The sequence below is a fragment of the Pseudomonas sp. TH21 genome (assembly GCF_016651025.1).
In the GTDB taxonomy this organism is placed as follows: Bacteria; Pseudomonadota; Gammaproteobacteria; order Pseudomonadales; family Pseudomonadaceae; genus Aquipseudomonas; species Aquipseudomonas aylmerensis.
Window position 1 is genome coordinate 6,018,359 of sequence record NZ_JAEKEQ010000001.1, and the last position, 115,343, is coordinate 6,133,701.

The following is a 115,343-nucleotide window of genomic DNA, read 5'->3' on the forward strand; positions in this document are numbered from 1 at the left end:
CGCTCGCGCATGCCCACCAGGCCAAACGACACGGGACGCCCCTTGGACTGGACGAAACCGACGCCGTCATCACTGATGGTCAGCCGCAGGTGGGGACCTTCCACCACCAGCGTCAGCTCGACAGTATGCGCCTGGGCATGGCGCATCACATTGGTCAGCGCTTCCTGCAGGATCCGGAACAGGCCGATGGCCTTGGCATCACTCAGGGTCGGCAGGTTCTCCGGGACTTGCACCAGGCAGGGGATTTGCGTGCGCGCTTCAAAGCGCCGCGCCTGCCACTCGATGGCCGAGGCGATCCCGGCATCCAGGATCGGCGGGCGCAGCGCCGTCGCCACGTCCCGCACCAGTTGGAACAGCTGGGCGATCAGGCGCTTCATGCTGTTCAGGCGCTCATGCAGGCCTGGGTCCAACTGTGCATAGGCCAATTCACACATGGAGGTTTCCAGCTTGAGCACGGTGAGCATTTGCCCCAGCTCGTCGTGGACTTCGCGGGCGATGCGCGCTTTTTCTTCCTCGCGCACCGTTTCCAGGTGGGCCGACAACTCGCGCAACTGCGCTTCACTTTGCAACAGGGCGGCCAGGGTACGGCGCAGTTCGGTGACATCGTTGAGGTAGACCACCAGGTATTCAGCTTCGGCAAACCGCAGAAAACTCAGGGACACGTTCGCCGGCAGGATGCTGCCGTCGGCGCGCCGGCAATCGGTGGCGAAGTTCTGTGGCCCGTCTTCACTGGCCCGCGCGCGCTTCCACAGGTTGAGCCAACGATCCATGTCCAGGGAAGGATCGAGGTCGGCCAGCGGCCGCTCGATCAGGGCGCCGGCGTTATAACCGAGCATGTTTTCGGCCGCGCGGTTGGCGTAGCGCACGTGGCTGTCCCAGTTGACCCACAGGATGCCAACGGTGCTTTGGTCGATGGAGAACTGCGTCAAGCGCAAGGCTTCAGCACCGGCGGCGCGGGCCGCGCTTTCTTCGCGGGCGGCCAGCAGGCCCTGCTCGAGCACGCGTTGCTGACGGCGCTGCCAGAACACAATGGCCAGGCTGGCGAGCAGGAGCAGCCCCAGCAACAGACTGAGGTTTTGCCACAGGCCCGGGGATTCCGTCATGCGTGGGTATTTGGGCTGCAGCCAGCGGTTGTGCAGTTGGTCCAGGTCACGGGCGGGGATGGCGCGCAAAGCGCTTTGCATGATGCCGGCCAGCTCCGGCCAATCCCGGCGCGTGGCCACTCGCAGCAACTGCGGCAGGCCGATGTCGCCCACCACCGCCAGCCCGGCGAACTCGGCCTCGCCGGACAAGCGGCTCAACTGTGCTTCATCCACCACGGCATACCGGGCCTGTTGGCTGACGAGCAACTGCAGGGCCTGGCGCTCCATGGGCACACCTTGCAGATTGAGGCCGGGATACGTACCGCGCAGGTAATCGGCCACGGCACTGGGCATGCGCACCGCGACACGCGATTGCTCGTCGAGCTTTTCCAGTTCGACCGCCCCGCCACCGTCACGGACACCCACGATGTGTTGCGGCACGCGCATATAGGGATCGGTGAACAGCCACAGGCGCAAACCGGCCGGGGTCTGTTGCAGGCCGGGGGCGATGTCCACTTCGCCTTCGCTCAGGGCCGCCTCCAACTGCTCCTGGCTGGGGAAGTTGCGCCAGGTCAGTTCGATATTCAGCGCCTTGGCCAGCCATTGCATCAGCTCGACATTAGCCCCGGACAACCGCTGCAGGCGGCGGTCGTATTGTGCGTACGGCGCCTGCAGCACCAGGCCCACCCGCAACTCCGGGTGCCGGGCCAGCCATTCGCGTTGGGCCGCATTCAACTGCGCTTGTGGGGCCGCGGGCGCAGGGGCGGCGTTTGCCATCAAGGCAAAGCATAAACAGCCGATAACCAGCAGACAGCGAAAACCCATGATCCACGTCTCACATCACTGACAAATACTGACCAACCCATTAGGCTGCTGGAATCACTTCTGGCCGGGAATTAACGATGCCCTTTCTCCACCGTTCGGCACTGCCAGCATTGTGCCTGTCGCTTCTCTTTACCAGTGCCTTTTCCGTACAGGCGGCCGATGCACCCGCGCCCACGGCGGAAAAACCGGCCGAACGCCTGCCCTTGCCCGAGCGCAGCCAGGAAGAAGCCAGTGCCCTTGAGCGAAAAATCCCGCAACAGGAACAGCAACAGTTGCAGGCCGGCAGCGACTCATTCCTCGCCCTGTGGAAACCGGCCAACAGCGCCGAGCCCGAAGGCGTGGTGATTATCGTACCGGGCGCCGGCGAAAATGCTGACTGGCCGCAAGCAATCGGCCCGTTGCGGCGCAAGTTTCCGGACGCCGGGTGGGGCAGTCTCAGCCTGTCGTTGCCGGACACCAGCATGGACACGCTGCCGCCGCGCGTCATGGAAGCGTCCAAGGCCACTGTCGACACCAGCAGCAAAGACGCGAGCACCGCCGACAAACCCATCGAACAGGCCGCCAGTGCCGAAGCCGAAGGCACTGACCCGGCCGTGGTACCCGGCGCCGACGAGCAAGACAAGACCGACGCCTCACGCATCTTCGCGCGCATCGATGCCGCCGTGGCCTTCGCCCAGACCCAGGGCGCACGCAGTGTGGCGCTGGTCGGTCATGGCACCGGGGCCTGGTGGGCCGCGCGTTACTTGAGCGAGAAGCAGCCGTCCCAGGTACAGAAATTTGTCATGGTCGCGGCGCAGACGCCCACCGGTCGCCAACCGGACGTCGAGCAGTTGGCTCCCGGCCTGAAACTGCCGACCGCCGATGTCTTCTATCAAGACACCGCCCAGGCACGCAAAAACGCCCTGGCCCGTGCGCAGGCGGCCAAGCGCTTGAAGAATGAAGGGTATAAGCAAGTGACATTGAAGACCCTGCCCGGCAACAGCGCGGCCGAGCAGGAGCAGTTGTATCGGCGGATTCGCGGCTGGCTGAGCCCGCAGGCAAGCAGCGACTAACCCCGACTTTCAGGAAAACCGCAGACCTCCTGTGGGAGCAGGCTTGCTCGCTCCCACAATAGGGTTGTCACACTCACATCGCATGACTTAACGGAAATCCCGGCGCTCGCGAATCAACGCATAGGCGCTGTGCAATTCGCGGGTGCGCTCGGTGGCCTCACGCACTTGCGCGGGAGTTGCGCCACTGCCGGCAATCTTGTCCGGGTGGTGGCGGCTGAGCAGGCGGCGGTAGGCGCGCTTGATCACCGACGGCTCGCTGGTGGAGGTCACGCCAAGCAAACGCAGCGCGTCCTGATAACTGCCACCGCGATTGACCAATGGCTTGCGCTCCGGCGTGTAGTCCGCGGCCAGTGCCTGCAGTTGCTGCGGCGTCCAGCCCAGCCACTTGCCCCACAGGTCGATCAGGTCACGCTCGGCGTCATCCGCCCGGCCGTCCGCCCAGACCATCCGCCAGCACGCACGCAACACACCTTCGGCTGCATGCGGCTGAGCCTTGAGCACACGCAGGTAGGTGCGCACACGGTCAGACCCGGATTTGCCGCGATTAAACGCCGCGATCGCCCGGCGCTGGGCCGAGTCGGTCATGTCCAGCGAACGCATCTCCTGGCGCGCCTGCTGGATATGCCCGTCCACCACGCGACCATTGCTCTTGGCCAGGCGCCCCAGCAGCACGAACAATAATTCATCATTGCGCAACGCCGGGCGCCCGCCCAGGCGCTCGCGCAACTGTGCCCAGCTTTGCAGTTGCAGGCGGCGGTCCAGCGCCTGACCCAACAGCGCACCCAACAAGGCCCCCGGAATGCTGGCAATGGCAAAGCCAGCCCCGGCGCCGATCAGCGTCCCTGGCCACAACATGCTACTGCCCCGCTGTCAGCAGGGTTTCGACTTGCGCCAGGCGCTCCAGCGTGCCGACATCAATCCAGCGTCCCGCCATGTGTTCCCCCGTCACCAAACCTTTGGCCATCGCCGCGCGTAGCAGCGGCGCCAGCTTGAAGGCACCGGCACTGCAACCCGCGAACAATTTCGGGTCGAGCACTGAAATGCCACTGAAGGTCAGGTTATCGGCACCGGGCGCCGCATCATGAAGCACGCCTTGATCAAGGTAGAAATCACCGCCGGAGGGGTGATGCGCCGGGTTGTCGACCATCACCAGATGCGCCAGGCCCTGCAGCGGTTGGCGCAGCCGGGTGAAATCGTAGTCGGTCCAGATATCACCATTGACCACCAGGAAGGGTTCATCCCCCAGCAGCGGCAAGGCCTGGAAAATCCCGCCGCCGGTTTCCAGCGGCTCGCCTTCCGGGGAGTAGCGGATGCGCAAGCCAAATTGCGCGCCGTCGCCCAGGTAGCTTTCGATTTGCTGGCCCAGCCAGGCGTGGTTGATCACGATATCGGTGAAGCCGGCCTTGGCCAGCGCCTCCAGGTGATATTCGATCAGGCGCTTGCCACCGGCCTGCACCAGCGGCTTGGGCGTGTGCAAGGTGAGCGGGCGCATGCGCTCGCCTTTGCCCGCCGCCAGGATCATCGCCTTCATACGCTGGCCTCGGCGGGCTGGCGCAGGCTGGTCAGCAACTCAGCCAGCTCGCTCAACTCGGCACGCTCGGCCAGCACTGCCTCTATATAAGCAAAGAAGCGCGGCACGTCGGCCAGGTAACGGGGCTTGCCGTCGCGATGGCAAATGCGCGCGAAGATGCCGATAACCTTGAGGTGACGCTGGACGCCCATCAGGTCGCTGGCGCGCAGGAACTCGTCGAAATCCGCCTGCACCGCAATGCCGGCCTGCCCCGCGCGCTGCCAATAGCCGCGTTGCCATTCCCGTACGCGGGCCTGGGGCCAACTGAGGAATGCATCCTTGAACAGGCAGGTGATGTCGTAGGTGACCGGGCCGTAGACCGCGTCCTGGAAATCCAGCACGCCGGGGTTCGGCTCGCTGATCATCAGGTTGCGTGGCATATAGTCGCGGTGCACCAGCACTTTGGGCTGCGCCAGGGCGCTGTCGATCAGCCGATCACTGACACGCTGCCAGAGCGCTTGCTGCTGTGTATCGAACTCGATACCCAGGTGCCTGCGCACGTACCACTCCGGAAACAATTCCAGCTCGCGGCGCAGCAAGGCGACGTCGTAGCTGGGCAACGGCGCATCCATCGGCAACTGCTGAAAGGCCAGCAATGCATCGATGGCATCGGCGAACAATCGGTCGGCGTTTTGCTCGTCGATGACGTCCAGGTAGGTTTTTCTGCCCAGGTCATTGAGTAAAAGAAAGCCTCGCGACAAATCTTCTGCATAAATTTTTGGAACATTTATGCCGGACTTCGCGAGCAAATGAGCGATATCGACGAAAGGTTTGCAGTTTTCCTGGGGGGGTGGAGCGTCCATCACGACGAACGTGCGACCACCCCCTTCCCACCGGAAATACCGCCTGAAACTCGCGTCGCTGCTGGCCGCGGTCAATGTGGCCGGGGGTACGGCACCCCAGCCTTGAGCGTTGAAAAGGATCGGCAACTGCTCATCCAGCCAGACTTCCAGCTGTTGTAAACGTAGATCTTGCTCGGGCATTACAAGGGTCTCCGACGGCGCTAGCCGTCAAGCGGGTCATGCTTTATTATCACGCATCTTTTTCAGACCATCGAGAGGCGTGCGGCCCACACCGCGGGCAGATGGCACGCAGGAAGCCCGGACTAATAAGATGGCATTGAAATCCCCCGCGTTTCGTAGAAAATTTCCGTTGCTGGTAACCGGCAGTCTGCTGGCCATGCAACCCTTCGCCACCTCATTCGTGGTCGCCGCGGAACAGTATGACTGCTCAGTCTCTGCTTCGGGTGCCTGGGATTGCGCGCCGAAAACCGCCGCTGCCCCTCTACCACCGCGCCCGGTGCATGACGGCGCTGCCGTCAGCTCGGCCAACAGTACGGCTCAGGCCGATACCGGTGGCAAAGCCGATGCCGAGCCAAAGACCGCACTGGTTACCGAATCCAAGGGCCGTGGCCTGCGTTCGCGCAGCGCCGACTACAGCCACCTGGACTGGGTACCGCGCGACAAGCTGACCGCAGCCCAGTTGGCCGAAACCGGTCCTTACTGCGGCGGTGCGTACATCGAGCCGATTCGTCCTGGCATGAACGACAAGACGAACAAGAGCGATGCGCCCACCTTCATCGGTGCCAAGGCCTCTCGCTACGAGCAGGAACAACAGGTCGCGACCCTGGCCGGTGACGTCGTCATGCGCCAGGGCAGCATGCAGCTGGAGTCCGAGGAAGCCAGCCTGTACCAGGCTGAAAACCGCGGCGAGCTGAACGGCAATGTGCGCATGCGCGACAACGGTGCCCTGATCGTCGGCGACCACGCCGAGGTCCAGCTGGACACCGGCGCGGCGCAGATCGACAACGCCGAGTACGTGCTGCACAAGTCGCGCATCCGCGGCAATGCGCTGTACGCCAAGCGTGCCGAGAACGCGATCATCCGTCTCAAGGACGGTACGTACACCACGTGCGAGCCAGACAGCAACGCCTGGCAGCTCAAGGGCAACAACATCACGTTGAACCCGGCCACCGGCTTCGGTACGGCTACCAACGCGACGTTGCGGGTCAAGAACATCCCGATCCTCTACACCCCGTATATCTATTTCCCGATCGACGACCGTCGTCAATCCGGCTTCCTGCCACCTAGCTTCAGCAGCGGCGGCGAAACCGGCTTTACCTTGGTAACGCCGTACTACTTCAACCTGGCGCCCAACTATGACGCCACGTTGTACCCGCAATACATGACCAAGCGCGGCCTGATGATGGAAGGCGAGTTCCGCTACCTCACCAAGTCCAGCGAAGGCCAGGTCGGCGGCGCGTACCTGAACGACGACAACGACGAACGCAAGCGCCAGACCGATTACGAAAAAACCCGCTACATGCTCAACTGGCAACACAAGGGCGGGCTGGATTCGCGTGTACTGACCCAGGTCGACTACACCACGATCAGCGATCCTTACTACTTCCAGGACCTCAAGTCCTACCAGGAAGGTGTCGAGAGCCAGGACTACGTCAACCAGCAGGGTTCCGTCACTTATCGCGGCGACACCTTCCAGGCACGTCTGAACCTGCAGGCCTACCAGTTGGCCACGATTTCCCAGGTCACCCCGTATGACCGCCTGCCGCAGATCACCTTCAACGGTACCCTGCCGTACCATCCAGGTGGCTTGAACTTCAGCTACGAGACCGAAGCCGTACGCTTCGACCGCGACCTGGAAAACGGTAGCTTCACCAACGAAAACGGCGAGATTGAACCGCGCCTGGACACCTATGTTCGTGGCCTGACCCGTGCAAACGGTACTCGCCTGAACGTAGCGCCAGCCGTCGAATACCCGATGAACTGGACCTACGGCTTCGTGACGCCGAAGCTCAAGTACGTCTACACCAAGTACGACCTGGACCTGGACAACATCGGCAAGAACCAGATTGTTACTGATCAGGCCAATGCCACCGCTGCCAACCCGTACGCGGGCGGCACCTTCAAGAGCTCCCAGGACCGTGCGCTTCCGGTGGCCAGCATCGACAGCGGCCTGTACTTCGATCGCAACACCAACTGGTTCGGCAAAGACTATCGCCAGACCCTTGAGCCGCGTGCGTTCTACCTGTACGTACCGAACAAGGACCAGAGCGATATCCCGGTGTTTGACACCAGCGAGTACTCGTTCAGCTACGCGTCTCTGTTCCGCGACAACCGCTTCAGCGGCTCCGACCGTATCGGCGACGAGAACAAGCTGTCCCTGGGCTTGACCAGCCGCTGGATCGAAGACAACGGCTTCGAGCGTCAGCGCGTATCCGTGGGCCAGGCGCTGTACTTCAAGGATCGTGAAGTGCAACTGCCGGGCATCCTGGCTTCCGACCGTGCCGATGCACAGTCCGATGTCTCGCCAATCGCCCTGGACTACGAGTTCCGCTTCAACCGCGACTGGCGCGCCACTGCCGACTACAACTGGGACACCGAGAATCACAGTCCTCGTTCCGGCAGCGCGATGCTCCACTACCAGCCGGAAGACAACCCGAACAAGATCATCAACGTCGGCTATCGCTATCGTAACGACCAGGTCGTCTACAACCAGCTGACCGGCAAATGGCAGTTCGGTGGTGACTATGGCCAGCCAGGCGATCCGAACTTCGTGAAGGATTACTACAAAATCCAGCAACACGACTTCTCGATGATGTGGCCGATCATTCCACAGTGGAACCTGATCACCCGCTGGCAGTATGACTACGCTCGCAACCGTACCCTGGAAGCCTTCGGTGGTTTCGAGTACGACAACTGCTGCTGGAAACTGCGCTTGATCAACCGTTACTGGGTTTCCAACGACGAATACAGCCAGATCGCCCCGCTTAACGAAAAGGGTGACCACGGGCTCTTCCTGCAAATCGTCCTCAAAGGACTCGGCGGCCTGACCGGCGCCAAGGTAGAGAGCTTCCTCGACAAAGGCATTGAAGGTTATCGTGAACGTGAAGACCAAGCTTTCTGATTGTCTGCGCCCGCTAGTGCTGGGCGCGCTGTTCCTGGGTACCGCATCGGCTCACGCTGCGGTTCAAGAACTGGATAAAGTAGTGGCCATCGTCGATAACGACGTGATCATGCAGAGCCAACTGGACCAGCGCGTCAAGGAAGTCCAGCAAACCATCGCCAAGCGTGGCGGTGGCGTGCCGCCTACCAGCGTCCTGGACCAGCAGGTGCTTGAGCGCCTGATCGTCGAGAACCTGCAACTGCAGATCGGCGACCGTTCCGGCATCCGTATTTCGGATGAAGAACTGAACCAGGCCGTGGGCACCATTGCCCAGCGCAACAACATGAGCATTGACCAGTTCCGCGCGGCCCTGGCCCACGATGGTTTGTCCTATGAGGACGCCCGTGACCAGATCCGTCGTGAAATGATCATCAGCCGTGTGCGCCAGCGTCGTGTGGCCGAACGCGTTCAGGTGTCCGAGCAGGAAGTGAAGAACTTCCTGGCGTCGGACCTGGGCAAGATGCAGCTGTCCGAAGAGCTGCACCTGGCCAACATCCTGATCGCCACGCCTGACAGCGCCACATCCGAGCAGCTGAATGCCGCTGCGGCCAAGACCCAGGCTATCTATGATCGCCTGAAGGCCGGTGCCGACTTCGCCCAAATGGCGATCGCCCAGTCGGGCAGCGACAACGCCCTCGAAGGCGGTGACATGGGCTGGCGTAAAGCTGCTCAATTGCCACCTCCGTTCGACCGCGAGCTGAGCGCGATGGAAGTCGGTGGCATCACCCAGCCTGCACGCACGCCGGGTGGCTTCATCATCCTCAAGCTCCTGGAAAAACGTGGCGGCGAGACCTCGCTGAAAGACGAAGTGCATGTTCGTCATATCCTGGTCAAACCAAGCGAAATCCGCAGCGAAGCGCAAACCAAGGAACTGGCCCAGAAGATCTATGACCGCATCGAAAGCGGTGAAGACTTCGCCACCCTGGCCAAGAGCTTCTCGGAAGACCCGGGTTCTGCCCTCAACGGCGGCGACTTGAACTGGATCGACCCGAAGGCCCTGGTGCCGGAGTTCCAGCAGGTGATGGCCGAGACGCCACAAGGCGTGCTGTCCAAGCCGTTCAAGACCCAATATGGCTGGCACGTACTGGAAGTCCTTGGCCGTCGCGCCACCGACAACACCAGTCAAGCCCGCGAGCAACAAGCACTGAACGTACTGCGTAACCGCAAATACGACGAAGAGCTGCAAACCTGGCTGCGTCAGATCCGTGACGAAGCTTATGTAGAGAACAAGCTGCCAGGCGCCGAGCAAACAGGCACCGACCAGGCAGCCCAGTGAAACCCCAGCGTTTCGCGGTGACACCCGGCGAGCCGGCCGGCATTGGTCCAGACCTGTGCCTGCTGCTCGCCTCGCAACCCCAGCCACACCCCCTGATTGCCATTACCAGCCGTGACCTGCTCCTTGAGCGGGCCGCGCAGCTGGGTGTGGCGGTCAATCTGCTGGACGTGGCGCCGGGCAACTGGCCTGACCTACCTGCTCCTGCCGGCAGCCTGTACGTGTGGGACACCCCGCTTGCAGCCAAGGTCGTGGCCGGGCAGCTGAACAAGGCCAATGCGGCCTTTGTCCTGCAAACCCTGACACGTGCTGGCCAGGGCTGCATCGACGGCGACTTCGCCGGCATGATCACCGCGCCGGTACACAAGGGCGTGATCAACGAATCCGGTATCGCCTTTTCCGGCCACACCGAATTCCTTGCCGAGCTGACGCACACCGAACAAGTCGTGATGATGTTGGCCACGCGCGGCCTGCGGGTCGCCCTGGTGACCACGCACCTGCCACTGCGCGAGATCGCCGACGCCATCACCGTTGAACGTGTCGAACGCGTAACGCGCATCCTGCACGCCGACCTGCAACATAAATTCGGCATTGCCCAACCGCGCATCCTGGTCTGTGGGCTCAATCCCCACGCCGGTGAAGGCGGCCATTTGGGCCATGAAGAAATCGACATCATCGAACCAACCCTGGAGCGTCTGCGCCAAGAAGGCATGGACCTGCGCGGCCCGTTGCCTGCAGACACTCTGTTTACCCCCAAATATCTGGAGCACTGCGATGCAGTGCTGGCGATGTACCATGACCAGGGGCTGCCCGTGCTGAAATACAAAGGCTTCGGCGCCGCAGTCAACGTGACACTGGGCCTGCCGATCATCCGCACCTCCGTCGACCATGGCACCGCCCTGGACCTGGCAGGCAGCGGCAAGATCGATACCGGCAGCCTGCACGTGGCCCTGGAAACCGCCTATCAGATGGCCGAGACCCGTATATGACTGAGCATTACCAACACCGGGCGCGCAAGCGCTTCGGGCAAAACTTCCTGCACGACGCTGGCGTGATCGACCGCATCCTGCGCTCCATCCATGCCAAGCCCGAAGACCGCCTGCTGGAAATCGGCCCGGGCCAGGGCGCACTGACCCAAGGCCTGTTGGCCAGCGGCGGCCAACTGGACGTGGTGGAACTGGACAAGGACCTGATCCCGATCCTCAACCAGCAGTTCGCTGGCAAGCCCAACTTCAATCTGCACCAGGGCGACGCACTGAAGTTCGACTTCAACACCCTCAATGCCGCGCCCAACAGCCTGCGCGTAGTCGGCAACCTGCCGTACAACATCTCCACACCGCTGATTTTCCACCTGCTGAACAACGCCGGGATCATCCGCGACATGCACTTCATGCTGCAAAAAGAAGTGGTCGAACGCCTGGCTGCAGGGCCTGGTGGTGGTGATTGGGGCCGCCTGTCGATCATGGTCCAGTACCACTGCCGCGTGGAACATCTGTTCAACGTCGGCCCAGGTGCGTTCAATCCACCGCCCAAGGTTGACTCAGCCATCGTGCGCCTGGTGCCGCACGCCGTGCTGCCGCACCCGGCCAAGGATCACAAGCTGCTCGAGCGCGTGGTGCGCGAAGCGTTCAACCAGCGCCGCAAGACCCTGCGCAACACGCTCAAGGCGCTGCTGAGCAACGCCGAAATCGAAGCCGCCGGCGTCGACGGCAGCCTGCGCCCCGAGCAACTGGATCTGGCGGCGTTCGTGCGCCTGGCGGACCAGCTTGCCATTCAGCCCGCCCCCGCCGTCGAATAACCCCGTAGCAGCCGGCTTGCCGGCGATGGCGCCCTCAAACTCGCTATCGCCAACAAGCCGGCTCTGACAAGGGCGTGCCCACCCGGCCAGACGGCATGTCTGGCCTAGTGCCCACCTATTGGCCTAGACTGATCCGCATCTGCTGTCCTCCGCTTTTGCTTTTAAGGCCTCTTGCATGTCCGATCCTCGCTACCAGATCGACGTCAGCGTCGTCACCCGCTTCCTGGCGGACCAATCGCAACCTGAACAGAACCGCTTCGCCTTTGCCTACACCATCACGGTGAAAAACAACGGGCTGGTGCCGGCCAAGCTGCTGTCACGCCACTGGGTGATCACCGACGGTGACGGCCAGGTCGAGGAAGTGCGCGGCGCCGGGGTGGTCGGCCAGCAACCGTTGATCGACATTGGCGCCAGCCACACCTACAGCAGCGGCACGGTGATGACCTCCAAGGTCGGCACCATGCAAGGTTCCTATCAGATGAAAGCCACCGACGGCCAACTGTTCGACGCCGTCATTGCGCCCTTTCGCCTCGCCGTGCCGGGAGCCCTGCACTGATGGCGACGTACGCGGTCGGTGACCTGCAAGGCTGCCTGGAGCCCCTCAAGTGCCTGCTCGAGCGCGTCGCCTTCGACCCGTCGCATGATCGCCTGTGGCTGGTGGGTGACCTGGTCAATCGCGGCCCGCAATCGCTGGAGACCCTGCGCTACCTCTATAGCCTGCGCGACTCGCTGGTGTGCGTACTCGGCAACCACGATCTGCACTTGCTGGCGGCCGGCAATAACATCGAACGCCTGAAAAAGGGCGACACCCTGCGCGAGATCCTCGAAGCCCCGGATCGGGCCGAATTGCTCGACTGGCTGCGTCGGCAAAAACTCATGCATTACGACGAAGGCCGCAACATGGCCATGGTGCATGCTGGCATCCCGCCGCAGTGGACGTTGAAGAAAGCCCTCAAGTGCGCCGCCGAAGTCGAGACCGCGCTGGCTGATGACACCCTCTACACCACCTACCTCGACGGCATGTACGGCAATGAGCCAGTGAAGTGGGACAACGACCTTACCGGCGTGACCCGCCTGCGGGTCATCACCAACTACTTCACCCGCATGCGCTTCTGCACCGCCGAGGGCAAGCTGGACCTCAAGAGCAAGGAAGGCGCCGACACCGCCCTGCCCGGCTACAAGCCCTGGTTCGCCCATAAAGAGCGCAAGACCCGCGACACGCAGATTGTCTTCGGTCACTGGGCGGCCCTTGAGGGTAAATGCGACGAGCCCGGCGTGTTCGCCCTCGACACCGGCTGTGTGTGGGGCGGCACCATGACCCTGATGAACATCGACACCGGCGAGCGCCACGGCTGCCAGTGTCAATCCACCCTTCCCGTTACACTGCCGGCTGCCGCCAAGCGCTAGACGCCGCCGCAATGCCCAAGGAGCCCGCCATGAGCGAATTCAAACGTATCCCTCCCGAACAAGCCCAGGCCCTGCGCGAGCAAGGTGCCGTGGTGGTCGACATCCGTGACCAGCCGACTTATGTGGCAGGTCACATCACCGGTGCCCAGCACCTGGACAACGTCAACATCGCCGATTTCATCCGCGCCGCCGACCTCGACGCGCCGCTGATCGTGGCCTGCTACCACGGCAACTCCAGCCAGAGCGCGGCCGCTTATCTGGTCAGCCAGGGCTTCTCCGACGTCTACAGCCTGGACGGTGGCTTTGAGCTGTGGCGTACGACGTATCCTGCAGAAATTGCTTCAGGGGATTCGCAATAATTTTTTTCACACCCCGCTACCCCGCGTGACGCTTGGGCTCGCGCCGCTTCTGACGAACGGCGCAGCCAAACTAATTGCGCATCGCGCCTTGACCTCTCCGATTCCGAACTATCCTTAAGCGCAGGCCATCCGAATCAGGGGAGAGCCGGTACACCGGCGTGCGGGTCATCGGTAGCGTTTCAGGGTGTTCTGGGGGGAAAACGGCCATTGGCGTTCGTCAATGACTGCCAGCATCGACTGATTGATCCGGCGTCGGCTCCACGTATCGAGCGAGGTGACGACGTCATGAGTATTTTCAGCCACTTCCAACAACGCTTCGCATCCACACAGCAGGAAGAACTCACGCTTCAAGAGTATCTCGAGCTGTGCAAACAGGATCGCAGCACCTACGCGTCTGCCGCCGAGCGCCTGCTATTGGCGATTGGCGAGCCGGAGCTGGTGGAAACCGCCAACAATTCGCGCCTGTCGCGAATATTCTCCAACAAGGTGATCCGCCGCTATCCGGCCTTTGAAGACTTCCACGGCATGGAAGAATGCATAGACCAGATCGTCTCCTACTTCCGCCACGCCGCCCAAGGCCTGGAGGAGAAGAAACAGATCCTCTATCTGCTCGGCCCCGTCGGCGGCGGTAAATCGTCCCTGGCCGAAAAACTCAAACAACTGATCGAGAAGGTGCCCTTCTACGCCATCAAGGGCTCACCGGTCTTCGAGTCGCCCCTGGGCCTGTTCAACGCCACGGAAGATGGCGCGATCCTCGAAGAAGACTTCGGCATCCCACGCCGCTACCTCAACACCATCATGTCGCCCTGGGCCACCAAGCGCCTGGCCGAGTTCGGCGGCGACATCAGCCAGTTCCGCGTCGTGAAACTCTACCCATCGATCCTCAACCAGATCGGCGTGGCCAAGACCGAACCTGGCGACGAGAACAACCAGGACATCTCGGCGCTGGTCGGCAAGGTCGATATCCGCAAACTGGAAGAATTCCCACAGAACGACGCCGACGCCTATAGCTACTCGGGCGCACTGTGCCGGGCCAACCAGGGCCTGATGGAGTTCGTGGAGATGTTCAAGGCGCCGATCAAGGTGCTGCACCCATTGCTCACCGCCACCCAGGAAGGCAACTACAACAGTACCGAAGGCCTCGGCGCGATTCCGTTCACCGGGATCCTGCTGGCCCACTCCAACGAATCGGAATGGCACACCTTCCGCAACAACAAGAACAACGAGGCCTTCATCGACCGGATCTACATCGTCAAGGTGCCGTACTGCCTGCGCGTCAGCGATGAGATCAAGATCTACGACAAGCTGCTGTTCAACAGCTCCCTGGCCAAGGCGCATTGCGCACCCGACACCCTGAAGATGCTCGCCCAGTTCACCGTGCTGTCGCGCCTCAAGGAGCCGGAGAACTCGAATATCTATTCGAAGATGCGCGTATACGACGGCGAAAACCTCAAGGACACCGATCCCAAGGCCAAGTCGATCCAGGAATATCGCGACACGGCAGGTGTGGATGAGGGCATGAACGGCCTGTCGACACGTTTCGCGTTCAAGATCCTGTCCAAGGTCTTCAACTTCGACCCCCATGAGATTGCCGCCAACCCGGTGCACTTGCTGTATGTGCTGGAGCAGCAGATCGAACAGGAACAATTCCAGGCCGAAACCCGCGAGCGCTACCTGCGCTTCCTCAAGGAATACCTGGCACCTCGCTACATCGAGTTCATTGGCAAGGAAATCCAGACGGCTTACCTGGAGTCCTACAGCGAATACGGCCAGAACATTTTCGACCGCTACGTGCTGTACGCCGACTTCTGGATTCAGGACCAGGAATACCGCGACCCGGAAACCGGCGAAATCCTCAACCGCGTGGCCCTCAACGAGGAACTGGAAAAAATCGAAAAACCCGCCGGTATCAGCAATCCGAAGGATTTCCGCAACGAGATCGTCAACTTCGTGTTGCGCGCTCGCGCCAACAACAACGGCAAGAACCCCACCTGGCTCAGCTACGAGAAGCTGCGGGTGGTCATCGAGAAGAAAATGTTCTCCAACACCGAGGATCTGCTGCCGGTCATCAGCTTCAATGCCAAGGCCAGCAAGGAGGATCAGCAAAAACACAACGACTTCGTCACACGAATGGTCGAGCGTGGCTACACCGACAAACAGGTACGGCTGCTCTCCGAGTGGTACCTGCGAGTTCGTAAATCGCAGTAAGGCAGCGGCAGGCGTGCGCTGCCAGGTCTTTGGCCTGGCAGCTGACCGCTTGTCTCTAAGCTTCCAGCTCGCGGCTTGAAGCTTGTAACGTGAAGCTGCCCGGAGGGCTCCCCATGAGCTATGTGATCGACCGACGCCTCAATGGCAAGAACAAGAGCACGGTAAACCGCCAGCGTTTCCTGCGGCGTTACCGTGACCACATCAAAAAGGCCGTTGAAGAGGCCGTCAGCCGCCGCTCCATCACCGACATGGAGCATGGCGAACAGATCAGCATTCCCGGAAGGGACATCGACGAACCGGTGCTTCACCATGGCCGGGGCGGCAAACAGACCGTCGTGCATCCCGGCAACAAGGAATTCACCACCGGCGAACATATCCAGCGCCCCCAAGGCGGTGGCGGCGGCAAGGGTCCTGGCAAGGCCGGCAATTCCGGCGAAGGCATGGATGAGTTCGTGTTCCAGATCACCCAGGAAGAATTCCTCGAGTTCATGTTCGAGGACCTGGAGTTGCCCAACCTGGTCAAGCGCAACCTGACCGGCACCGATACCTACAAGACCGTACGCGCCGGGATCAGCAACGAGGGCAACCCGTCCCGGATCAACATCATTCGCACCCTGCGCTCGGCCCACGCCCGGCGTATCGCCCTGTCCGGCAGCAGCCGCGCCAAACTGAAGGAAGCCAAGGAAGAACTGGCACGCTTGAAACGCGAAGAACCGGACAACTTCGGCGATATTCAGGAAATGGAGGCGGAAATCGAAAAGCTCAGCGCGCGTATCCACCGCGTGCCGTTTCTCGACACCTTCGACCTCAAGTACAACCTGCTGGTCAAGCAGCCCAACCCCAGCTCCAAGGCCGTGATGTTCTGCCTGATGGACGTGTCCGGCTCCATGACCCAGGCAACCAAGGACATCGCCAAGCGGTTCTTCATCCTGCTGTACCTGTTCCTGAAGCGGAACTACGACAAGATCGACGTGGTGTTTATCCGTCATCACACCAGCGCCCGGGAAGTCGACGAGGAGGAGTTCTTCTACTCACGGGAAACCGGCGGCACCATCGTCTCCAGCGCCCTGAAGCTGATGCAGGAGATCATGGCCGAACGCTACCCGGCCAACGAGTGGAACATCTACGCCGCCCAGGCTTCCGACGGCGACAACTGGAACGACGATTCACCGATCTGCCGCGACATCCTGATCAACCAGATCATGCCGTTCGTGCAGTACTACACGTACGTCGAGATCACCCCCCGTGAGCACCAGGCCCTGTGGTTCGAATACGAGCGCATCGGCGAAGCCTTTGCCGATACATTCGCGCAACAGCAACTGGTCTCGGCCGGCGATATCTACCCGGTCTTCCGTGAACTCTTCCAGCGCAGGTTAGTGACATGACCGCCAAAAAAGAGCATAAGCGCCAACCCATTTCCACGGGGTCTGAATGGACCTTCGAACTGATCCAGGCCTATGACCGGGAAATCAGCCGCATCGCGGCGGGTTATGCCCTGGACACCTATCCCAACCAGATCGAAGTGATCACCGCCGAACAGATGATGGATGCCTACGCCTCTGTCGGCATGCCTCTGGGTTACCACCATTGGTCCTACGGCAAACACTTCCTCAGCACCGAGAAGTCCTACACCCGCGGGCAGATGGGCCTTGCCTACGAGATCGTGATCAACTCCGACCCGTGCATCGCCTACCTGATGGAAGAAAACACCATCTGCATGCAGGCGTTGGTGGTGGCTCACGCCTGCTACGGCCACAACAGTTTTTTTAAGGGCAACTACCTGTTCCGCACCTGGACCGATGCCAGCTCGATCATCGATTACCTGGTATTCGCCAAGCAGTACATCATGCAGTGTGAGGAACGCCACGGCATCGACGCGGTGGAAGACCTGCTCGACTCCTGCCACGCCCTGATGAACTACGGCGTTGACCGCTACAAACGCCCTTATCCGATTTCCGCCGAGGAAGAACGCCTGCGCCAGAAGGAGCGCGAGGAGCATCTGCAGAAGCAGATCAATGACCTGTGGCGCACCATTCCTAAAAAAGCCGGCAAAAACAACGACAAGGACAATGCACGCTTCCCCGCCGAACCTCAGGAAAACATCCTGTACTTCCTGGAAAAACACGCGCCGCTGCTGGAGCCATGGCAACGGGAAATCGTGCGCATCGTGCGCAAGATCGCCCAGTATTTTTATCCACAGCGCCAGACCCAGGTGATGAACGAAGGCTGGGCGACGTTCTGGCACTACACCTTGATGAACGACCTGTACGACGAAGGCCTGGTCACTGACGGCTTCATGATGGAGTTCCTCACGTCCCACACCAGCGTGGTGTTCCAGCCGGGCTTTGACAGCCCGTACTACAGCGGCATCAACCCGTATGCCCTGGGGTTTGCCATGTACCGCGACATCCGGCGCATGTGCGAACACCCCACCGAGGAGGATCGCCGCTGGTTCCCGGAGATCGCTGGCAGCGACTGGCTCTCGACCATCAAGTTCGCCATGAGCAGCTTCAAGGACGAGAGTTTCATCCTGCAGTACCTGTCGCCTCAGGTTATTCGCGATCTCAAGCTGTTCAGTATTCTGGATGACGACCTCAAGGATGACCTGGTGGTACCAGCCATCCATGACGAACCCGGGTATCGCGTGATCCGCGAAACCCTGGCGGCGCAGTACAACCTGGGCAACCGTGAACCCAACGTGCAGATCTACAGCATCGACGTACGTGGCGACCGCTCGCTGACCCTGCGTCATCAGCAGCACGACCGCAAACCGCTGGGTGAATCCACCGAGGAAGTGCTCAAGCACCTGCATCGGCTGTGGGGGTTCGACATCCACCTGGAGACCCTGCAGGGCGATCAGGTGATGAAGACCCACCACGTGCCGCCGCGCAGCGATCACAACGACAACGACTACGGCCGCCTGGACCTGGCCGTCGTTCATCTCTGAAACAGCAAAGCCTCCATTGGTCAGGCACAGGCGGTATCCTGTGCCGCTAATGGAGGCTTTTTCATGAAAATCTACAAAGTCGGCGGCGCCGTACGGGACCGCCTGCTGGGCATCGAGGTCACCGATATCGACCGCGTCGTCGTCGGTGCAACGACCGAAGAGATGCTCGCCAAGGGCTACAAGCCGGTGGGTGCTGACTTCCCGGTATTCCTGGACCCGAAAAACGGCGATGAATACGCCCTGGCCCGCACTGAACGCAAGAGCGGCAGGGGGTATGGTGGTTTTGTATTCCACGCCAGCCCCGAGGTCACGCTGGAAGAAGACCTGATCCGCCGCGACCTGACCATCAACTCCATGGCCGAAGACGACGACGGCAGCCTGACCGACCCTTACCACGGCCAACGCGACCTTGAAGCGCGCATCTTGCGCCACGTTTCCCCCGCGTTCGCCGAAGATCCCCTGCGTGTACTGCGTGTTGCCCGCTTTGCCGCGCGCTACGCACGCCTGGGCTTCACCGTCGCACCCGAGACCCTGGAACTGATGCGTCAGCTCAGCGAATCCGGTGAACTGGAGGCCCTCACGCCAGAGCGCAGCTGGAAAGAAATCTCCCGCGCACTGATGGAAGATCAGCCACAGGTCTTTATCCAGGTCCTGCGCGACTGCAACGCGCTGAAAACATTGATGCCGGAAGTGGACGCACTGTTCGGCGTGCCACAACCCGAAGCCCATCATCCCGAGATCGACACCGGCGTACACACCTTGAGCGTGCTGCAGCAGGCCGCCTTGCACCAACAGCCGCTGACCGTGCGCTGGGCCTGCCTGCTGCATGACCTGGGCAAGGGATTAACGCCTGTGGATAAGTTGCCACAGCATATTGCCCACGAACACCGTGGCTTGAAGCTGATCAAGGCGGTCAACGAGCGCTTCAAGGTGCCCAGGGACTGCCAGGAATTGGCACTGCTGGTCGGCCAGTATCACACCCATGGCCATCGCGCCCTGGAGCTCAAAGCCTCGACACTCCTGGATTTGCTGCAGAGTTTCGATGTCTACCGGCGGCCGCAGCGCTTTGAAGAGTTTGTGGTGAGTTGTGAGATGGACGCGCGAGGCCGTAAAGGCCTGGAGCAAAGGAGTTATCCACAGGCGGATTATTTGCGCGGCGCGGCCAAGGTCGCGCGCGAAGTGGCAGTCGCGCCCTTGCTGGAGAAGGGTTTCAAAGGCCCGGAGTTGGGCGAGGCACTCAAGCGCGAACGGCTCAAGGCATTAAAAATCTACAAGGAACACCACGCCCTGTAGCAGTCGGCTTGCCGGCGATCGCGTATCCGCGGTCGCTATCGCCGGCAAGCCGGACTTCTACAGGAGTGTGTTCGGCGTCAGTTGCAGGCCTTGCCACTCAAATGCGACCGGGGCCAGCACCTGGTCAATCTGTGCATCGCGCCACAACTCAGCCAGGGTCTTGCCGACCTCAGGGTGCACACGCTCCGGCGCCATCAACGACAGCGGCCACAGCACAAACGCATTCTTCAGGATCTCCGCACGCGGCAGGATCAAACCATCGAAATTGCCCACCAGTTCGCCATACAGCAGCACGTCGATGTCCAGCGGCAGGCCCTTGCGGTCTGGCGCATAGCGACCGTTATCGGCCTCGATGAACTTGAGCCGACGGTCCAGCTCCATCAACGGCAGGTCGGTATAGCCCGACACCACCAGGTTGAAGAAGGGCCCGCTCTTGATGCCCACCGGCTGGCTTTCGAACACCGCCGAGCAGCGCATATCCGTCAAAAAGCTCGCCAGGGCGTCCAGGCCTGCGTGCAAACGCGGCTCGCGCTCGATATTGCTACCGAGACCAAGGTAAACCTGAGTTAGCGACATCCGCGCTCGATCTCCACGCCCACGCCCTTGGCAGCCGGCACGGCTCCCGGCTTGGTCAACTTGAGGTGCAGCCAGGGAATCTGGAACTCACTCATCAGCACTTCGGCCAGGCGCTCGGCGAAGGTTTCCACCAGTTGGTACTGGGACTGCTCGGCAAAGGCCTGGATACGCGCGGACACGCTGGCGTAATCCAGGGCCAGGGTCAGGTCGTCACCCGCAGCCGCCGGGCGATTGTCCCAGGCAAAACTCAGGTCCAGGCGCAGACATTGGCGAATGCCACGCTCCCAGTCGTAGGCCCCGATCACGGTGTCGACTTCCAGGCCTTCGATAAACACTCTGTCCAAGCACTCTTCTCCGCAGCACGACAAGGGCGCGATGCCCCGTTAGAATCAGGGCGTCCTCGCCCGGAATAGTTAGCATGTTTTGGTCACTGGCGATTCTCGCCTACCTGCTCGGCTCGCTGTCCTTTGCCATTTTGCTCAGCCGCCTGACGGGAAATCCCGACCCGCGAATGAGTGGCTCAGGCAATGCCGGCGCCACCAATATGTTGCGCCTGGCGGGCAAGAAACTTGCCGTCCTGACGTTGCTCGGCGACGTCTGCAAGGGCCTCTTGCCCGTACTGATCGCCAATGCTGCCGGCCTGCCCCTGCAGCAGCAAGCCTGGGTGGGCGTGTGCGCCGTCCTGGGCCATCTGTTTCCGCTGTACTTCCGCTTTCGCGGCGGCAAAGGGGTCGCGACGGCAGCCGGCATGCTGCTGGGGATCTACCCGCCGGCGGCGTTGCTGGCCGTGCTGGCCTGGCTGCTGACGTTCTACCTGACCCGCACCAGCTCACTGGCCGCATTGATCGCCACCCCGCTCACCCTGCCGTTGCTGGCGTGGCAGGAACCGGCAGCGCTGCTGCCGATGAGCGTGTTGACGCTGCTGATCGTCTGGCGCCACCGGGGCAATTTACGCGACCTGTTTGCCGGGCGCGAACGGCATTTTTAAATACCCCCCGATGCGCCCGGCCCACGCGGCACCTCACAGCGGTGACAACTGCTCCATCGGCCAACGTGCCTGCACGCTGATCGCCAGGCTTTCATGTTGCCCGGCCTGCAGGCGCTGGCAACCGGCATAGGCGATCATCGCGCCGTTGTCGGTGCAGAACTCCGGCCGCGCGTAGAACACATCGCCCTTCATGTCGCCGAGCATTTTCTCCAGCGAAGCGCGCAAGGCCTTGTTGGCGCTGACGCCGCCTGCGATCACCAGGCGCTTCATGCCAGCCTGTTTCAGGGCACGCTTGCACTTGATGGTCAAAGTCTCCACCACGGCCTGCTGGAACGCCAGCGCGATGTCGCAACGGGCTTGCTCACTGTCGTCCCCGGCGCTGACGCTCTGCTGCCAGGTGTTCAGCGCCGAGGTTTTCAAGCCGCTGAAGCTGAACATCAGGCCCGGCCGATCGCACATCGGGCGCGGGAAGGTGTAGCGGCCCGGCACGCCCTTTTCGGCGAGCCGGGCGATTTCCGGACCACCGGGATAATTGAGCCCCATCATCTTCGCGGTCTTGTCGAATGCTTCACCGGCAGCGTCATCCAGCGACTCGCCCAACAACGTGTATTGGCCGATCCCGTCGACCTGGACCAGCTGCGTATGACCGCCGGAAACCAACAAAGCGACGAACGGGAACTGCGGCGGTGTTTTTTCCAGCATCGGCGCCAATAAATGGCCTTCCATGTGGTGCACACCCAGGGCAGGAACCCCCCAGGCGAAGGCCAGCGCCTGGGCGCAAGAGGCCCCAACCAGCAGGGCTCCGACCAATCCGGGGCCAGCGGTGTAGGCAATGGCGTCGATCTCGGTCGGCACGCAACCGGCTTCATCCAGCACCTGGCGAATCAACGGCAGCATGCGCTTGACGTGATCACGGCTGGCGAGCTCGGGCACCACGCCGCCATAAGCGCGGTGCAGGTCGATCTGACTGAACAGCGCATCGGCCAGGAGCCCGCGTTCACTGTCGTAAAGTGCGACACCGGTTTCGTCGCAGGAGGTTTCAAGTCCCAGTACTAGCATGGGTTTGCGCCTTGTAGAGGCTGAATTCGAAGGCGGGCATAATAGTCGCCACTCCCCCTCCCGACTAGCGGTTTTCGATCAGAGGCTTTGCATTCCGGGCAATGAGGGGTTAACATCCGCAACCCTTAAAAACCGACGACCTCAGCCGCGAATTTTTTGCGACGAGAACGTTGATCCCGGTAATGAAAGAAGGTAGCTCTGGATGCCAGCCGTCAAAGTAAAAGAGAACGAACCCTTCGACGTAGCTCTGCGTCGTTTCAAGCGCTCCTGCGAAAAAGCCGGTGTTCTGGCTGAAGTTCGTAGCCGCGAATTTTACGAGAAGCCAACTTCTGAGCGTAAGCGTAAAGCAGCAGCCGCTGTTAAGCGTCACGCCAAGAAAGTTCAGCGCGAGCAGCGCCGCGCCGTTCGTCTGTACTAATACACAGACGTTCGTAGCAAGCTTCTGCCAAGCCCGGCCCTCAGCCGGGCTGTTGGCATTTGCGGATATCGCTTGATGCTTCACCGTCGACGCCGCACACGCGACCGAGACACTGCTTCACACGTCAGGACTGGCTCTTCTGCCAGCGGTGCACGTCTCTTCTGACGAGCCTAACAAGGCTACTGACGAGCACACTTATTCCATAAACAGGCGATCAACTGGATCGACTGTGCCCATCAAGGCGTTTCCGAGGCCCACCGTTGGCCAATACCGGGCGTCAGGGCAACATTTCCACACCGAAGACTGATTAGAAACTAACGTCAGTGAATATTCGGCAGATACACTTCCGTACACCCCATGCAGACGCTAGATGCTCGAGCACTCGATACGCGCGCTTGAACACTTCACGGGCCCTCATTTACACGCAGTGATGACGAGAACGCCATGGCCGGGCTGATTCCCCAGAGCTTTATTGACGACCTTCTGAACCGCACCGACATCGTCGATGTTGTCAGCTCGCGCGTGCAAATGAAGAAGGCCGGCAAGAACTACACCGCCTGCTGCCCGTTCCACAAAGAAAAGACCCCCTCGTTCAGCGTCAGCCCTGACAAGCAGTTCTACTACTGCTTCGGCTGCGGCGCCGGCGGCAACGCCCTCGGCTTCATCATGGACCACGACAACCTGGACTTCCCCCAGGCCGTCGAGGAACTGGCCAAAGCCGCCGGCATGGAAATCCCCCGCGAGGAAAGTGGCCGTGCGCACAAACCGCGCCAGCCTACCGATTCGCCGCTGTACCCGCTGCTGACGGCCGCTGCCGAGTTCTACCGTCAGGCGCTTAAAAGCCATCCGCAGCGCAAGGCCGCCGTCGACTACCTCAAGGGTCGCGGACTCACCGGTGAAATCGCCCGTGACTTCGGCCTCGGTTTCGCCCCGCCGGGCTGGGACAACCTCTACAAGCACCTGAGCAGCGACACCCTGCAGCAAAAAGCCATGATCGATGCCGGCCTGCTGGTGGAAAACGCTGAGACCGGCAAGCGCTATGACCGTTTCCGCGACCGCGTGATGTTTCCGATCCGCGACAGTCGGGGCCGCATCATCGCCTTCGGCGGCCGCGTGCTGGGTGACGACAAGCCCAAATACCTGAACTCCCCGGAAACCCCGGTGTTTCACAAGGGTCAGGAGCTGTACGGGCTGTTCGAGGCGCGCAAGAACAACCGCAACCTCGATGAAATCATTGTGGTTGAAGGCTACATGGACGTGATCGCGCTGGCTCAGCAAGGCCTGCGCAATGCGGTGGCCACCCTTGGCACCGCGACCAGCGAAGAACACATGAAGCGCCTGTTTCGCGTGGTGCCCAGCGTATTGTTCTGCTTCGACGGCGACCAGGCCGGCCGCAACGCCGCCTGGCGCGCCCTCGAAGCCACGCTGTCGAGCCTGCAGGACGGGCGCCGCGCTCGCTTTCTGTTTTTGCCCGAAGGCGAAGACCCGGACACCCTGGTCCGTTCCGAAGGCACCGACGCGTTCCGCGCGCGCATCAACCAACATGCACAGCCGCTGGCCGACTACTTCTTCCAGCAACTGACCGAAGAAGCCGATCCACGCTCGCTTGAAGGCAAAGCCCACATGGCCACCCTCGCTGCGCCGCTGATCGACAAAGTCCCAGGCGCGAACCTGAAATCGCTGATGCGCATGCGCCTGCTCGAAATCACCGGACTGAGCGGTGAAGCCGTCAGCCAGCTGGTGCACAACGCCCCGCAGGACGCGCCGCCTGCCTACGACCCAGGCATGGATTACGACGCCATGCCGGACTATTCGGATTTCCATCAACCGCAGGAGGCCTACGCGCCACAGCAGGAATGGACGCCGAAAAAACCCGGCGCCGGCGGCAAGAAATGGGACAAGAAGCCCTGGAGCAAGAACGGCAAGCGCGGTGATCGCGACGAAGCCTACGCCCCGCGCACGCCGGTTGCCGTAGAGGCACCGACGTTGATTGCCCTGCGCACGCTTATCCACCACCCGCAACTGGCGGGCAAGGTTGAAAGTGCCGAACATTTTGCCAACGAGAGCAACACTTACGCTCAGGTGCTGATCGCCCTGATCGAAGCCGTGCAGAAAAATCCTAAGCTAAACTCTATTCAGCTGATGGCTCGTTGGCATGGAACCGAACAAGGCCGCTTGTTGAAAGCCCTCGCGGAAAAGGAGTGGCTAATTGACGGCGACAACCTTGAACAACAGTTTTTAGACACCATTACTAGGTTATCCGCGGGTCAGCACACGCAGACCCTCGATGAACTGATCAAGAGAGCAAGGCAGCCGGGATTGTCGGCTGAAGAGCAAATTCAGATAGCAAAACAGATGCGCGACCTCTTAAAACAGAATGTTTCCGCATCAAACCCGACCTCAGCTGGCGTGTGAGGTCATAGCTCGGGTATAATCCTCGGCTTGTTTTTTGCCCGCCAAGACCTTCAGTGGATAGGGTGTTATGTCCGGAAAAGCGCAACAGCAGTCTCGTATCAAAGAGTTGATCACCCTTGGTCGTGAGCAGAAGTATCTGACTTACGCAGAGGTCAACGATCACCTGCCTGAGGATATTTCAGATCCAGAGCAGGTGGAAGACATCATCCGCATGATTAACGACATGGGGATCCCCGTACACGAGAGTGCTCCGGATGCGGACGCCCTTATGTTGGCCGACGCCGATACCGACGAGGCAGCCGCTGAAGAAGCCGCTGCCGCGCTGGCCGCGGTGGAGACCGACATCGGTCGCACGACTGACCCTGTGCGCATGTATATGCGTGAAATGGGTACCGTCGAGTTGCTGACACGTGAAGGCGAAATCGAAATCGCCAAGCGTATCGAAGAGGGTATCCGTGAAGTGATGGGCGCAATCGCGCACTTCCCAGGCACGGTTGACCACATTCTCTCCGAGTACACTCGCGTCACCACCGAAGGTGGCCGCCTGTCCGACGTCCTCAGCGGTTATATCGATCCGGACGACGGCATTGCGCCGCCTGCCGCCGAAGTACCACCGCCTGTCGATGCCAAGGCCGCGAAAGCCGACGACGATTCCGAAGACGACGACGCTGAAGCCAGCGGCGATGACGAAGATGAAGTCGAAAGCGGTCCGGATCCGATCATTGCTGCCCAGCGTTTCGGTGCGGTTTCCGATCAAATGGAAATCACCCGCAAGGCCCTGAAAAAGCACGGTCGCGCCAACAAGCAGGCAATTGCCGAGCTGCTGGCCCTGGCTGAGCTGTTCATGCCGATCAAGCTGGTACCGAAGCAATTCGAAGGCCTGGTTGAGCGTGTTCGCAGCGCCCTTGAGCGTCTGCGTGCACAAGAACGCGCAATCATGCAGCTGTGTGTGCGTGATGCACGCATGCCGCGTGCCGACTTCCTGCGCCAGTTCCCGGGCAACGAAGTTGACGAAAGCTGGACCGACGCACTGGCCAAGGGCAAGGCGAAATACGCCGAAGCCATTGGTCGCCTGCAGCCCGACATCATCCGTTGCCAGCAGAAGCTGACCGCGCTTGAGACCGAAACCGGTCTGACGATTGCCGAGATCAAGGACATCAACCGTCGCATGTCGATCGGTGAGGCCAAGGCCCGCCGCGCGAAGAAAGAGATGGTTGAAGCGAACTTGCGTCTGGTGATCTCCATCGCCAAGAAGTACACCAACCGTGGCCTGCAATTCCTCGATCTGATCCAGGAAGGCAACATCGGCTTGATGAAGGCTGTGGACAAGTTCGAATACCGTCGCGGCTACAAGTTCTCGACCTATGCCACCTGGTGGATCCGTCAGGCGATCACTCGCTCGATCGCCGACCAGGCCCGCACCATCCGTATTCCGGTGCACATGATCGAGACGATCAACAAGCTCAACCGTATTTCCCGGCAGATGTTGCAGGAAATGGGTCGCGAACCGACCCCGGAAGAGCTGGGCGAACGCATGGAAATGCCTGAGGACAAGATCCGCAAGGTATTGAAGATCGCTAAAGAGCCGATCTCCATGGAAACCCCGATCGGTGATGACGAAGACTCCCATCTGGGTGACTTCATCGAAGACTCGACCATGCAGTCGCCAATCGATGTCGCCACCGTTGAGAGCCTTAAAGAAGCGACTCGCGACGTACTGTCCGGCCTCACTGCCCGTGAAGCCAAGGTACTGCGCATGCGTTTCGGCATCGACATGAATACCGACCACACCCTTGAGGAAGTCGGTAAGCAGTTTGACGTGACCCGTGAGCGGATCCGTCAGATCGAAGCCAAGGCGCTGCGCAAGTTGCGCCACCCGACGCGAAGCGAGCATCTGCGCTCCTTCCTCGACGAGTGATACCAGAACCCCCGGCCCAGGCCGGGGGTTTTGTTTTGTATCGATTTAACTCGACAGATTAACTGCCCCCGCACCACCCCTCCCCCGCAATGCCCGTCTACACTCGAAACATTCCCCGTGCCATAACGAGACCGTTATGCCCAGATTGCCGACTGTGTTACTGCTGTCGCTGCTGACCTGGACCGCAACGGCTGGCGCGTTGACTCTTACTGATGATGAGCGTGGCTGGCTGGCGGACCATCAGGAGCTGCGCCTGGGGGTGGACGCGTCGTGGCCACCTTTTGAATACCGCGACGAAAACGGCCGCTACCAAGGCCTGGCGGCGGATTACGTGCGCCTGATCCAGGACCGCCTCGGTGTGAGGGTCAAGCTGATCGAGCCAGTGAACTGGAGCGCGGTGCTGGAGCAGGCCCGCAACAACCAGCTCGACCTGCTGCCAGGCATCATGTCCACGCCGGAGCGCCAGGGCTACATGGCGTTCACGCGCCCGTACCTGGACTTCCCTATCGTCATCCTGGCCCATGAAGGCGGCGCGACTCCCCGCACCCTGAAGGACCTCTACGGCCTGAAGATTGCCGTGGTCGAGAACTACGCTCCCCATGAGCTGCTGCGCACTCACCATCCCGACCTCAACCTGGTGGCCATGCCAAACGTCAGCTCGACGTTGCAGGCCCTGGCGACCGATGAGGTGGATGCGGTGGTCGGCGACCTGGCCTCCAGCGTCTGGAGCCTGCGCCAGCTCAAACTGGATGGTTTGTACGTCAGCGGCGAGACTCCCTATCGCTACCAACTGGCGATGGGCGTGCCACGAGACAACAAAATGCTGGTGGGCATCCTGGACAAGGTCCTGGCCGACCTCAGCCCGCAGGAAACCGACGCGATCCAGCAACACTGGGTCGGCAGCTTCACCGATCACCGCACATTCTGGACCGATCTGCTGATGTACGGCCTGCCTGCGGTGCTGTTGCTGAGCACCGTCCTGGCCATCGTGATTCGGATCAATCGCCGGCTCAGCTCGGAAATTTCCCGCCGTGTCGCCCTCGAACAGGAACTGCGCAGCAGCGAATATCACTATCGCGGGCTGGTGGAGAGCCTGTCCGCCATTGCCTGGGAAGCCAGCGTCACCGACTTCACCTATAGCTACGTCTCACCGCATGCCGAGGAATTACTCGGCTATCCACGCGCGCATTGGCTGATTCCGGGCTTCTGGCGCAACATCATCCACCCGGCCGACCTGACGCGGACCGAAGCCTATTGCTACCGCGAAACCCGCGCCAGCCGCGATCACAGTGTCGATTACCGGGTGATCACTGCCGACGGTCGCTGCCTGTGGGTGCGCGACATTGTCAGCCTGATCGAACACGGCCACGAACCGGTACTGCGCGGCTTGATGATCGACATCAGCGAAGCCAAGCGCACCGAGGAGGCGCTGCAACTGTCCGAGCAGAAGTTTGCCTCCGTGTTCCAGCAGTGCCCGGACATTCTGGTGATCGCGCGGCTGTCCGATGGCTGCCTGCTGGAGGTCAACAAAGCGTTCGAGGACCAGGTTGGCCTGACGGCCGAGGAAGTGCTCGGCAAAACTGCGACGTCCCTGAATATCTGGGGCATCCCGGGCATCGGCCCCGACCTGCTGAAACGGGTGCAAACCACCAGTATCCGCAACCTCGAAATGCCGTTCCGGCGCAGTAACGGCCAGGCGTTCACCGGGCTGATTTCGGCCGAGCCGTTCCAGCTCGACACCACCGAAGCCTTGGTGGTGGTGGTGCGCGACATCACCCAACTCAAGGAAACCCAGCAACAACTGCAAACCTCCGAGGAGAAGTTCGCCAAGGCCTTTCACGCCTCCCCTGACGGCTTGCTGCTGAGCCGGCAACGCGATGGCCTGCTGATTGAAGTCAACGATGGTTTCAGCCGCATCACCGGCTTCAACAGTGCCACCTCCCTTGACCAGTCCACCCTGGACCTGGGCATCTGGGTCGACCTCAACGAGCGCAAGCACATGCTGGAGTTGATGCACCGCGATGGTTTTGTGCGTGACTTCATCTGCCATATCCGCCGCAGCGACGGGCAGATCCGGCTATGTGAAGTGTCCAGCCGCCCGCTGCCGATTGCCGGTGAAGATTGCATGCTGACCATCGCCCGCGACATTACCGAACGCCAGCTGATGCAGGAAAAACTGCAACAGGCCGCGACGGTGTTTGAAAGCACCGCCGAAGGCGTCTTGATCACCGACATTCGGCAGAACATCAGCGCCGTCAACCGCGCCTTCAGCGAAATCACCGGATACAGCGAGGCTGAAGCCCTTGGCAATACACCGCGCCTGCTCGCCTCCGGCCTGCATGACAGCGCGTTTTACGCCGCGATGTGGCACCAATTGACTGCCCAGGGGCACTGGCAGGGCGAGATTTCCAACCGGCGCAAGAACGGCGAGCTGTACCCCAGCTGGCTGACCATCAGCGCCGTGCGCAACCGCGACCAGATGATCACGCACTTCGTCGCCGTCTTTGCCGATATCTCCAGCCTCAAACTGGCCCAGGCCCGTCTCGACTACCAGGCGCACCACGATCCACTGACCGGTCTGCCCAACCGCACCCTGTTCGAGAGCCGCCTGCAGGCCGCCCTCAATGGCCATCAGGAAACCGGCAAACAGGGTGCCGTGCTGTTTCTCGACCTGGACCGCTTCAAACATATCAACGACAGCCTCGGCCATCCGATCGGCGACTTGCTGCTCAAAGACATCGCGGTGCGCCTCAAGGAGCAACTGCGCGACATCGACACCGTTGCGCGCCTGGGCGGTGATGAATTCATCATCCTGCTCCCCGGCCTGCAACATGCCAGCGACGCCCAGTACCTGGCGAACAAGCTGCTGGCCTGCTTCACGCCGCCCTTCCAGGCCGGCGAACACGAGTTTTTCATCAGCGCCAGCATTGGCACCAGCCTCTATCCCCAGGATGGCACCGACGTCGCCACCTTGGTCAAAAACGCCGACGCGGCAATGTACCGCTCCAAGGCCAAGGGCCGTAACCGCGTCGAAAGCTACACCCGCGACCTTACCGCCCAGGCCAACGAGCGCGTGGCGCTGGAACATGAACTGCGCCGCGCCATCGAGCGCGACGAGCTGAGCCTGTATTACCAACCCAAACTCAGCCTGGAAACCCACGAACTGATCGGCGCCGAAGCACTGATTCGCTGGCGTCACCCCACCTTTGGCGACGTACCGCCCGAACACTTCATTGCCCTGGCCGAAGAGAACGGCATGATCCTGCAGATTGGCGACTGGGTGCTGGAGCAGGCCTGCCGGCAAATGCATGCCTGGCAATCCGCCTTCGATGATTTCGGCCCGCTGTCGGTCAACCTCGCTGGCGCGCAACTGCGTCACCCCGGCCTGTTGGGGCGCATCGAACAGCTGCTGCATGACTACCGCCTCGACCCCGGCTGCCTGCAACTGGAGATCACCGAAAACTTCATCATGAGCCAGGCCGAAGAAGCGCTGGAAGTCCTGCATCAGCTCAAACGCCTGGGCGTACAGCTGGCAATCGATGACTTCGGCACCGGCTACTCGTCCCTCAGCTACCTCAAGCGCCTGCCGCTGGACTTCCTGAAAATCGACCAATCCTTCGTCCGCGGCCTGCCCGACGACCCGCACGACGCCGCGATCGTGCGCGCCATCATTGCCTTGGGCCACAGCATGCAATTCACCATCATCGCCGAAGGTGTGGAGAACCCTGCTCAACAGGCATTCCTCGCCGCCGAGGGCTGTGAACAGATGCAAGGCTACATCGTCAGCCTGCCCCTGCCACCGGAGCTTTTTGCAGCGACGTTTCTTCGTATGGACCTTGAGGACTTTTCGGATAGCACAGTGGAGAAACCATCGTTATAATCCGCGACCTGTTTAGGGCCTATAGCTCAGTTGGTCAGAGCAGAGGACTCATAATCCTTTGGTCCACGGTTCAAGTCCGTGTGGGCCCACCAAACAAGAAAGCCGCGCATTGCGCGGCTTTCGTCGTTTCTGGCGCCTGCAAATTCGGGGCGCTGCTGCGCTCGACCTCGGCAATGAAAGATTTGTTAATTGTCCGCGCCAGCTGCGACGCAGACCATGGCCGGCGATCAATAACGACTTCAGTACGAGGAAACCGGCTCCATGCCTCAAGCCCCACGTTCGCCGCACGCGCTCATCCGCCCCCTGTTCAACCTGGGCAGCGCCCTCGCCATCACCCTTGCGACCTTCAGCTGCGCCCATGCAGCAACGCCCGCCCCGGCCACGATCAAGGCGTTCAAACTGTGTACGGGCGCGGACAATGCGTCGCACGTCCTGGTCGGCAGCATCGACCAGAACATGCGCAATGACGTCACCGCCATTCACTTCAAGCAAAGCCCGGCGCATGCCGCTTACGGTTGGCATAACGACCCGGAGCCGCAGTACGTGATGACACTGTCCGGCACCCTGGCGTTCGCTACGCGGGGTGGCGAGACGTTCACGTTGCATCCCGGCGAAGTGCTGGTCGCCGAAGACAACACCGGCTCAGGCCATCGCTGGAACCTCATCGACAACCAGCCTTGGCGGCGTGGCTACGTGGTGTTGAAGCCCGGCGCAGTCGATTCGTTTGTGCCCGTCGACCCCGCCGCGGCGAAGGTGTGCAAGGCGCCCGCCGCGAGCTGAGCGCAGCCTGGAACCGAACGTGCGGTTCCAGGACGCAAGCCTGTAACATGCCACTCCATTGCCGTCCGCTCTGGAGCTTTGCCCTTGCCCGTCCTCGATGAAATCGATCGTCAACTGATCGCCGCCCTGCAGATCAACGCGCGTGAAAGCGTGGCCATGCTTGCTCGGCAGCTGGGCATCGCGCGTACCACGGTGACGTCGCGCCTGGCACGGCTGGAGAAAACCCAGGTGATCACCGGTTACGGCGTACGCCTGGGGCAGCGTGTCGTGGATGGCGGTTTGCAGGCTTATGTCGGGATCACCGTACAGGCGCGCTCGGGCAAGGAGGTGCTGCGCAAGTTGAGTGCCATGGCCCAGGTGCAGCAGCTGTGTGCAGTGAGTGGTGAGTTCGATTACGTCGCCTGGCTGCGCACCGATTCGCCGGAGCAACTGGACCAACTGCTGGACCAGATCGGCAGTGTCGACGGTGTGGAAAAAACCACCACCTCGATCATCCTCAGTAACAAATTGGACCGCGGCCAACCAATTTGACCAGAAACCTCGTCATATTGACTGAAACCAATTCATTCCGACGACACATTGCGTCTTATTAACGAGCGCAACGCTCCCTAAACTGGCTGCCATCTTTTCCTATACTCAGCGGGTCACGTCCTGCCGAGTCGTCAGCAAGGGTCAGCCATGAGCATTCCGTCCAGCACCATCAGCAAGACCAATCGTCACCCCGCAGACGGCAAGAAACCCATCACCATCTTCGGCCCGGACTTTCCGTTTGCCTTCGATGACTGGATCGAACACCCGGCCGGGCTGGGCAGCATTCCCGCCGCCAACCATGGCGCCGAAGTGGCGATCGTCGGGGCCGGGATCGCCGGCCTGGTCGCTGCCTACGAGCTGATGAAACTGGGCCTCAAACCGGTGGTGTACGAAGCCTCGAAGATGGGCGGCCGCCTGCGCTCCCAGGCCTTCGAAGGCGCCGAAGGCATCATCGCCGAGCTGGGCGGCATGCGCTTCCCGGTGTCGTCCACCGCGTTTTATCACTATGTCGACAAGCTGGGCCTGGAGACCAAACCCTTCCCCAACCCGCTGACGCCGGCGTCCGGCAGCACGGTGATCGACCTCGAAGGCCAGACCCATTACGCCCAAAAGCTCTCAGACTTGCCGGTGCTGTTCCAGGAAGTCGCCGATGCGTGGGCGGATGCCCTGGAAGCCGGCTCACAGTTCGGGGATATCCAGCAGGCGATCCGCGACCGTGACGTGCCACGCCTCAAAGCGCTGTGGAACAAGCTGGTGCCACTGTGGGACGACCGCACTTTCTACGACTTTGTCGCCACCTCCAAGGCATTCGCCAAGCTCTCGTTCCTGCACCGCGAAGTGTTCGGCCAGGTCGGTTTCGGCACCGGCGGCTGGGACTCTGACTTCCCCAACTCAATGCTGGAAATCTTCCGCGTGGTCATGACCAACTGCGACGACCACCAGCACCTGGTGGTCGGCGGCGTGGCCCAGGTGCCGATGGGCATCTGGCGTCACGTACCGGAGCGCTGCGCCCACTGGCCGGCCGGCACCAGCCTCAGCTCGTTGCACCGCGGCGCGCCGCGCGCCGGGGTCAAGCGCATCGCCCACGCTGCCGATGGCCGCTTTGCCGTCACCGACAACTACGGCGACACGCGCGAATACGCCGCCGTGCTTACCACCTGCCAAAGCTGGCTGCTGACCACCCAGATCGAGTGCGATGAAACCCTGTTCTCGCAAAAGATGTGGATGGCCCTCGACCGCACGCGCTACATGCAGTCGTCGAAAACCTTCGTGATGGTCGACCGCCCGTTCTGGAAAGACAAAGACCCGGAAACCGGCCGCGACCTCATGAGCATGACCCTCACCGATCGCCTGACCCGTGGCACCTATCTGTTCGACAACGGCGACGACAAACCCGGCGTGATCTGCCTGTCGTACTCATGGATGAGCGACGCGTTGAAAATGCTGCCGCAGCCTATCGATAAACGCGTGAAGCTGGCCCTCGACGCGCTGAAAAAGATCTACCCGAACGTCGACATCAAGGCACGCATCATCGGCGATCCGATCACCGTGTCCTGGGAAGCCGACCCGCACTTTCTCGGGGCCTTCAAGGGCGCGCTGCCGGGTCACTATCGCTACAACCAGCGGATGTATGCGCACTTCATGCAGAAGGACATGCCCGCTGAACAACGTGGGATTTTTATCGCCGGCGATGACGTGTCCTGGACCCCAGCCTGGGTCGAGGGCGCGGTACAGACCTCGCTGAACGCGGTGTGGGGCATCATGACCCACTTTGGCGGCAGCACTCACCCCGAGAATCCCGGGCCGGGTGATGTATTCGACGAGATCGGCCCGATCGCCCTGGCGGACTAAGGAGTTGAGGATGCGTGTCGCCCTGTACCAATGCCCGCCGTTGCCACTGGATGTGGCCGGTAACCTCAAGCGTCTGCACCAACTGGCGCATGAAGCTTCGGCTGCCGATGTGCTGGTGCTGCCAGAGATGTTTCTCAGCGGCTACAACATCGGCGCCGAGGCGGTTGGCGCCCTGGCCGAAGCGCAGGATGGGCCATCGGCTCAAGCAATTGCCGAAATGGCGCAAAGCGCTGGCCTGGCGATTCTGTACGGCTACCCGGAACGCGCCGAAGACGGACAGATCTACAACGCCGTGCAATTGATCGACGCCCACGGCCAGCGCTTGTGCAACTACCGCAAGACCCACCTGTTTGGCGACCTGGACCACTCGATGTTCAGTGCCGGCGGCGATGATTGGCCGCTGGTCGAGCTCAATGGCTGGAAGCTCGGCGTCCTGATCTGCTACGACCTGGAGTTCCCGGAAAACACCCGCCGGCTGGCTCTCGCCGGAGCCGAGCTGATCCTGGTACCCACGGCCAATATGGTGCCGTTCGACTTTGTTGCCGACGTGACGGTGCGGGCACGCGCCTTCGAGAACCAGTGCTACGTGGCCTACGCCAATTACTGTGGGCATGAAGACGAGATTCAGTACTGTGGGCAAAGCAGCATCGCCGCGCCGGACGGCCAGCGAATCGCCCAGGCAGGCCTGGATGAAGCCTTGATTGTCGGCACGCTGGATCACCAATCGATCCGCGACGCGCGCGCCGCCAATCACTACCTGCAAGACCGCCGCCCCGAACTGTACGGCGCACTGCACAAGCCCTGATCCTGCGGGTTTGCTAGCATAGGCACCTCTCTTGTTTCGGAAGTGCCCATGCCTGCGCCGGCCCACCCTCATCGCCAACACCTGACCCTGGCCAACGGCCTGCGGGTTTCCCTGCACCATGCGCCGCGCTTGAAGCGCAGTGCGGCGGTCTTGCGGGTGGCTGCCGGCAGCCATGATGTGCCGCTGGCATGGCCGGGGCTGGCGCATTTTCTGGAGCACCTGTTGTTTCTCGGTACTGAGCGTTTTCCCACGGGCGAAGGCTTGATGGCCTACGTGCAACGCCAGGGTGGCCAAATCAATGCCAGCACGCGCGAGCGCACCACGGAGTTCTTCTTCGAGTTGCCGGTGGCGAGCTTGGCGCAGGGTTTGGAGCGGCTGGCAGACATGCTGACTCACCCGCGCCTGACGGTCGAAGACCAGTTGCGTGAGCGCGAAGTCCTGCACGCCGAGTATGTGGCCTGGTCCCAGGATGCCCAGGCGCAACAGCAGGTTGCGTTGCTGGCAGGCCTGGCGGCGGATCATCCGTTGCGGGGTTTTCATGCAGGTAACCGCGACAGTCTGCCGGTGGAGCGTGAGGCTTTTCAGCAAGCGTTGCGGGCATTCCACCAAGGGTTCTATCGCAGCGGGCAGATGACGTTGAGCCTTGCCGGCCCCCAGTCGCTGGCAGACTTGCAAGCCTTGGCGCAGCAGTTCAGCGCAGCCCTGACCTCCGGGCCTTTGCAGCCCCAAGTCGAGCCGCCGCCACTGGCGCAAGGCCAGGCAGCGAGTTATCAACATGTCGCCGATAACCACCTGCACCAGGTCATTACCTGCAGGGCTCCCCGCGAAGCACTGGATTTTCTCTGCACCTGGCTAAACGCCTCGGCACCGGGCGGCCTGTTGGCGGAACTGAAGGCAAGAAAACTCGCCAGCGCAGTGCAGGCGTCGGTGCTTTACCACTTTGCCGGGCAAGCAGTGCTGGATATCGACTTCACGCTCGCGAACCAAAGCGCTTCGGCGACACACGTCGAGGCATTGCTTTACGACTGGCTGAGCTTTTTCGCACACAGCGACTGGGCTTCACTGCGAGAAGAATTCGCCCTGCTGGCAACGCGCCAACAGCAGGTGCAAGGCGCACTGGCCCTGGCCCGGCACGACAGTGAAGGCCTGACGGATGAGGATGTCGCGGCCCTCAAGATCCTGCTGGAGACCCTGCACCTACCGTCCTGCGAACAGGCCTGGCAACTGCCGCCCAACAATCCGTTCCTGCGCCCTCCCGTCAAGGACGAGCGCGCCGGCCTGATTCGTGGCCAAACCAGCGCCCACCGGGGCTTGCGCACCTTTGCCCAAGACCGTTCGCGGGGGCGGCGAGAGCTGTCGGCACTGACATTCAACCAAGGGTTGGCGAATGACAGCGATGAGGGCGCGCTCTACCTGCACTGGCGGTTTGAGGCTGCCGTACCCGCCGGGCTGGATAGCACCTTGCAGGCGCTGCGCGAGAATGCTCGTCAGGCAGGTGTGGAAATGTCTTTCGAAACTGTCGGCAATGACTGGCTGGTGAAGCTGATCGGGCTGCTAGAGCCGATGCCAGCGATACTCGAGGCGCTGGCGCTCGACTTGAATCAACCGCAAGAGGCACCCAGCGCCCCGACACTGATGCTGGCGATCCGGGCATTGCTCAAGGCGCTCCCTGCCTGTTGCACCGCCGGCGTCAGCGTCTCCAGCGAGCAACCCATGTCCTGGGCCACCGCACGCTGGCAAGGGCTGGGCGTTGGTTTATCGCCCGCCTCTGAAGTGGCGATCAAGGCCGCGGCCGCGCGCTTGCCCGGGCACGCTGCGCGACTGGAATCCACGTGCACCAGCATCAGCGGCCAACATCTCTGGCATCAACTGAACACCGACTCCGCAGAGGCGGCGTTGCTGCTGTTTTGCCCTGCGCCGACCCAGTCCCTGACGGACGAAGCCGCGTGGCGATTGCTCGGGCACCTGCTCCAGGGCCCCTTCTACCAACGTCTGCGCGTCGAGCTGCAGTTAGGCTACGCAGTGTTCAGCAGCATCCGACAAATCAACGGGCAAATCGGACTGCTATTTGGCGTGCAATCCCCCAGCGTTTCACTTGAAGGGATCCTTGAGCACCTGCAGGTTTTCCTGGCGCAGTTGCCTGCGCTGATCGACAGCCGCCCGCTGGATAACCAGGCCCTGGCGCAACAATTCACGGTCCAGGCGCTGCCCATCGCCCACGCCGCCGAACTGCTCTGGCAGGCGTATTTGGCCGGCCATCCGTCGGATTACCTCACGCGCCTCCAACAAGCGATCCAGGCCTGCACACGCGAAGACCTGCTGCACGCCGCCCGACAGCTCGAGGGTGCTGCAGGCGGCTGGCGCTGCATCGCCAACGGCCCGCGAATCAACGATGCCTGGCAAGTGCCAGGCTGATCATTGCCGCCTTTGCAAAAGGCTTTTGTTACCGAGACAGCGCTAACTTGAAAAGAATTGCGTAACATTCATACGCACACCTCTGAACATCTCCGACTGGAGGTGGACTATATGTATTACTTGGTAGTGAATGTCCCATCCCTTCGTAGGAGTAAGAATATGACCTGGTCCAAACCTGCTTACACTGATCTGCGCATCGGTTTCGAAGTCACCATGTACTTCGCCAGCCGTTAATCCGCTGGGTAATACAACGCCTCGGTTCGCCCGGGGCGTTTTTGTTTTGAGCTTTGCTTGATGGAGCGGCCATGTTTGTCCAGATTCTAGGTTCCGCCGCCGGCGGTGGCTTCCCGCAGTGGAACTGCAACTGCGTGAACTGCGCGGGTTTTCGTGACGGCAGCCTGCGGGCGCAGGCGCGCACCCAGTCGTCCATCGCGATTTCCGACAACGGCGTGAACTGGGTGTTGTGCAATGCCTCGCCGGATATCCGCGCGCAACTCCAGGGCTTTGCGCCGATGCAACCCGGCCGCGCCCTGCGCGACACCGGCATCAGCGCAATCATCCTGATGGACAGCCAGATCGACCACACCACCGGCCTGCTGAGCCTGCGCGAAGGTTGCCCACATCAGGTGTGGTGCACCGACATGGTCCATGAAGACCTGAGCACCGGCTTCCCGTTGTTCACCATGCTCACCCACTGGAACGGTGGCCTGGCCTGGAACCGTATCGAACTGGACGCCAGCTTCACCATCCCGGCCTGCCCCAACCTGCGCTTCACCCCGCTGCCGTTGCGCAGCGCCGCGCCGCCTTATTCGCCGCACCGCTTCGATCCGCACCCAGGCGACAACATCGGCCTGATCGTCGAAGACCTGCGCACCGGCGGCAAACTGTTCTACGCCCCGGGCCTGGGCAAGGTCGACGCCCCATTGCTGGAAATCATGGCTGGCAGCGATTGCCTGCTGGTGGACGGCACGATGTGGGACGACGACGAAATGCAGCGCCGTGGCGTCGGCACCCGCACCGGTCGCGAGATGGGGCACCTGGCACAAAACGGCCCCGGCGGCATGCTTGAGGTGCTGGAACAGCTGCCGAAGCAGCGCAAGGTGCTGATCCATATCAACAACACCAACCCGATCCTCGATGAAGACTCCCCCGAGCGCGCCGAGCTGGGGCGACGCAATGTCGAAGTGGCTTACGACGGCATGAGCATTGAATTGTAGGAGTGATCGAAATGACTGACACACCGCTGACCACAGCCGAATTCGAAGCCGCGTTGCGCGCCAAGGGCGCCTTCTATCACATCCATCACCCCTACCATGTGGCGATGTATGAAGGCCGCGCCACCCGCGAGCAGATCCAGGGTTGGGTCGCCAACCGCTTCTACTATCAGGTGAACATTCCGTTGAAAGACGCCGCGATCCTGGCCAACTGCCCGGACCGCGAGATCCGCCGCGAGTGGATCCAGCGCTTGCTCGACCACGACGGCGCGCCCGGCGAAGACGGCGGCATCGAAGCCTGGCTGCGCCTGGGCCAGGCCGTCGGCCTTGACCCGGACCAGCTGCGCTCCCAGGAATTGGTGCTGCCCGGCGTACGGTTTGCGGTGGATGCCTACGTCAACTTTGCGCGCCGCGCCAGTTGGCAGGAAGCCGCCAGCAGCTCGCTGACCGAACTGTTCGCGCCGCAGATCCACCAATCGCGCCTCGACAGCTGGCCGCAGCATTACCCGTGGATCGACCCCGCCGGCTATGAGTACTTCCGCACCCGCCTCGGGCAGGCTCGGCGTGATGTCGAGCATGGCCTGGCGATCACGCTGCAGCACTACACCACCCGCGAAGGCCAGGAACGCATGCTGGAAATTCTCCAGTTCAAACTCGACATTCTGTGGAGCATGCTGGATGCCATGAGCATGGCCTATGAATTGAAACGCCCGCCGTATCACAGCGTGACCGAGCAGCGGGTCTGGCATAAAGGGATCACCCTATGAGCTTCGATCGCAGCAGAAAACCGACCTGGCGCCAGGGCTATCGCTACCAGTATGAACCGGCGCAGAAAGGCCATGTGTTGCTCTACCCCGAGGGCATGATCAAGCTCAACGACAGCGCCGCGCTGATCGGTGGCCTGATCGACGGCGATCGCGATGTCGCCGCGATCATTACCGAACTTGAGCGGCAATTCCCCGGCGTACCGGAGCTGGGTGAAGACATCGAGCAGTTCATGGAGGTCGCCCGTGCTGAGCACTGGATCACCCTTGCCTGACAAGCCGCCCGTCGGCTTGCCGTTGTGGCTGCTGGCCGAGCTGACTTACCGCTGCCCGTTGCAGTGCCCGTATTGCTCCAACCCGCTGGATTTCGCCGAGCAGGGCAAGGAGCTGAGTACCGAACAGTGGTTCAAGGTATTTCGCGAGGCGCGTGAGATGGGGGCCGCGCAGCTGGGCTTTTCCGGCGGCGAGCCGTTGGTGCGCCAGGACCTCGCCGAGTTGATTGCGGAAGCACGCAGGCTGGGCTTCTACACCAACCTGATTACCTCCGGCATTGGCCTCACCGAGCAGAAGATCAGCGACTTCAAGAAGGCCGGCCTGGACCATATCCAGATCAGCTTCCAGGCCAGCGACGAACAGGTGAACAACCTGCTGGCCGGCTCGAAAAAAGCCTTCGCGCAAAAACTCGAAATGGCCCGCGCGGTCAAGGCGCACGGCTACCCGATGGTGCTGAACTTCGTCACCCATCGGCACAACATCGACAAGATCGACCGCATCATCGAGCTGTGCATTGCGCTGGAGGCGGACTTCGTCGAGCTCGCCACCTGCCAGTTCTACGGCTGGGCGCAACTCAATCGTGTGGGCTTGTTGCCGACCCGCGAGCAACTGGTGCGTGCCGAACGCATCACCAACGAATACCGCGCCAAACTGGAAGCCGAAGGCCACCCGTGCAAGCTGATATTCGTGACGCCGGATTACTACGAGGAACGCCCGAAAGCCTGCATGAACGGCTGGGGCAGCATCTTCCTGACTGTGACACCGGACGGCACTGCCCTGCCCTGTCACGGTGCCCGACAGATGCCGGTGCAATTTCCGAATGTGCGTGACCACAGCATGCAGCACATCTGGTACGACTCGTTCGGTTTCAACCGCTTTCGCGGCTACGACTGGATGCCCGAGCCGTGCCGCTCATGCGACGAAAAAGAGAAGGACTTCGGTGGCTGCCGCTGCCAGGCCTTCATGCTCACGGGGGATGCGAGCAACGCCGATCCGGTGTGCAGCAAGTCCGAGCAGCACGGCATCATCCTGCAAGCGCGGGAAGAAGCCGAACATGCCACCCAGACCATCGAGCAACTGGCCTTTCGCAATGAGCGCAACTCAAGGCTCATCGCAAAAGGCTGACGGCCTCAGCGCTTGGCGATGATGTACACCGCGTGCACGATGCCGGGAATGTAGCCGCACAGGGTCAGCAGGATGTTCAGCCAGAACGCGCCGGCGAAACCTACTTGCAGGAACACACCCAGTGGCGGCAACAGAATGGCGATGATGATACGAATGAAATCCATGGGATCAGCTCCAGAAAATCGGCTCGTGTGAGCCGTCTAGCTAATCGACCTTGGGCGTTCGTGAGGGTTCAGTGGGATCTGGCACTGGGCCATCCTTCAGGTCAGGATCTGCAACCCGTGTTTTCGCACGATGCTCAGCAGCTTTAGCGCCATGCCGCTGGGTTGTTTCTCGCCAGACTCCCATTTTTTCACCGTTGAGGCGCTGGTGTTCAGGTAGCGGGCGAAAACTGGTTGGCTCACATGACTGCTTTCACGAAGCTGCTTGATGAGTGCCCGGTCGGCATTCCTTGCCGACGTCCGCTAAAAAGCCATTGTTTTCACTGACGCTCAATCAACCTTTTCAATCCAAAAATTTCACCGACAAAAAAACGCCCCCAGCCAAAAGAATCAGGCTGGAGGCGCCGCGTATGCCGCGAGACGGTTCGAGAATCAGGATTTAAACGGCGATGCCCTTGCGGCATTGCAGTTGGGCTGTGCGCACGCGGGAGAAGGCACGGGCCAGGCGCAGGAGCATTTCGTCGATGTTGCTCTTGCTCACCGTCAGGGCCGGGGTGAAACGCAGGCAGTTGGGTTGTGGCGCGTTTAGGATCAGGCCTTCATGCAGTGCGGCTTTTACCACTGCATCCGCAGAATCATCCGACAAGGTCAGTCCCCAGATCAGGCCGTGGCCACGCAGTTGGCCATGGTCGTAACGATAGGCCAGGCGGGCAAGGCCTTCGCCCAGGTAGCAACCCGACTCACGCACCTGTTCAAGAAAACCGTGCCCCAGCACCGTATCGAGTACCGCCAGCCCGGCCGAGGCCATCAGCGCGTTGCCATGATGGGTGCCTTCCAACTCGCCCGCCGCAAAGCAACAGGCTTTGCCACGCGCCAATAGTGCCGCCAACGGGACGCCGCCGCCCAGGCCTTTGCCGAGGGTAAGAATGTCGGCGCGCACGCCGTACTGCTGTTCGGCGAGCAAGGCGCCGCAACGACCGAGGCCGGTCTGGACTTCATCGAGGATCAGCAGGATCCCCAGTTCCCGGCACAGGCGCTCGACGCCTTTGAGGTAGTGCTCGGTCGCAGGGATCACGCCGGCTTCGCTCTGGATCGGTTCCAGCATGATCGCGACGGTTTGCGCATCGACGGCGGCATGCAGCGCCGGCAGATCGTTAAAGGGCACATGGCTGAAGCCCGGCAGTTGCGGTTCAAAGCGGTTTTCACCGGCGTTCGAAGAGGCAGCCATCGCGGCAAAACTGCGGCCATGGCAACCGCTGCTGGCGCTGATGATGCGGTAGGCGCCACCCCGGCGCAGTTGGCCCCATTTGCGCGCCAGCTTGATCGCCGCTTCGCAGGCCTCCGCGCCGCTGTTGAGCAGGTACGCCTGGTCGCTGCCGGTGCGGTGGCACAGGCGGTCGACAAGGTTGAGCTGGGCACGGTTATGCAGGCCGATACCGGGATTGATCAGCGCCTGGGTCTGGTCGGCCAAGGCTTTGATCAGCACCTGCGGGCTGTGGCCGAGGCTGTTGGCGGCATTGCCCTGGCTGAAATCCAGGTAGGCACGGTCGTCGCTGTCCCACAGCCATGAGCCCTGGCCGCGTACGAAGACCTGGGCAGGCCGCGCGACGGTGGGCATCAGGCAGTCACTCGACAGGTCGTGGTGGGAGGCGTCCTCGATCAGGTCGTCGAGGCTCGGCACAGGGCGGCGCAGATTGAATAGGTTCACACTTCACCCCCGATGGCAAGCACACCATGGTGGGTCACCCCTGCACTCACGGCCTTGAGGTTTTTTGCGTTGCCTATGTAAATACCATCAACATAAACACTGTTCATTGCCCGATCCGGCCCTGTAAGCCCTGCGAATAGGCGCTAGACTAGGCGTCTCGGGGGCCAACGGCCATTTCGATTTTCCAGCTTTTTCGATAAGAAAGACTTATGGATTTCAAGCAACTGCGTTATTTCGTCGCGGTGTATGAAGAAGGCCACGTAGGCCGCGCGGCTGAACGCCTGTCGATCTCACAACCGGCGTTGTCGCAACAGATTCGCCAGTTGGAGCAGAACCTCGATGTGAGCCTGTTCGAGCGCAGCAGCAAGCGCTTGCTGCCGACCCTCGCCGCCCACACCCTGTACAACCACGCCCTGCCGCTGATCGATGGCATGCAGCAGGCCGTCGAAGCCTTGCGCAACTTCAAGGGCCAGGCCATGCGCACCTTGGCCATCGGCGTGCTGCAAACCGTGCACACCAGCCTGGTCCCGCAAATGCTTGAACGCGTGCGCAAGGCCCAGCCGCACCTTGTGGTGCAGATCTACGAATTGACCGGGCTGGAGATCGAGCGCCGCCTGCTCAACGGCTCGCTGGACATCGGCATCAGCTACCTGCCGCCGCGCCAGCCAGGCCTGCACGGCGTGCTGCTGTATGAAGATGAGTTGAAGGTCGTCATCCCTGAAGACCACCCCTTGCGGGAGTTCAAGAAAGTCTCGCTGAAACAGGCGGCCGAGTTGCCGATGTTGCTGCTGGGCGAAGAATTCCAGGTGCGGCAGATCTGGCAAGGCCAGTTGTCCAACCTCGGGCGCCGGCCGCAGGTACAGGCCGAACTGAATACCATGGTGGGAATTCTCGACAGCCTGCCACATACCAAGCTGGCCACCGTGCTACCGGGGCGCTCGCAGGACGAGCACAACAGCAAGGCATTGCTGTGGAAACCCTTGAGTGAACCCAGGGTGCCATTGAAGGTAGGTTTGGTGTGCCGCGATGTGCAGCGCCAGCAGGCGACGGTGGCATTGCTGCGCACGCTGCTGGAAGACGTGATGAACGCCCCACCGGTACAGCCGTGAAGTGGGCGGTCCGGACTTTTTCGCGGGCAAAAGAAAACCCCGCCGAAGCGGGGCTTTGCAGACTGTTTCCCTGACATCCATTTCACTCCGCCGTCCTGGCAGAATCCTACGTGTCCGTGTTGTTGCTTTGCGCTTCCTGCGCGACGTCCATGTGAAGTAGATTATCCGTGGATCCAATTTGGCGATAGAGGACGAATAGCAGTACGTCATGTAAGAGAATGCTTACACGGCCTCCACGCCGTTAGAACAGGGCTTCATCCAGCAGGAACAGCGATTCGCTGCCGGCTTTGACCGACGCACTCAGTGAATGAATACGTGGCAGCAGGCGGGCAAAGTAGAAGCGCGCAGTCCCCAGTTTGCTGGCGTAGAAATCTTCCTCAGCTTCCTTGCCCAACGCCGCCTTGGCCATGCGCGCCCACATATAGGCATACGCCAGGTAGCCAAAGGCGTGCAGGTACTCCACCGATGCCGCGCCGATTTCATTCGGGTTGGCCTTGGCGCGATCCAGCACCCAGGCGGTCAATTCATCCAGGTTATCCAGCGCTGCGCTGAGCGGACGGGTGAACTCACCCAACTCGGCGCCCGCCGTGGTGATGAACTGGCGGATTTCATCAGCGAACAACCGGTAGAACGCGCCGCCGCTGCCGACGATCTTGCGCCCCATCAAGTCCAGCGCCTGGATGCCGTTGGTGCCTTCGTAGATCTGCGTGATGCGCACATCACGCACCAGCTGCTCCTGGCCCCACTCACGGATGTAACCGTGGCCACCGAACACCTGCTGGCCGAGCACGGTGGTTTCCAGGCCGAGGTCGCTGAGGAACGCCTTGGCCACCGGCGTCAGCAACGCCACCAGGTTATCGGCATGCTCGCGCGCCGCCGCGTCTTCGCTGAACTTGGCGATGTCCAGTTGTGTCGCCACGTAGGTGGAAAACGCCCGGCCGCCTTCGTTGGCGGCTTTCATGGTCAGCAGCATGCGACGCACGTCCGGATGGACGATGATCGGGTCGGCCACTTTGTCCTTGGCCTGGGCGCCAGTTGGCGCACGGCTTTGCAAACGGTCGCGCGCGTATTCAATCGCGTTCTGGTAGGAGCGCTCGCCCGACGCCAGGCCCTGGATACCCACACCCAGGCGCTCGTAGTTCATCATCGTGAACATCGCCGCCAGCCCACGGTTAGGCTCGCCCACCAGGTAACCCACGGCTGCGTCGAAGTTCATCACACAGGTGGCGGACGCCTGGATGCCCATCTTGTGTTCGATGGAGCCACAGGTCACCGGGTTGCGCGCGCCCAGGCTGCCGTCGGCATTGACCATGAATTTCGGCACCAGGAACAGCGAGATGCCCTTGGGACCAGCCGGCGCGTCCGGCAGTTTGGCCAGCACCAGGTGGATGATGTTTTCAGTGAGGTCGTGTTCGCCACCGGTGATGAAGATCTTGGTCCCGCTGATCGTGTAGGAACCGTCCGCCTGAGGCTCGGCCTTGGTGCGGATGATGCCCAGGTCGGTCCCGGCGTGTGCTTCGGTCAGGCACATGGAACCGGCCCACTCGCCGGAGTACATCTTCGGCAGGTAGGTTGCCTTGAGTTCTTCGCTGGCATGGGTGTTGATCGACACACAGGCGCCGGACGTCAGCATCGGGTACAGGCCGAATGCCAGGCTCGAGGAGTTGATCATCTCTTCGACCTGCGCCGACACCGCCTTGGGCATGCCCATGCCGCCGAAGATCGGATCACCGCCTACGCCCACCCAACCGCCTTCGGCGTAGGTTTTGTAGGCCTGTGGATAACCATCCGGCGTGGTGACTACGCTGTCCGCCCAACGGCAACCCTGCTCATCGCCACCGCGACTGAGCGGGGCGATGGATTTGGCGGTGACTTTGCCGGCTTCTTCGAGGATTGCCTCTACGGTTTCGGCGTCAACGGTGTCTGCCAATGCCGGCAATTGGGCCCAAGTCTTGGCGACCTCAAAAACTTCGTTGAGGACGAAGCGCATATCACGCAGCGGCGCTTTGTAATCAGCCATGGCAAACCTCGTGAGAACGTTAAAAGTAATTCGGTAGGATCGGTTTTACAGGCTCCGAGTGTAACTGAACAACTTTTGAGACACATAGGGTCCATTCGTGACCATTCAGTATTTATGAGTCACACGTGAGTCTAATACGGCAGCGGGCTTGCTCGCGAAGGCGCTGTGTCAGTCACCTCAGGTGCTTCTGACACATGACCTTCGCGAAGCAAGCCCGCTGCGCAGTTAGCGCTTGGAGAATCCGTGCCTACAGTGCAAACAACTGGGCCGGCAAGCTCATCAGGCACTCGCTGCCCGCCTCCACAGCGGCGCGGTGAGTCGCTGTACGCGGCAGCAAACGCTTGAAGTAGAAGTCGCAGGTAGCCAGTTTGGCTTGGGCGAACTCGGCGTCGTCGTGTGCCTGAGCCGCTATTGCCATACGCAACCACAAGTAGGCCAAGATGATGTAGCCGCTGTACATCAGGTAATCCACGGCCGCTGCGCCGACTTCATCGGGGTTCTTCATCGCGGCGGTGCCGACCTTCACCGTCAACTCGCCCCACTCCTGGTTCAACTGATTGAGTTGCGCCACATAAGCCTTGAGCTGCGGATGCTCGGCATTCGCCGCGCAGAACTTATGCACAATTTTGGTAAAGCCGCGTAACAACTTGCCCTGGCTGCCGAGCACTTTGCGTCCCAGCAGGTCGAGGGCCTGGATGCCGTTGGTGCCTTCATAGATCGGTGCAATCCGTGCATCGCGGGCCAGTTGCTCCATGCCCCATTCGCGGATGTAGCCGTGGCCACCGAAAATCTGCATGCCGTGGTTGGTCACCTCCAGCCCAGTGTCGGTCATGAAGGCCTTGCAGATGGGGGTGAGGAACGCCAGCAGGTCTTCGGCCTCCTGGCGTTGGCCGGCGTCGCTGCCCAGGTGCGCGGTGTCGAGCAATTGCGCGGTGAAATAGGTCAGCGCGCGGTTGCCTTCGTTGAAGGCTTTCATGGTCAGCAACATGCGGCGTACATCGGCATGCACGATGATCGGGTCGGCGGGTTTTTCCGGGGCCTTGGCGCCGGTCAGCGAGCGCATTTGCAGACGGTCGTTGGCGTACTTGACCGCGCCCTGGAAGCTCGCCTCGCCATTGCACAAGCCCTGCATGCCGGTGCCCAGGCGCGCATGGTTCATCATGGTGAACATGCAGTTGAGGCCTTTGTTCGCCTCGCCGATCAAGAAGCCTTTGGCACCGTCGAAGTTGAGCACGCAGGTGGCCGAACCCTTGATACCCATCTTGTGCTCGATGGAGCCGCAGTGCACCGCGTTGCGTTCGCCCGAATCGGCATGGAACTTGGGCACGATGAACAACGAGATGCCCTTGGTACCCGCCGGCGCATCCGGCAGCTTGGCCAGCACCAGGTGGATGATATTGGCGCTCATGTCGTGCTCGCCGGCCGAGATGAAGATTTTGCTCCCGGTGAGCGCATAACTGCCATCTGCCTGGGGCACGGCGCGGGTCTTGATCAGGCCCAGGTCGGTGCCGCAATGGGCTTCGGTCAGGCACATGGTGCCGGTCCATTCACCGGCGGTGAGTTTGTCCAGGAAGGTGGCTTTCTGTTCGTCGGTGCCGTGGGCGTGGATCGCCGACATCGCGCCGTGGGTCAGGCCCGGGTACATCCCCCAGGAGGTGTTGCTGGAGCCGATCATCTCGCTGAGCACCAGGCCGAGCGATTGCGGCAGGCCCTGGCCACCGTAGGCCGGATCCGCCGCCACGCCGTGCCAGCCGCCCTCCACATACTGGGCGAAGGCCTGCTTGAAGCCCTTGGGCGTGGTGACCACGCCATTGTCGAAATGGCAGCCTTCTTCATCACCGCTGCGGTTGAGCGGTGCGAGCACGTTCTCGCAGAATCTGGCGCCTTCTTCGAGGATGGCACTGACCATGTCCGGGCTGGCATCCGTCGCGCCCAAGGCCGCGTAGTGGCCGTGGAAATCAAACACGTTGTCGATCAGAAAGCGCATGTCGCGCAGAGGAGCTTTGTACTCAGGCATGGCAATGTCTCCGGCAGCAGATGGTTTTAACCTACTGCCGGCCGGTGCCCCGGACAATCATTGTAGAACCGATGAATACAGCGCCATCACTCAACCGGCAGCACTCTCCGTGCGCACGGCGCCACGTCGGGTTTGCCCGGCCGCCACCACACAGTTACGCCCCGCGCCCTTGGCGGCGTAAAGCGCCTGGTCGGCGGTCTTGAGCACCTCTTCGGGGGTGCGCTGCTCGACCTGGCGCTCGGCCACGCCGATGCTGATAGTCACCGACACACTCGATGCGCCGCTGCCGGCACGGCGCTGACGGCCCTGATGATCGTCCTGGGGACGGTCCGAGTTGCGCAGCTTGATGTCGTAGTCGGCGATGATCTCGCGAATCTCTTCCAGGTGCGGCATGCACTCATCCAGGGTCTTGCCGGCGAACACCACGGCGAATTCCTCACCGCCATAGCGATAGGCACGCCCACCGCCGTTGACCTTGGACAGTTTGCTCGCCACCAGGCGCAGCACCTGGTCGCCAACGTCATGGCCGTGGGTGTCGTTGAAGCGCTTGAAGTGGTCGACATCGCTCATCGCCAGCACGTAGTTGCGCCCCAAGCGCTGCATGCGCTCATTCAGCGCTCGGCGCCCCGGCAAGCCGGTCAGCTCGTCGCGGAAGGCCATTTGATACGCCTCGTGGGCCACGCCGGCGGCGATCATCAGCATCACCTGGCTGCACATGATGTTCAGGGTAAACGGCAGGATGAAGGTTTGCGGCAGCATCCAGAACAACCCCAGCAACCCCACCAGTTGCGCCGCGTGCAGCGGGCGCGGCTGGTACCAGTACTGGGCGGCGAGGGTCAGGAAGCCGATCAGGAACATCGGGTACGACAGCTGGATCAGGCTCATCCAGGTGCCATGCAGCGCCGGCCAGCGAATCTCTGCCAGCCAGTTCAGCACCGCCTGGGGATAACTTTGCTCCAGCGCCAATGCCACGCTGCCGACCGCCAGCAGCACCGCGCCACGGGCGACGAAGTCACGGAACAGGTGGGTCTTCTCCTGCCAGAGCGCGTAGATGCTGAAAAGCAGTGGCAACAACAGGCAACACAAGTGAAACACCACGGCGGCGTCTTCGCGCACGCGCCCATTGTCACGGTAGAAGTCAGTCTGGGTGTCGAGCAGGAAATAGGCGATGTACACCGTGATCATCAAGAACAGTTCACGTTGGCGGCGATACACCGCGCAGTACGAACCGCCGAGCAACAGCACCAGGGTCGGCAGCACGTTGAACAGCGAGGTGAAGAAGACGTTGAGATCCTTGACGTACGCAGCCGAGAGCCCGGCCAGCAAGAGCAGCAACGAAGGGAGAAAATGACTGAAACGTACAGCGGACACGCGTGACAAGGGTAAAGCTCCGACCCGCAAAGAAGTAATGGCACTGTGCCTTCACGCAGACAGTTAAGCACAACCTGTGTGACATGTATCACATTGCCATCACTTTAACGGCAGCCTGCGGCAATCCCTGAGCGCATTACTGCGGTTTTTTCTCACGCATAAAAAAACCGCCGCGCCTCAAAGGGCGCGGCGGTTTGTTCAGACAACCCGGTAAGGCTTAGTAAGCCAGGCCGAAGTCCTCTTCTTTCATGTCCATCAGGTTGTTGGCGCCCGACAGCATGGTGGCCACGTGGGTACGAGTCCGTGGCAGGATGCGCTGGAAGTAGAAGCGCGCAGTTTGCAGCTTGGCGGTGTAGAACGCCTCTTCGGTGGTGCCGGCAGCCAGTTTCTCGGCGGCCAGGCGTGCCATGTCGGCCCAGAAGTAGGCCAGGCAGGCGTAACCCGAGTACATCAGGTAATCCACCGACGCCGCACCGACTTCTTCACGGTCTTTCATCGCGGCCATGCCGACCTTCATGGTCAACTCGCCCCACTCTTTATTCAGCGCGGCCAGCGGCGCAACGAATTCCTTGACGGCCTCGTTGCCTTCGTTGGCCTGGCAGAACTTGTGCACGATCTTGGTGAAGCCCTTGAGCGCTTCGCCCTGGGTCATCAGCACTTTACGACCGAGCAGGTCCAGTGCCTGGATGCCGGTGGTGCCTTCGTACAACATCGAGATGCGGCTGTCGCGAACGTTCTGCTCCATGCCCCACTCGGCGATGAAGCCGTGGCCGCCGTAGATCTGCACGCCGTGGTTGGCCGATTCAAAACCGACTTCGGTCATGAACGCCTTGGCGATCGGAGTCATGAAGGCCAACAAGCCATCAGCCTGTTTCTTGGCGTCTTCGTCGGTGCCGTACTTGACGATGTCCACTTGCTTGGCGGTGAAGTACACCATCGCACGGTTACCTTCGGCGAAGGCTTTCATGGTCAGCAGCATGCGGCGCACGTCAGGGTGCACGATGATCGGGTCAGCGGCTTTGTCCGGGGCTTTCGGGCCGGTCAGCGAACGCATTTGCAGGCGGTCGCGAGCGTACTTCAGGCCGCCCTGGAAGCCGATCTCGGCGTGGGACAGGCCTTGCAGCGCGGTACCCAGGCGAGCGGTGTTCATGAAGGTGAACATGCAGTTCAGGCCTTTGTTCGCCGGGCCGATCAGGAAACCGGTGGCCGCGTCGAAGTTCATCACGCAGGTGGCGTTGCCGTGGATGCCCATCTTGTGTTCCAGGGAGCCACAGGTCACTGCGTTGCGCGCACCGATCGAGCCGTCTGCGTTAGGCAGGAACTTGGGCACGATGAACAGCGAGATACCTTTGGTACCCGCCGGTGCATCCGGCAGGCGGGCCAGCACGATGTGGACGATGTTGTCGGCCATGTCGTGTTCACCGGCCGAGATGAAGATCTTGGTGCCGGACACTTTGTAGGAACCGTCGGCCTGAGGCTCAGCCTTGGTGCGCAGCATGCCCAGGTCGGTGCCGCAGTGTGGCTCGGTCAGGCACATGGTGCCGGTCCATTCGCCCGACACCAGCTTGGTCAGGTAAGCGGTTTGCTGCTCGGGGGTGCCGTGCTCGGAAATAGTGTTCATCGCACCGTGGGACAGGCCCGGGTACATACCCCACGACCAGTTGGCCGCGCCAACCATTTCGCTGACCGCCAGGCCCAGGGATTCCGGCAGGCCTTGGCCGCCGTGCTCGACGTCGTGGGCCAGGCTTGGCCAGCCGCCTTCGACGAACTGTTTGTAGGCTTCTTTGAAACCGGTAGGGGTCTTAACGCCTGACTCGCTCCAGGTACACCCTTCGATGTCGCCCACGCGGTTCAACGGTGCCAGCACTTGCTCACAGAACTTGGCGCCTTCTTCGAGGATGGCGTCAACCATGTCCGGGGTAGCGTCCTGGCAAGCCGGCAGGCTCTGATAGTGCGCTTCATAACCGAGCAGTTCGTCACGAACGAAGCGAATATCACGCAAGGGGGCCTTGTAGTCAGGCATAGCGATAAACCTCTGCTGATGAATCTGGAATGAACAACCGCATGGATTTGTTGTGGCGGTCAAACAGGTGTTTGAAACATACGTTTACGACCTGGGGTTGTCAAGCATCGTCCCGACGCCGTTTGTCATGACGCGCATCAATGCCAGGCACGGCAAGGCCTGCGGCGGGATGCCACAAGGCGCTCAGGAGAGAAACAGAACCGCAGGAGCTGGCTTGCCTGCTTTACAGGCGCCGCGGTGTATCAAGGGGACCGAGTAGAGGTATCGCAGGCAAGCCAGCTCCCACAGAAGAACCGGCCTACCTGGAAAGAGGGGATCAGGCGTAGGTGTCGATCAGCGTGCCGAGCATTTCATCCGAAGCCTTGGCGACTTTGGCGCCCAGCTCCACTTGAAACTTGCCTTCGGCCATTTCGACCATATTGCTGGCCGAGTTGGAAGGCTGGGCCCGGTCGTTGGCGCGAAGACGATCGATCTGCGCATCCGACGGTTGGGTAGTCGCGGCGCTGGCAATTTTGCCGGCGGCCTGGTCGACACGGTTCTGCCCGGTCTGAATGCTGCTCAGGCCCGAGTAAAACGCGCTGCTTCCAGAGATTTCCATGGCGTAAGCCTGCCTTTAGAGAATCGTGAACGCTGATTGAAGCAGAGAACCGGGCAAAACGCCCGTCAAAAACACTAATGGCATAATGCCTTGTCGATAGCCAAAATCAGTCAAGCAGGTCCAACTGCAGGTGCTGCGCCACGGCTTCGGCGCTGGCGTGCTTGAGTTTCGGCACGCGGCCCAGGCACGGTGCGGGCAAGCGTTCGGCCAGGGTGGCAAGGTTTTCTTCCAGACGAGAGGTCTTGGGATCGATGATGTTCGCCACCCAACCCGCCAGCGGCAAACCGTCCCGCGCGATGGCTTCGGCGGTGAGCAAGGCATGGCTGATACAGCCCAGGCGCACGCCGACGACCAGAATCACCGGCAGCTTGAGCGCCATCGCCAGGTCCGACAGGTTGTCCTGGTCGGCCAACGGTACGCGCCAGCCGCCTGCGCCTTCGATCAAGGTGAAATCCGCTTGCCGCGCCAGGATCTGCTGCATGGGCTTCAACAGCGATTGCACGGTCAACGCCACACCCGCCTCGCGCGCGGCCAGGTGCGGGGCGATGGCAGGCTCGAACGCCACCGGGTTGACCTCGGCATAACTCAGCGGCAATGAACATTCGGCCAGCAGCGCCAGCGCGTCCGCGTTGCGCAAGCCTTTGGGCGTGACCTGGCAACCGGAGGCCACCGGCTTTCCGGCGGCGGTGCTTTTGCCGAGCTGGCGTGCGGCGTGCAACAGGCCGGCGGCGACGGTGGTCTTGCCGACATCGGTGTCGGTGCCGGTGATGAAGTAGGCGGCGCTCATAGAGGTTTCTCCAGTACGGCATACACCACTTGGTAAGTCGCCGGCAGGCCCTGGGCCTGGCGGAACTGCTCGTAAGCGTTCACCAGTGCAACAATCCGCGCGCGCCCCGTCAACCCTCCCGGGCGACCCGGGTTGAGGTTATGCGCGCCCAATGCCTTCAATTCGTGGGTGAGGCTGCGCACATCCGGGTAATGCAGCACATGCGGGCGACGCTCCAGGCTCACCACGCGCAAGCCGCTGGCGGCGCACAACTGCTGATACGCCTCGAACGTGCGGAAGCGATTGACGTGAACCAGCCCGTCGACGGCGCGCCAGCTGTCGCGCAGCTCACCCAGGGTGCCCACGCACAAGCTCGCAAACGCCAACACACCGCCGGGCCGCAGCACGCGCCAGGCTTCGCTGAGTACAGCGTCGAAATTCGCACACCATTGCACCGCCAGGCTGGAGAAGATCAGCCCACAACTCTCGTCTTTCAACGGCAGGCGCTCGGCATCACCGGCGATGAAATGCTCGGCCCCGCCCAGTGGACGCGCGTGGTTGAGCATGCCTTCGGCGATATCCAGGGCCACGCCCTGGCTGGCTGGCAATAACCCCGCCAGCGCGCGGCTGAAATAGCCGGTGCCACAACCCATGTCCAGCCAACGATCTGGCGCGATAGCCGTCGGCAGGCGTGCCAGCAGCGCATGCCCTACCGCGCGCTGCAACTCGGCGACGCTGTCATAACTGGCCGCCGCGCGGGAAAAGGAAGCCGCCACCTGGCGCTTGTCCGGCAACGCGCCTGGCAAGGAAGGCTGGGATAGATCAGTCATCGACGCACTCATGCAAAAAAGCCTGGATGGCCCCCGCCACACCGTGGGGGTCTTCCAGAAGAAAAGCGTGACCAGCCTGTTCAATCAGGCCGATTTCAACATCGGGCAGCAGGGCCAGCAAGTGGCTGGCGGCCTCGGCGGGGACCAGTTCGTCCAACCCGGCAAACAGGTGCATCTGCGGGCCGTGATAGGCCAGCAAGGCTTCGCGGGTGTCCAGTTGGGCGAGCAGCTCCAGGCCGCTCATCAATGCGCTGGACGGCGTAGTCGGTGCCCCGCTGACCAACAGGCGCGCCAGCCCACGCGGGTCTTCGGCCCCCTTGGCGCACAGCAGGCCGAAGCGTTTGAGGGTCACCTGTGAGTCGGCATGGCAACCGGCGAGAAACGCATCGAAGGTCTCGGCGGGCATCGCGCTGGGCCAGCCGTCATGGGCGACAAAACACGGGTTGCTCGCCAACGTCAGCAGGCCGCAGCAGCGCTCGCCGCGGCGCGCCGCCAGCTCAGAGGCAAGCATGCCGCCCAGGGACCAGCCGCCCAGCCAGGCGTTGTCCGGCAGCGTGGCGTCGAGTTCGTCGAGCCACTCATCCACGTCGCTGGAAGCCAGCAGCGGCAAGGGCTCGATCTGCACCCGCAGGTGCGCATCAATCCCCTGCAAGGCGGCGGCCAGGGGTTCCAGCGGTGATACGCCAAGGCCCCAGCCGGGCAGCAATATCAGTCGATCACGCATGGTCGGACTCCAAGCGAAAACACGCTTCCAACGCGTTTAACAATAGCTGCACCTGCGCTGCGCTGTGGGCTGCCGTCAAGGTCACGCGTAAACGTGCACTGCCGGCCGGCACTGTGGGCGGACGGATCGCGGTAACCATCAGCCCGCGCTCGCGCAGCCGCTGGGACAGGCGCACAGCCTTGGCGCTGTCGCCAATCAGGATGGGCTGGATCGGCGTAAAGCTGTCCATCAAGTCCAGGCCGAGCTGCTCGGCGCCCTGGCGGAACTGGCGAATCAGGCCATTGAGGTGCTCGCGGCGCCAATGCTCGGTGCGCAGCAACTCCAGGCTTTTCAGCGTGGCGCAGGCGAGCGCCGGCGGCTGGCTGGTGGTGTAGATGTAGGGCCGGGCGAATTGGATCAGGCTTTCGATCAGCTCTTCACTGCCGGCGACAAACGCGCCCGCGGTGCCGAACGCTTTGCCGAGGGTGCCGACCAACACCGGCACGTCCTCCTGGCTCAAGCAGAAATGCTCGACAATCCCACCCCCATTGGCGCCCAGCGGGCCGAAGCCGTGCGCGTCATCCACCATCAGCCAGGCGCCCTTGGCCCGGGCTTCACGGGCCAGTGCCGGCAAGTCGGCCAGGTCGCCGTCCATGCTGAACACGCCATCGGTGACCACCAGGGTATTGCCGGTGGCTTTCTCCAGGCGCTTGGCCAGGCTGGCGGGGTCGTTGTGCAGGTAGCGATTGAAACGCGCCCCGGACAATAGCCCGGCATCCAGCAAGGAGGCGTGGTTGAGGCGATCTTCCAACACCGTATCGCCCTGCCCGACCAGCGCCGTGACGGCGCCAAGGTTGGCCATGTAGCCGGTGGTGAAGAGCAAGGCGCGTGGGCGCCCGGTGAGGTCGGCCAACGCTTCTTCCAGTTCATGGTGCGGCGTGGCGTGCCCGACCACCAGGTGCGAAGCGCCGCCGCCCACGCCCCAGCGGGACGCACCGGCGCGCCAGGCTTCGATCACTTGCGGGTGGTTGGCCAGGCCGAGGTAATCGTTGTTACAGAAGGCCAGCAACGGCTGGCCATCCACCACCACTTCCGGGCCTTGGGGGCTGCCGAGCAAGGGGCGTTGGCGATAAAGGTGTTCGGCACGGCGGGCAGCGAGGCGCGCGGCGAGATCGAAAGACATGCAGGCCTCGGCAGATCAAGGAACTTGAGACTGAATGCGATCAACTGTGGGAGCGGACTTGCTTGCGAAGACGGTGGGTCAGTCAGCACATCTGGCACTGAGACACCGCCTTCGCGACAAGCCCGCTCCCACCTTTGGAATGCATTCCAGATAGAGGACGGCGTCAAACCACGGCGTTATAGAACTGCTCGCTGCTCTTCTGCTCCACCAACGCCTGCTCGATCGCTGCCTGGTGCACTTCATCGGCGTGCTCTTCGCGCGCTTCCGGCAGGATGCCCAGGCGTGAGAACAGCTGCATATCCTTGTCGGCCTGTGGGTTGGCGGTGGTCAGCAGTTTGTCGCCGTAGAAAATCGAGTTGGCGCCGGCGAAGAATGCCAGTGCCTGCATCTGCTCGTTCATCGCCTCGCGACCGGCCGACAGCCGCACATGAGATTGCGGCATCAGGATGCGCGCCACGGCGAGCATGCGAATGAAGTCGAACGGGTCGATATCTTCGGCGTTTTCCAGCGGCGTGCCGGCGACTTTCACCAGCATGTTGATCGGCACCGACTCTGGATGCTCCGGCAGGTTGGCCAGCTGGATCAGCAGGTTGGCGCGGTCGTCCAGCGACTCACCCATGCCGAGGATGCCGCCGGAGCAGATCTTCATCCCCGAGTCACGTACGTAGGCCAGGGTTTGCAGGCGCTCGCTGTAGGTGCGGGTGGTGATGATCGAGCCGTAGAACTCCGGCGAGGTGTCGAGGTTGTGGTTGTAGTAGTCGAGGCCGGCCTGGGCCAGGGCTTCGGTCTGGTCCTGGTCGAGACGGCCGAGGGTCATGCAGGTTTCCAGGCCCATGGCCTTCACCCCTTTGACCATCTGCAGCACGTAGGGCATGTCTTTGGCCGACGGGTGCTTCCAGGCCGCGCCCATGCAGAAACGCGTTGAGCCGATGGCTTTGGCGCGGGCGGCCTCTTCGAGGACCTTCTGCACCTCCATCAGCTTTTCTTTTTCCAGGCCGGTGTTGTAGTGGCCCGACTGCGGACAATATTTGCAATCTTCCGGGCAGGCGCCGGTCTTGATCGACAGCAAGGTCGACACTTGCACGCGGTTGGCGTCGAAATGCGCGCGGTGCACGGTCTGCGCCTGGAACAACAGGTCATTGAACGGCTGCACGAACAACGCTTTGACTTCGGCTAAGGACCAATCGTGACGCAACGTGGCGGTGGTGCTGGCGCTCATGGGCGATTCCTTGATTATGCTTGGGCAAGCGCTGCGGGAAGGGCAATACCCACAAGCGCGACACGGATGCTCGGCATATTTAAGGAAGATTCATGCACTGTCAACCCGACTACAAACACAAGGTTTACATCTGGTTAAAAAACACACAGGCATGTTTACTCTGTGATGAAAGCACCCAAACAGCCGAGTGCGTGTGCACTGCCTGCGAATCGCAATTGCCCTGGCTGACGGAACACTGCGAGGTGTGCGCCCTGCCGTTGCCCATGGACGGGTTGATCTGCGGCCAATGCCAGCGCCAGCCGCCGGCCTTTAAACAAGTGGTCGCGCCCTTCACCTTCAGTTTTCCCGTCGACACCATGATCACCCGTTTCAAGCATCAGGCCCGCTGGCCACTCGGGCACCTGCTGGGCCGCTTGCTGGGTCAGCACCTGCGCCATCGCCTGGACAACGCTGAACTCAGCCGCCCCGATTGCCTGCTGCCGGTGCCCATGGCGCGCAAACGCCTGCGCGAACGCGGTTACAACCAGGCGCTGATGCTGGCGCGCTGGCTCAGCGAGGAGCTGGACATCGGCGTTGATGAACACCTGCTGCTGCGCCCCCAGGAAACCGTCGCGCAACAGGCGCTGGACGCCAAGACCCGCCGACGCAACCTGCTCGGCGCTTTCGCCCTGGCGCCCGGCGCGCTGGTGCAGGGCCGGCACTTTGCGCTGGTGGACGATGTACTCACCACCGGCGCCACCGCCCACAGCCTGGCGCGCCTGCTTCTGAGCGCCGGGGCGCGGCAGGTGGATGTGTATTGCCTGGCACGCACGCCCAAACCGGGCGGCTGACTTGACTCCCGCGCGCCAGCGCTGCAACGTCCGCTCATCTCAACGAAGCGTGTGCCCATGTCCCTGCCGACTTCCCTCAGCCAACACATTATCCGTCGCCCCCAGCGCATCGCCTTGCTGGGGCATATCGCCGAGCAAGGCTCCATCACCCGTGCCGCCAAGAGTGCCGGCCTGAGTTACAAGGCGGCCTGGGACGCCATCGACGAGCTCAACAACCTGGCGCAAAGACCGCTGGTGGAGCGCAGCGTCGGTGGCAAGGGCGGTGGCGGCGCCAAGCTGACGGCCGAAGGCGAGCGCGTATTGCGCCTCTACCAGCGCCTGCAAATGTTGCAGGCCGAGGTGCTGGGTTCGGATGAAGCCGCCAGCGACTTCAGCCTGCTCGGCCGCTTGATGCTGCGCACCAGCGCGCGTAACCAGTTGCACGGGCAAGTGATCGCCATCGAGCAGCATGGCCGCAACGACCTGATCTGCCTGCAACTGGCCGGCGGACTGACCCTGCAAGCGCAAATCACCCACGACAGCACGCAACGACTGGAGCTGGAAATGGGCGTCGAAGTGGTCGCGCTGATCAAGGCGGGCTGGCTGGAACTGCTCGCCCCGGAACAAGCTGCAACACCTGGACACAATTGCATGAGCGGCAGCGTCGAGGCCATTCTCGCGGCCGAGGACGGCCCCAGCGAAGTGCGCATCGCCTTGCCCACTGGCCAGGTTTTATGCGCCCTGGCCCAGCCGGACACACTCAAGGCCCTGGGTGCCGTGGAAGGAAAGACGCTCCAGGTGCAATTTGCGCCGAGCAATGTGCTGCTCGGCACACCGGTGTAGCAACGCCCCGCCTTCAAACTGCAACAATTTCGTCACGCCCGCTCCTTAAGGTGTCTGCAAAAACCGCAGGGAGCCTGAGATGAGCCTATTAGAAGAAAACCAAGCAACCGACCTTGAACAGATGGTCGGCCTTACCCGCCGCCGCTTTATCGGCGCCGGCGCCCTGTGCGGTGCCGCGATGTTCCTCGGCGGCAACCTGCTGAGCCGCAGCGCATTGGCCGTCAACGCCGCCACAGCCAGCCCGTTGCTGGGCTTTACCAGCATCGCCGCCGCCACCAGCGACGCCATCACCCTGCCGCCCGGCTACAGCGCTTCGGTGCTGATCAGCTGGGGCCAGCCGCTGCACAAGAACGCGCCGGCGTTCGACCCGTCCGGCAACGGCACCGCCAAGGCCCAGGAGCAGCAGTTCGGTGACAACAACGACGGCATGAGCCTGTTCGCCTTCCCCGGCGACGATAACCGCGCGCTGATGGCGATCAACAACGAATACACCAACTATCGCTACCTCTTCGCCCACGGCGGTGCGCCGCAGTCGGCTGAAGACGTGCACAAGGCCCAGGCCAGCGAAGGCGTGTCGGTGATCGAAGTGCAGCGCAAAGGTGACAGCTGGCAGTTCGTCCAGGACTCGCGCTACAACCGCCGCATCCACGGCAACTCGCCGATCCGCGTAGGGGGGCCCGCTGCCGGCCACGCCTGGCTGAAAACCGCTGCCGACAAGTCCGGCAAGCAGGTGCTGGGCACCTTTCAGAACTGCGCCAACGGCAAGACGCCGTGGGGCACTTACCTGACGTGCGAGGAGAACTTCACCGACTGTTTCGGCAGCAGCAACCCCCAGCAAAGCTTCGACGCCGGGCAGAAACGCTACGGCGTGGTGGCCGCCAGCAAAGATATCAACTGGCACCTGCATGACCCGCGCTTCGACATCGCCAAAAACCCCAACGAGCTCAACCGCCACGGCTGGGTGGTGGAGATCGACCCGTTCGACCCGCACTCCACGCCGGTCAAGCGTACCGCCCTGGGCCGCTTCAAACACGAGAACGCCGCCCTCGCCGAAACCCGCGACGGCCGCGCCGTGGTGTACATGGGCGATGATGAACGCGGTGAGTTCATCTACAAATTCGTCAGCCGCGACAAGATCAACCACAAGAATCCGAAGGCCAACAAAGACCTGCTCGACCACGGCACCTTGTACGTGGCGATCTTCGATGCAGGCGACGGCGATGCCGACCACCCCAAGGGCAAGGGCCAATGGGTCGAGCTGACCCACGGCAAAAACGGCATCGATGCCAGCAGCGGTTTTGCCAGCCAGGCTGAAGTGCTGATCCACGCCCGCCTGGCCGCCAGCGTGGTGAAAGCCACGCGCATGGACCGCCCGGAATGGATCGTGGTCAGCCCCACCGACGGCCAGGTCTATTGCACCCTGACCAACAACGCCAAGCGTGGCGAAGACGGCCAGCCGGTGGGCGGCCCCAACCCGCGTGAAAAGAACGTCTACGGCCAGATCCTGCGCTGGAAGGCGGATGCCGATAACCACGGTGCCAACACGTTCAGCTGGGACCTGTTTGTGGTCGCCGGCAACCCCGGTGTGCATGCCGGCACGCCGAAGGGCGGTTCGTCGAATATCAACCCGCAGAACATGTTCAACAGCCCCGACGGGCTGGGGTTCGACAAAGCCGGACGCCTGTGGATCCTCACCGACGGCGACTACAGCAACGCGGGTGACTTCGCCGGCATGGGCAATAACCAGATGCTGTGCGCCGACCCGAGCACTGGTGAGATTCGCCGCTTCATGGTCGGACCGGTGGCCTGTGAGGTGACGGGGATCAGCTTTTCGCCGGATCAGAAGACCCTGTTTGTGGGGATTCAGCACCCGGGCGAAACGGGCGGTTCGACGTGGCCGGAGCATCTGCCCAACGGCAAGCCGCGCTCGTCGGTGATGGCGATTCGGCGGGATGATGGTGGCGTCGTGGGCGCCTGATAGGCCGTCTTCGCGGGCAAGCCCGCTCCCACAGGTGAAAGCATTCCAATCTGGGACGTGGGCGGATTGGACGCCGGTGCATGCTGGAACTGGGTCAACTGTGGGAGCGGGCTTGCCCGCGAAGGCGTCCGCACAGCCACCACCTATCTCTGCCCGTGTGCGTTACCATACCCGGCCGGACGCGGCGCTCTGCTGCGCGCAGGAGTTCGCATGGCCCATCCGTTTGAAACACTCACCCCCGACCTGGTGCTCGACGCCGTCGAAAGCATCGGTTTCCTCAGCGATGCGCGCGTTCTCGCGCTCAACAGCTACGAAAACCGTGTCTACCAGGTGGGCATCGAAGACGCCGAACCGCTGATCGCCAAGTTCTACCGCCCCCAGCGCTGGACCAACGAAGCGATCCTCGAAGAACACCGCTTCACCTTTGAACTGGCCGAGTGCGAAGTCCCGGTGGTTGCGCCGCTGATCCACAATGGCGAAAGCCTGTTCGAACACGCAGGTTTCCGCTTCACCCTGTTCCCTCGCCGTGGCGGCCGTGCGCCGGAGCCGGGCAATCTCGATCAACTCTATCGCCTCGGGCAATTGCTCGGCCGCTTGCATGCGGTGGGGGCCACGCGCCCGTTCGAACACCGCGAAGCCTTGGGCGTGAAGAACTTTGGCCACGACTCCCTCACCACCCTGCTGGAAGGCAACTTCATCCCCAAGAGCCTGTTGCCAGCCTATGAATCGGTGGCCCGCGACCTGCTCAAGCGGGTGGAAGAGGTGTACAAGGCTACCCCGCACAAGAACATCCGCATGCACGGCGATTGCCACCCCGGCAACATGATGTGCCGCGACGAGATGTTCCATATCGTCGACCTCGATGACTGCCGCATGGGCCCGGCCGTGCAGGACCTGTGGATGATGCTCGCCGGCGACCGCCAGGAATGCCTGGGGCAGCTGTCAGAACTGATGGACGGTTACCAGGAATTCCACGACTTCGACCCGCGTGAACTCGCGCTGATCGAACCGCTGCGCGCCTTGCGCCTGATGCACTACAGCGCCTGGCTGGCACGGCGCTGGGATGACCCGGCGTTTCCCCACAGCTTCCCGTGGTTCGGCAGTGAGCGGTACTGGGGCGATCAGGTGCTGGCGTTGCGCGAACAGCTCTCGGCGCTCAACGAAGAACCGCTGAAACTGTTCTGACCGAAATGCCCCTGTGGGAGCTGGCTTGCCTGCGATGGCGTCACCTCGGCGAGCCTGATACACCGAGTTGCCTGCATCGCAAGCAAGCCAGCTCCACAGAAAAGCCAGTCCCACTGTCTGATAAAAATCCTTACAATCGCGCTTTGTTAGCTGCCTAAGCAAGGATTCTGCATGCACGCCGCCAACCCTCGCAAAGGGTACATTTTGGGCCTGAGCGCCTATGTCATCTGGGGTCTGTTCCCGCTCTACTTCAAAGCCATCGCCAGCGTACCCGCCGCCGAAATCATCGTGCACCGGGTGCTGTGGTCGGCGCTGTTCGGTGGCGTGCTGCTGATGGTGTGGAAACACCCCGGCTGGTTCCGCGAACTGCGGGACAACCCCAAGCGCCTGGCGATCCTGGCCCTCAGCGGTTCGTTGATTGCGGGTAACTGGTTGACCTATGTGTGGTCGGTGAACAGCGGGCGCATGCTCGAAGCGAGCCTGGGTTACTACATCAACCCGTTGGTGAATGTGCTGCTGGGCATGCTGATCCTCGGCGAACGCCTGCGCCGCCTGCAGTGGGTCGCCGTAGGCCTGGCAGCGGTGGGTGTAGCCCAGCAGGTGTGGCAGGTGGGCAGCTTGCCGTGGGTGTCGCTGGTGCTGGCACTGACTTTCGGGTTCTACGGCCTGATCCGCAAGCAGGCACCGGTCAAGGCGTTGCCGGGGCTGGTGGTGGAGACCTGGATGCTGGTGCCGATTGCGGTGGCGTGGCTGCTGTTCAATCCGTCGGCGCACAGTGCGCAGCTGGAATTCTGGAGCACGTCCGAGGCCTGGTGGCTGGTGGCCGCAGGCCCGGTCACGTTGATCCCGCTGGTGTGCTTCAACGCCGCTGCGCGGCATTTGCCCTACACCGCATTGGGCTTCCTGCAGTACGTAGCGCCGACGCTGGTGCTGCTGGAAGCCGTGCTGCTGTTCGGCGAACATCTGGCGCAAAGCACGCTGATCGCCTTCGCCTTTATCTGGGCCGGCCTGGTGGTCTACAGCCTGGACGCCTGGATGAGCGTGCGCAAACGCTGATCAAATAACGTACAACCCCCTGCAGGCCACGAATGGCGTGGCTTGCAGACATCCACCCCAAGGTTATCCACAACCTGATCCCCGCCATTTGTGCACAAGCCCTTGAAACTGCTCGTTTTTTGCTCAGGTCACGAAGACGCACGCAGTGCGTGGCCTGGGGCCAGGTCTCTACAGGTTATCCACAGGCCCATGCAAGATTTCCATGCATAACCTTGTGCGTGGTTATTCCTCGTTGCGCAGTTCCACCATCAGGTCATCCGCCAGGGTTTCCAAGGACTCCTGCAACGCCTCCAGGGACACGTTCGACGGCACCTGCAGCAGGGCCTCGGCGCTGAACAGCAGGTCACCGCTCATCGGCGCCGGGCGCACATCGGTGCTCAAGCGCTCAAGGTTGACCCCCTGCTTGCTCAGCAGCGCCGTGATCTCGCGCACGATGCCCGAACGGTCATTACCCACCAGCGTCATGAGGATCGGTTTGGACGCCGACGCCTGCCCGCTGCTGCCCTCGCCCACCAGCACCCGAATGCCGTGGGTGGACAAGTCCTCCAGCGCGGCCACCAGGGCCTGACGGCTTTCCGCCGGCACACTGACGCGCAGGATCCCGGCAAACTGCCCAGCCATGTGCGCCATGCGGCTTTCCAGCCAGTTGCCGCCGTGCGCCGCGATGTTCTGCGCGATGCGTTCCACCAGGCCGGGTTTGTCGGCGGCGATAATAGTGAGTACAAGATGGTCCATGGCGAATTCCTCAGATGTTGTTGTTTTCTGCAGGAGCCGGCTTTCCGGCGACAGCGGCCTGATCATCGCCGCGAGGTTCAAGGGCCTCATCGCTGGCAAGGACTCAGCGTCCCCCCAGCTCTTACAAGGTGGACGCAGGCGTGGCCGAAAACAAATCGTGTACCATTTTTAGATTTATCTGGAACAATCTCATAGTTTTTTGAGAACATCCCGTTCTCCGCTGTGACCGTACGACCAAAGTGGGTCGCTAAACGACGTATTTAGTCTAATTTTCACAACCGCAAGTCATCATGTAGTATGCCCAACCGTGCACTACATAATGAAAATCTGAAACAGCGCATAAGCTCCGCAGAGTGAGGCAAGCAATGACTGAACACGTTCAAGTCGGTGGCCTGCAGGTCGCCAAAGTCCTGTTCGACTTCGTGAACAACGAAGCCATTCCCGGCACCGGCATCACTGCCGACCAGTTCTGGGCCGGCGCCGACAAGGTCATCCATGACCTGGCACCGAAGAACAAAGCCCTACTCGCCAAACGCGATGATTTCCAGGCGCGGATCGACACCTGGCACCAGACTCACGCCGGCCAGGCCCATGACCCGGTGGCCTACAAAGCCTTCCTGCAAGATATCGGATACCTGCTGCCAGAAGCCGCAGATTTCCAGGCAACGACCCAAAACGTCGATGACGAAATTGCACGCATGGCCGGCCCCCAGCTGGTCGTGCCCGTGATGAATGCCCGCTTCGCCCTCAACGCCTCGAATGCGCGCTGGGGTTCGCTGTACGACGCGCTGTATGGCACCGACGCCATCAGCGAAGCCGACGGCGCCGAGAAGGGCAAGGGCTACAACAAGGTGCGTGGCGACAAGGTCATCGCCTTTGCCCGCGCTTTCCTCGACGAAGCCGCGCCGCTGACGGCCGGCAGTCACGTCGACTCCACCGGCTACAAGATCGTCGACGGCAAGCTGATCGTCAGCCTCAAGGGCGGCAGCAACAGCGGCCTGCGCGACGACGCCCAGTTGATCGGTTTCCAGGGCCCCGCGGCCGAGCCGATCGCAATCCTGCTCAAGCACAACGGCCTGCACTTCGAAATCCAGATCGACGCCAGCACCCCGGTCGGCCAGACCGACGCCGCCGGCGTCAAAGACGTGCTGATGGAAGCCGCGCTGACCACCATCATGGACTGCGAAGACTCCGTCGCCGCCGTCGATGCCGATGACAAAGTGGTGATCTACCGCAACTGGCTCGGCCTGATGAAAGGCGACCTGGCCGAAGAAGTGGCCAAGGGCGGCAAGACCTTCACCCGTACCATGAACGCCGACCGTGTCTACACCGGCGTGGATGGCCAGGACGTGACCCTGCATGGCCGTTCGCTGCTGTTCGTGCGCAACGTTGGCCACTTGATGACCATCGACGCGATCCTCGACAAACACGGCAACGAAGTCCCGGAAGGCATTCTCGACGGCCTGCTCACCAGCCTGGCGGCGATCCACAGCCTCAACGGCACCAGCAGCCGCAAGAACAGCCGGACCGGTTCGGTGTACATCGTCAAACCGAAGATGCATGGCCCCGAAGAAGCTGCGTTCACCAACGAGCTGTTCGGCCGCATCGAAGACGTGCTGAACCTGCCGCGCAACACCTTGAAAGTCGGGATCATGGACGAGGAGCGCCGTACCACGGTCAACCTCAAGGCCTGTATCAAGGCCGCCAGCGAGCGCGTGGTGTTTATCAACACCGGCTTCCTCGACCGTACCGGTGACGAAATCCACACCTCCATGGAAGCCGGCGCGATGGTGCGCAAGGCGGCGATGAAGGCGGAAAAATGGATCGGCGCCTACGAAAACTGGAACGTCGATATCGGCCTGAGCACTGGCTTGCAGGGCCGTGCGCAGATCGGCAAAGGCATGTGGGCGATGCCCGACCTGATGGCCGCGATGCTCGAACAGAAGATCGCGCACCCGTTGGCCGGTGCCAACACCGCCTGGGTACCCTCGCCGACCGCCGCGGCGCTGCACGCGTTGCACTATCACAAGGTCGACGTGTTCGCCCGCCAGGCCGAACTGGCCAAGCGCGAGCGCGCCTCGGTGGACGATATTCTCACTATCCCGCTGGCGCAGAATACCGACTGGTCCGAGGAAGAGATCCGCAACGAACTGGACAACAACGCCCAGGGCATCCTCGGCTATGTCGTGCGCTGGATCGACCAGGGTGTGGGCTGCTCGAAAGTGCCGGACATCAACGACGTCGGCCTGATGGAAGACCGCGCGACGCTGCGTATCTCCAGCCAACACATCGCCAACTGGCTGCGCCACGGCATCGTCAATGAAGCCCAGGTGCTGGAAAGCCTCAAGCGCATGGCGCCGGTGGTGGACCGTCAGAATGCCGGGGATGCGCTGTACCGACCGCTGGCGCCGGATTTCGACAGCAACATTGCCTTCCAGGCCGCGGTGGAGTTGGTGATTGAAGGGACCAAGCAGCCGAATGGGTATACCGAGCCGGTGTTGCATCGTCGGCGTCGGGAGTTCAAGGCCAAGCATGGGCGTTGAGTAAACACTGAAACGAAAAAAGCCCTGTTCGTGAGAACAGGGCTTTTTTCTTAGTGTGAAGACTTTTGAAAAACAAAAGTGGCCTCACCCGTGCCGCTGATAGTAACTTCTTGTCCCTGATGCTCAAACTTCAAATTGACGTAGTTAATATGATTTATGTACGTATCCGGAAGACCCGCAGACTCGGAAAAAACATAAAACGTCCCCGATATAGGCATTATAAAATAAACACCGTTTTCGTCTCTATAATCGATATTTCCTCGATGCTTCTCTATATCTCGAGGAAAGCCGAACTCGTACCGTTCATCCCGCGGAAACAGCGTATTCCCATACTCCGCTGTCAATGAACCAGCGCCATCCGTGATGACCGAAAAACTTCTCAAGCTTGCTTGTACATTGGAAGAATCAAAAAAGCGGGGCCTTTCATCCCTGATAACTAGAATTCTTGCGTTATTGCTAGCCACTTGATTTTTAGGCTGTTGAGTAGACATAACTAGCTCCTTTGGCGGGATAGGATCCTGATTGAAGACCGGACCCTCCCGTGCAGTAAACTCGCTGACCACTTATTTGCCTACTGTGAGAATTGACAGTTCAAATAAAAAAAAGATAAACGGTACCTACTGCGCCATCCCCAATTCCCGCTTGACCATCTTCGCCAGCTTCACGCTATCAATCGGCTTGAGCAAGAAGTCCACCACGCTCAAATGCATTGCATCGATCACATCCGGGGCTTCGGCGTCTCCCGACATAATGATGATCGGCAACGCCGCACGGGTGGAACTGCGCACCTGGCGAATCAGTTCCAGGCCATTGCTGGGGGCCATGCGCAGGTCAGTGATGAGCAAACCGATGGAGCTGCTGGAGCTCAACAATTCCCACGCTGTCTTGCCGCTGTCGGCCGTCATGCAGCGAATACCGTCCAGGCCCAGGATCTCCGCCAGCAGTTCACGCGCATCCTTGTCGTCGTCAACAATCAACACGCGTTGTGGCGGTAAATCAGGCTCCAGCATCACGGCGCTCAGCGCCTCGCGCTCGGCATCACTCAAAATATCGTGGTCGGACATACAGTTCTCAGCAGTTCTCATCAATCTCCCAGCACACTCGTCAGACATCTGCGGAAGGGCGTTCAATGTGCACTTCGTCGGAAAGTTTGCCTAGTGGGCGTTCTACGGGGTTTGGACGATAGTCATGTAAGGTTTTTCCTTAGTTTTACGCCGTTTTCATCGACCTAGACTTACGTCCAATGGGCACCTGCCGCCCAGGAGTCGACCATGCAGGACGATAACGACAAAAAAATTGCGGTCATGTTATGAGTAAAGCTGATGCCTTCGCCCAAGCGGGGAAAACTGCTGTATTGCAGAACATCCACGGCACCCTGCAGTTCCTGCAACGCTTCCCACCGTTCAACCAGATGGAGCACGCACACCTGGCGTTCCTGGTGGAGCAGTGTCAATTACGCTTCTTCGGCCCCGGCGAGAGCATCCTCAAACCGTCGGGCGGGCCGGTGGAGCACTTCTACATCGTCAAGCAAGGCCGCGTGGTGGGTGAACGGCCGGACTCGAAGCAAGCCACCTTCGAAATCACCGCCGGCGAGTGTTTCCCCCTCGCCGCGCTGTTGGGCGAGCGGGCCACACGGACCGAGCACAAGGCCGCCGAAGACACCTTTTGCCTGCAACTGAACAAGCCGGCCTTTATCAAGCTGTTCGCCCTTTCCAGCCCGTTTCGCGACTTTGCCCTGCGCGGCGTCAGCAGCCTGCTGGACCAGGTCAACCATCAGGTGCAGCAAAAAGCCGTGGAAACCCTCGGCACCCAATATTCCCTGAACACCCGCCTGGGCGAGTTGGCCATGCGCCACCCGGTCACCTGCAGCCCGCAAACACCGCTGCGTGAGGCGGTGACGCTGATGCACGAGCAGCAAGTCGGCAGCATTGTGATCGTCGATGAACACAAGGCGCCGCTGGGGATTTTCACCCTGCGCGATTTGCGCCAGGTGGTGGCCGATGGCACCAGCGATTTCAGCCAGGGCATCGACGCCCATATGACCCAGGCGCCGTTCTTCCTGACCCCGGACCACAGCGCGTTCGACGCTGCCATCGCCATGACCGAACGGCATATCGCCCACGTGTGCCTGGTGAAGGAAAAGCGCCTGTGTGGCGTGGTGTCCGAGCGCGACCTGTTTTCCCTGCAGCGGGTCGACCTGGTGCACCTGGCACGCACCATCCGCAACGCGCCCCGGGTGGAGAACCTGGTGGCGATTCGCGGCGAGATCGGCCAGTTGGTCGAGCGCATGCTGGCCCACGGCGCGTCGTCGACGCAGATCACCCACATCATTACGCTGCTCAACGATCACACCGTGTGCCGGGTGATCGAGCTGACCCTGGCGGAAAAAGGCGACCCAGGCGTGCCCTTCAGTTGGCTGTGTTTTGGCAGCGAAGGCCGCCGCGAGCAGACGCTTTTCACCGACCAGGACAACGGCATCCTGTTCGACGCCAAGGACGCCGTCGAGGCTGCGACCCTGCGTGGGCGCCTGCTGCCCCTGGCGCAGCAGATCAACCAGAGCCTGGCGCTGTGCGGCTTCAGCCTGTGCAAGGGCAATATCATGGCCGGCAACCCCGAGCTATGCCTGTCGCGGGCCGAATGGGCGCGGCGCTTCGGCGCGTTTATTCGCGAGGCGACGCCGGAGAACCTGCTGGGTTCGAGCATTTATTTCGACCTGCGCGTGGTGTGGGGCGATGAGCGCGGCTGCGAACAACTGCGCCAGGGCATTCTCGATCAGGTCGCGGATAACCGGCTGTTCCAGCGCATGCTGGCGGAAAACGCCTTGCGCCAGCGCCCGCCCGTAGGACGTTTCCGTGATTTTGTGCTGTCGCGCAAAGGTGCGGAAAAAGCCACCCTCGACCTCAAGGTCCAGGGCTTGACGCCCTTCGTCGACGGCGCGCGATTGCTCGCCCTGGCCAATGGCATCCACGCCAATAACACCCTGGAGCGCCTGCGCCAGTTGGTGGTCAAGGAGGTGATCGAGCCGCTCGACGGCGCCGCCTACGAAGAGGCCTACCACTTCATCCAGCAAACCCGCATGCAGCAGCATCAGTTGCAGACCCGGGAAAACCAGCCGTACTCCAACCGCGTCGACCCCGACAGCCTCAACCACCTGGACCGCCGCATCCTGCGTGAGTCCCTGCGCCAGGCCCAGCGCCTGCAAAGCAGCCTGACCCTGCGGTACCAGCTGTGAGCCTGTTCGGCTGGCTGCGCGCGGCTAAACCCGGGCTCGATGCCGCGCAGCAACAACGCCTGGCGCAATTGCCCAAGCCTGCAGCCCTGGGCGACGGTCCGCTGCGCAGTCAGCGCTGGGTGGTGGTGGACCTGGAAACCAGCGGCCTGAACCTCAATCGCGACCAGGTGCTGTCGATCGGTGCAGTGGTCATCGAGGACGGCGCGGTGGATTTCTCCCAGCTGTTCGAGCGCACCTTGCACCGCGCCGACACCAAGCTCAGCCCCAGCGTGCTGATCCACGGCCTGGGCCCGAGTGCAATTGCCGCGGGCAGTGATCCGGTGGAAGCGCTGCTGGATTTCATGGCGTTTGTCGGCGACAGCCCGCTGCTCGCGTTCCACGCGCCATTCGATCAGCACATGCTGTGCCGGGCGCTCAAGGACAGCCTGGGCTATCGCCTGGCCCACACGTTTCTGGATGTGGCCGACATCGCCCCACTGCTGTGCCCCGAAGCGCATATCCGTGAAGCCGGGCTGGATGACTGGATCCATCACTTCAACCTGCAGGTGGGCGAACGCCATCATGCCAGCGCCGACGCCTTGGCCACGGCGGAGCTGATGCTCATCCTGTTGAGCCGTGCGCGCCAGCAGCAGATCGACACGCCCCAGGCGCTGCAAGAGCGTTTGAGCCAATGGAAACGGCGTAAACAGGCGCCATCGTTTTAATGTCATCTCCCGACAGACGCCAATTGCGCCCACCCCACGCCTCTGACACAATCGCGAATAATTCTCGTTAGTTTAAACCTCTTGTCTATTCGGTGATGCCTTGTCGTCGGTCCAGAACCCACACAGTGAGCTTGTTGGCGCGTTGTATCGCGACCACCGTGGCTGGCTGTTGGCCTGGCTGCGGCGCAATGTGGCCTGCCCGAGCCGCGCCGAGGACCTGAGCCAGGACACCTTCATGCGCTTGCTCGGCCGTGACGAGTTGCGCGCACCCCGCGAGCCGCGTGCCTTCCTGGTGGCAATCGCCAAAGGGTTGTTGTTCGACTACTTCCGTCGCGCAGCGCTGGAACAGGCGTACCTCAGCGAATTGATGCTGATCCCGGAAAGCGAACACCCCTCGCCCGAAGAACAGCAGTTGATCCTCGAAGACCTCAAGGCCATCGACCGCCTGCTCGGCAAGCTGTCGAGCAAGGCCCGCGCGGCCTTCCTCTACAACCGCCTGGATGGCCTGGGCCACGCGGAAATCGCCCAGCGCCTCGGCGTCTCCGTGCCGCGCGTGCGCCAATATCTGGCCCAGGGCATTCGCCAGTGCTACATCGCCCTGTATGGCGAGCCGCTGTGAGCGTGATCAGTTCCAAGCCCGTGTCGGCCCGTGTGCTGGATGCGGCGATCGCCTGGCAACTGTCGCTGGATTCCGGCGACGGCAGCGCGGTGGAGCGCGAGGAATTCGACAAATGGCTGGCCAGCGATGAAGAGCACGCCCGCGCCTGGCGCCAACTGGGCATGCTCGACCAGCGCTTCAGCGTGGCCTCGGGCCCGGCGCGGGCGGCATTGCTGCAGTCGCGCGAGGGCATTCGCCAGCGCGTGCGCAAACTCGGCAGCGGCCTGGCGAGCATTGCGCTGGTGTGCGGCCTGGCGCTGTTTGCCGGCGAACGCTACGTGCCGATCCACTATTGGCTGGCCGACCAACGCACGGCCACCGGTGAACAGCGCACGCTGAAACTGGCGGACGGCACGCTGATCAACCTCAATACCCACAGCGCCATCGATGTGCGTTTCGATGACAAGCGCCGGCTGATCGTGCTGCAGGAAGGCGAAATCCTCGTCGAGACCGGCCACAACGATGCGCGCCCGTTCTACGTGCAAACACGCGACGGCAACCTGCGGGCGCTGGGCACGCGATTTATCGTCAAGCGCGAAGACCACGCCACGCGCCTGAGCGTGCTGCAGTCGGCAGTGGGCGCCCAGCCCGAGGCATTGCCGCAGGAACAGATCTTCAAGGAAGGCCAGCAAGTGCTGATGCGCAGTGACGGCCTTGGTCCTGCGCTGGCCGTCACCCCCGCTACCGATGCGTGGACGCGCGGCATGCTGGTGGTCGAAAACGCCCGTCTCGGCGATGTGGTGGCCGAGCTTGGTCGCTACCGCACCGGTCATTTGGGTGTGGATAAAAGCGTGGCGGACCTGCGCATCACCGGCAGCTTCCCGTTGCACGACACCGACCTGGCCCTCAACGCGCTGCTGCCGACCCTGCCGGTGCAGATCCAGCAGCACACGCCGTGGTGGGTGACGGTGACCGCCAAGCCTTAGCTCAGGCGGGGCCTGGGCCATGGCTATCGCGGGCAAGTCGAATCGTCGCACCGCCCCTCCCACAGGTTGATGTGCGAATACCTCAAATGTGGGAGGGGCGGTACGACGATTCGACTTGCCCCCGATGAGGCCCTCAAACCCACCACAAAAAATATTTTGATGCTGCCCTATCACTTTCCGATTCTCGTTCGGCACATAGGCAATTGCGAATTACTTCCATTCAGGAGCCGCCCTATGTCCCGCACGCTAGACACCTTGTTGCGCCCCAGCCTGTTAGCCGTGGCGATTGCCCTTTGCACGCCGCTGGCGAGCACCGCGCTGATCGCCGCCGAGCAGTCCGCCAGCGTGCGCGCCTACAACCTGCCGGCTGCGCCGCTGTCCAGCACCCTGAACCAGATCGCCAGCCAGGCCGGCCTGGCCTTGACCCTCAACCCGGCGTTGGCATCGGGCAAGACCTCGGCGCCGGTCCAGGGCCAGTTCGATGCCCCGGGCGCGCTGCGTGAGGCACTGCGTGGCACCGGGCTGCAGCTGGAGCAAAGCAGTGCGGGGACTTATTCCCTGGTGGCGATCCCGGAAGGCGTGATGGCGCTGCCGGTCACCAACATTACCGGGCAAGAGGGCAACCAGGAAAGCGCCTGGGGCCCGGTGCAAGGCTACCTGGCCACACGCACCGCCGCCGGCACCAAGACCGACACCGCCCTGGTGGAAGCGCCGCGCTCGATCTCCGTGGCGACCCGCGAGCAGATGCAGGACCGCAACGTGCAGAACCTGGATGACGCGGTCAAATACATGCCCGGCATCGTGTCCGCCAGCTACGGCAGCGACACCCGTTATGACTGGATGCGCGTGCGCGGCTTCGAACCTACCCAGTTCCTCGACGGCCTGCCCCTGCCGCGCGGCGTGTATGCCAACCCCAAAGCCGAGACCTGGAACCTCGACCGCATCGCCCTGCTGCGCGGCCCGGCCTCGTCGGTGTATGGCCAGACCCCGCCAGGCGGCCTGCTGGACATGGTCAGCCGCCGTCCGAGCGCCGAATCGAGCAATGCCATCCAGGTGCAATACGGCAGTGACAACTACCGCCAGATCAACTTTGCCAGCACCGGCAAGATCGACGATGAAGGCCAGTTCCTCTATGGCGTCAGCGGCGTGGTGCGCGATGCCGGCACCCAGGTCGACCACATCGACAACAAACGCTACAACATCGCGCCGAGCCTGACCTGGAACATCGACACCGACACCAAGCTGACCCTGCTGTCGCAGTTCACGCGTGACGATACTGGCACCACCAGTCAATTTCTGCCGATCCAGGGCACCAAGATCAAGCTCCCCCAAGGCGAGGTCTCCCACCACAAGAACCTCGGCGACCCCGACTATGAGTTCTACGACCGCACCTACTACGCCCTGGGTTATGCGTTCGAGCATCGCTTCAACGATACCTGGCAGTTCAAGCAAAACCTGCGCTATACCAAGTCTGAGCTGTCGTTTCAGCAACTGACGGTCGGTTCCTATATCTACTCCCCGGCTGACGCCAACGGCAATATCAGCCGCTCGAGCACCAACGTTGACGAGGACATCGGCCAGTTCGCAGTGGATAACAATTTCCAGGCTGACTTCGCCACGGGCGACATCACCCACACGGTACTGCTGGGCCTGGACCACCAGCGCACCGACACCTCCTTCCGGACGATCTACGGCACGGCGTCGAACATCAATATTTTCAACCCGATCAACACCGTGCCCACCCTGCGCCCGACGGACGTCACGCCGTACTACGACTACAACCAGAAAACCATCCAGACCGGCCTCTACGCACAAGACCAGATGGCCCTCGACAACTGGCGCCTGACCCTGGGTGGGCGTGAGGACTGGGTGCATCAGGGCACCACTTACTTCAACAAGCTGGACGCGACCAACACTGACCGCAGCAAGAACTTCAGCGGCAACGCGGCGCTCAGCTATGTGTTCGATTCGGGCTTCGTGCCCTACCTGTCGTACGCCGAGTCGTTCCAACCGGCGAGCAACGCCAGCGTCGACCCCGTCAAGTCGTACAAGCCCACCGAGGGCAAACAATGGGAACTGGGGATCAAGTACCAGCCACCTGGCTCCAATACGCTGCTGAGTGCGGCGGTCTACGACTTGACCCAGAAAAACGTGCTGGTGACCCGGATCGGCTCGGGTAACCAATCGATCACCGACCAGGCCGGCGAAGTGAAGGTCAAGGGCCTGGAACTGGAAGCGGTGTCCGACGTGACCGAAAACCTCAAGGTCATCGCCGCCTACACCCTGTCCAAGTCCGAAGTGCAAACCGGTATCTACAAAGGCAACCGCCTGCAACTGATCCCCAACCAGCAAGCCTCGCTGTGGACCGACTACACCTGGCACACCGGTGTACTCGATGGCTTCGGCATCGGCTTCGGCGCGCGCTACACCGGCAACACTTATGGCGACCAAGGCAACACCTGGACGGGCAAGGCCAACGCCTACACCGTGTTCGACGGCGCGGTGCACTACGACCTCGGCCGCCTGGACAACAGCCTCAAAGGCGCCTCGGTGAAACTCAACGCCACCAACCTGTTCAACAAGGACTACATTTCCACCTGCGATGGGTCCTACTGCTACTTCGGCGACCAACGCAGCGTCGTCGCCAGTGCCACCTACCAGTGGTAATCGACTGAGTTAACCATCAGGCCGTCCTCCGGGGCGGCTTTGGTGCGCCTGAAGGCTGGAAAATGAAAAGTAAAACCATCCGCCGCTGGTCCTTTATCCACACCTGGACCAGCCTGGTCTGCACGGTGTTCCTGCTGCTGCTCGCCCTGACCGGGCTGCCGCTGGTGTTCCACCACGAGATCGATCACCTGCTGGGCAACGAGCCAGAACTGGCGCAGATGCCCGCCGATACGCCGCAGCTCAACCTTGAACAGCTGGTGGCCAAAGCGCAGGCCCATCGCCCTGGCGAAGCCATGCAATACCTGGCGTGGGACGAGGACGACAAGAACGGCGTGATCGCAATCATGGCTGCGACGGCCGGCACCGAACCCAACTCGTCGCACACTTTCATGCTTGATGCGCGCACCGGCGACGCTGTCGAAATGCCCTCCGCGAATGGCGGGCTGACCCTGTTCCTGCTGCGCCTGCATGTGGATATGTTCGCCGGCCTGCCGGGCAAGTTGTTGCTGGCGTTCATGGGCATTCTGTTTGTGCTGGCCATCGTGTCGGGCACGGTGCTGTACCTGCCCTTCATGCGCCGCTTGAAGTTCGCCACCGTGCGCCAGGACAAATCCACCCGCCTGCGCTGGCTCGACCTGCACAACCTGATCGGCGTGGTCACCCTGACCTGGGCGCTGGTGGTGGGCGTCACCGGCGTGATCAGCGCCTGTGCCGACCTGATCATCGCAGCCTGGCGCCAGGACAGCCTCAGCGCCATGATCGAGCCGTACAAACATGCCCCGCCGCTGACCCAGCGCGCACCCGCCACCGAGCTGCTGAGCATTGCCGCCCAGGCCGCGCCAGGCATGCAGCCGGACTTCATTGCCTTTCCCGGCACGCGCTTTTCCAGCGAGCACCACTACGCGGTGTTCATGAAGGGCAGCACGCACCTGACCTCCCACCTGCTGACACCGGTGCTGATTGACGCCAGCACCCTGGCCGTCACCGCCATCGCCGAACGGCCGTGGTACATGGACGCCATGGGCATGTCCCAGCCCCTGCACTTTGGCGATTACGGCGGCATGCCGATGAAAGTCCTCTGGGCGGTACTGGATGTGCTGACCATCATCGTGCTGATCAGCGGGATTTACCTGTGGATCGTCAGGCGCAAGGCGGGCAAGGCATGAAGCCACGGCAGTCGAATTTCTGGAAAGTGTTTGGCATTCCGCTGGGGATTGGCCTGCTCAGCGCCGCCGGGTTGTTTGCGGCGTTGCTGGGGGATGGGTGGTGGGATTCGCTCAGTTGGGTGGGGCTTGGGATACCTGCGGTGATCGGTGTATGGGCCCTCCTGCGGAAGCCGGCTTGCCGGCGAAAACCCTGAGAGTACCGCGTCAAATCTGATGCACTGCGCTATCGTAAGCGTCCTTCGCGAGCCCGCTCGCCCCTCCAGAGGAATGCCCATGTCTGTGCCCAGCATGACCTTGTTCCACAACCCCGCTTCACCGTTTGTTCGCAAAGTTCGCGTGCTGCTGATCGAAACCGGCCAGCAAGACCGCGTGGCGCTGCACGGCTGCATGCCGACGCCGGTCAACCCGGATGCGCAGGTGGTGCAAGGCAACCCCGTGGGCAAGATCCCGGCCCTGCGCCTGGCTGACGGCAGCGTGTTGCATGACAGCCGGGTGATCCTCGATTACTTCGACCACCAGCATGTCGGCAACCCGCTGATCCCCCGCGACGGCTCGGCCCGCTGGCGGCGCCTGACCCTGGCCTCGATGGCTGACGGCATCATGGATGCGGCCGTACTGGTGCGTTACGAGTCGGCCCTGCGCCCGGCGGAAAAACACTGGGCGCCGTGGCTCGACGAGCAACGCAACAAGATCCGCCGCACCCTCGCCGAGCTGGAACAGGACGCCATCGCCGAGCTGACCAGCCACTTCGACATCGCCTCGATCAGCGTGGCCTGCGCCCTCGCCTACCTCGACTTCCGCCACCCCGATATGCACTGGCGCGCGGCCAACCCACAGCTGGCCGCCTGGTACGCCGAGGTCAGCCAGCGGCCTTCGATGCTGGAGACCCAGCCGCCGGTATAGCCCTGTTTCCACCTGACCCTGTGGCGAGCGGGCATCTTGTGGTGATCGAACTCCCTGTGGCGAGCGGGCTTGCCCCGCGTTGGGCTGCGAAGCGGCCCCATCAGGCCACCGCGTTTTATCCAATGAAACTCATCTCAGGTTTTGGGGCTGCTGCGCAGCCCAACGCGGGGCAAGCCCACTCGCCACAGGACACCCGCTCACGACAGGAGGCTCGCCCGCCACAACCACGGGGAACAGCCGGTTGATCCTCGCCACCAACCGCGCCTTCACCCGCTGATCCTCACGCAAGCCGATCATTGCACGTCCTCCAGGTCGAACTGCAACGGCTCGGCGACCTTGCGCTTGCCCACGCCGTACCAATCCAATTTGCGCGTCAGCACCATCACCGTCCCCAGCAGGCCAAACAGCAACAGCGAGCCCATCAGCAACGCGTAATCCTCGGCACTCAACAACCCGTACAACAAGCCATACAACGCCGCCAATCCAGCGGAAAAGCCCAGGCCATGGGCGACGCTGCGCAGCACGTGGCACACATAAAATCCGATCAGCAACACACAGGCACTCGCCGAGATCAGGTAGGCCAACGCAAAGCCCAGGTGCTCGGACAACGACAACAGCAGCAGGTAGAAAAACGCCAGTGCAAAGCCCACCAACGCATACTGGACCGGGTGCACCGCCAGGCTCTTGAGCACTTCGAAGAGGAAGAAACCGGCAAAGGTCAGGGCAATGAACAGCAGCGCGTATTTGATCGCGCGGTCGCTCTTGAGGTACTGGTCCACCGGATCGATGAAGTTCACGCCAAAGCTGCGATTGTTGAAGTCGTTGCAGCCCTGGCTGTCCAGGCAGGTTTGCAGGGCCTGCTCAAGGTTGGTGGAGAAAAACGAAGTCTGCCAGCTGGCGCTGAAGCCTTGATCGGTGACCTCGCGCTGGGTCGGCAAGAAGTTGCCGATGAAGCTGGGGTGCGGCCAGTTGGAGGCGAGCGAGACCTGGCTGGTCTTGCCCACGGGCACCACTCGCAGTTGTTCGGTGCCTTGCAGGCGCAGGTCGAAAGCGAAGTCCACCACGGCCGGTTTTTTACTGTCCTGTTCGGGCAATGCCACGTGCACGCCCTCTCCCAGCCAGTCCACTTGGGAGCCCGGCGAGAACTCCAGGCGCTGGCTGCCCAGCTCGAGTTTCAGCGCGTTTTCGATACCACGAATATCACTGATGCCCACCGCCAGGAATGCCGGTTCGAAGCGGTAATCGGCAAAGTCTTCGGTGATCCCCAACTGCGCAGGCAGCTCGAAACGCCCGCTGATGCGGGTGTCGGCATGGAACAGCCGCGCCTGGTAGATGCCCCGGGCACGCAGTTCGGTTTGCACCTTGCCGTCGAGCTCGAAACGGTCCGGCAGGAAATACAGGCGACCGCGCTCTTCACGGGTGACCTCGTAGCGTTTGTTGAGCTTTTCATTGAGTTTCCACTCGCGCACGGTCTTGCGATACGGCACCACCATCACCGGTCCGGTGAGGCGCTGGGCATAGCTGGAGCTGCGCGCGATGTCCATCAGGACGCCGTCGCGCAGTTGCTGCCGATCGCCGATAATGCCGTTGATCATCAGCAACGGAATCAGCAACAGCAGGATCAGCAGCGCAATCGCGCCAAGTTTGAAAAGCAGGCTGCGGTTCATGGGTCTCTCCCTGTTTTGATGGGCAGAGCATGAGCCGCGCGTGTGGGGGATTTATGTGGGCAATGTGGAGACTGTGTGGAGATGCAGCACCACCTGGACGCCACCCGGCACATTGCCGATCTGCAACGCGCCGCCGTGCAGCTTCATCACTTCCTCGACAAAGTTGAGGCCCAGGCCAGTGCTTTTGCGCCCGCTGGCCGGGCGTGGCAAGGAGTAGAATCGCTCGCTCAGGCGCGGCAAAGCGTAGTCGGGAATCGGCGCGGCCTGGTTGAACAGGCTGACCTGCACCGCGTGGTGCTGTGTCTGCGCACCGAACCTCAAGGTGCCGCCGGACGGGGTGAAGTCCAGGGCATTCTCGAGCAGATTGCCCAGGGCCTGGCGAAGCAGAAAAGGTTCGCCGAACACCTTCACGTCGGCGCCGATCGTTTGTTCGATGTGCAGGCCGGCGCCTTCGATACGCGCGCATTGGGCCGTGAGAACCTCATCGACCAAGCCGGCCAACGGCAGGCTGACCTGTGCTTCCAGGCCCTGGCGTTGCTCCACTTGCGCCAGGTTCAGCAGGCGCTCGATCAACTGCTGCAGGCGCGCGCTCTCGCTGTCGATATTGCCGACGAAACGTTGCTGTTGCTCGCGGCTCATATCGCCCTGCAACAGCTCCGCCGCGCCGCGAATCGCGGCCAATGGGCTTTTCAATTCATGGGTCAGGGTGTGCACGTAATGCTCGACGTAGGCCTTGCCCTCCAGCTGCGTGCGCATATGCTCCACCGCGGTGGACAGCTGCTTGAGCTCGCCGCCCCGGTAGTGCGGCAACTCGGCACGCCGGCCTTCGCTGACCGCCTGCGCATAGGCCGTCAACCGGTGCAGGGCCCTGCTCAACCACCATGACAACACCGCCCCCAGCAACAGGCCGAGCACCACCAGCCCGGCGCCGTACCAGAGCAGCCGCCGCTCGGTGCGATCGACATACGGCTGCAGCGAGCTGTTGGGCTTGGCCACCGTGACCACGCCAATGATCTGGCCGTTATCGCGGATCGGCGCGCCCACGTGCATCACCGATGAGGCCGGGTCGTCCAGTTCGCTGCGGGTGGAACGCGCGCCGTATTCGCCGCGCAGGGTCAGGTACACGTCGTTCCATTTCGAGTAGTCCTGGCCCACCGCTTCTCCGCTGGAATCGAGCAGCACGGTGCCCTTGGCATCGGTCACGTAGATACGGTGGTTGACCTGGTTTTTCGGCAGGCCCCAGATGATCGCGCCCGGCTGGCGATTGCCGTAGGCCTTGAGCAGCTGCGGCCAGTGGCTCTGGCCGAGGGTGTGGTTTTTCACGTCATCACGCAGGATCTCGGCCAGCAGGTTGGCGGTGTCCACCAGGGTTTCTTCGGTGGACTGGCGCACGCCGGGGCGGATTTCCTTCATCACCGTGCTAAGCACGAAGTAGCCGGTCAGGCCGATGAACAGCGCATACACCAGGAAAATCCGCAGCCCCAGGCGCATCAGCTGTTGCCCGGGCTGTAGCTGTAGCCGAGGCCGCGATGGGTCTGGATCGGCTCGGCGTCCGCCGCAATGCCACGCAATTTGCTGCGCAGGCTCTTGATGTGGCTGTCGATATTGCGCTCGTAGCCGGCATCCGCCGCCACGCCCACCGCGTCCAGCAACTGCTCGCGGCTGAACACCCGCTCGGGTTGTTCCAGCAGGCTCTGCAGCAGGCGGAACTCGTGGCGCGTGAGGCTCAGGGGTTGGCCGCGATAACTGATCTGCATGCGCTCCAGGTCAACCTGGAACACGGCGGGGGCCACGCCAGGGCCGACCCTCTTGAGGATCGCCCGCACTCGCGCCGCCACTTCCCGCGGGCTGAACGGCTTGACCACATAATCGTCGGCGCCGATCTCCAGGCCCACCACCCGGTCGATCTCGCCATCGCGCGCACTCAGGAACATCACCGGCACTTCGCTGAAACGCCGCAATTGCTTGCAGGTTTCAAACCCGGTGATATCCGGCAGGCCGATGTCGAGGATGATCAGGTCGGCCGGTGTTTGCCGTTGATGGGCCAGCGCCTCCTGGCCAAGGCTCAGCCAGGTGGTGGTGAAGCCCTCACCTTGCAGGGCAAAGATCAGCGTGTCGGCTATCGCCGCTTCGTCTTCGACAATCAGGATGTGCGGCATGGGTTCGATCAGCAGTCCGGTTTGTCAGCGGTATAGCGACGGGCCGGGTTCACCGCTGCGCCAAACTCGCGCAGGGCCTTGGCGCCGATCAGCAACGGGTAGTTGAAGCTGCTGCGGTCGGTCAGGTTGACCTCGACGGTGCGCTTGACGTCGCCCAGGCACATTTCCAGGTCGATCACCGGACGCTTGGCCACGGTGGCTTCGTCCTTGTCGTCGTCTTCGTCGGCGCGGCTCTTGATCTTGCTGATGCGCGACACTTTGTGTTCGTAGACTTTGTTGCTGGCGTCCTTGCCGCCGAGGCGGAAGCGCACCCAATCGTCGCCGTCACGGGTGAAGGTCTCGATGTCACGGGCCGACAGCGAAGCGGTCAGCGCGCCGGTGTCCATCTTGGCCTTGAAGGTTTCGCCGATCTCCGGCAACTTGATGTATTCGTAGCGACCGTAAAGGGTCGGCTCGGCAGCCATGACGGGCAGGGCAACCAGGGCGAGCGAGGCAAGGAGCAGTTTCACGAAGTGGTTTCCTCGGAAAGAAGTAGGCGGATTCTAGACCGCAAAGGGGGCACTTAGTTAGCTGATCCGAGCATACCCGGCACATTGTGAAACATTCGTCCGGTGATTTGAGATTTGGCCTGCAGACCAAGCTCTCTTATCATGACCCGCCCACACGATCCCAAGAGTTGCTTATGCGCCGCCTGCTCACCGGCTGTTTCGTTACCCTGCTGCTGTTGCTCAACACCCTGGTGCTATTCGGGCCATTGATGGTGTTTGCCCTGCTCAAGCTGGTGGCTCCCGGACGTTTTCGCGACTACGCATCCTGGGCGGTAATGTGGATCGCCGAGACCTGGGCCGAGATCGACAAGCTTATTTTCTCGTGGTGCATCCCGACCCGCTGGGACATTCGCGGCGGCGGCGACCTGCGCGGCGACACCAGCTACCTGGTGATCAGCAACCACCAATCGTGGGTGGATATCCCCGCGCTGATCCAGGCCCTCAACCGGCGCACGCCGTTCTTCAAATTCTTCCTGAAAAAAGAGCTGATCTGGGTGCCCTTCCTCGGCCTGGCCTGGTGGGCGCTGGATTACCCGTTCATGAAGCGCTACACCAAAGCTTTCCTGGCCAAGCACCCCGAGCTGGCCGGCCAGGACCTGAAGATCACCAAAGAGGCCTGCGAGCTGTTCAAGCGCCAGCCGGTGACGGTGGTCAATTACCTGGAAGGCACGCGGTTCACCCCGGCCAAGCGCAAACAGCAGGACTCGCCGTTCGAGCGTCTGCTCAAACCCAAGGCGGGTGGCGTGGCGTTTGTATTGGCGGCGATGGGGGAACAACTGGACGCCGTGCTCGACGTTACGGTCGTCTATCCCCAGGAGAAGATCCCGGGCTTCTGGGACTTGATCTGCGGCTCGGTGCCGACGGTGATCATCGATATCCAGACCCGCGAACTGGATCCGGCGTTGTGGCAGGGCGATTACGAAAACGATCCGGTGTTTCGCCAGGCCGTCCAGAACTGGGTGAACCAGCTCTGGCTGGAGAAAGACGCGCGCATCGCCCAACTGCGCGCGGAAAACCCTTAACTGCCGGTGCCCCATGCCTGGGCCAGTTTGCCCAACACGGAGCTGCTGGCGCCCTGGCCGCCCAGGTACTGCAGGATCACCGGGGCAAACTGGCCGACCATGCCGCTGTCCATGCCCAGGGCGCTGAACGCGGTGTTCAGGTCATTGGTGTTTTTCACATTCCCCAGCAGGCCATCCAGGCCACTGGTCTTGCTGCCGCCGGTCTGGCCGAGCATCCCGCTCAAGGCCCCGAGGCTGCCCAACGCGTTGTTGCCCGACAGCTGATCCAGGCCCGGCACGCTCTTGCCCAGTTGCGAGTATTCGGTGCTGCTCAGTTGGTTCTTGGCCAGGCCGAGCATCGCGCCGGTGCCGCCGACCGCTTGCTCGGGGGTGACATTCAATTGCGAGGTCAATGCGCTCAGCAGGCCGGCCGTCTCGGACGACGGTGCGGCGGCAGCGGCTTTGTTGTTGCCCCCCTGCATGCCGGAAATGGCATTGGCCGCGTCGCCAAGGCTGAACCCTGCGGCGAACACCGGGCCGGCCGCCAGGGTCATCAGGCAGGAAAGGGCGAAACCGCGTGAAATCTTCATCGAAACAACCTCTGGATATAGGTGCGAAAGCAGGCATTTGACTGGATAGCCCGGGGGATTGTTCCCAGTGCATCCAATCCCCCGCCTGCTGCGTATAACCACCACACACCTGTTGAGGACGACGCCGGTGAATGGAACGCACGCGCAACCTGGACTACCCTCTGCCTGCCACCGCTTGCACGTGCAGTCCCACCGCCCTGTCGCCAGGGCCTGGAGAAGCCCTATTTCCACTTCCGACGCTGACCCGCTGCGGCCCCTGCTGGCCCAATGCGCCCTGGGCAACCGCCAGGCGTTCGAAACCCTCTACCGTACGGTTTCACCGCGGCTGCACGGCGTTGCCTTGCGTTTCATGGGCCGCCCGGACCTGGCTGAAGAGGTGCTTCAGGAAGCCTTCGTGCGCATCTGGTACAACGCCTCGCGCTACGAGGCCCACCTGGCGGCGCCGATGACCTGGATGGTGAACATCACCCGCAACCTGGCCATCGACCAACTGCGCAAACGCCGTGAACAACCGTTGGCAGATGGCCAACAGGACGCCCTGCTCGATGACGGCCCCAGTACCTTCGAACAGCTCGACAGCGAGCGCGAGGCGCGCGCGCTGAACCGCTGCCTCGACACGCTCGACGGCATGCAGCGCCAATCGATCACCGTGGCTTACTTCCAGGGCCTGTCGTGCTCGGAATTGGCCGACCATCTGGCCGCGCCGCTGGGTTCGGTCAAGTCCTGGATTCGTCGCGGCATGGAACGCCTGCGCAGGTGCCTTGAATCATGAACTACCAGACCACTCCCCTGCGCCGCGCCTTGGCGGGCGACTACGCCATCGGCCTGATGCCCGCTACCGCCCGCCGCCGGTTTGAGGCCCTGCTGCTCGACGACGCCGCATTACGCGTGGAACTCGGCCATTGGCAGGCGGCCCTGGCCAGCCTGACCGGGACCCTGCCCGAACGGCCGGTGCCCGATCACGTGTGGGAAGGCATCCAGGCGCGGATCGAGCCGCAGGTCCTGCACCTGCCGGCGAAGAAACCGTTGTGGCTGAACCTGCGGCTATGGGCGGCCGCCTTCGGGATTGTCATCGCGGTGCTGGTGGGCGTGCTGTACCAGCGCGACCTGGGCGTGGAATACAACGCCACACTCGTCGCTGCCAACCAGCAACCGGCGCTGCAGATCAAGGCGTTTGCCGATCACCTGCAAGTGGAGCCGCTGGCGTTGGCAGCGCTTGAGCCGACGCGCGACCTGGAATTGTGGGCCATCCAGCCCGGTGGCAAACCGATCTCGCTGGGCCTGGTGCCGACGGCAGGCAGGGGCCGGATTCAGCTGAGCCCGGCACAGCAAGCCTTGCTTGCCGCACCGCTGACCCTGGCCGTGAGCCTGGAGCCGCGCGGCGGTTCGCCCACCGGGCAGCCGACCGGACCGGTGCTGTATCAGGGCCAATTGGCATCACTTTGAGCGCCAACCGGTTCAGGAACCCATCGCGTAAACCAGGGTCCATGACAGGACTGAAAGCCCTGTCAGGACCCTCTTCATGAGCGCGACACGCCCCACTACCATCGAGCCCAAACCCCCTTTCTGGAGCCGTCCGCGCCTGTTCATCGGCGTCTGCGTGGCCGTGATCGCCGGCCTCGGCGGCGCGTTCTACACCCAGGACAACGTCAAGTCCGCCGCCACCCTGGTGACCACCACCCAGCAGCCGGCGGCGCAGGTCATGGCACACAAGGATTACCTCGAAGTCGAACCGATCGCCACGACAGCGCCCGAGCCCGATCGCAGCCTGGAACTGTGGGCCATGCCCGAAGGGGGCAAACCGGTCTCCCTGGGGCTATTGCCGGAGGACGGCAAAGGCATCATCGGCCTCAACCCGCGCCAACAGGCAAGCATCCGCCAGCCGGTGGCGTTGCTGGTGAGTTCGGAGACCAAGGGTGGCTCGTTGAGCAAACAGCCGACAGGGCCGACGGTGTATCAGGGCGCGCTGGCAGTGCGGTGAGTTGGCCTTTTGCGTGTCTCGCGATAAAAGCCCACCAGTTAATCGCGATCTGTTCTAGAAAACTGTGATTTCTCACAGTAGCCGTCGACGCAAAACCACCCGCAGCATAAAGCCTCCCGCGCGCCACAGGAGGTGGGCCATGAACAGCGCTATGTCTGCAGGTGTGTTCGTCACGATCGCACTGATGAGCCCTGCCCACGCGGCGGCAACTTCCACCTGCCCGCCGATCCAGGACATCAAGCAAACGGCAATGGCCAACGGCGGTTACCGCTACGAAACCTCACAGCCTGACGGGCTCACCTGGACAGGCGAAAACCCGCAGGCGGCGGTGTCGGACCTGACTGACTCGACCTTCCACGATGCCCGTTACGACATGAACAGCAAGGCCGTCATTTGCACCTACAAAGGCCCCATGAATAACGACGCCAGCGTTTCGGTAACGGCACCTGTCGTTGATTGGAACCTTACGCCCACCAGAGGCGAGTGGAGAGGCACCTATTGCGAAGCCCTGGACCGTTCCAGGTGTGAATTTACGCACCACTGAAAAGGGCGACTTGAAGTCGCCCTTTTTTATTACGCCGCGCTGAACAACTTGTGCGGATCGATCACAAATTTCTTCGGCACACCCGCATCGAACTCGCCGTATCCGCGCGGTGCATCATCCAGGCTGATCACCTGCACACCGACGATCTCGGCAATGTTGATACGGTCCCACATGATCGCCTGCATCAGCTGGCGGTTGTACTTCATCACCGGCGTCTGCCCGGTGTGGAAGCTGTGGGATTTGGCCCAGCCCAGGCCGAAGCGAATGCTCAGGCTGCCCATTTTCGCGGCGGCGTCGACGGCGCCCGGGTCTTCGGTCACGTAGAGGCCGGGGATACCGATCTTGCCCGCCACGCGCACCACGCCCATCAGCGAGTTGAGCACGGTGGCCGGGGCCTCCGCCTTGGCGCCTTCATGGCCGTGGCCACGGGCTTCGAAGCCTACGGCGTCGACGGCGCAGTCCACTTCCGGCTCGCCCAGCAGCGCGGCGATCTGTTCGTGCAGCGGGGTGTCCTTGGACAGGTCGGCAATCTCAAACCCCTGGGCCTTGGCGTGGGCCAGGCGGATCGGGTTGACGTCACCGATGATCACCACCGCCGCGCCCAGCAGGCGGGCCGAGGCCGCTGCAGCCAGGCCGACCGGGCCAGCGCCGGCGATGTAGACGGTGCTGCCAGGGCCGACACCGGCCGTCACGGCGCCGTGGTAACCGGTAGGCAGGATGTCGGAGAGGCAGGTCAGGTCGCGGATCTTCTCCATGGCCTTGTCGCGGTCCGGCAGTTTCAGCAGGTTAAAATCGGCGTACGGCACCAGCACGTACTCGGCCTGGCCGCCGGTCCAGTCGCCCATGTCGACATAGCCATAGGCGCCCCCCGCACGTGCCGGGTTGACGGTCAGGCAGACGCCGGTGTGTTGCTCCTTGCAGGAACGGCAGCGGCCGCACGCCACGTTGAAGGGGACGGAGACCAGGTCACCGATCTTGAGGTTTTCGACGTCGCTGCCCTTCTCGATCACTTCGCCGGTGATCTCGTGACCGAGCACCAGGCCGGTCTGGGCGGTGGTGCGGCCACGCACCATGTGTTGGTCGGAGCCGCAGATGTTGGTGGAGACCACGCGCAGGATGACGCCGTGCTCGATCTTCCTGCCACGGGGGTCCTGCATTTTGGGATAGTCGATTTTCTGTACTTCGACCTTGCCGTTGCCGAGATACACGACACCACGATTACCAGACATGCTTTCACCTCGCTGTTGTTTTTATGGAACCGCGTTGCCCAGGCAGGCAGCGCGTTTAAGTGCTCGGGTACAGATGCTGTTTTTGCGTTGTTGCTGATGGCCTCATCGCGGGCAAGCCCGGCTCCCACAGGGGAATGCATTCCAAAGGTGGGAGCTGGCTTGCCTGCGAAGGCGTCCGTCAGAGCACCACCGTGCGATTGGCGTTCAAAAACACCCGCCGCTCAATGTGGTACCCCACTGCCCGGGCCAATGTCAGGCCTTCGATATCGCGCCCCTTGGCAATCAAGTCCTCGGGATAGTGGCTGTGGTCCACCACCTCCACGCCCTGGGCGATGATCGGGCCCTCGTCCAAATCGTTGTTGATGTAATGCGCCGTGGCGCCGACCAATTTCACGCCCTTGTTGTAGGCCTGGTGATAGGGCTTGGCGCCCTTGAATCCCGGCAGCAACGAGTGATGGATATTGATCGCCTTGCCATCCAGCTTGCGGCACAGCTCCGGCGACAGCACTTGCATGTAGCGCGCAAGAATCACCAGCTCTGCCCCCGTGTCTTCCACCACTTGCCACACCTGCCGCTCCTGGGACGGTTTGTCATTGGGGTCGAGGGGGAAATGGTAGTAGGGAATCTGGTGCCAGTCGGCCAAAGGTTTGAGATCGGGGTGATTGGAGACCACCGCGACCACATCCATCGACAGCTGGCCGATGCGCTGGCGGTACAGCAGGTCATTCAGGCAGTGATCGGCCTTGGAGACCATGATCACCACTTTTGGCCGGTAGTTCGGCGCCGTCAGCTCGAAGATCATGCCAAAGGCTTCACCGCGCGTGGCCAGGCCATCGCGGAAAGCCTGCTCGTTAAAGCCGTCGGGCTGGCGGAATTCCACGCGGATAAAAAATCGGCCCGAGAGGCGGTCATCGAACGAATGGTGCTCGGTGACGTAGCACCCCTGCTCGAACAGATAGCGGGTGACCGCGTCCACCGTGCCGAGCACGCTGGGGCAGTCGGCGGTCAAAATCCATGTATCGGGTGCGCGGCTCATAGTGCATGACTCCTTGATCGTTCCCACGCTCTGCGTGGGCATGCCGCCATGGACGCTCTGCGTCCGCTCTTGGGACGCAAGGCGCCCCGGGATGCATTCCCACGCGGAGTGTGGGAACGATCATGTCAGGCTTGAACGTTGAGGCCGAATTCGGCCGAGGCATCCTGCAGCCACAACCACCAGTAGTCCGAGAAGCTGCGACGAATCACCAGCTCCCAGGTGTCTTCAGCGGTATGGCGGATCACCAGTTGCGACTTGGCGAACACCGTGCCCACCGCCTTGCCCACCGGGAAGTTGTTGGGGTGTACGTCGTAGCTGGTGGACTTCATCAGCACGTCGCGCACATTCGGGCCGCTGAGCTCGAGGATCTGCTGGCCGCCGCTGACGTTGACGATCTGGATATGCAGCTCGCCCAGCGCCTCGCGCAAACTTTTCTCGGCGGCGAACTCTTCACCGCTCGGCACGACCAGTAGCCACTCATCCGGGCCGAGCCATTGCAGGCTGGTTTCGCCGTTGACGATCACTTGCAGGGCGCCAGGCAACTCGATGCCCAGGGCCTTGTGCACGCCGGCGGCGAAGGCGGCATCGTGGCCATCGCCACGGATGGTCAGGTGGCCGAGGAGTTTCTTTTCACGCACGGTCACGCCGGCATTCTTGCGGCCCTTACCGACCAGGCTGGCGAGGTCGGCATGGTGCAGCGACGACTCGGCCTTGGCGCCGGTGGTGGGGCGTTGTTGGTAAACATTGGCTGCTGTCATAAAGCACCTGTGTTGAATTTGATCGTTCCCACGCTCTGCGTGGGAATGCCGCCATGGACGCTCTGCGTCCGCTCTTTGGGCGCAGAGCGCCCCGGGATGCATTCCCACGCGGAGCGTGGGAACGATCAGGTGTCAGATGTTCTGGCGCTCGCCTTTCGGGTCAAAGAACACCGAAGACACAATCTCCGCCTCGATCACGCTACCGTCGGCCTGCGGCGAAAACACCCGCTCGCCGATGCGCTTCAAGCCGCCCTTCACCACCGCCATCGCAAACGAATAACCCAGCGAGTTGTGCGCATAACTTGAGGTGACGTGGCCAACCATCTTCATCGGGATCGTCTGCTTCGGATCGAACACCAGTTGCGCACCTTCCGGCAGCCATACGTTCGGATCGATCGGCTTCAAGCCCACCAGTTGCTTGCGCTCTTCGCGCACGCAGGCTTCACGGTTCATCCCGCGCCAGCCGATCCAGGAGAACGGCTTGGTGCGACCGACACACCAACCCATGTTCAGGTCGTCCGGGGTCATCGAGCCATCCGTATCCTGGCCGACGATGATGAAGCCCTTCTCGGCCCGCAGCACGTGCATGGTCTCGGTGCCGTAGGGCGTGAGGTTGTACTTTTTGCCGGCCTCGACGATTTTCTCCAGCACACCCATCGCATAGTCGGCCTGCACGTTGACTTCGTACGACAGCTCACCGGTAAACGAGATGCGGAACACCCGCGCCGGCACACCGCCGACCAGGCCTTCCTTCCAGGTCATGAACGGGAAGCCGTCCTTGTCCAGGTCGATGTCGGTCACTTCACTCAACAGCTTGCGGCTGTTGGGACCAGACAGGGTCATGGTCGCCCAATGGTCGGTGACCGAAGTGAAGTAAACCTTGAGGTCTGGCCACTCGGTCTGCTGGTAGATCTCCAGCCACTGCAGCACGCGCGCGGCACCGCCGGTGGTGGTGGTCATCAGGAAGTGGTTGTCGGCGAGGCAGGCGGTGACGCCGTCGTCGAAGACCATGCCGTCTTCCTTGCACATCAGGCCGTAGCGCGCCTTGCCCACATCGAGCTTGGTCCACGCGTTGGTGTAGATGCGGTTGAGGAACTCCCGCGCGTCCGGGCCCTGGATGTCGATCTTGCCGAGGGTGGATGCATCGAGCAGGCCGACACTGTCGCGCACGGCCAGGCACTCGCGCTTCACGGCAGCGTGCAAGTCTTCACCGTTACGCGGGAAGTACCACGGGCGTTTCCACTGGCCGACGTCTTCAAACTCGGCGCCGTTTTTCACGTGCCAGGCTTGCAGCGCGGTGTAGCGTACCGGCTCGAAGATGTGCCCACAGTGGCGGCCCGCGACGGCGCCGAAGGTCACCGGCGTGTAGTTGGGACGGAACATGGTGGTGCCCATCTGCGGGATGGTCACGTTCAGCGAACGGGCGGCGATGGCCAGGCCATTGACGTTGCCCAGCTTGCCCTGGTCGGTGCCGAAGCCCAGCGCGGTGTAGCGCTTGACGTGCTCGACCGACTCGAAACCTTCGCGGGTCGCGAGTTCAATGGCCGCGGCGGTGACGTCATTCTGCAAATCCACAAATTGCTTGGGCGCCCGCGCGGTGGCTTTCTCATGGGGCACCTGGAACAACGCCAGTGTCGGCTCTTCCAGACGGCTCAAGGCTTTCGGCAAGGTGCCTTCCACCGGCGCGAAACCGGCGTCGCTGGCCGCGCGCACGCCGCCTTCAAAACCATCCGCCAGGGAATCGCCGAGGCCGTAGACGCCGTTGATACCACCGACGCACACGCGCTTCTGCGGCGCTTCGCCCGGGACGAAGCCGAGGATGTCTTCACGCCAGGTCGGCTTGCCGCCCAGGTGCGAAGCCAGGTGGACCACCGGGCTGTAGCCGCCGGAGCTGGCGACCAGGTCGCAGTCCAGCCACTCGCCGGGGCTGCTGACTTTATGCGCCTTGACGTCGATGGCCGCCACGCGGGCGCCGGTCACGTGCTTGCTGCCACGGGCCTCGATCACGGCGCTGCCGGTGAGGATGCGAATGCCTTTGGCGCGGGCCTCTTCCACCAGCGCGCCGCGTGGGTTGTGACGCGCATCGGCCACGGCGACCACTTGCAGGCCAGCGTCGAACCAGTCCAGCGCCACGCGATAGGCGTGGTCGTTGTTGGTCGACAGCACCAGCTTCTTGCCCGGCGCCACGCCGTAGCGGCGCACGTAAGTCGAGACCGCACCGGCGAGCATGTTACCCGGCACATCGTTGTTGCCGTACACCAGCGGGCGCTCGCACGCGCCGGTCGCCAGCACCACGCGCTTGGCACGCACACGGTGGATACGCTGGCGCACCTGGCCGATCGGCGCACGGTCGCCGAGGTGATCGGTAAGGCGCTCGTGAATGGTCAGGAAGTTATGGTCGTGGTAGCCGTTGACGGTCGCGCGAGGCAGCAGCACCACGTCCGGCAGGGCTTTCAACTCGGCGATGACGCTGGCAACCCACTCGGTGGCCGGCTTGCCGTCAAGGCTCTCGCGCGAATCCAGCAACGAGCCGCCGAACTCTTCCTGCTCGTCGGCGATGATCACGCGGGCACCGCTGCGCGCGGCGGCCAGTGCAGCGGCCAAACCGGCAGGGCCGGCGCCGACAATCAGCACGTCGCAGTGACGGTTCATGTTGTCGTAGGTGTCCGGGTCATTCTCGGTCGGCGAGCGGCCCAGGCCGGCAGCCTTGCGGATGTACTTCTCGTACGTCATCCAGAACGACTGCGGGTACATGAAAGTTTTGTAGTAGAAACCCGGCGGCATCAGCTTGCCGCCGACCTTGCCGAGAATGCCCATCATGTCGTTGTTGACGCTCGGCCAGCCGTTGGTGCTGGTGGCGACCAGGCCTTGGTACAGCGCCTGTTGGGTAGCGCGCACGTTGGGAATCTGGGTGGCTTCGGTGGCGCCGATCTGCAGCACCGCGTTCGGCTCTTCGGCACCGGCGGCAAAGATCCCGCGCGGGCGGGAATACTTGAAGCTGCGGCCGATGATGTCGACGCCGTTGGCCAGCAGGGCTGCGGCCAGGGTGTCGCCTTCAAAGCCTTTGTAGCTCTGGCCATTGAAGCTGAAGCTCAGCACTTTGTTCCGGTCGATCCGGCCACCGTTGGACAGGCGATTGATCTGGCTCATACCTTCTCTCCAGAAGCCTTGGCGGTGAATTGCGGCTTGGTGCCTATCTTGTAGGTTTCAAGAATTTCGTAGGTCACGGTGTCGCGGGTGGCGTTGAAATACTGGCGGCACCCGGCGGCGTGGATCCACAGCTCGTGGTGCAGGCCACGCGGGTTATCGCGAAAGAACATGTAGTCGCCCCACTCTTCGTCGGTGCAGGCGTTCGGGTCCAGCGGGCGCGGGATATGTGCCTGGCCGGACGCGTGGAATTCCTCTTCGGAGCGCAGCTCAAAGCAGTGAGGACAGAAGATATGCAACATAGGGAATTTCTCCTGTTAGTGAGCGACGGCTGCAGCGCCGTGTTCATCGATCAACGCACCGTTGTGGAAACGGTCGATGGAGAAAGGCGCTGCCAGCGGGTGCATTTCACCCTTGGCGAGGCTGGCGGCAAACACGTTGCCTGAGCCCGGCGTGGCCTTGAAGCCACCGGTGCCCCAACCGCAGTTGAAGAACATGTTCGGGACCGGGGTCTTGGAGATGATCGGGCAGGCGTCCGGCGTGGTGTCGACGATGCCGCCCCATTGGCGGTTCATGCGCACGCGCGACAGCACCGGGAACATCTCGACGATGGCCTGGATGGTGTGTTCGATCACCGGGTAAGAGCCGCGCTGGCCGTAGCCGTTGTAGCCGTCGATACCCGCGCCGATCACCAGGTCGCCCTTGTCGGACTGGCTGATATAGCCGTGCACGGCGTTGGACATGATCACGCTGTCGATGATCGGCTTGATCGGCTCCGACACCAGCGCCTGCAACGGGTGGGATTCGATCGGCAGGCGAAAGCCCGCGAGCGAAGCCATGTGCCCGGAATTACCGGCGGTGACCACGCCGACGCGCTTGGCGCCGATGAAGCCCTTGTTGGTCTCCACGCCGATGCACACGCCGTTTTCCTTGCGGAAACCGATCACTTCGGTCTGCTGGATCAAGTCCACGCCGAGTGCATCAGCGGCGCGGGCAAAGCCCCAGGCCACGGCATCGTGACGGGCCACGCCGCCGCGCCGTTGCACGGTGGCGCCCATCACCGGGTAGCGGGTATTTTTCGAGCAGTCGAGGTACGGGATCTCATCGGCCACTTGCTTGGCGTTGAGCAGTTCGCCGTCCACGCCGTTGAGGCGGTTGGCACTCACACGGCGCTCGGAATCTCGGATGTCCTGCAGGGTGTGACACAGGTTGTAGACGCCACGCTGGGAGAACATCACGTTGTAGTTCAGGTCCTGGGACAAACCTTCCCAGAGCTTCATCGCGTGTTCGTAGAGGTGCGCCGACTCGTCCCACAGGTAGTTGGAACGCACGATGGTGGTGTTGCGCGCGGTGTTACCGCCGCCCAGCCAGCCTTTCTCGACCACGGCCACGTTGGTGATGCCGTGTTCCTTGGCCAGGTAGTAGGCGGTCGCCAGGCCATGCCCGCCACCGCCGACGATGACCACGTCGTAGACCTTTTTAGGGGTCGGCGTGCGCCACATCTTCTGCCAGTTTTCGTGGTGGCTGAGTGAGTGCTTGAAGAGGCCGAAGCCCGAGTAGCGTTGCATAGTCATTACTCCAAAACCGCGCTCAGCGATAAACCGGGAAATCAGCGCACAGGGCAGACACGTGCTTGGCCACGTTGGCCTCGACGTCGGCGTCGCCGAGGTTGTCGAGGATGTCGCAGATCCAGCCGGCCAGTTCGATGCACTGCGGCACTTTGAAACCACGCGTGGTCACCGCCGGGGTGCCGATACGCAGGCCCGAGGTCACGAACGGCGACTGCGGGTCGTTCGGCACGGCGTTCTTGTTGACGGTGATGTGGGCGCGGCCGAGGGCGGCGTCCGCCTCTTTGCCGGTGAGGCCCTGGCGGATCAGGCTGACCAGGAACAAGTGGTTGTCAGTGCCGCCGGACACCACATCGTAGCCCCGCTTGATAAACACCTCGGCCATGGCCTGGGCGTTGTCGATGACCTGTTGCTGGTAGGCCTTGAAGCCGGGCTCCAGCGCTTCCTTGAAGCACACGGCCTTGCCGGCGATTACGTGCATCAGCGGGCCGCCCTGGGCGCCGGGGAATACCGCGGAGTTGAGTTTTTTCTCAATCTCTTCGTTGGACTTGGCCAGGATCAAACCGCCACGCGGGCCGCGCAGGGTCTTGTGGGTGGTGGTGGTGACCACATCAGCGTACGGCAGCGGGTTCGGGTACAGGCCAGCGGCAACCAGGCCGGCGACGTGAGCCATGTCGACGAAGAGCAGCGCCCCGACCTTGTCGGCAATCTGGCGAAAACGGGGGAAATCCAGGGTCTTGGAGTACGCGGAGAAACCGGCGACGACCATCTTCGGCTTGTGCTCCACCGCCAGGCGCTCGACTTCGTCGTAGTCGATCAGGCCGGTGTCGGTGTTGATGCCGTATTGCACCGCGTTGTACAGCTTGCCCGAGGACGACACCTTGGCGCCGTGGGTCAGGTGACCGCCGTGGGCCAGGCTCATGCCGAGGATGGTGTCACCGGCGTTCAGCAGCGCCAGGTACACCGCGCTGTTGGCGGACGAGCCGGAGTGCGGCTGCACGTTGGCGTAATCGGCGCCGAACAGTTGCTTGGCGCGTTCGATCGCCAGCACCTCGACCTTGTCCACGTGCTCGCAGCCGCCGTAGTAGCGCTTGCCCGGGTAGCCTTCGGCGTATTTGTTGGTGAGGCCGCTGCCCTGGGCTTCCATCACGCGTTTGCTGGTGTAGTTCTCCGACGCGATCAGCTCGATATGATCTTCCTGGCGCTGCTCCTCGGCATTCATGGCCGCCAGCAGTGCGTCGTCATATCCCTGGATCTGGTCTTTTTTGCTGAACATCGCGTCTCTCCCAGCCTTTCGTATTGTTGAGGCCCTCGCAGGGCCCTTTGATGCGATGGTAGGGCTGGCGCCCGCAGGTCAAATGCCTACGGACGCCACGCAAAGGTGCGTTTACGACATTAGATGAGCGACACGAAACAAATGTGGGAGCGGGCTTGCTCGCGAATGCGGCGGGTCAGCCAATACATGGGTTAACTGACCCACCGCATTCGCGAGCAAGCCCGCTCCCACAGGGGGTTAGGCGATGATCTGGCGGACGAGTAACAGCAGCAGGAAATGCAGGGGATAGAGGACATAAGCCCAACGCCGCATGGCCGGTGGCGAGACGTTTTTGGCACGTCGCAACAGAAACAGACCAGCCAATGGCGCAATCAGACATGCCGCCAACCCCATCAATGCGACCGGCGTGCCGCTCTCGAGCAAAATCTGCCATTGATTGGCGGCCACGCAAACCACCCCCGGCAACAGGCTGAAATACCAGGCACGACGAAACACCAGCAGCATCGCCAACGGCAGCAATACGCCGAAAAAACCGAACATCAGCTGCGCGGAAAACACGGCCGCAATGGTGACGGCAATCAGCGCCAATCCTCTATCAAAAAGCGTCTTCTGCTGCCATCCTCGGGCAACCAGCAGGCCCAGTGCCAGGGTCGGCAATACGTTCAACGTATCGGCATCGTCGATAAACAGGCGGTATGGCACTTCACTGATCGCGCTGAACAGCAACAGCCACCCCAGGTAGCGCCATTGACCAGTCACGGGTGCATTTCGTGCGCGGTGCAAATTCGCCGCAATCGCCAGGCAAAACCACGGGAACGCCAGGCGCCCCGGTACGTACAGGCCATCCAGGCTCAGCCCGACATAGCGCAGGTGATCAAGCACCATGCACAGCAGCGCCAGCCACTTGAGCAGGTCCAGGGCGCCATCACGGACGCGTCTGACAGGAATCGTTTCAGTGCCGTGCATAATTCCCCAGTGACTTTGCATTTACAGTGCGTGCGCACGCCCGACAATCTTGGTTACAGTGCGCACCAACATCGACCACAGGAATGGGCCATGACCGACAAGAGCCAACAATTCGCCAGCGACAACTATTCGGGCATCTGCCCGGAAGCCTGGGCCGCCATGGAACAAGCCAACCAGGGCCATCAACGCGCCTACGGCGATGATGAATGGACCCATCGCGCCGCCGACGGTTTCCGCAATCTGTTTGAAACCGACTGCGAAGTGTTCTTCGCCTTCAACGGGACTGCAGCGAACTCGCTGGCGCTGTCCTCGTTGTGCCAGAGCTACCATAGCGTGATTTGCTCGGAAACCGCCCACGTCGAAACCGACGAATGCGGCGCACCGGAGTTTTTCTCCAACGGCTCCAAGCTGCTCACCGCGCGCACCGAAAACGGCAAGCTGACCCCGGAATCGATCCGTGAGATCGCCCTCAAGCGCCAGGACATCCACTACCCGAAACCGCGCGTGGTCACCCTCACCCAAGCCACCGAAGTCGGCAGCGTGTACACCCCGGAAGAAATCCGCGCGATCAGCGTTACCTGCAAGGAGCTGGGCCTGAACCTGCACATGGACGGCGCACGCTTCTCCAACGCCTGCGCGTTCCTCGGCTGCTCGCCGGCCGACCTGACCTGGAAAGCCGGGGTCGACGTGCTGTGCTTTGGCGGGACCAAGAACGGCATGGCGGTGGGCGAAGCGATCCTGTTCTTCAACCACAAACTGGCTGAAGACTTCGACTACCGCTGCAAACAGGCCGGCCAGCTGGCGTCGAAAATGCGCTTCCTCTCCGCGCCGTGGGTGGGCCTGCTGGAAAACGACGCCTGGCTCAAACACGCACGCCATGCCAACCACTGCGCGCAGCTGCTGAGCAGCCTGGTGGCAGACATTCCGGGTGTGGAATTGATGTTCCCGGTACAGGCCAACGGCGTGTTCCTGCAACTCTCGGAACCGGCCATCGCCGCACTCACGGCCAAGGGCTGGCGCTTCTACACCTTCATCGGCAAAGGCGGTGCGCGCTTCATGTGTGCGTGGGATACCGAAGAAGAGCGCGTAAGAGAATTGGCTGCGGATATTCGGGAAGTGATGAACGCTTAACGTAGGAAAAAGGCCAGCGCATACTGGCCGAATGCCGAGACTGTTTTTTGATATTTCTGACAGCAGCGGACCCGCTTTTCGTTGACTAGCCTCTTGGAACCCGGAAGGAAAAGGCCGCTGCAGCGACCTCCTTTCGGGTATCACCGCCTGCCGAACAATCGGCCGGAAATGGAACTCCAGCAGAGGACTACACCATGGAATATCAAAACAACACTAACAACCTGCAAGGCGACGGCACCATCAGCACCACCGTCATTGATTGGGATGAGTTTCGCAAATACGCAAAAGTCGGTGACACCATCCGCGAACCATCCAGGACCTTGCGGATCTACGACAAAGTCTACGAATTGACAGCATCAGGCCAGCACTTCGTCGTGCATATCTACGCCCAGTAACCTCTAACTGATCGTTCCCACGCTCTGCGTGGGAATGCTGCCCGTGATGCTCGGTCACACAGCGGGACGCGGAGCGTCCAAGGAGGCGTTCCCACGCGGAGCGTGGGAACGATCAAGGTGAGGGTCAGAACTCGATGCGCACATCACCCTTGGGCACACTGCAGCACGACAGGATGTAGCCTTCGGCTTCGTCTTCCTCGGTGATCCCGCCGTTGTGGTCCATCTCGACCTCCCCGCCCAGCTTCATCACTTTGCATGTTCCGCAGATGCCCATGCCGCAGGCCTTGGGGATCAACAGCCCAAGCTTGGCCGCCGCTGCGTGGACGGTTTCGCCAGGAGCCACGCGAATGCTCTTGCCCGAGGCAATGAACTCCACCTGGTGCAGGTCCGCCAGGTCGATTTCCGGTGCCTCGGCCGCTTGTTCGGCTTGCTCCACCGCATCGGCGCGCGCTTCCGGCGGCGTCGCGCCGAAGGATTCCTCGTGGTAGCGCGCCATGTCGAAACCGGCAGCTTCCAGCAGGCGCTTCACTGCGTTCATATAAGGCGTGGGGCCGCAGCAGAATACTTCGCGCTCCAGGAAGTCCGGCACCATCAGCTCGAGCATCTTGTGGTTCAAGTAGCCGCGATAACCGGCCCAGGGCTCGCCCAGCCCGTGTTTCTCGCAGATCAGGTGCAGGCTGAAGTTGTCGATCCGCGACGCCATGTGTTCCAGCTCACGGTGGTAGATGATGTCCTTGGGCGAACGGGCGCTGTGGATAAACGTCATGTCGACGTTGGCGTTGGTGTCGTAGAACCAGCGCGCCATGGACATCACCGGAGTAATCCCCACGCCACCGCTGAGGTACAGCACTTTCGGGCTCGGGAAGTCGATGGCATTGAACAGGCCCACCGGACCGTGCACCGCCAGTTCCTGGCCTTCATGCAGGGTGTCGTGCAGCCAGTTGGACACACGCCCACCCGGCACGCGCTTGATGGTCACCGAGAAGCTGTAAGGCACTGACGGTGAACTGGAAATGGTGTAGGAGCGCATGATCGGCTGGCCGTCGATTTCCAGCTCCAGGGTCACGAACTGGCCCGGCTTGAAAAAGAACAGGATCGGCTGGTCGGCCATGAAGCAGAAGGTGCGCACGTCCCAGGTTTCCTGGATGACTTTGACGCAACGGACGATGTGTCGACCATTGGCCCAGGTCTGGGTGGTGACCGGATTCAGGAAGCTGTTGGACATGCTGTTCTCCGTAGCCGTGTGTCGGCCTGATGGTGGCGATTCTGCGTAACGCGAGAACCACCCATTTACCTATCTGCGACATTCACATACTTATCGCGACCAGCCCCCATACCACGGGGGTTGCGCGTCGGGATCAGAGTGGGCCATGTCGCTCATGGATAAGGTTCGGGGCATCTGCGGCCCCACACTCGCTCCCAACAACGACGCTTTCTTTACGCCTTGCACAGCAACAACCGTAGCCACTTATCCCGGCCACACAGAATGGCCATGAGGACACACACGATGGACGTCACCGCAACCCTGAGCTTGGGCGATCCGCTGGAACCCGCACGCAAGGCCACCGCGCAAATGCTGCAAGAGCGCGAGCGCACCTTCTCGCTGCCGCAGCCGTTCTACTCTGACGAACGGCTGTTCGATATCGACATGCAGGAGATTTTCCAGAAAGAGTGGTTGATCGCCGGCATGACCTGCGAAATCCCTACCAAGGGCAACTACCTGACCCTGCAAGTGGGCAAGAACCCGATCATCGTGATCCGTGGCGCCGAAGGCGTCGTGCATGCGTTCCATAACGTGTGCCGCCACCGGGGCTCGCGCCTGTGCACCAGCGACAAGGGCAAGGTCGCCAAACTGGTGTGCCACTACCACCAATGGACCTACGAGCTGGACGGCCGCCTGCTGTTCGCCGGCACCGAGATGGGCGCCGACTTCGATATGAAGCAGTACGGCCTCAAGCCAGTGAACGTGAAGACCGCCGGCGGCTACATCTTCATCAGCCTGGCCGAGAATCCGCCGGCCATCGATGACTTCCTGTCGACGCTCAATCACTACATGGAACCGTACGACATGGAGAACACCAAGGTGGCGGTGCAAACCACCTTGATGGAAAAAGCCAACTGGAAACTGGTGCTGGAAAACAACCGCGAGTGCTACCACTGCAACGCGTCGCACCCGGAGCTGTTGAAAACCCTGCTGGAATGGGACGACGTCACCGACCCGCGCGCCGACCAGGCCTTCAAGGACCACGTCGCCGCCTCGGCCGCCGCCTGGGATGCCGAGAAAATCCCTTACGCCCACGCCAGCTTCGGCCTGCGCAACCGTATCGTGCGCATGCCTTTGCTCAAGGGCACCGTGTCGATGACCCTGGACGGCAAGCAGGGCTGTGCCAAGCTCATGGGCCGCATCAAGAACCCCGACCTGGGCTCAATGCGCATCCTGCACTTGCCGCACTCGTGGAACCACTGCATGGGCGACCACATCATCGTGTTCACCGTGTGGCCGATCAGCGCCCAGGAAACCATGGTCACCACCAAGTGGATCGTGCACAAGGACGCCGTCGAAGGCGTGGACTACGACGTGGAGCGCATGCGCCAGGTGTGGGACGCCACCAACGACCAGGACCGGCGCCTGGCCGAAGAGAACCAGCGCGGCATCAACTCCACGGCCTACCAGCCAGGACCGTACTCGAAGACCTATGAATTTGGCGTGGTGAACTTCGTGGACTGGTACAGCGAGCGCATGCTCAACAACCTGGGGGCGGCGCCCGCGCCTTACCTCAAGGGCGTTGCGGTTCACGAGTAACTGACACACCACAGATAAAAATGTGGGAGCGGGCAAGCCCGCTCCCACTTTTAGTCCCACGCAGTGATCAATAATTGATCAACCCCGCTACACCCCTTTACCACTGTGCCCTCCAGCCTTTACCCAACAACTTATCCACAAAGCCACCCACAGCAATTGTGGGCAACTGCGCAACCCGCCCAAAATTAACTGAAGAAAATCCGTGACTTATTCAAGCTCACGGTTCCAGAGACCTATTGATCACTTTTTGACCAACCCTTTGCAAGCCACATAATCCGTGGTCTGCAGCGGTACGCAAACACCTTATCCACAGAAGCACCAACAGACTTTGGGGGCAACTTTGCCAGCGCTGTGGAAAACCGCTTCAAACCTTCATAAACCGGGGTATCCAGGCTCACACAGCCGGTAATATTGCCTAATTGATCATATTTCGACCAACCACCTGAAAGTCCCTGTTTATATGGCCTGCAGCCGATAGCGAACATCTTATCCACAGAAGCGCCAACAGACTTTGGGGGAAAGTCTGTGGACAGAGAGGCGCTGAATAACAGAAAAACCCAAGGAAAAACCGTCAGTTAGGCTGGTTGTTTTTCATACAGAGGGCTACAGGGCTTGTTTTGCAGGGGGTGTGGACAACCGCGAACAGGTTATCCACAGGTGGATCAACAGGGATTGTGGGTAATCCTCCAGGCGCGCCGCAAAAACACCGGCCCAGCCGGCTTTTCTGTGGGAGCGGGCTTGCCCGCGATGCAGGCGACCCGGTCCAGGGCAAGACCGCGATGAAGCCATCGCAGGCAAGCCAGCTCCCACACAGGCATCGTAATGCCCTGAATCAACGCACGACGCCTTCTTCGATGAGCAGCTTGAGAATGGCCTGGGCGCCCTCTTCGGCGCTCACGCCCTTGAGTACTTGCCCGCCGCCGCCGCTGGCCTTGGCCGTGGCCGCCTTCATGCGGTCAGCGCCACTCTTGGCCTTGATCACCTTGAGGCGCTTGGGCCGTGGCTTGGCCGGCTGCAACAGCGCGCCGGTGAATAACTCGTCCTGCTCGACCTCAACCTCATGGGCCGCCAGCTCGCCGCGTTGCGCGGGGCCATAGGCGCTTTGTCGTGGCTTGGGCGCGGCGTTATCCACAGTCGCCAGGAACGGCAGGCGTACCTTCAGGCGGCGCCGCTGGCCACGGGGCAAGGCTTGCAGCACGTGGGCCACGCCGCCATCAATGGACTCCACCTGCGCCAGGCCGACAATCAGCGGCCAGCCCAACTGCTCGGCCAGCAGGAACGGCAACATTCCCGAGCCTTCGCCGGTTTCGGCCTGGCTGCCGGTGAGCACCACCTGGGCGCCGGCCTCGCGCAAATAATCACTGAGCACCGGCAACGCATCAGCGCCGGCCGGTTGTTCGAGCACGTGCAGCTGCGGCAAACCCATGCCCAGGTAGCTGCGCAAGGTCGGCTCGTGGATATCGCCGGCGTGCAGCACCTGCAATTTGTCCCCCGCCATCTGCAGGCCCAACTCGACCGCGCGCGCGTCCTGTTCGGCGCGACGTGGGCGGCCGGAGGTCGGGTGGGCGCCAATGGACACCAGGCTGATTACATTCGTGGTCATGGCCATATCCTTAAGCCGCATCGCGCTTGGCGCCGTTGCGGTATGTCTGCACCGCATCGATCAAGGCTTGCAGAATCGCGGCGCTTTCGCCGATTACCGACAGGTCGGCACGCTTGATCATGTCGCAGCCCGCGTCGAGGTTGATCGCCACCACCTTGTCGCAGGCACCGATGCCTTGCAGGTGTTGGATCGCCCCGGAAATCCCCACGGCCACGTACACCCGCGCCGTCACCCAAGTGCCACTGGCGCCGACCTGGCGATCGCGGGCCATAAAGCCGTCGTCCACCGCCACGCGCGATGCGCCTTCGGTGGCGCCCAATGCAGCGGCGGTCTGGTGGAAGAGCGCCCAGTCCTTCACGCCATTGCCGCCAGAGAAAATGAATTCGGCCTCGGCCATCGGAATCGCTGCCGGATCCACCGCCACCGCGCCGAGGTCTTCGATGCGCGGCAGGCTGCGCGCCAGGCTCGTGGATAACTCCACGGGCAACACTTCGTGGCGGGTCTCGCTGACCGGCTCGGCGCACTCGGCGGCGGCCAGGATCAGGCGCGGCAGCGGTCGCGCCAAGTCCTCCTGGCCCGCCCCGGCGCGGCCAATGCACTCCTGGCCCTTGATCTGCCACACCCGCGTGGCCGGGCGTTCCTTGAGGCTGGCGGCAAAGCGCCGACCCAACTCACCGCCACCGCTGCGACTGTCGGGCAGCAACCAATGACGCGGGTTGAACTGGTTATCCACAGCACGCAGGCCCTGCACGCGTTGTTCCGGTGCATAACCGTCGAATTCGTGGCCGTCGAGCACGAGCAGGCGATCCACCCCGGCCGTGGCAAAGGCGCTTTCCTTATGCTCGCCAAACACCACCGCCAGCACCGCGCCGTCACTGCCGGCAAGCTGCCGCGCGAGGCCGAGCAGGTCGCGGTCGTGGCTGCTCAGGCGGCCGCCGACCATGTCCGGCACCACGTTGATGTAGAACGCCGGCGCAGGCACCTGGTGCAGCGGCAACTGCACCTGCACCGCCGTCGTACGCTTGGCCGCGCCGCCCTGCTGGGCGCCGCTGCGGTCGATGCGCTTGATGCCGTTGGGGCCGATGAACCCGACACCGTGGACGTTTTTGCGAATCACACCGTTAGGCCCCATCCAGCTGTGTTGCGCCGGCTGCATCGCTGCATGCAACGGGTGCAGGCGGTTGCGGGCGATCCATTCGGCCCGTGGGTCGCGGCGGATAATGTCGCTCATCAGTGCACCTCCGCAGGTTCGCGTTTCAGGGTCTTGGCCGGTGCGGCGTCTTCAAGCAACGCGTCAGCCACCAGTTCGGCGATGTCCTTGATCATCGGGCGCGGTTCGACCACACCTTCCAGCATCGCCGTGCATTGCGGACAGCCCACGGCGACCAGCTCGGCGCCGGTTTCGCGGATGTCCTCCATGCGCATATCGGGGATACGTTGCTTGCCGGGGATGTCGGTGATCGGCGCACCACCGCCGCCGCCGCAGCAGCGTGAACGGAAGCCCGAGCGTTGCATCTCCTTGACCTCGATGCCCAGCGCGCGCAGCACCTGGCGCGGCGCCTCGTATTCGCCGTTGTAGCGGCCCAGGTAGCACGGGTCGTGATAGGTCACGCTGTTGCCCTTGTGCTGGCCCAGGTTCAGCGCGCCGTCGCCGATCAACTCGGCCATGAAGGTGCTGTGGTGCTGCACCACGTAGTCACCGTTAAAGGCGCCGTACTCATTTTTCAGCACATGGAAACTGTGCGGGTCGCAGGTGACGATGCGCTTGAAGCTGTACTTGGCCAGGGTCTGGATATTGCGCGTGGCCAGCAGTTGGAAGGTGGCTTCATCGCCGAGACGGCGGGCCACGTCGCCGCTGTCGCGCTCTTCGAGGCCGAGCACGGCGAAGTCGACCTTGGCGGCCTTGAGCACTTTGACGAAAGCCCGCAGGGTGCGCTGGTTACGCATGTCGAATGCGCCGTCGCCGACCCAGAACAGCACGTCGGCGCGGCCTTTGTCGCTGAGCAGTGGCAGGTTCAAATCCGCCGCCCAGTTCAGGCGTCCGCCCGGCGCAAAGCCGCCGGGGTTGTCGGTGGCGATCAGGTTTTCCAGGACCTCGGCGCCCTTGTTCGGCGTGGCGCCTTTTTCCAGGGTGAGGTGGCGGCGCATGTCGACGATGGCGTCCACGTGCTCGATCATCATCGGGCACTCTTCCACGCAGGCGCGGCAGGTGGTGCAGGACCACAGGGTCTCGGCGTCCACCAGGCCATTGACGATCGGTTGGTGCGGGTTACCGCTGTGTTCGCCGACAGGCTTGCCGGGATAAGGGCTGCCGGCGAACTTGGCATCGGTGCCGCCGGCCAGGCCGACCACCATGTCCTGGATCAGCTTTTTCGGGTTCAGCGGCTGGCCGGCGGCGAATGCCGGGCACGCGGCCTCGCACTTGCCGCACTGCACGCAGGCGTCGAAGCCGAGCAGTTGGTTCCAGGTGAAATCCTTGGGTTTTTCCACCCCCAATGGCGCGGTCTTGTCGCTGAGGTCCAGCGGCTTCAAGCCGGTGGAGCGACCGCCACCGAAGCGCTCGGCACGGCGGTGCCAGGCCAGGTGCAGGGCGCCCGCGAAGGCGTGTTTCATCGGGCCGCCCCAGGTCATGCCGAAGAACATTTCGGACACGCCCCACAGCACGCCAAGGCTCAGCAGCACAGCGAGCAACCAGCCGCCGAAGTCCGCAGGCAGGACCCCGGCCACCGGCAACGTCACCAGGAAGAAACTCACCGAAAACGCCATCAGGCTTTTCGGCAGGCGCATCCACGGGCCTTTGGACAGGCGCGCAGGCGGGTTGCGCCGACGCAGGTAGACGAACGTGGCACCGATAAACATCAACACCGAAGCCAGCAGCAAGGCGTAGCCCAGGATGCGGTTATGCAGGCCGAACCCATGCACCAGAATCGCCAGCAACGCCGAGAGCACAAATCCCAGGGCGGTGGCGACGTGGGTGTTGGCGATGTATTTGTCACGGGCGACCACGTGGTGCAGGTCGACCATGTAGCGCTTGGGCATGGCCAGCAGGCCGCCCAGCAGGTCGACTTTGGATGCACGGCCACGGCGCCACATGTTCACCCGGCGCAGGGCGCCGAGGACGGCGAGGCCTATCGCTGCGAACAAAAGAACAGGAAGCAAGGTGTTCAACATGGTGAAGCTCCCACAGATCTCGGGGTCAATGATCGTTCCCACGCTCCGCGTGGGAATGCATCCTGTGACGCTCTGCGTCACGACCTTAAGAGCGGACGCAGAGCCGTCCAGGGCGGCATTCCCACGCGGAGCGTGGGAACGATCAGGTGGGTCAGAAATCCTTGCACAGGCGCAGGGCGTCATAGATCGCGGCGTGGGTATTGCGCTGCGCTACACAGTCACCGATGCGGAACAGCAAGTAACCCTCACCCGCCTCGCTCAAGCACGGCTGCGGCTTGATCGCGAACAGGGCTTCGATGTCCATCTGGCCCTTGTTGCGCGAGCCGGCTTTCAACTCGTAATAGAGTTCTTCATCCGGGCGCACGCCGTTCTCGACCACCACCTGGTCGACCACCCGCTCCTCTTTGGCGCCGGTGTATTCGTTCTCCAGCACCGCCACCAGCTTGTCGCCTTCGCGGTAGACCTTTTCCAGCATCATGTCGCCGGTCATGATCACTTCCTTGGGGTACATGCTGCGGTAGTAGGTCGGGAACGACGTACCGCCGACGGCCACGCCCGGCTTGATGTCGTCGGTGACGATCTCGACCTGGCTGCCCTTGTCCGCCAGGAAGTCCGCCACCGACATGCCGGTGAATTCGCAGATGGTGTCGTACACCAGCACGTTCTTGCCCGGCGCAACCTTGCCATCGAGCACGTCCCAGCTGCTGACTACCAGGCCTTCGGCTGCGCCCCAGTGTTCGTTCTGTTCCAGGAACGGATGCCCGCCGACGGCCAGCACCACCACATCCGGGCGCAGGTCGAGGATCGCGTCGGCATTCGCCGCCACGCCCAGGCGCAGGTCTACGTTCAGGCGCGCCAACTCCAGCTGGAACCAGCGGGTGATGCCGGCGATCTGGTCGCGTTGCGGGGCTTTGGAAGCGGTAGTGATTTGCCCACCGATAAAGTCTTTCTTCTCGAACAGGGTCACGTCGTGGCCCCGTTCTGCAGCCACCCGTGCGGCTTCCATCCCCGCCGGGCCGGCACCGACCACCACGACTTTGCGTTTGGGCCCGGTGGACTTCTCGATGATGTGCGGCACGCCCATGTACTCACGGGACGTCGCAGCATTCTGGATGCACAGCACATCCAGGCCCTGGTACTGACGGTCGATGCAGTAGTTGGCGCCAACGCACTGCTTGATCTGGTCGACCTGGCCCATCTTGATCTTGGCGATCAGGTGCGGGTCGGCGATGTGCGCACGGGTCATGCCGACCATGTCGACGTAGCCACCTTCCAGAATCCGCGTGGCCTGGTTCGGGTCCTTGATGTTCTGCGCGTGCAGCACCGGGGCCTTGACCACTTCCTTGATACCGGCCGCCAGGTGCAGGAACGGCTCCGGTGGATAACTCATGTTGGGGATCACGTTGGCCAGGGTATTGTGGGTGTCGCACCCCGAGCCAACCACGCCGATGAAGTCGAGCATGCCAGTGTCGTCGTAGTACTTGGCGATCAGCTTCATGTCCTCGTGGGACAGGCCGTCCGGGTGGAATTCGTCGCCACACAAACGAATGCCGACGCAGAAATCCGGACCGACTTCCTTGCGCACCGCCTTCAACACTTCCAGGCCGAACCGCATGCGGTTTTCAAAGCTGCCGCCCCATTCGTCGGTACGCTTGTTGACCCGCGGGCTCCAGAACTGGTCGATCATGTGCTGGTGCACCGCCGACAGTTCCACGCCGTCCAGGCCACCGGCCTTGGCGCGTGCCGCCGCCGTGGCGTAGTTGCCGATCACACGCCAGATTTCTTCCGGCTCGATGGTCTTGCAGGTCGCACGGTGCACCGGCTCGCGGATGCCCGAGGGCGACAGCAGGGTCGGCCAATGCTCGCCATCCCAGCGCGAGCGGCGGCCCATGTGGGTAATCTGGATCATGATCTTGGCGCCATGCTTGTGCATGGCATCGGCCAGGTTCTGAAAGTGCGGGATGATGCGGTCGTCGGCCAGGTTCACCGATTTCCACCAGCCTTGCGGGCTGTCGATGGCCACACTGGAAGACCCGCCGCAGATCGCCAGGCCGATCCCGCCCTTGGCTTTCTCTTCGTAGTACTTCACATAGCGGTCGGTGGTCATGCCGCCGTCGGTGGCATACACCTCGGCGTGGGCGGTACTGAGCACGCGGTTGCGAATGGTCAGTTTGCCGATCTGGATCGGCGCGAACATTGCTTCGAAAGCCATGGCAGGGTTCCTCGACTTACAACGGCTTGACGGTGAACAGGCCGTCGTCGTGGCCCTCTTCGGAGCCGCCGTAGACTTGCTCGGCTACCGTGCGAATGCTGCTGCCGCGTGCCTGCAGGATCTGGTCCATCGCGCCGGCAAACCAGCCGGTGAACATGTAGTCGACCTTGCGCCCGACCTTGCCGTACACGTAGACAAACGCCGAGTGTTCGAGCTTGACGCTGGCCGTGCCTTTGTCGAGGTCGATGTCCTGGATCTTGAACAGGCCCCAGCCACGTTGCGACAGGCGCTTCATGTAGTGCTCGAACACCGCGACGCCTTCCAGGCCGTGGCATTCGGCTTCTTTTTCACACCAGTGCCAGGCGGATTTGTAGCCGGCCTTGTAGAGGATCTCGGCATAGGCCTCGGCGCCCAGCACTTCTTCGATACCGATGTGGTTGTTGACGAAGAAATGGCGCGGCACGTACAGCATCGGCAGGGCGTCGGAGGTCCAGACACCGGTTTCGCTGTCGACTTCGATAGGCAATTGCGGGGCGATCTTGGCCATGGAAACTTAACTCCAGAAAATTCGTTTTCAGTGCTTAGCAAAGCTTTTGCTTTGCTCTTATAAACAAGCCGTGTGAATGACTTTGGAGCCGTAGCGAGCACGTCGAGAGCAAGGAAGGACCGGAGCGACAAGCGAGGCAGTACGGGACGTACGGCGAGTTTGGCGCGAGGACCTGACGCAGCTATCGGCGAGCGGAGTAGGCTCCGGAGGTATTCACTCGCCCCAAACGTCCTTCAAGACGTTGACCCAGTTCTCGCCCATGATCTTGCGCACCACGCGCTCGCTGTGGCCGCGCTTGAGCAGGGTCTCGGTGAGGTTGGGGAACTCGCCCACGGTGCGGATGCCCAGCGGATTGATGATCTTGCCGAAGCTGGTCAGGCGGCGGGCGTAGCCCTTGTCATGGGTCAGCATTTCGAAGAAATCCTGGCCATGGCCCTGGGTGAAGTCGGTGCCGATGCCGATGGCATCTTCGCCGACGATGTTCATGGTGTATTCGATGGCTTCGGCGTAGTCGTCGATGGTCGAGTCGATGCCCTTGGCGAGGAATGGCGCAAACATGGTCACGCCGACAAAACCGCCATGGTCGGCAATGAACTTGAGTTCTTCATCGGACTTGTTGCGCGGGTGCTCTTTCAGGCCGGAAGGCAGGCAGTGGGAGTAGCACACCGGTTTTTTCGATTCGAGGATGACTTCTTCGGAAGTCTTGGAGCCGACGTGGGACAGGTCGCACATGATGCCGACGCGGTTCATTTCGGCGACCACCTCGCGTCCGAAGCCCGACAGGCCGCCATCGCGTTCGTAGCAGCCGGTACCCACCAGGTTCTGGGTGTTGTAGCACATCTGCACCACACCGACGCCGAGCTGCTTGAAGATCTCGACATAGCCCAACTGGTCTTCAAACGCATGGGCGTTCTGGAAGCCGAAGATGATGCCGGTCTTGCCCTGCTCCTTGGCCTTGCGGATGTCAGCGGTGGTTTTCACCGGGATCACCAGGTCGCTGTTCTCGCGGATCAGGGTCTGGCTGGCGACGATATTGTTGATCGTGGCCTGGAACCCTTCCCACACCGACACGGTGCAGTTGGCGGCGGTGAGGCCACCTTTGCGCATGTCCTCGAACAGGTCGCGGTTCCACTTGGCAATAATCAGCCCGTCGATAACGATGCTGTCGGCGTGCAATTCGGCTGGGCTCATCAGGCGTCCCCTTATTGGCGATTCATGCGCCGAATCGTCTGCCGGCGCTTTGGGGCCAGCATATGCCCAGGGCAAACCCGAGCCGGGTGCAAAAACGACAGGGGAATTGCCGAAAGCGTCAATCCGCGACAAAGGCTGTTAAGAGGTGTCTGACTGGCGGCTGTTATTTGTCTTACGCTTGAGCCAGAATTCCGCATCACCTGATATGAGACGGCGCAATGAAATCGATTTTCCTGGCTTTGGCACTCATCGCAACCGGCGTCCACGCGGCCGAAGACACCGACAGCACGCCGTGCGATGGCATCGAAAACGACAAGCAAACCCTGGAATGCGCCACCTACAACAAAACCACCGCCGAACAGCTGCTCAAGGATAACTACCAGGGCCTGCTGGAACGCATGGGTTCGACCTATGGCAGCGACAAGACCAAACTCGCCGACATTACCGCTCGTCTGAAGGATGCCCAGCAAAAGTGGGAAAAACTGCGTGACGCCGACTGCGCCGTGGACACCTTCCCAGCGGTGAACGGGACCAAGGCCTACGCGATTGCGCAAAATGACTGCCTGGCACGGATGAGTGATGAGCGGTCGGAGTTTTTGGAGTCGATCGGGCAGGAATAAGCGACAATCCCCGTCACTTTCCTCTTGAATCAAGGCTACTCATGACTCTCTGCGGCATCGAAATCAAAGGCAGCGAAGCCATCATCGCCGTTGCCTCCCTGGATAACCAGGCGCTGGCCCACATCGCCCTGGCCACCAAGAAAATCGCGCTTGAAGACGACGATGAAGCCGCCAACGTCAAAGCCTTTGCGGCACAGGTGAAGGCGTTCGTGCAGGCCAACGCCATCACCCGGATCGCGATCAAGAAGCGCAGCAAAAAAGGCGAGTTCGCCGGCGGCCCGACCACGTTCAAGATCGAAGGCGTGTTTCAGTTGCTGGAGGGGGTTGAAGTGACGCTGCTGTCGCCGCAGACCATCAATGCACAGAACAAGAAACACAACTTCGAGCTGCCGGCCTCGTTGAACAAGTATCAGCATGAAGCCTATAAGGCGGCGTGTTCGGCCCTGCTGAAGAAATAAGCCACACACCAACCCCCTGTAGGCGCTGGCTTGCAGGCGATGGTGGTTTGCCAGATAACGCATCACTGCCTGATCGACCGCTATCGCAGGCAAACCAGCTCCCACATTTGACCCGCGTTGCCCTTCAGCGCTTGCGCAGCAGCCAATCGCCGAAGGTTTTGTCCTCCAGGGCATATCCGCCCCGGCTCGACTTCCACACCAGTTCCTTGTCGCGCAGGGCATCGATACAGGCCTGAATCGTCTGGGTGCCCGGCACCACATCGCTGCCCATGGCTTCCAGCGCCTTGCTCACCGCCGTGAGGGTGCTGTCGGTGAACGGCGCAAAGGGTTCGTTGTTCTGCGAGCGCTGCACCATGACCTCGAGCACGGCTCGCTGGGGGACGGTGAGGTTGTTCCAGGCACTTTCGAATTCCGTCCACACGCCGGCACGCAGAAATTCGGCGCGGCTGTGCAGCAACTGGCCCAGATTGCTCGCTTCGCCCAGCTCCAGCGCCACTTCGCCAATAATGGTGCGCAGCATTTCGGGGCGACGGCCTACCAGCTCGAAGGCGTCATCAATGTCGGCGGCGTTGAACTGATTGGTTTTAGCCAAATGTGCGTTGAGGTGCGCGGTGTAGGCTCGCGTGAACTCTTTGCCGAGCAACGGGAACGGCGTGATGCTGGACCCGAAGAACGGCTGACTCTTGCCCAGCACCAAATGGGCCAGCTTGTCGCGGTTGGAACCGGTGAACACCAGGTGCAAACCGCTGCCCTCCTCGTCACGCCCTTGGTTGAGCTGGTCCCGGGCGGCCTTCAGCGCGAACATCGCATTGATGCCTGACTCGGTGGTCAAGGCGTGCTGTGCTTCATCAATCACCAGCACAACGGGTTTTTCCGCAGCACTGTGGAGCAATTCCAAGGCTTGGGTCAGCGTCGCACCGACGGGCAATTGTGGCTTGGTGAAGTCCCAGGACAGGGTACGCAGGAAGCTTAATTTCTCGATGCCAATGTTCTTGGCCAGCTTGCGAATGCCCTTTTCATAGGGCACCAGCGCGGCGGCGATTGCACTGGCGATCAACTCCGCAGGGTCTTTCTCTTTGTCGGCCCACAGATCGACATACACCGCCAGCCAACCGCGCAGCTGGCACTCCGGGATCAGGTCCTCGCGCAAAAATGTACTTTTGCCCGTGCGACGCGGCGCCGCTAGAAACAGGCCCGAGGTGAAATCCTGGATGCCAGCCCCCACCAGGCCATCGGCAATGCTGCTGGCCAGGGCGGGACGGCGGAATACAAAGCCGCTGTGCTTGGACATGGTTTTATACTCAATTATGCAAAGGACTATAAATTATAGTAGCGAGTATAATCTACTATAATTGGCCGTCAAACCGCCTCCCGTCGCCGGTCCTCCCGCGGACATTTCGCAAACCGCGCCCGATAACTCCGGGTGAAGTACGACGGCGACTCAAACCCGCAGGCAATGCTCACTTCCAGCACGCTCATATCGCTCTGGCGCAGCAGTTGCCGGGCTTTTTCCAGGCGCAGGCCGAGGTAGAAGTTGCTCGGTGTGTCGTTCAGGTGCAGGCGAAACAAGCGCTCCAGCTGGCGCCGCGTGACCTTGATCGCCTCCGCCAGGGCCAGGGTGCTCAGGGGCGGTTCGGTGTGCTGCTCCATTTCGCCGATCACCTGCACCAACTTCTTGTTGTTGATGCCATAGCGCGTGGCGATCTGCATGCGCTGGTGGTCCTTGCGTGGGCGAATACGCCCGAGCACGAATTGCTCGGAGACCTGGATCGCCAGGTCCGGGCCGTGGGCCTGGGCGATCAGGTCGAGCATCAGGTCGATGGAAGCGGTGCCGCCGGCGCAGGTGATGCGCCGGCGGTCGATCTCGAACAGCTCCTGGGTCACGATGAGCTGTGGATAAGATTCCTTGAAGGCGTCGATGGCTTCCCAGTGCAGGGTCAGCCGGTGGCCGTCGAGCAAACCGGCTTCGGCCAGCACACACGCGCCGGTGTCGATGGCGCCGAGGGTCACGCCATCGTGGTCGAGGCGGCGCAGCCAGTGCTCCAGCGCAGGCGTGGCGAACTGCAGCGGCTCGAAGCCGGCCACCACCAGCAGCGTCGCGCCTTTTTTCAGGGGTTCCAGCGCGGCATCGGCGTTGACCGACATGCCATTGCTCGCCAGTACCGCCCCTCCATCGGCGCTCAGTATGTGCCAGCGGTACAGCTCACCACGAAAGCGGTTGGCGACCCGCAGTGGCTCCAACGCGGAGATAAAACCGATGGCCGAGAAACCCGGCATCAGCAGAAAGTAGAAATCCTGGGACATGGTGGCGCTCTCGTCGGACGGGCAGCGTGGCACTGTGATACTCCCGTTCATGGGCGGATTCAAGGGGGCAGGTCGCTGCAGTGCAAGAGCGAGTCGCCGCCGTGCGTTTTCTCGACCTGCAAGCTGCGTAACTTGGCCTCACGGCGCACAAAGACGCCGGCCCCCACAATAACGACCTGCCGAGGGATCCACCATGAACCGACTGATCAGCCGCTGCGTGCTCGCACTCAGCGCCAGCGCCATTTTGAGCACGAACGTCCTGGCTGCCGATGCGGCCTCTTGCCAGAACGTGCGCATGGGCGTGGTGAACTGGACCGACGTAATCGCCACCAGCGCCATGACCCAAGTGTTGCTCGACGGCCTCGGCTACAAGACCAAACAGACCAGCGCCTCCCAGCAAATCATCTTCGCCGGCATCCGCGACCAGCGCCTGGACCTGTTCCTCGGCTACTGGAACCCGCTGATGACCCAGACCATCACGCCGTTCGTCGACGCCAAGCAGGTCAAGGTCCTCGACAAGCCGAGCCTGGAAGACGCCCGCGCCACCCTCGCAGTCCCCACGTACCTCGCCGACAAAGGCCTGAAAACCTTCGCCGACATCGCCAAGTTCGAGAAAGAGCTGGGCGGCAAGATCTACGGCATCGAGCCTGGCTCGGGCGCCAACACCCAGATCAAGGCCATGATCGCCAAGAATCAGTTCGGCCTCGGCAAGTTCCAGCTGGTGGAATCCAGTGAGGCCGGCATGCTCGCCGCCGTCGACCGTGCGGTGCGCCGCAAGGAAGCGGTGGTGTTCTTCGGCTGGGCGCCGCACCCGATGAACGTCAACGTCGCCATGACTTACCTCACCGGCAGCGACGATGCCCTGGGCCCGAACGAAGGCATGGCCACCGTGTGGAGCGTTACCGCGCCGAACTACGCCGAGCAGTGCCCCAACGTCCACAAGCTGCTGACCAACCTGACCTTCACTGCCGCCGACGAGAGCCGAATGATGCAGCCATTGCTGGATCACAAGGACGCCCTCGAGTCCGCCAGGCAGTGGCTCAAGGATCACCCGCAAGACCAGCAGCGCTGGCTCGAAGGGGTGACCACGTTCGACGGCAAACCGGCCGCCGCCAACCTGCAATTGAGCAGCAAATAACCTGATCCGCATCACCGTTTCGCAGCCGCTCCTGGCTGCGAACGGCACCACCACGCCTGTAAGGAACCTGCCTCATGAACCACGACGTCATCATCACCTGCGCACTCACCGGTGCTGGCGACACGACCGCCAGAAGCCCGCACGTGCCGGTCACCCCCAAGCAAATCGCCGCCGCCGCGGTGGAAGCCGCCAAGGCCGGTGCCACCGTGGTGCACTGCCATGTGCGTGATCCGCACACTGGCAAGTTCAGCCGCGACGTCGCCCTGTACCGCGAAGTGATGGAGCGCATCCGCGAGGCCGACATCGACATCATCGTCAACCTCACGGCCGGCATGGGCGGCGACCTGGAGATCGGCGGCGGCGAGCACCCGATGGAGTTCGGCCCCAATACCGACCTGGTCGGCCCGCTGACCCGCCTGGCTCACGTCGAGGAGCTGCTGCCGGAAATCTGCACCCTGGACTGCGGCACCCTGAACTTCGGCGACGGCGACACCATTTACGTGTCGACCCCGGCACAACTGCGTGCCGGCGCCAAGCGCATTCAAGAGCTGGGCGTGAAGGCCGAGCTGGAAATCTTCGACACCGGCCACCTGTGGTTCGCCAAGCAGATGATCAAGGAAGGCCTGCTCGATAACCCGTTGTTCCAACTGTGCCTGGGCATTCCGTGGGGCGCGCCGGCCGACACCACCACCATGAAAGCCATGGTCGACAACCTGCCCGCCGACGCGGTGTGGGCCGGCTTCGGCATCGGCCGCATGCAAATGCCGATGGCCGCACAAGCGGTGCTGCTGGGCGGCAACGTGCGGGTCGGCCTGGAAGACAACCTGTGGCTGGACAAGGGGGTGCTGGCGACCAATGGCCAACTGGTGGAGCGGGCGAGTGAAATCCTCAGCCGCCTGGGTGCACGGGTCATGACCCCGGCGGAAGGTCGCATCAAGATGGGCCTGGCCAAGCGCGGCTGATTGCTTGCCGAAAGCGAATTAAACATGTGGGAGCGGGCGTGCTCGCGAATGCGGTGAATCAGCCACTCAATGCATCACCTGACACACCGCATTCGCGAGCAAGCCCGCTCCCACAGGGGATCATCGAATACTTCAGGAATTTTCCATGAGCTTTATCACTGAAATCAAAACCTTCGCCGCCCTCGGCAGCGGCGTTATCGGCAGCGGCTGGGTGTCCCGCGCCCTGGCCCACGGCCTCGATGTGGTCGCCTGGGACCCGGCGCCCGGTGCCGAAGCCGCCCTGCGCAAGCGCGTCGCGAATGCCTGGGGCGCCCTGGAGAAACAAGGCCTGGCGCCGGGTGCCTCGCAGGGGCGCCTGCGCTTTGTCGCCACCATTGAAGAGTGCGTGAAAGACGCCGACTTCATCCAGGAAAGCGCCCCGGAGCGCCTGGAGTTGAAGCTGGAACTGCACAGCAAGATCAGCGCAGCGGCCAAGCCGAATGCATTGATTGGCTCGAGTACATCAGGGCTGTTGCCGAGCGAGTTTTATGAAGGCTCCACGCACCCGGAACGTTGCGTGGTGGGTCATCCGTTCAACCCGGTGTACCTGCTGCCGCTGGTGGAGGTGGTCGGCGGCAAGCACACCGCGCCGCAAGCCATTCAAGCCGCGATCACGGTGTATGAATCCCTCGGCATGCGCCCGTTGCATGTGCGCAAGGAAGTCCCCGGCTTCATCGCCGACCGCTTGCTCGAAGCGCTGTGGCGCGAGGCGCTGCACCTGGTGAATGACGGCGTGGCGACCACCGGTGAAATCGACGATGCGATTCGTTTTGGCGCCGGCTTGCGTTGGTCGTTCATGGGCACCTTCCTCACCTACACCCTGGCGGGCGGTGATGCCGGCATGCGTCACTTCATGGCGCAGTTCGGCCCCGCGCTGCAGTTGCCGTGGACGTACCTGCCGGCACCGGAACTCACCGACAAGTTGATTGACGATGTGGTCGACGGCACCCGCGATCAACTCGGCAGCCACAGCATTTCGGCGCTGGAACGCTATCGTGATGATTGCCTGCTGGCAGTGCTGGAGGCGGTCAAGGTGACTAAAGCCAAGCACGGCATGAGCTTCGCCGAATAACGGTAGTTGATCCTTGTGGGAGCTGGCTTGCCGGCGATAGCGCTGGTGAATCCGACATCGCCATCGCCGGCAAGCCAGCTCCTACAGTTGAACCGAATAATGATCCGGAATCCCAGACATGCCTGCATTGACCACCTACACCACCAAAATCCAACCGGATTGGGTGGACTACAACGGCCATCTGCGCGATGCGTTCTACCTGCTGATCTTCAGCTACGCCACCGACGCGCTGATGGACACCCTGGGGCTGGACAGCGAAAACCGCGCAGCCAGCGGCCACTCGTTGTTCACGCTCGAGCTGCACCTCAACTACCTGCACGAGGTGAAACTGGGTGCCGAGGTTGAAGTACACACACAACTGATCGCCCACGACGCCAAGCGCCTGCATCTCTATCACAGCCTGCATTTAGTCGGTCATGAGCAGGAACTGGCCGGCAATGAACAGATGCTCTTGCACGTCGACCTGGCAGGGCCGAATTCGGCGCCGTTCACCGAGGCCACGCTGGAAAAGCTGACGGTCATCAGCACCGCTCAAGCCGACCTGCCCCGCCCTGCCCTGCTGGGTCGAGTGATTGGATTGCCACCCAAAAAACCATAAGGAGCCACCATGCAAACCGCCGCCGCTGTTGCCGATTTTCGTACCTACCCCAAGATCAGCGACCTCGCCGATGCGCAGGTGCTGAACGATCAGATTCGCGTGCGGTGGGCCGATGGACGGGTCAGCCCGTTTCATCATCAATGGCTGCGCGATAACTGCCCGTGTACCGAATGCGTGTACAGCGTCACCCGCGAGCAGGTGCTGGAAATCGTCGATGTGGACGAAGAACTGACCGCCGTCGATGTGCAGATCGAGCAGGGTTTTCTCAGTGTGCAGTGGCTCGGCGGCCATCGCAGCCAATACGATCCCGGCTGGTTGCGGGCTCACGCCTACGACGACGAATCGCGCGCTGAACGCCAGGCCGCCAGGCCGAAATCCAGGCTCTGGGACAGCCGCTTCACGTTGCCGGTGTTCGACTATGTCGCCGTGATGGAAGACCCCAAGGCGCTGCTGCAGTGGCTGCTGGCGGTGCGCGACTCTGGCTTGACCCAAGTGCGCGGCGTACCGACCGAACCCGGCTCACTGGCGCTGATCGCCAAACGTATTGCGTTTATCCGCGAAAGCAATTTCGGCGTGCTGTTCAACGTGCAATCCAAGGCCGATGCCGACAGCAATGCCTACACCGCATTCAACCTGCCGTTGCACAGCGATTTGCCGACGCGGGAGCTGCAACCGGGGCTGCAATTCCTGCATTGCCTGGTGAACGATGCCACCGGCGGCGAGAGTA

At 62.1% G+C, this 115,343-nt stretch carries 101 protein-coding genes, 1 tRNA gene and 1 pseudogene (2 of these 103 running past the window's edge); 58 read left to right on the top strand and 45 right to left on the bottom strand.

Annotation, left to right across the window (positions count from 1 at the left end):
- Positions 1-1,907: the 5' portion of a PAS domain-containing sensor histidine kinase gene (locus tag JFU04_RS26765; protein ID WP_201145994.1), read on the bottom strand. It extends 88 nt beyond the left edge of the window; 1,907 of the gene's 1,995 nt are visible here — the first part of the coding sequence; the start codon lies at positions 1,905-1,907; the stop codon falls past the left edge of the window.
- Between the two features lie 77 nt (positions 1,908-1,984).
- Between JFU04_RS26765 and JFU04_RS26770 the strand changes: the two genes are divergently transcribed.
- Positions 1,985-2,959 carry an alpha/beta hydrolase family protein gene (locus tag JFU04_RS26770; protein ID WP_201145995.1) on the top strand — a complete coding sequence of 325 codons (975 nt, stop codon included), beginning with the start codon at positions 1,985-1,987 and terminating at the stop codon, positions 2,957-2,959.
- Between the two features lie 87 nt (positions 2,960-3,046).
- On the opposite strand, the gene JFU04_RS26775 is transcribed toward JFU04_RS26770, so the two are convergent.
- Genes JFU04_RS26775 through JFU04_RS26785 form a run of 3 tightly spaced genes read right to left on the bottom strand, consistent with a single transcriptional unit; the run spans position 3,047 to position 5,512 of the window.
- The gene (locus tag JFU04_RS26775; RefSeq protein ID WP_106802477.1) at positions 3,047-3,814 is read right to left on the bottom strand and encodes a TerB family tellurite resistance protein; all 768 of its coding nucleotides are present in this window, start codon (positions 3,812-3,814) and stop codon (positions 3,047-3,049) included.
- 1 nt (position 3,815) lies between these two features.
- Entirely contained in the window at positions 3,816-4,490 is a 675-nt protein-coding gene (gene murU / locus JFU04_RS26780) for an N-acetylmuramate alpha-1-phosphate uridylyltransferase MurU (protein ID WP_065904621.1), read from the bottom strand.
- On the bottom strand, positions 4,487-5,512 hold the full coding sequence (locus JFU04_RS26785; protein ID WP_065904623.1) for an aminoglycoside phosphotransferase family protein: 1,026 nt from the start codon (positions 5,510-5,512) through the stop codon (positions 4,487-4,489). The genes murU and JFU04_RS26785 overlap by 4 nt, the downstream gene beginning before the upstream one ends.
- A 130-nt stretch (positions 5,513-5,642) precedes the next feature.
- On the opposite strand from JFU04_RS26785, the gene JFU04_RS26790 reads away from it, so the two are divergent.
- The 11 genes from JFU04_RS26790 (at position 5,643) to JFU04_RS26840 (ending at position 19,777) form a co-directional block, all read left to right on the top strand.
- Positions 5,643-8,453, top strand: a complete 2,811-nt coding sequence (locus JFU04_RS26790) for an LPS-assembly protein LptD (RefSeq protein ID WP_201145996.1) — start codon at positions 5,643-5,645, stop codon at positions 8,451-8,453.
- The gene (locus tag JFU04_RS26795; protein ID WP_065904630.1) at positions 8,428-9,768 is read left to right on the top strand and encodes a peptidylprolyl isomerase; all 1,341 of its coding nucleotides are present in this window, start codon (positions 8,428-8,430) and stop codon (positions 9,766-9,768) included. The genes JFU04_RS26790 and JFU04_RS26795 overlap by 26 nt, the downstream gene beginning before the upstream one ends.
- On the top strand, positions 9,765-10,754 hold the full coding sequence (gene pdxA / locus JFU04_RS26800) for a 4-hydroxythreonine-4-phosphate dehydrogenase PdxA (protein WP_065904632.1): 990 nt from the start codon (positions 9,765-9,767) through the stop codon (positions 10,752-10,754). The genes JFU04_RS26795 and pdxA overlap by 4 nt, the downstream gene beginning before the upstream one ends.
- Entirely contained in the window at positions 10,751-11,563 is an 813-nt protein-coding gene (rsmA, locus tag JFU04_RS26805; protein WP_065904634.1) for a 16S rRNA (adenine(1518)-N(6)/adenine(1519)-N(6))-dimethyltransferase RsmA, read from the top strand. The genes pdxA and rsmA overlap by 4 nt, the downstream gene beginning before the upstream one ends.
- A 175-nt stretch (positions 11,564-11,738) precedes the next feature.
- Positions 11,739-12,119: a Co2+/Mg2+ efflux protein ApaG gene (gene apaG / locus JFU04_RS26810; RefSeq protein ID WP_065904636.1), complete on the top strand. Its 381-nt coding sequence runs from the start codon at positions 11,739-11,741 to the stop codon at positions 12,117-12,119.
- On the top strand, positions 12,119-12,970 hold the full coding sequence (locus tag JFU04_RS26815) for a symmetrical bis(5'-nucleosyl)-tetraphosphatase (protein WP_201145997.1): 852 nt from the start codon (positions 12,119-12,121) through the stop codon (positions 12,968-12,970). The genes apaG and JFU04_RS26815 overlap by 1 nt, the downstream gene beginning before the upstream one ends.
- A gap of 29 nt (positions 12,971-12,999) precedes the next feature.
- On the top strand, positions 13,000-13,329 hold the full coding sequence (gene glpE / locus JFU04_RS26820; protein ID WP_065904641.1) for a thiosulfate sulfurtransferase GlpE: 330 nt from the start codon (positions 13,000-13,002) through the stop codon (positions 13,327-13,329).
- A gap of 285 nt (positions 13,330-13,614) precedes the next feature.
- Positions 13,615-15,537 (top strand): PrkA family serine protein kinase, encoded by a 1,923-nt coding sequence (locus tag JFU04_RS26825; protein WP_003194732.1) that lies wholly within the window; start codon positions 13,615-13,617, stop codon positions 15,535-15,537.
- Between the two features lie 113 nt (positions 15,538-15,650).
- Positions 15,651-16,922 (top strand): YeaH/YhbH family protein, encoded by a 1,272-nt coding sequence (locus JFU04_RS26830; RefSeq protein ID WP_065904643.1) that lies wholly within the window; start codon positions 15,651-15,653, stop codon positions 16,920-16,922.
- Entirely contained in the window at positions 16,919-18,484 is a 1,566-nt protein-coding gene (locus tag JFU04_RS26835; RefSeq protein ID WP_065904645.1) for a SpoVR family protein, read from the top strand. The genes JFU04_RS26830 and JFU04_RS26835 overlap by 4 nt, the downstream gene beginning before the upstream one ends.
- A gap of 63 nt (positions 18,485-18,547) precedes the next feature.
- A complete protein-coding gene (locus JFU04_RS26840; RefSeq protein ID WP_201145998.1) occupies positions 18,548-19,777 on the top strand; it encodes a multifunctional CCA addition/repair protein in 1,230 nt (409 codons plus the stop codon).
- 57 nt (positions 19,778-19,834) lie between these two features.
- Here JFU04_RS26840 and folK read toward each other — a convergent pair whose 3' ends face one another.
- Together folK and folB are read right to left on the bottom strand one after the other, a co-directional pair.
- Positions 19,835-20,353, bottom strand: coding sequence for a 2-amino-4-hydroxy-6-hydroxymethyldihydropteridine diphosphokinase (gene folK, locus JFU04_RS26845; RefSeq protein ID WP_201145999.1), 519 nt, complete (start codon positions 20,351-20,353; stop codon positions 19,835-19,837).
- Positions 20,344-20,697 carry a dihydroneopterin aldolase gene (folB, locus tag JFU04_RS26850; RefSeq protein ID WP_015886183.1) on the bottom strand — a complete coding sequence of 118 codons (354 nt, stop codon included), beginning with the start codon at positions 20,695-20,697 and terminating at the stop codon, positions 20,344-20,346. The genes folK and folB overlap by 10 nt, the downstream gene beginning before the upstream one ends.
- Positions 20,698-20,771: 74 nt before the next feature.
- Here folB and plsY point away from each other — a divergent pair, with 74 nt between their 5' ends.
- Entirely contained in the window at positions 20,772-21,341 is a 570-nt protein-coding gene (gene plsY, locus JFU04_RS26855; protein WP_201146000.1) for a glycerol-3-phosphate 1-O-acyltransferase PlsY, read from the top strand.
- A gap of 33 nt (positions 21,342-21,374) precedes the next feature.
- Here the strand turns inward: plsY and tsaD are convergent, their stop codons facing one another.
- The gene (gene tsaD, locus JFU04_RS26860) at positions 21,375-22,400 is read right to left on the bottom strand and encodes a tRNA (adenosine(37)-N6)-threonylcarbamoyltransferase complex transferase subunit TsaD (RefSeq protein WP_201146001.1); all 1,026 of its coding nucleotides are present in this window, start codon (positions 22,398-22,400) and stop codon (positions 21,375-21,377) included.
- 202 nt (positions 22,401-22,602) lie between these two features.
- Between tsaD and rpsU the strand changes: the two genes are divergently transcribed.
- From rpsU to pqqE, 15 genes are all read left to right on the top strand, one after another.
- Complete coding sequence (gene rpsU, locus JFU04_RS26865; protein WP_002551877.1) at positions 22,603-22,818, top strand: 30S ribosomal protein S21; 216 nt, start codon at positions 22,603-22,605, stop codon at positions 22,816-22,818.
- Between the two features lie 444 nt (positions 22,819-23,262).
- Entirely contained in the window at positions 23,263-25,233 is a 1,971-nt protein-coding gene (dnaG, locus tag JFU04_RS26870) for a DNA primase (RefSeq protein WP_201146002.1), read from the top strand.
- Between the two features lie 67 nt (positions 25,234-25,300).
- Positions 25,301-27,151, top strand: a complete 1,851-nt coding sequence (rpoD, locus tag JFU04_RS26875; RefSeq protein ID WP_065904657.1) for an RNA polymerase sigma factor RpoD — start codon at positions 25,301-25,303, stop codon at positions 27,149-27,151.
- Positions 27,152-27,287: 136 nt separating this feature from the next.
- Complete coding sequence (locus JFU04_RS26880; protein WP_065904658.1) at positions 27,288-31,031, top strand: EAL domain-containing protein; 3,744 nt, start codon at positions 27,288-27,290, stop codon at positions 31,029-31,031.
- 15 nt (positions 31,032-31,046) lie between these two features.
- Positions 31,047-31,123, top strand: a tRNA-Ile gene (locus tag JFU04_RS26885).
- A 169-nt stretch (positions 31,124-31,292) separates the two neighbouring features.
- On the top strand, positions 31,293-31,811 hold the full coding sequence (locus JFU04_RS26890) for a hypothetical protein (protein WP_201146003.1): 519 nt from the start codon (positions 31,293-31,295) through the stop codon (positions 31,809-31,811).
- 84 nt (positions 31,812-31,895) lie between these two features.
- Entirely contained in the window at positions 31,896-32,342 is a 447-nt protein-coding gene (locus tag JFU04_RS26895) for an Lrp/AsnC family transcriptional regulator (protein ID WP_065904662.1), read from the top strand.
- Positions 32,343-32,510: 168 nt separating this feature from the next.
- A complete protein-coding gene (locus JFU04_RS26900) occupies positions 32,511-34,193 on the top strand; it encodes a flavin monoamine oxidase family protein (protein WP_065904799.1) in 1,683 nt (560 codons plus the stop codon).
- Positions 34,194-34,203: 10 nt separating this feature from the next.
- On the top strand, positions 34,204-34,998 hold the full coding sequence (locus JFU04_RS26905; RefSeq protein WP_201146004.1) for a carbon-nitrogen hydrolase family protein: 795 nt from the start codon (positions 34,204-34,206) through the stop codon (positions 34,996-34,998).
- Positions 34,999-35,046: 48 nt separating this feature from the next.
- A complete protein-coding gene (pqqF, locus tag JFU04_RS26910; RefSeq protein WP_201146005.1) occupies positions 35,047-37,413 on the top strand; it encodes a pyrroloquinoline quinone biosynthesis protein PqqF in 2,367 nt (788 codons plus the stop codon).
- A gap of 159 nt (positions 37,414-37,572) precedes the next feature.
- Positions 37,573-37,647 carry a pyrroloquinoline quinone precursor peptide PqqA gene (gene pqqA, locus JFU04_RS26915; RefSeq protein ID WP_003194766.1) on the top strand — a complete coding sequence of 25 codons (75 nt, stop codon included), beginning with the start codon at positions 37,573-37,575 and terminating at the stop codon, positions 37,645-37,647.
- Positions 37,648-37,718: 71 nt separating this feature from the next.
- Positions 37,719-38,630: a pyrroloquinoline quinone biosynthesis protein PqqB gene (gene pqqB, locus JFU04_RS26920; protein WP_201146006.1), complete on the top strand. Its 912-nt coding sequence runs from the start codon at positions 37,719-37,721 to the stop codon at positions 38,628-38,630.
- An 11-nt stretch (positions 38,631-38,641) separates the two neighbouring features.
- The gene (gene pqqC, locus JFU04_RS26925; RefSeq protein ID WP_017138042.1) at positions 38,642-39,394 is read left to right on the top strand and encodes a pyrroloquinoline-quinone synthase PqqC; all 753 of its coding nucleotides are present in this window, start codon (positions 38,642-38,644) and stop codon (positions 39,392-39,394) included.
- The gene (gene pqqD / locus JFU04_RS26930; RefSeq protein WP_106802467.1) at positions 39,391-39,666 is read left to right on the top strand and encodes a pyrroloquinoline quinone biosynthesis peptide chaperone PqqD; all 276 of its coding nucleotides are present in this window, start codon (positions 39,391-39,393) and stop codon (positions 39,664-39,666) included. The genes pqqC and pqqD overlap by 4 nt, the downstream gene beginning before the upstream one ends.
- On the top strand, positions 39,659-40,789 hold the full coding sequence (gene pqqE, locus JFU04_RS26935) for a pyrroloquinoline quinone biosynthesis protein PqqE (protein WP_201146007.1): 1,131 nt from the start codon (positions 39,659-39,661) through the stop codon (positions 40,787-40,789). The genes pqqD and pqqE overlap by 8 nt, the downstream gene beginning before the upstream one ends.
- A 5-nt stretch (positions 40,790-40,794) precedes the next feature.
- Here pqqE and JFU04_RS26940 read toward each other — a convergent pair whose 3' ends face one another.
- The 3 genes and pseudogenes from JFU04_RS26940 to JFU04_RS26950 form a co-directional block, all read right to left on the bottom strand.
- Complete coding sequence (locus tag JFU04_RS26940; protein ID WP_007904205.1) at positions 40,795-40,953, bottom strand: YqaE/Pmp3 family membrane protein; 159 nt, start codon at positions 40,951-40,953, stop codon at positions 40,795-40,797.
- Positions 40,954-41,049: 96 nt separating this feature from the next.
- Positions 41,050-41,220, bottom strand: a pseudogene (locus tag JFU04_RS26945) (helix-turn-helix domain-containing protein); the annotation flags it as partial.
- Positions 41,221-41,389: 169 nt separating this feature from the next.
- Complete coding sequence (locus JFU04_RS26950) at positions 41,390-42,658, bottom strand: aminotransferase class III-fold pyridoxal phosphate-dependent enzyme (RefSeq protein ID WP_201146008.1); 1,269 nt, start codon at positions 42,656-42,658, stop codon at positions 41,390-41,392.
- A gap of 209 nt (positions 42,659-42,867) precedes the next feature.
- Here JFU04_RS26950 and JFU04_RS26955 point away from each other — a divergent pair, with 209 nt between their 5' ends.
- Complete coding sequence (locus JFU04_RS26955; RefSeq protein WP_065904676.1) at positions 42,868-43,767, top strand: LysR family transcriptional regulator; 900 nt, start codon at positions 42,868-42,870, stop codon at positions 43,765-43,767.
- Between the two features lie 241 nt (positions 43,768-44,008).
- On the opposite strand, the gene JFU04_RS26960 is transcribed toward JFU04_RS26955, so the two are convergent.
- The 10 genes from JFU04_RS26960 to bioB all read right to left on the bottom strand — a co-directional run bounded on the left by JFU04_RS26960 (position 44,009) and on the right by bioB (position 56,497).
- Positions 44,009-45,787 carry an acyl-CoA dehydrogenase C-terminal domain-containing protein gene (locus JFU04_RS26960; protein ID WP_106802465.1) on the bottom strand — a complete coding sequence of 593 codons (1,779 nt, stop codon included), beginning with the start codon at positions 45,785-45,787 and terminating at the stop codon, positions 44,009-44,011.
- A gap of 247 nt (positions 45,788-46,034) precedes the next feature.
- Positions 46,035-47,804, bottom strand: a complete 1,770-nt coding sequence (locus tag JFU04_RS26965) for an acyl-CoA dehydrogenase C-terminal domain-containing protein (protein WP_201146009.1) — start codon at positions 47,802-47,804, stop codon at positions 46,035-46,037.
- Between the two features lie 90 nt (positions 47,805-47,894).
- Positions 47,895-49,184 carry a GGDEF domain-containing protein gene (locus tag JFU04_RS26970; protein ID WP_065904681.1) on the bottom strand — a complete coding sequence of 430 codons (1,290 nt, stop codon included), beginning with the start codon at positions 49,182-49,184 and terminating at the stop codon, positions 47,895-47,897.
- A gap of 208 nt (positions 49,185-49,392) precedes the next feature.
- Positions 49,393-51,198, bottom strand: a complete 1,806-nt coding sequence (locus JFU04_RS26975; protein ID WP_065904685.1) for a phenylacyl-CoA dehydrogenase — start codon at positions 51,196-51,198, stop codon at positions 49,393-49,395.
- A 316-nt stretch (positions 51,199-51,514) separates the two neighbouring features.
- Positions 51,515-51,796: a pyrroloquinoline quinone biosynthesis protein PqqE gene (locus JFU04_RS26980; protein ID WP_065904687.1), complete on the bottom strand. Its 282-nt coding sequence runs from the start codon at positions 51,794-51,796 to the stop codon at positions 51,515-51,517.
- Positions 51,797-51,902: 106 nt separating this feature from the next.
- On the bottom strand, positions 51,903-52,583 hold the full coding sequence (gene bioD / locus JFU04_RS26985) for a dethiobiotin synthase (RefSeq protein ID WP_065904689.1): 681 nt from the start codon (positions 52,581-52,583) through the stop codon (positions 51,903-51,905).
- Entirely contained in the window at positions 52,580-53,392 is an 813-nt protein-coding gene (bioC, locus tag JFU04_RS26990) for a malonyl-ACP O-methyltransferase BioC (protein WP_201146010.1), read from the bottom strand. Before bioC ends, bioD begins: the two co-directional genes overlap by 4 nt.
- Complete coding sequence (locus JFU04_RS26995) at positions 53,385-54,116, bottom strand: alpha/beta fold hydrolase (RefSeq protein WP_201146011.1); 732 nt, start codon at positions 54,114-54,116, stop codon at positions 53,385-53,387. The genes bioC and JFU04_RS26995 overlap by 8 nt, the downstream gene beginning before the upstream one ends.
- A complete protein-coding gene (bioF, locus tag JFU04_RS27000; protein WP_201146012.1) occupies positions 54,109-55,278 on the bottom strand; it encodes an 8-amino-7-oxononanoate synthase in 1,170 nt (389 codons plus the stop codon). Before bioF ends, JFU04_RS26995 begins: the two co-directional genes overlap by 8 nt.
- 163 nt (positions 55,279-55,441) lie before the next feature.
- On the bottom strand, positions 55,442-56,497 hold the full coding sequence (gene bioB, locus JFU04_RS27005; RefSeq protein WP_016977842.1) for a biotin synthase BioB: 1,056 nt from the start codon (positions 56,495-56,497) through the stop codon (positions 55,442-55,444).
- Positions 56,498-56,589: 92 nt separating this feature from the next.
- Between bioB and JFU04_RS27010 the strand changes: the two genes are divergently transcribed.
- The 5 genes from JFU04_RS27010 to rarD all read left to right on the top strand — a co-directional run bounded on the left by JFU04_RS27010 (position 56,590) and on the right by rarD (position 62,368).
- Entirely contained in the window at positions 56,590-57,327 is a 738-nt protein-coding gene (locus JFU04_RS27010) for a ComF family protein (RefSeq protein ID WP_201146013.1), read from the top strand.
- A 57-nt stretch (positions 57,328-57,384) separates the two neighbouring features.
- The gene (locus tag JFU04_RS27015) at positions 57,385-58,149 is read left to right on the top strand and encodes a TOBE domain-containing protein (protein WP_201146014.1); all 765 of its coding nucleotides are present in this window, start codon (positions 57,385-57,387) and stop codon (positions 58,147-58,149) included.
- A 79-nt stretch (positions 58,150-58,228) separates the two neighbouring features.
- Entirely contained in the window at positions 58,229-60,127 is a 1,899-nt protein-coding gene (locus JFU04_RS27020) for a PhoX family protein (protein ID WP_201146015.1), read from the top strand.
- Positions 60,128-60,337: 210 nt separating this feature from the next.
- On the top strand, positions 60,338-61,312 hold the full coding sequence (locus JFU04_RS27025; protein WP_065904707.1) for a serine/threonine protein kinase: 975 nt from the start codon (positions 60,338-60,340) through the stop codon (positions 61,310-61,312).
- Positions 61,313-61,483: 171 nt separating this feature from the next.
- Positions 61,484-62,368: an EamA family transporter RarD gene (rarD, locus tag JFU04_RS27030; protein ID WP_065904709.1), complete on the top strand. Its 885-nt coding sequence runs from the start codon at positions 61,484-61,486 to the stop codon at positions 62,366-62,368.
- Between the two features lie 222 nt (positions 62,369-62,590).
- Here the strand turns inward: rarD and JFU04_RS27035 are convergent, their stop codons facing one another.
- Positions 62,591-63,103: a glycine cleavage system protein R gene (locus JFU04_RS27035; protein ID WP_065904712.1), complete on the bottom strand. Its 513-nt coding sequence runs from the start codon at positions 63,101-63,103 to the stop codon at positions 62,591-62,593.
- A 365-nt stretch (positions 63,104-63,468) separates the two neighbouring features.
- On the opposite strand from JFU04_RS27035, the gene JFU04_RS27040 reads away from it, so the two are divergent.
- A complete protein-coding gene (locus JFU04_RS27040) occupies positions 63,469-65,646 on the top strand; it encodes a malate synthase G (protein WP_201146016.1) in 2,178 nt (725 codons plus the stop codon).
- A 50-nt stretch (positions 65,647-65,696) separates the two neighbouring features.
- On the opposite strand, the gene JFU04_RS27045 is transcribed toward JFU04_RS27040, so the two are convergent.
- Both JFU04_RS27045 and JFU04_RS27050 read right to left on the bottom strand, forming a co-directional pair.
- Entirely contained in the window at positions 65,697-66,137 is a 441-nt protein-coding gene (locus tag JFU04_RS27045) for a hypothetical protein (protein ID WP_120450214.1), read from the bottom strand.
- A gap of 126 nt (positions 66,138-66,263) precedes the next feature.
- A complete protein-coding gene (locus JFU04_RS27050; RefSeq protein WP_065904718.1) occupies positions 66,264-66,710 on the bottom strand; it encodes a response regulator in 447 nt (148 codons plus the stop codon).
- A 245-nt stretch (positions 66,711-66,955) separates the two neighbouring features.
- Between JFU04_RS27050 and JFU04_RS27055 the strand changes: the two genes are divergently transcribed.
- From JFU04_RS27055 to JFU04_RS27085, 8 genes are all read left to right on the top strand, one after another.
- Complete coding sequence (locus JFU04_RS27055) at positions 66,956-68,878, top strand: putative nucleotidyltransferase substrate binding domain-containing protein (RefSeq protein WP_201146017.1); 1,923 nt, start codon at positions 66,956-66,958, stop codon at positions 68,876-68,878.
- Complete coding sequence (locus JFU04_RS27060; protein ID WP_201146018.1) at positions 68,875-69,582, top strand: 3'-5' exonuclease; 708 nt, start codon at positions 68,875-68,877, stop codon at positions 69,580-69,582. The genes JFU04_RS27055 and JFU04_RS27060 overlap by 4 nt, the downstream gene beginning before the upstream one ends.
- A gap of 100 nt (positions 69,583-69,682) precedes the next feature.
- Entirely contained in the window at positions 69,683-70,201 is a 519-nt protein-coding gene (locus tag JFU04_RS27065; protein ID WP_065904725.1) for an RNA polymerase sigma factor, read from the top strand.
- Positions 70,198-71,166 (top strand): FecR domain-containing protein, encoded by a 969-nt coding sequence (locus JFU04_RS27070; protein WP_201146019.1) that lies wholly within the window; start codon positions 70,198-70,200, stop codon positions 71,164-71,166. The genes JFU04_RS27065 and JFU04_RS27070 overlap by 4 nt, the downstream gene beginning before the upstream one ends.
- Positions 71,167-71,400: 234 nt before the next feature.
- Positions 71,401-73,833, top strand: a complete 2,433-nt coding sequence (locus JFU04_RS27075; protein WP_120450219.1) for a TonB-dependent siderophore receptor — start codon at positions 71,401-71,403, stop codon at positions 73,831-73,833.
- A gap of 62 nt (positions 73,834-73,895) precedes the next feature.
- The gene (locus JFU04_RS27080; protein ID WP_065904730.1) at positions 73,896-74,999 is read left to right on the top strand and encodes a PepSY-associated TM helix domain-containing protein; all 1,104 of its coding nucleotides are present in this window, start codon (positions 73,896-73,898) and stop codon (positions 74,997-74,999) included.
- Positions 74,996-75,193 (top strand): hypothetical protein, encoded by a 198-nt coding sequence (locus tag JFU04_RS30380; RefSeq protein WP_106802451.1) that lies wholly within the window; start codon positions 74,996-74,998, stop codon positions 75,191-75,193. The genes JFU04_RS27080 and JFU04_RS30380 overlap by 4 nt, the downstream gene beginning before the upstream one ends.
- Before the next feature lie 79 nt (positions 75,194-75,272).
- On the top strand, positions 75,273-75,902 hold the full coding sequence (locus tag JFU04_RS27085; protein ID WP_106802450.1) for a glutathione S-transferase family protein: 630 nt from the start codon (positions 75,273-75,275) through the stop codon (positions 75,900-75,902).
- A gap of 293 nt (positions 75,903-76,195) precedes the next feature.
- Here the strand turns inward: JFU04_RS27085 and creD are convergent, their stop codons facing one another.
- The 4 genes from creD to rloA2 are packed head-to-tail and all read right to left on the bottom strand — an operon-like array spanning position 76,196 to position 80,237.
- Positions 76,196-77,569 carry a cell envelope integrity protein CreD gene (gene creD / locus JFU04_RS27090; RefSeq protein WP_201146020.1) on the bottom strand — a complete coding sequence of 458 codons (1,374 nt, stop codon included), beginning with the start codon at positions 77,567-77,569 and terminating at the stop codon, positions 76,196-76,198.
- A gap of 51 nt (positions 77,570-77,620) precedes the next feature.
- The gene (gene creC, locus JFU04_RS27095; protein WP_201146021.1) at positions 77,621-79,060 is read right to left on the bottom strand and encodes a two-component system sensor histidine kinase CreC; all 1,440 of its coding nucleotides are present in this window, start codon (positions 79,058-79,060) and stop codon (positions 77,621-77,623) included.
- Complete coding sequence (gene creB / locus JFU04_RS27100; protein ID WP_201146022.1) at positions 79,060-79,728, bottom strand: two-component system response regulator CreB; 669 nt, start codon at positions 79,726-79,728, stop codon at positions 79,060-79,062. Before creB ends, creC begins: the two co-directional genes overlap by 1 nt.
- Positions 79,729-79,736: 8 nt before the next feature.
- Complete coding sequence (rloA2, locus tag JFU04_RS27105) at positions 79,737-80,237, bottom strand: retropepsin-like aspartic peptidase RloA2 (RefSeq protein WP_201146023.1); 501 nt, start codon at positions 80,235-80,237, stop codon at positions 79,737-79,739.
- A 173-nt stretch (positions 80,238-80,410) separates the two neighbouring features.
- Between rloA2 and JFU04_RS27110 the strand changes: the two genes are divergently transcribed.
- Positions 80,411-81,298, top strand: a complete 888-nt coding sequence (locus JFU04_RS27110; RefSeq protein WP_201146024.1) for an acyltransferase — start codon at positions 80,411-80,413, stop codon at positions 81,296-81,298.
- On the opposite strand, the gene JFU04_RS27115 is transcribed toward JFU04_RS27110, so the two are convergent.
- Positions 81,295-81,867 carry a DUF2780 domain-containing protein gene (locus tag JFU04_RS27115; RefSeq protein ID WP_201146025.1) on the bottom strand — a complete coding sequence of 191 codons (573 nt, stop codon included), beginning with the start codon at positions 81,865-81,867 and terminating at the stop codon, positions 81,295-81,297. The genes JFU04_RS27110 and JFU04_RS27115 overlap by 4 nt on opposite strands.
- Positions 81,868-81,994: 127 nt before the next feature.
- Between JFU04_RS27115 and JFU04_RS27120 the strand changes: the two genes are divergently transcribed.
- The 4 genes from JFU04_RS27120 to JFU04_RS27135 all read left to right on the top strand — a co-directional run bounded on the left by JFU04_RS27120 (position 81,995) and on the right by JFU04_RS27135 (position 84,392).
- A complete protein-coding gene (locus JFU04_RS27120) occupies positions 81,995-82,639 on the top strand; it encodes an RNA polymerase sigma factor (protein ID WP_371920610.1) in 645 nt (214 codons plus the stop codon).
- A complete protein-coding gene (locus JFU04_RS27125) occupies positions 82,636-83,313 on the top strand; it encodes an anti-sigma factor (RefSeq protein ID WP_065904756.1) in 678 nt (225 codons plus the stop codon). The genes JFU04_RS27120 and JFU04_RS27125 overlap by 4 nt, the downstream gene beginning before the upstream one ends.
- Positions 83,314-83,389: 76 nt before the next feature.
- Positions 83,390-83,848 carry an anti-sigma factor gene (locus tag JFU04_RS27130; RefSeq protein ID WP_201146026.1) on the top strand — a complete coding sequence of 153 codons (459 nt, stop codon included), beginning with the start codon at positions 83,390-83,392 and terminating at the stop codon, positions 83,846-83,848.
- A 139-nt stretch (positions 83,849-83,987) separates the two neighbouring features.
- Positions 83,988-84,392 (top strand): DUF3757 domain-containing protein, encoded by a 405-nt coding sequence (locus tag JFU04_RS27135; RefSeq protein WP_201146027.1) that lies wholly within the window; start codon positions 83,988-83,990, stop codon positions 84,390-84,392.
- Positions 84,393-84,421: 29 nt separating this feature from the next.
- Here JFU04_RS27135 and fdhA read toward each other — a convergent pair whose 3' ends face one another.
- The 8 genes from fdhA to JFU04_RS27175 all read right to left on the bottom strand — a co-directional run bounded on the left by fdhA (position 84,422) and on the right by JFU04_RS27175 (position 94,372).
- A complete protein-coding gene (gene fdhA / locus JFU04_RS27140) occupies positions 84,422-85,621 on the bottom strand; it encodes a formaldehyde dehydrogenase, glutathione-independent (RefSeq protein ID WP_034116135.1) in 1,200 nt (399 codons plus the stop codon).
- A gap of 178 nt (positions 85,622-85,799) precedes the next feature.
- A complete protein-coding gene (gene purU, locus JFU04_RS27145) occupies positions 85,800-86,657 on the bottom strand; it encodes a formyltetrahydrofolate deformylase (protein ID WP_201146028.1) in 858 nt (285 codons plus the stop codon).
- A gap of 125 nt (positions 86,658-86,782) precedes the next feature.
- Entirely contained in the window at positions 86,783-87,415 is a 633-nt protein-coding gene (locus tag JFU04_RS27150) for a sarcosine oxidase subunit gamma (RefSeq protein WP_065904762.1), read from the bottom strand.
- 132 nt (positions 87,416-87,547) lie between these two features.
- A complete protein-coding gene (locus JFU04_RS27155) occupies positions 87,548-90,565 on the bottom strand; it encodes a sarcosine oxidase subunit alpha (protein ID WP_201146029.1) in 3,018 nt (1,005 codons plus the stop codon).
- On the bottom strand, positions 90,562-90,864 hold the full coding sequence (locus tag JFU04_RS27160; protein ID WP_065904766.1) for a sarcosine oxidase subunit delta: 303 nt from the start codon (positions 90,862-90,864) through the stop codon (positions 90,562-90,564). The genes JFU04_RS27155 and JFU04_RS27160 overlap by 4 nt, the downstream gene beginning before the upstream one ends.
- A 15-nt stretch (positions 90,865-90,879) precedes the next feature.
- Positions 90,880-92,130, bottom strand: a complete 1,251-nt coding sequence (locus JFU04_RS27165) for a sarcosine oxidase subunit beta (protein ID WP_003209185.1) — start codon at positions 92,128-92,130, stop codon at positions 90,880-90,882.
- 22 nt (positions 92,131-92,152) lie between these two features.
- Complete coding sequence (glyA, locus tag JFU04_RS27170; protein WP_106802442.1) at positions 92,153-93,406, bottom strand: serine hydroxymethyltransferase; 1,254 nt, start codon at positions 93,404-93,406, stop codon at positions 92,153-92,155.
- 237 nt (positions 93,407-93,643) lie between these two features.
- Positions 93,644-94,372 carry a TraX family protein gene (locus JFU04_RS27175; protein WP_201146030.1) on the bottom strand — a complete coding sequence of 243 codons (729 nt, stop codon included), beginning with the start codon at positions 94,370-94,372 and terminating at the stop codon, positions 93,644-93,646.
- Positions 94,373-94,462: 90 nt separating this feature from the next.
- On the opposite strand from JFU04_RS27175, the gene JFU04_RS27180 reads away from it, so the two are divergent.
- Entirely contained in the window at positions 94,463-95,503 is a 1,041-nt protein-coding gene (locus JFU04_RS27180) for a threonine aldolase family protein (RefSeq protein WP_065929441.1), read from the top strand.
- A 194-nt stretch (positions 95,504-95,697) separates the two neighbouring features.
- Positions 95,698-95,898 carry a hypothetical protein gene (locus tag JFU04_RS27185; protein ID WP_065904771.1) on the top strand — a complete coding sequence of 67 codons (201 nt, stop codon included), beginning with the start codon at positions 95,698-95,700 and terminating at the stop codon, positions 95,896-95,898.
- Between the two features lie 124 nt (positions 95,899-96,022).
- Here the strand turns inward: JFU04_RS27185 and gbcB are convergent, their stop codons facing one another.
- Positions 96,023-97,123, bottom strand: a complete 1,101-nt coding sequence (gene gbcB / locus JFU04_RS27190) for a glycine-betaine demethylase subunit GbcB (RefSeq protein WP_106802438.1) — start codon at positions 97,121-97,123, stop codon at positions 96,023-96,025.
- Between the two features lie 282 nt (positions 97,124-97,405).
- On the opposite strand from gbcB, the gene gbcA reads away from it, so the two are divergent.
- Positions 97,406-98,701 carry a glycine-betaine demethylase subunit GbcA gene (gene gbcA, locus JFU04_RS27195; protein WP_065904777.1) on the top strand — a complete coding sequence of 432 codons (1,296 nt, stop codon included), beginning with the start codon at positions 97,406-97,408 and terminating at the stop codon, positions 98,699-98,701.
- Between the two features lie 832 nt (positions 98,702-99,533).
- Here gbcA and etfB read toward each other — a convergent pair.
- The 6 genes from etfB to JFU04_RS27225 form a co-directional block, all read right to left on the bottom strand.
- Positions 99,534-100,304, bottom strand: a complete 771-nt coding sequence (etfB, locus tag JFU04_RS27200; protein WP_120450242.1) for an electron transfer flavoprotein subunit beta — start codon at positions 100,302-100,304, stop codon at positions 99,534-99,536.
- A gap of 10 nt (positions 100,305-100,314) precedes the next feature.
- Positions 100,315-101,535, bottom strand: a complete 1,221-nt coding sequence (gene etfA / locus JFU04_RS27205) for an electron transfer flavoprotein subunit alpha (protein ID WP_065904781.1) — start codon at positions 101,533-101,535, stop codon at positions 100,315-100,317.
- The gene (gene dgcB, locus JFU04_RS27210) at positions 101,535-103,475 is read right to left on the bottom strand and encodes a dimethylglycine demethylation protein DgcB (protein ID WP_201146031.1); all 1,941 of its coding nucleotides are present in this window, start codon (positions 103,473-103,475) and stop codon (positions 101,535-101,537) included. The genes etfA and dgcB overlap by 1 nt, the downstream gene beginning before the upstream one ends.
- A gap of 151 nt (positions 103,476-103,626) precedes the next feature.
- Entirely contained in the window at positions 103,627-105,687 is a 2,061-nt protein-coding gene (gene dgcA, locus JFU04_RS27215; RefSeq protein ID WP_201146032.1) for a dimethylglycine demethylation protein DgcA, read from the bottom strand.
- 16 nt (positions 105,688-105,703) lie between these two features.
- On the bottom strand, positions 105,704-106,234 hold the full coding sequence (locus tag JFU04_RS27220) for a DUF5943 domain-containing protein (RefSeq protein WP_065904787.1): 531 nt from the start codon (positions 106,232-106,234) through the stop codon (positions 105,704-105,706).
- 213 nt (positions 106,235-106,447) lie between these two features.
- Positions 106,448-107,425, bottom strand: coding sequence for a dipeptidase (locus tag JFU04_RS27225; protein ID WP_065904789.1), 978 nt, complete (start codon positions 107,423-107,425; stop codon positions 106,448-106,450).
- Between the two features lie 218 nt (positions 107,426-107,643).
- Between JFU04_RS27225 and JFU04_RS27230 the strand changes: the two genes are divergently transcribed.
- Both JFU04_RS27230 and JFU04_RS27235 read left to right on the top strand, forming a co-directional pair.
- Positions 107,644-108,045: a lysozyme inhibitor LprI family protein gene (locus JFU04_RS27230; RefSeq protein WP_034109800.1), complete on the top strand. Its 402-nt coding sequence runs from the start codon at positions 107,644-107,646 to the stop codon at positions 108,043-108,045.
- Positions 108,046-108,086: 41 nt separating this feature from the next.
- Entirely contained in the window at positions 108,087-108,503 is a 417-nt protein-coding gene (locus JFU04_RS27235) for a DUF3010 family protein (RefSeq protein WP_065904790.1), read from the top strand.
- 124 nt (positions 108,504-108,627) lie between these two features.
- On the opposite strand, the gene JFU04_RS27240 is transcribed toward JFU04_RS27235, so the two are convergent.
- Positions 108,628-109,794 carry an AAA family ATPase gene (locus JFU04_RS27240; protein ID WP_065904792.1) on the bottom strand — a complete coding sequence of 389 codons (1,167 nt, stop codon included), beginning with the start codon at positions 109,792-109,794 and terminating at the stop codon, positions 108,628-108,630.
- A gap of 68 nt (positions 109,795-109,862) precedes the next feature.
- Positions 109,863-110,807: a GlxA family transcriptional regulator gene (locus JFU04_RS27245; protein ID WP_201146455.1), complete on the bottom strand. Its 945-nt coding sequence runs from the start codon at positions 110,805-110,807 to the stop codon at positions 109,863-109,865.
- A 193-nt stretch (positions 110,808-111,000) separates the two neighbouring features.
- Here JFU04_RS27245 and JFU04_RS27250 point away from each other — a divergent pair, with 193 nt between their 5' ends.
- The 5 genes from JFU04_RS27250 to JFU04_RS27270 all read left to right on the top strand — a co-directional run.
- Entirely contained in the window at positions 111,001-111,945 is a 945-nt protein-coding gene (locus JFU04_RS27250; protein ID WP_065904794.1) for a choline ABC transporter substrate-binding protein, read from the top strand.
- A 74-nt stretch (positions 111,946-112,019) separates the two neighbouring features.
- The gene (locus JFU04_RS27255; RefSeq protein WP_065904795.1) at positions 112,020-112,907 is read left to right on the top strand and encodes a 3-keto-5-aminohexanoate cleavage protein; all 888 of its coding nucleotides are present in this window, start codon (positions 112,020-112,022) and stop codon (positions 112,905-112,907) included.
- Between the two features lie 145 nt (positions 112,908-113,052).
- A complete protein-coding gene (locus JFU04_RS27260) occupies positions 113,053-114,018 on the top strand; it encodes an L-carnitine dehydrogenase (RefSeq protein ID WP_201146033.1) in 966 nt (321 codons plus the stop codon).
- 118 nt (positions 114,019-114,136) lie between these two features.
- Positions 114,137-114,616 carry a thioesterase family protein gene (locus JFU04_RS27265; protein ID WP_065904797.1) on the top strand — a complete coding sequence of 160 codons (480 nt, stop codon included), beginning with the start codon at positions 114,137-114,139 and terminating at the stop codon, positions 114,614-114,616.
- A 9-nt stretch (positions 114,617-114,625) separates the two neighbouring features.
- Positions 114,626-115,343, top strand: the 5' portion of a protein-coding gene (locus tag JFU04_RS27270; protein WP_201146034.1) for a gamma-butyrobetaine dioxygenase. Its footprint extends 443 nt past the window's final position; the window shows 718 of its 1,161 coding nt (coding positions 1-718); the start codon lies at positions 114,626-114,628; its stop codon lies off the right edge, out of view.

What these genes read in the sequence shown, in the direction of transcription:
- JFU04_RS26840 (WP_201145998.1), top strand. Translation starts at nt 18,548, where the DNA reads ATGAAAATCTACAAAGTCGGCGGCGCCGTACGGGACCGCCTGCTGGGC.
- dnaG (WP_201146002.1), top strand. Translation starts at nt 23,263, where the DNA reads ATGGCCGGGCTGATTCCCCAGAGCTTTATTGACGACCTTCTGAACCGC.
- folK (WP_201145999.1), bottom strand. Translation starts at nt 20,353, where the DNA reads ATGTCGCTAACTCAGGTTTACCTTGGTCTCGGTAGCAATATCGAGCGC.
- JFU04_RS26940 (WP_007904205.1), bottom strand. Translation starts at nt 40,953, where the DNA reads ATGGATTTCATTCGTATCATCATCGCCATTCTGTTGCCGCCACTGGGT.
- JFU04_RS27010 (WP_201146013.1), top strand. Translation starts at nt 56,590, where the DNA reads ATGCACTGTCAACCCGACTACAAACACAAGGTTTACATCTGGTTAAAA.
- JFU04_RS27165 (WP_003209185.1), bottom strand. Translation starts at nt 92,130, where the DNA reads ATGCAACGCTACTCGGGCTTCGGCCTCTTCAAGCACTCACTCAGCCAC.
- rsmA (WP_065904634.1), top strand. Translation starts at nt 10,751, where the DNA reads ATGACTGAGCATTACCAACACCGGGCGCGCAAGCGCTTCGGGCAAAAC.
- JFU04_RS27265 (WP_065904797.1), top strand. Translation starts at nt 114,137, where the DNA reads ATGCCTGCATTGACCACCTACACCACCAAAATCCAACCGGATTGGGTG.
- pqqC (WP_017138042.1), top strand. Translation starts at nt 38,642, where the DNA reads ATGACTGACACACCGCTGACCACAGCCGAATTCGAAGCCGCGTTGCGC.
- JFU04_RS27240 (WP_065904792.1), bottom strand. Translation starts at nt 109,794, where the DNA reads ATGTCCAAGCACAGCGGCTTTGTATTCCGCCGTCCCGCCCTGGCCAGC.
- JFU04_RS27135 (WP_201146027.1), top strand. Translation starts at nt 83,988, where the DNA reads ATGAACAGCGCTATGTCTGCAGGTGTGTTCGTCACGATCGCACTGATG.
- JFU04_RS27085 (WP_106802450.1), top strand. Translation starts at nt 75,273, where the DNA reads ATGTCTGTGCCCAGCATGACCTTGTTCCACAACCCCGCTTCACCGTTT.
- tsaD (WP_201146001.1), bottom strand. Translation starts at nt 22,400, where the DNA reads ATGCTAGTACTGGGACTTGAAACCTCCTGCGACGAAACCGGTGTCGCA.
- JFU04_RS26825 (WP_003194732.1), top strand. Translation starts at nt 13,615, where the DNA reads ATGAGTATTTTCAGCCACTTCCAACAACGCTTCGCATCCACACAGCAG.
- rpsU (WP_002551877.1), top strand. Translation starts at nt 22,603, where the DNA reads ATGCCAGCCGTCAAAGTAAAAGAGAACGAACCCTTCGACGTAGCTCTG.
- JFU04_RS26960 (WP_106802465.1), bottom strand. Translation starts at nt 45,787, where the DNA reads ATGGCTGATTACAAAGCGCCGCTGCGTGATATGCGCTTCGTCCTCAAC.
- JFU04_RS26775 (WP_106802477.1), bottom strand. Translation starts at nt 3,814, where the DNA reads ATGTTGTGGCCAGGGACGCTGATCGGCGCCGGGGCTGGCTTTGCCATT.
- etfA (WP_065904781.1), bottom strand. Translation starts at nt 101,535, where the DNA reads ATGAGCGACATTATCCGCCGCGACCCACGGGCCGAATGGATCGCCCGC.
- dgcB (WP_201146031.1), bottom strand. Translation starts at nt 103,475, where the DNA reads ATGTTGAACACCTTGCTTCCTGTTCTTTTGTTCGCAGCGATAGGCCTC.
- JFU04_RS27080 (WP_065904730.1), top strand. Translation starts at nt 73,896, where the DNA reads ATGAAAAGTAAAACCATCCGCCGCTGGTCCTTTATCCACACCTGGACC.
- JFU04_RS26975 (WP_065904685.1), bottom strand. Translation starts at nt 51,198, where the DNA reads ATGCCTGACTACAAGGCCCCCTTGCGTGATATTCGCTTCGTTCGTGAC.
- JFU04_RS27235 (WP_065904790.1), top strand. Translation starts at nt 108,087, where the DNA reads ATGACTCTCTGCGGCATCGAAATCAAAGGCAGCGAAGCCATCATCGCC.
- JFU04_RS27125 (WP_065904756.1), top strand. Translation starts at nt 82,636, where the DNA reads ATGAACTACCAGACCACTCCCCTGCGCCGCGCCTTGGCGGGCGACTAC.
- JFU04_RS27015 (WP_201146014.1), top strand. Translation starts at nt 57,385, where the DNA reads ATGTCCCTGCCGACTTCCCTCAGCCAACACATTATCCGTCGCCCCCAG.
- JFU04_RS26815 (WP_201145997.1), top strand. Translation starts at nt 12,119, where the DNA reads ATGGCGACGTACGCGGTCGGTGACCTGCAAGGCTGCCTGGAGCCCCTC.
- bioC (WP_201146010.1), bottom strand. Translation starts at nt 53,392, where the DNA reads ATGACTGATCTATCCCAGCCTTCCTTGCCAGGCGCGTTGCCGGACAAG.
- pqqB (WP_201146006.1), top strand. Translation starts at nt 37,719, where the DNA reads ATGTTTGTCCAGATTCTAGGTTCCGCCGCCGGCGGTGGCTTCCCGCAG.
- purU (WP_201146028.1), bottom strand. Translation starts at nt 86,657, where the DNA reads ATGAGCCGCGCACCCGATACATGGATTTTGACCGCCGACTGCCCCAGC.
- JFU04_RS27250 (WP_065904794.1), top strand. Translation starts at nt 111,001, where the DNA reads ATGAACCGACTGATCAGCCGCTGCGTGCTCGCACTCAGCGCCAGCGCC.
- JFU04_RS26770 (WP_201145995.1), top strand. Translation starts at nt 1,985, where the DNA reads ATGCCCTTTCTCCACCGTTCGGCACTGCCAGCATTGTGCCTGTCGCTT.
- JFU04_RS27160 (WP_065904766.1), bottom strand. Translation starts at nt 90,864, where the DNA reads ATGTTGCATATCTTCTGTCCTCACTGCTTTGAGCTGCGCTCCGAAGAG.
- gbcA (WP_065904777.1), top strand. Translation starts at nt 97,406, where the DNA reads ATGGACGTCACCGCAACCCTGAGCTTGGGCGATCCGCTGGAACCCGCA.
- bioF (WP_201146012.1), bottom strand. Translation starts at nt 55,278, where the DNA reads ATGTCTTTCGATCTCGCCGCGCGCCTCGCTGCCCGCCGTGCCGAACAC.
- JFU04_RS26965 (WP_201146009.1), bottom strand. Translation starts at nt 47,804, where the DNA reads ATGCCTGAGTACAAAGCTCCTCTGCGCGACATGCGCTTTCTGATCGAC.
- JFU04_RS27110 (WP_201146024.1), top strand. Translation starts at nt 80,411, where the DNA reads ATGCGCCGCCTGCTCACCGGCTGTTTCGTTACCCTGCTGCTGTTGCTC.
- fdhA (WP_034116135.1), bottom strand. Translation starts at nt 85,621, where the DNA reads ATGTCTGGTAATCGTGGTGTCGTGTATCTCGGCAACGGCAAGGTCGAA.
- JFU04_RS26890 (WP_201146003.1), top strand. Translation starts at nt 31,293, where the DNA reads ATGCCTCAAGCCCCACGTTCGCCGCACGCGCTCATCCGCCCCCTGTTC.
- JFU04_RS27220 (WP_065904787.1), bottom strand. Translation starts at nt 106,234, where the DNA reads ATGGCCAAGATCGCCCCGCAATTGCCTATCGAAGTCGACAGCGAAACC.
- JFU04_RS27255 (WP_065904795.1), top strand. Translation starts at nt 112,020, where the DNA reads ATGAACCACGACGTCATCATCACCTGCGCACTCACCGGTGCTGGCGAC.
- JFU04_RS26835 (WP_065904645.1), top strand. Translation starts at nt 16,919, where the DNA reads ATGACCGCCAAAAAAGAGCATAAGCGCCAACCCATTTCCACGGGGTCT.
- JFU04_RS27245 (WP_201146455.1), bottom strand. Translation starts at nt 110,807, where the DNA reads ATGTCCCAGGATTTCTACTTTCTGCTGATGCCGGGTTTCTCGGCCATC.
- JFU04_RS27045 (WP_120450214.1), bottom strand. Translation starts at nt 66,137, where the DNA reads ATGTCTACTCAACAGCCTAAAAATCAAGTGGCTAGCAATAACGCAAGA.
- JFU04_RS26785 (WP_065904623.1), bottom strand. Translation starts at nt 5,512, where the DNA reads ATGCCCGAGCAAGATCTACGTTTACAACAGCTGGAAGTCTGGCTGGAT.
- glpE (WP_065904641.1), top strand. Translation starts at nt 13,000, where the DNA reads ATGAGCGAATTCAAACGTATCCCTCCCGAACAAGCCCAGGCCCTGCGC.
- JFU04_RS27130 (WP_201146026.1), top strand. Translation starts at nt 83,390, where the DNA reads ATGAGCGCGACACGCCCCACTACCATCGAGCCCAAACCCCCTTTCTGG.
- JFU04_RS27050 (WP_065904718.1), bottom strand. Translation starts at nt 66,710, where the DNA reads ATGTCCGACCACGATATTTTGAGTGATGCCGAGCGCGAGGCGCTGAGC.
- etfB (WP_120450242.1), bottom strand. Translation starts at nt 100,304, where the DNA reads ATGACCACGAATGTAATCAGCCTGGTGTCCATTGGCGCCCACCCGACC.
- glyA (WP_106802442.1), bottom strand. Translation starts at nt 93,406, where the DNA reads ATGTTCAGCAAAAAAGACCAGATCCAGGGATATGACGACGCACTGCTG.
- plsY (WP_201146000.1), top strand. Translation starts at nt 20,772, where the DNA reads ATGTTTTGGTCACTGGCGATTCTCGCCTACCTGCTCGGCTCGCTGTCC.
- JFU04_RS27025 (WP_065904707.1), top strand. Translation starts at nt 60,338, where the DNA reads ATGGCCCATCCGTTTGAAACACTCACCCCCGACCTGGTGCTCGACGCC.
- JFU04_RS27150 (WP_065904762.1), bottom strand. Translation starts at nt 87,415, where the DNA reads ATGACAGCAGCCAATGTTTACCAACAACGCCCCACCACCGGCGCCAAG.
- gbcB (WP_106802438.1), bottom strand. Translation starts at nt 97,123, where the DNA reads ATGTCCAACAGCTTCCTGAATCCGGTCACCACCCAGACCTGGGCCAAT.
- JFU04_RS26790 (WP_201145996.1), top strand. Translation starts at nt 5,643, where the DNA reads ATGGCATTGAAATCCCCCGCGTTTCGTAGAAAATTTCCGTTGCTGGTA.
- JFU04_RS27040 (WP_201146016.1), top strand. Translation starts at nt 63,469, where the DNA reads ATGACTGAACACGTTCAAGTCGGTGGCCTGCAGGTCGCCAAAGTCCTG.
- JFU04_RS27175 (WP_201146030.1), bottom strand. Translation starts at nt 94,372, where the DNA reads ATGCACGGCACTGAAACGATTCCTGTCAGACGCGTCCGTGATGGCGCC.
- creC (WP_201146021.1), bottom strand. Translation starts at nt 79,060, where the DNA reads ATGCGCCTGGGGCTGCGGATTTTCCTGGTGTATGCGCTGTTCATCGGC.
- pqqD (WP_106802467.1), top strand. Translation starts at nt 39,391, where the DNA reads ATGAGCTTCGATCGCAGCAGAAAACCGACCTGGCGCCAGGGCTATCGC.
- apaG (WP_065904636.1), top strand. Translation starts at nt 11,739, where the DNA reads ATGTCCGATCCTCGCTACCAGATCGACGTCAGCGTCGTCACCCGCTTC.
- JFU04_RS27225 (WP_065904789.1), bottom strand. Translation starts at nt 107,425, where the DNA reads ATGAGCCCAGCCGAATTGCACGCCGACAGCATCGTTATCGACGGGCTG.
- JFU04_RS27115 (WP_201146025.1), bottom strand. Translation starts at nt 81,867, where the DNA reads ATGAAGATTTCACGCGGTTTCGCCCTTTCCTGCCTGATGACCCTGGCG.
- JFU04_RS26980 (WP_065904687.1), bottom strand. Translation starts at nt 51,796, where the DNA reads ATGGAAATCTCTGGAAGCAGCGCGTTTTACTCGGGCCTGAGCAGCATT.
- JFU04_RS27260 (WP_201146033.1), top strand. Translation starts at nt 113,053, where the DNA reads ATGAGCTTTATCACTGAAATCAAAACCTTCGCCGCCCTCGGCAGCGGC.
- creB (WP_201146022.1), bottom strand. Translation starts at nt 79,728, where the DNA reads ATGCCGCACATCCTGATTGTCGAAGACGAAGCGGCGATAGCCGACACG.
- dgcA (WP_201146032.1), bottom strand. Translation starts at nt 105,687, where the DNA reads ATGGCTTTCGAAGCAATGTTCGCGCCGATCCAGATCGGCAAACTGACC.
- creD (WP_201146020.1), bottom strand. Translation starts at nt 77,569, where the DNA reads ATGAACCGCAGCCTGCTTTTCAAACTTGGCGCGATTGCGCTGCTGATC.
- JFU04_RS27185 (WP_065904771.1), top strand. Translation starts at nt 95,698, where the DNA reads ATGGAATATCAAAACAACACTAACAACCTGCAAGGCGACGGCACCATC.
- JFU04_RS26880 (WP_065904658.1), top strand. Translation starts at nt 27,288, where the DNA reads ATGCCCAGATTGCCGACTGTGTTACTGCTGTCGCTGCTGACCTGGACC.
- JFU04_RS27075 (WP_120450219.1), top strand. Translation starts at nt 71,401, where the DNA reads ATGTCCCGCACGCTAGACACCTTGTTGCGCCCCAGCCTGTTAGCCGTG.
- JFU04_RS27055 (WP_201146017.1), top strand. Translation starts at nt 66,956, where the DNA reads ATGAGTAAAGCTGATGCCTTCGCCCAAGCGGGGAAAACTGCTGTATTG.
- JFU04_RS27155 (WP_201146029.1), bottom strand. Translation starts at nt 90,565, where the DNA reads ATGAGCCAGATCAATCGCCTGTCCAACGGTGGCCGGATCGACCGGAAC.
- JFU04_RS26995 (WP_201146011.1), bottom strand. Translation starts at nt 54,116, where the DNA reads ATGCGTGATCGACTGATATTGCTGCCCGGCTGGGGCCTTGGCGTATCA.
- rpoD (WP_065904657.1), top strand. Translation starts at nt 25,301, where the DNA reads ATGTCCGGAAAAGCGCAACAGCAGTCTCGTATCAAAGAGTTGATCACC.
- bioD (WP_065904689.1), bottom strand. Translation starts at nt 52,583, where the DNA reads ATGAGCGCCGCCTACTTCATCACCGGCACCGACACCGATGTCGGCAAG.
- bioB (WP_016977842.1), bottom strand. Translation starts at nt 56,497, where the DNA reads ATGAGCGCCAGCACCACCGCCACGTTGCGTCACGATTGGTCCTTAGCC.
- JFU04_RS27230 (WP_034109800.1), top strand. Translation starts at nt 107,644, where the DNA reads ATGAAATCGATTTTCCTGGCTTTGGCACTCATCGCAACCGGCGTCCAC.
- JFU04_RS27035 (WP_065904712.1), bottom strand. Translation starts at nt 63,103, where the DNA reads ATGGACCATCTTGTACTCACTATTATCGCCGCCGACAAACCCGGCCTG.
- JFU04_RS26830 (WP_065904643.1), top strand. Translation starts at nt 15,651, where the DNA reads ATGAGCTATGTGATCGACCGACGCCTCAATGGCAAGAACAAGAGCACG.
- JFU04_RS27180 (WP_065929441.1), top strand. Translation starts at nt 94,463, where the DNA reads ATGACCGACAAGAGCCAACAATTCGCCAGCGACAACTATTCGGGCATC.
- rarD (WP_065904709.1), top strand. Translation starts at nt 61,484, where the DNA reads ATGCACGCCGCCAACCCTCGCAAAGGGTACATTTTGGGCCTGAGCGCC.
- murU (WP_065904621.1), bottom strand. Translation starts at nt 4,490, where the DNA reads ATGAAGGCGATGATCCTGGCGGCGGGCAAAGGCGAGCGCATGCGCCCG.
- pqqF (WP_201146005.1), top strand. Translation starts at nt 35,047, where the DNA reads ATGCCTGCGCCGGCCCACCCTCATCGCCAACACCTGACCCTGGCCAAC.
- JFU04_RS26955 (WP_065904676.1), top strand. Translation starts at nt 42,868, where the DNA reads ATGGATTTCAAGCAACTGCGTTATTTCGTCGCGGTGTATGAAGAAGGC.
- JFU04_RS27020 (WP_201146015.1), top strand. Translation starts at nt 58,229, where the DNA reads ATGAGCCTATTAGAAGAAAACCAAGCAACCGACCTTGAACAGATGGTC.
- JFU04_RS26905 (WP_201146004.1), top strand. Translation starts at nt 34,204, where the DNA reads ATGCGTGTCGCCCTGTACCAATGCCCGCCGTTGCCACTGGATGTGGCC.
- JFU04_RS30380 (WP_106802451.1), top strand. Translation starts at nt 74,996, where the DNA reads ATGAAGCCACGGCAGTCGAATTTCTGGAAAGTGTTTGGCATTCCGCTG.